The 115,343-nt window shown below is 69.1% G+C and carries 91 protein-coding genes and 1 tRNA gene (1 of these 92 running past the window's edge); 48 read left to right on the forward strand and 44 right to left on the reverse strand.

The window, feature by feature from the left end:
- Positions 1-159 precede the first annotated feature (159 nt).
- Positions 160-534 carry a hypothetical protein gene (locus AC1RRF_RS15910; protein WP_492836280.1) on the forward strand — a complete coding sequence of 125 codons (375 nt, stop codon included), beginning with the start codon at positions 160-162 and terminating at the stop codon, positions 532-534.
- Between the two features lie 3 nt (positions 535-537).
- On the opposite strand, the gene AC1RRF_RS15915 is transcribed toward AC1RRF_RS15910, so the two are convergent.
- The 3 genes from AC1RRF_RS15915 to AC1RRF_RS15925 form a co-directional block, all read right to left on the reverse strand.
- Positions 538-882, reverse strand: a complete 345-nt coding sequence (locus tag AC1RRF_RS15915; RefSeq protein ID WP_492836282.1) for a VOC family protein — start codon at positions 880-882, stop codon at positions 538-540.
- Between the two features lie 236 nt (positions 883-1,118).
- Positions 1,119-1,844, reverse strand: coding sequence for an ABC transporter permease (locus AC1RRF_RS15920; protein WP_492836284.1), 726 nt, complete (start codon positions 1,842-1,844; stop codon positions 1,119-1,121).
- A complete protein-coding gene (locus tag AC1RRF_RS15925) occupies positions 1,844-2,782 on the reverse strand; it encodes an ABC transporter ATP-binding protein (RefSeq protein ID WP_492836286.1) in 939 nt (312 codons plus the stop codon). The genes AC1RRF_RS15920 and AC1RRF_RS15925 overlap by 1 nt, the downstream gene beginning before the upstream one ends.
- Positions 2,783-2,886: 104 nt before the next feature.
- Here AC1RRF_RS15925 and AC1RRF_RS15930 point away from each other — a divergent pair, with 104 nt between their 5' ends.
- Positions 2,887-3,384 (forward strand): DUF2975 domain-containing protein, encoded by a 498-nt coding sequence (locus AC1RRF_RS15930; protein WP_492836288.1) that lies wholly within the window; start codon positions 2,887-2,889, stop codon positions 3,382-3,384.
- Complete coding sequence (locus tag AC1RRF_RS15935; protein ID WP_492836290.1) at positions 3,384-3,623, forward strand: helix-turn-helix domain-containing protein; 240 nt, start codon at positions 3,384-3,386, stop codon at positions 3,621-3,623. Before AC1RRF_RS15930 ends, AC1RRF_RS15935 begins: the two co-directional genes overlap by 1 nt.
- A gap of 313 nt (positions 3,624-3,936) precedes the next feature.
- On the opposite strand, the gene AC1RRF_RS15940 is transcribed toward AC1RRF_RS15935, so the two are convergent.
- Positions 3,937-4,911 carry an alpha/beta hydrolase gene (locus AC1RRF_RS15940; protein ID WP_492836292.1) on the reverse strand — a complete coding sequence of 325 codons (975 nt, stop codon included), beginning with the start codon at positions 4,909-4,911 and terminating at the stop codon, positions 3,937-3,939.
- A gap of 110 nt (positions 4,912-5,021) precedes the next feature.
- Between AC1RRF_RS15940 and AC1RRF_RS15945 the strand changes: the two genes are divergently transcribed.
- Together AC1RRF_RS15945 and AC1RRF_RS15950 are read left to right on the forward strand one after the other, a co-directional pair.
- On the forward strand, positions 5,022-5,369 hold the full coding sequence (locus tag AC1RRF_RS15945; RefSeq protein ID WP_492836294.1) for an ArsR/SmtB family transcription factor: 348 nt from the start codon (positions 5,022-5,024) through the stop codon (positions 5,367-5,369).
- 13 nt (positions 5,370-5,382) lie between these two features.
- Positions 5,383-5,847 carry an SRPBCC domain-containing protein gene (locus AC1RRF_RS15950; protein ID WP_492836296.1) on the forward strand — a complete coding sequence of 155 codons (465 nt, stop codon included), beginning with the start codon at positions 5,383-5,385 and terminating at the stop codon, positions 5,845-5,847.
- A 160-nt stretch (positions 5,848-6,007) separates the two neighbouring features.
- Here the strand turns inward: AC1RRF_RS15950 and AC1RRF_RS15955 are convergent, their stop codons facing one another.
- The 5 genes from AC1RRF_RS15955 to AC1RRF_RS15975 form a co-directional block, all read right to left on the reverse strand.
- Positions 6,008-7,198: an acetyl-CoA C-acyltransferase gene (locus AC1RRF_RS15955; RefSeq protein ID WP_492836298.1), complete on the reverse strand. Its 1,191-nt coding sequence runs from the start codon at positions 7,196-7,198 to the stop codon at positions 6,008-6,010.
- Positions 7,199-7,272: 74 nt separating this feature from the next.
- Positions 7,273-8,079, reverse strand: coding sequence for a CAF17-like 4Fe-4S cluster assembly/insertion protein YgfZ (ygfZ, locus tag AC1RRF_RS15960; protein ID WP_492836300.1), 807 nt, complete (start codon positions 8,077-8,079; stop codon positions 7,273-7,275).
- A 46-nt stretch (positions 8,080-8,125) separates the two neighbouring features.
- A complete protein-coding gene (locus tag AC1RRF_RS15965; RefSeq protein ID WP_492836302.1) occupies positions 8,126-9,664 on the reverse strand; it encodes a PepSY-associated TM helix domain-containing protein in 1,539 nt (512 codons plus the stop codon).
- Positions 9,661-10,239: a hypothetical protein gene (locus AC1RRF_RS15970; protein WP_492836304.1), complete on the reverse strand. Its 579-nt coding sequence runs from the start codon at positions 10,237-10,239 to the stop codon at positions 9,661-9,663. Before AC1RRF_RS15970 ends, AC1RRF_RS15965 begins: the two co-directional genes overlap by 4 nt.
- Positions 10,236-12,539, reverse strand: a complete 2,304-nt coding sequence (locus AC1RRF_RS15975) for a TonB-dependent receptor (protein ID WP_492836306.1) — start codon at positions 12,537-12,539, stop codon at positions 10,236-10,238. The genes AC1RRF_RS15970 and AC1RRF_RS15975 overlap by 4 nt, the downstream gene beginning before the upstream one ends.
- A 149-nt stretch (positions 12,540-12,688) precedes the next feature.
- Between AC1RRF_RS15975 and AC1RRF_RS15980 the strand changes: the two genes are divergently transcribed.
- Together AC1RRF_RS15980 and AC1RRF_RS15985 are read left to right on the forward strand one after the other, a co-directional pair.
- On the forward strand, positions 12,689-13,018 hold the full coding sequence (locus tag AC1RRF_RS15980; protein WP_492836308.1) for a hypothetical protein: 330 nt from the start codon (positions 12,689-12,691) through the stop codon (positions 13,016-13,018).
- 100 nt (positions 13,019-13,118) lie between these two features.
- Positions 13,119-14,420 (forward strand): acetamidase/formamidase family protein, encoded by a 1,302-nt coding sequence (locus AC1RRF_RS15985; protein WP_492836310.1) that lies wholly within the window; start codon positions 13,119-13,121, stop codon positions 14,418-14,420.
- Between the two features lie 195 nt (positions 14,421-14,615).
- On the opposite strand, the gene AC1RRF_RS15990 is transcribed toward AC1RRF_RS15985, so the two are convergent.
- Positions 14,616-15,164, reverse strand: coding sequence for a hypothetical protein (locus AC1RRF_RS15990; RefSeq protein WP_492836312.1), 549 nt, complete (start codon positions 15,162-15,164; stop codon positions 14,616-14,618).
- 174 nt (positions 15,165-15,338) lie between these two features.
- Between AC1RRF_RS15990 and AC1RRF_RS15995 the strand changes: the two genes are divergently transcribed.
- The 4 genes from AC1RRF_RS15995 (at position 15,339) to AC1RRF_RS16010 (ending at position 20,549) form a co-directional block, all read left to right on the forward strand.
- Entirely contained in the window at positions 15,339-16,232 is an 894-nt protein-coding gene (locus tag AC1RRF_RS15995) for a glycosyltransferase family 9 protein (RefSeq protein WP_492836314.1), read from the forward strand.
- A 165-nt stretch (positions 16,233-16,397) separates the two neighbouring features.
- A complete protein-coding gene (locus AC1RRF_RS16000) occupies positions 16,398-17,723 on the forward strand; it encodes a dihydroorotase (protein ID WP_492836316.1) in 1,326 nt (441 codons plus the stop codon).
- Positions 17,723-18,481 (forward strand): 3-oxoacyl-ACP reductase, encoded by a 759-nt coding sequence (locus tag AC1RRF_RS16005; RefSeq protein ID WP_492836318.1) that lies wholly within the window; start codon positions 17,723-17,725, stop codon positions 18,479-18,481. Before AC1RRF_RS16000 ends, AC1RRF_RS16005 begins: the two co-directional genes overlap by 1 nt.
- An 88-nt stretch (positions 18,482-18,569) precedes the next feature.
- Positions 18,570-20,549: a WG repeat-containing protein gene (locus tag AC1RRF_RS16010; RefSeq protein WP_492836320.1), complete on the forward strand. Its 1,980-nt coding sequence runs from the start codon at positions 18,570-18,572 to the stop codon at positions 20,547-20,549.
- A gap of 29 nt (positions 20,550-20,578) precedes the next feature.
- Here the strand turns inward: AC1RRF_RS16010 and erpA are convergent, their stop codons facing one another.
- Entirely contained in the window at positions 20,579-20,956 is a 378-nt protein-coding gene (erpA, locus tag AC1RRF_RS16015; protein ID WP_492836322.1) for an iron-sulfur cluster insertion protein ErpA, read from the reverse strand.
- Positions 20,957-21,020: 64 nt separating this feature from the next.
- Between erpA and AC1RRF_RS16020 the strand changes: the two genes are divergently transcribed.
- The 6 genes from AC1RRF_RS16020 (at position 21,021) to murC (ending at position 27,080) form a co-directional block, all read left to right on the forward strand.
- Positions 21,021-22,196, forward strand: a complete 1,176-nt coding sequence (locus AC1RRF_RS16020) for a deoxyguanosinetriphosphate triphosphohydrolase (protein WP_492836324.1) — start codon at positions 21,021-21,023, stop codon at positions 22,194-22,196.
- Between the two features lie 80 nt (positions 22,197-22,276).
- A complete protein-coding gene (locus AC1RRF_RS16025; RefSeq protein ID WP_492836326.1) occupies positions 22,277-23,044 on the forward strand; it encodes an SPOR domain-containing protein in 768 nt (255 codons plus the stop codon).
- 6 nt (positions 23,045-23,050) lie between these two features.
- The gene (gene nagZ, locus AC1RRF_RS16030) at positions 23,051-24,097 is read left to right on the forward strand and encodes a beta-N-acetylhexosaminidase (protein ID WP_492836328.1); all 1,047 of its coding nucleotides are present in this window, start codon (positions 23,051-23,053) and stop codon (positions 24,095-24,097) included.
- A gap of 4 nt (positions 24,098-24,101) precedes the next feature.
- Positions 24,102-24,926 carry a segregation and condensation protein A gene (locus AC1RRF_RS16035; protein WP_492836330.1) on the forward strand — a complete coding sequence of 275 codons (825 nt, stop codon included), beginning with the start codon at positions 24,102-24,104 and terminating at the stop codon, positions 24,924-24,926.
- Positions 24,923-25,585, forward strand: coding sequence for an SMC-Scp complex subunit ScpB (gene scpB / locus AC1RRF_RS16040; protein WP_492836332.1), 663 nt, complete (start codon positions 24,923-24,925; stop codon positions 25,583-25,585). Before AC1RRF_RS16035 ends, scpB begins: the two co-directional genes overlap by 4 nt.
- Positions 25,586-25,649: 64 nt before the next feature.
- Positions 25,650-27,080 carry a UDP-N-acetylmuramate--L-alanine ligase gene (gene murC / locus AC1RRF_RS16045; protein WP_492836334.1) on the forward strand — a complete coding sequence of 477 codons (1,431 nt, stop codon included), beginning with the start codon at positions 25,650-25,652 and terminating at the stop codon, positions 27,078-27,080.
- Positions 27,081-27,089: 9 nt separating this feature from the next.
- Here the strand turns inward: murC and AC1RRF_RS16050 are convergent, their stop codons facing one another.
- Positions 27,090-27,281: a hypothetical protein gene (locus tag AC1RRF_RS16050; RefSeq protein ID WP_492836336.1), complete on the reverse strand. Its 192-nt coding sequence runs from the start codon at positions 27,279-27,281 to the stop codon at positions 27,090-27,092.
- An 8-nt stretch (positions 27,282-27,289) separates the two neighbouring features.
- Entirely contained in the window at positions 27,290-27,970 is a 681-nt protein-coding gene (locus tag AC1RRF_RS16055) for a hypothetical protein (RefSeq protein WP_492836338.1), read from the reverse strand.
- 123 nt (positions 27,971-28,093) lie between these two features.
- Here AC1RRF_RS16055 and murB point away from each other — a divergent pair, with 123 nt between their 5' ends.
- The 9 genes from murB (at position 28,094) to AC1RRF_RS16100 (ending at position 41,712) form a co-directional block, all read left to right on the forward strand.
- A complete protein-coding gene (murB, locus tag AC1RRF_RS16060) occupies positions 28,094-29,005 on the forward strand; it encodes a UDP-N-acetylmuramate dehydrogenase (protein WP_492836340.1) in 912 nt (303 codons plus the stop codon).
- Between the two features lie 44 nt (positions 29,006-29,049).
- Positions 29,050-30,651, forward strand: coding sequence for an MASE1 domain-containing protein (locus tag AC1RRF_RS16065; protein WP_492836342.1), 1,602 nt, complete (start codon positions 29,050-29,052; stop codon positions 30,649-30,651).
- A gap of 130 nt (positions 30,652-30,781) precedes the next feature.
- Positions 30,782-31,720, forward strand: a complete 939-nt coding sequence (locus tag AC1RRF_RS16070; protein ID WP_492836344.1) for a D-alanine--D-alanine ligase — start codon at positions 30,782-30,784, stop codon at positions 31,718-31,720.
- A complete protein-coding gene (locus tag AC1RRF_RS16075; protein ID WP_492836346.1) occupies positions 31,708-32,601 on the forward strand; it encodes a cell division protein FtsQ/DivIB in 894 nt (297 codons plus the stop codon). The genes AC1RRF_RS16070 and AC1RRF_RS16075 overlap by 13 nt, the downstream gene beginning before the upstream one ends.
- An 11-nt stretch (positions 32,602-32,612) precedes the next feature.
- On the forward strand, positions 32,613-33,938 hold the full coding sequence (ftsA, locus tag AC1RRF_RS16080; protein WP_492313716.1) for a cell division protein FtsA: 1,326 nt from the start codon (positions 32,613-32,615) through the stop codon (positions 33,936-33,938).
- Between the two features lie 247 nt (positions 33,939-34,185).
- The gene (locus AC1RRF_RS16085; protein ID WP_492836348.1) at positions 34,186-37,548 is read left to right on the forward strand and encodes a TonB-dependent receptor domain-containing protein; all 3,363 of its coding nucleotides are present in this window, start codon (positions 34,186-34,188) and stop codon (positions 37,546-37,548) included.
- Positions 37,549-37,873: 325 nt separating this feature from the next.
- Positions 37,874-39,454: a cell division protein FtsZ gene (ftsZ, locus tag AC1RRF_RS16090; protein WP_492836350.1), complete on the forward strand. Its 1,581-nt coding sequence runs from the start codon at positions 37,874-37,876 to the stop codon at positions 39,452-39,454.
- A 353-nt stretch (positions 39,455-39,807) separates the two neighbouring features.
- Complete coding sequence (lpxC, locus tag AC1RRF_RS16095) at positions 39,808-40,707, forward strand: UDP-3-O-acyl-N-acetylglucosamine deacetylase (protein WP_492836352.1); 900 nt, start codon at positions 39,808-39,810, stop codon at positions 40,705-40,707.
- Positions 40,708-40,890: 183 nt separating this feature from the next.
- On the forward strand, positions 40,891-41,712 hold the full coding sequence (locus AC1RRF_RS16100) for an alpha/beta hydrolase family protein (RefSeq protein ID WP_492836354.1): 822 nt from the start codon (positions 40,891-40,893) through the stop codon (positions 41,710-41,712).
- A 9-nt stretch (positions 41,713-41,721) separates the two neighbouring features.
- Here AC1RRF_RS16100 and pgeF read toward each other — a convergent pair whose 3' ends face one another.
- The 3 genes from pgeF to lgt are packed head-to-tail and all read right to left on the reverse strand — an operon-like array spanning position 41,722 to position 44,435.
- Positions 41,722-42,492, reverse strand: a complete 771-nt coding sequence (pgeF, locus tag AC1RRF_RS16105; protein WP_492836356.1) for a peptidoglycan editing factor PgeF — start codon at positions 42,490-42,492, stop codon at positions 41,722-41,724.
- A gap of 2 nt (positions 42,493-42,494) precedes the next feature.
- A complete protein-coding gene (locus tag AC1RRF_RS16110; protein ID WP_492836358.1) occupies positions 42,495-43,568 on the reverse strand; it encodes a class I SAM-dependent methyltransferase in 1,074 nt (357 codons plus the stop codon).
- A 6-nt stretch (positions 43,569-43,574) separates the two neighbouring features.
- On the reverse strand, positions 43,575-44,435 hold the full coding sequence (gene lgt / locus AC1RRF_RS16115; RefSeq protein ID WP_492836360.1) for a prolipoprotein diacylglyceryl transferase: 861 nt from the start codon (positions 44,433-44,435) through the stop codon (positions 43,575-43,577).
- Between the two features lie 181 nt (positions 44,436-44,616).
- Here lgt and AC1RRF_RS16120 point away from each other — a divergent pair, with 181 nt between their 5' ends.
- The 3 genes from AC1RRF_RS16120 to proC all read left to right on the forward strand — a co-directional run bounded on the left by AC1RRF_RS16120 (position 44,617) and on the right by proC (position 46,265).
- Positions 44,617-44,892 (forward strand): accessory factor UbiK family protein, encoded by a 276-nt coding sequence (locus tag AC1RRF_RS16120; protein ID WP_492836477.1) that lies wholly within the window; start codon positions 44,617-44,619, stop codon positions 44,890-44,892.
- Between the two features lie 64 nt (positions 44,893-44,956).
- A complete protein-coding gene (locus AC1RRF_RS16125; protein WP_291834181.1) occupies positions 44,957-45,460 on the forward strand; it encodes a type III secretion system chaperone family protein in 504 nt (167 codons plus the stop codon).
- A 4-nt stretch (positions 45,461-45,464) separates the two neighbouring features.
- Positions 45,465-46,265 carry a pyrroline-5-carboxylate reductase gene (proC, locus tag AC1RRF_RS16130; RefSeq protein ID WP_492836362.1) on the forward strand — a complete coding sequence of 267 codons (801 nt, stop codon included), beginning with the start codon at positions 45,465-45,467 and terminating at the stop codon, positions 46,263-46,265.
- On the opposite strand, the gene AC1RRF_RS16135 is transcribed toward proC, so the two are convergent.
- From AC1RRF_RS16135 to AC1RRF_RS16150, 4 genes are all read right to left on the reverse strand, one after another.
- Complete coding sequence (locus tag AC1RRF_RS16135; protein WP_492836364.1) at positions 46,262-46,753, reverse strand: hypothetical protein; 492 nt, start codon at positions 46,751-46,753, stop codon at positions 46,262-46,264. The two genes, proC and AC1RRF_RS16135, sit on opposite strands and share 4 nt — an antisense overlap.
- Before the next feature lie 81 nt (positions 46,754-46,834).
- Positions 46,835-48,178 (reverse strand): ATP-binding protein, encoded by a 1,344-nt coding sequence (locus AC1RRF_RS16140; protein ID WP_492836366.1) that lies wholly within the window; start codon positions 48,176-48,178, stop codon positions 46,835-46,837.
- Entirely contained in the window at positions 48,175-48,645 is a 471-nt protein-coding gene (locus AC1RRF_RS16145; RefSeq protein ID WP_492836368.1) for a hypothetical protein, read from the reverse strand. Before AC1RRF_RS16145 ends, AC1RRF_RS16140 begins: the two co-directional genes overlap by 4 nt.
- A gap of 12 nt (positions 48,646-48,657) precedes the next feature.
- Positions 48,658-49,389, reverse strand: coding sequence for a response regulator (locus tag AC1RRF_RS16150; RefSeq protein ID WP_291834193.1), 732 nt, complete (start codon positions 49,387-49,389; stop codon positions 48,658-48,660).
- Between the two features lie 88 nt (positions 49,390-49,477).
- Between AC1RRF_RS16150 and AC1RRF_RS16155 the strand changes: the two genes are divergently transcribed.
- Positions 49,478-50,356: a branched-chain amino acid aminotransferase gene (locus AC1RRF_RS16155; protein WP_492836370.1), complete on the forward strand. Its 879-nt coding sequence runs from the start codon at positions 49,478-49,480 to the stop codon at positions 50,354-50,356.
- Here AC1RRF_RS16155 and AC1RRF_RS16160 read toward each other — a convergent pair whose 3' ends face one another.
- Positions 50,357-51,340 carry a hypothetical protein gene (locus AC1RRF_RS16160; RefSeq protein WP_492836372.1) on the reverse strand — a complete coding sequence of 328 codons (984 nt, stop codon included), beginning with the start codon at positions 51,338-51,340 and terminating at the stop codon, positions 50,357-50,359.
- A gap of 155 nt (positions 51,341-51,495) precedes the next feature.
- Between AC1RRF_RS16160 and AC1RRF_RS16165 the strand changes: the two genes are divergently transcribed.
- Both AC1RRF_RS16165 and AC1RRF_RS16170 read left to right on the forward strand, forming a co-directional pair.
- Positions 51,496-52,761 (forward strand): NupC/NupG family nucleoside CNT transporter, encoded by a 1,266-nt coding sequence (locus AC1RRF_RS16165; RefSeq protein ID WP_492836374.1) that lies wholly within the window; start codon positions 51,496-51,498, stop codon positions 52,759-52,761.
- 17 nt (positions 52,762-52,778) lie between these two features.
- A complete protein-coding gene (locus AC1RRF_RS16170; protein WP_492836376.1) occupies positions 52,779-53,399 on the forward strand; it encodes a glutathione S-transferase family protein in 621 nt (206 codons plus the stop codon).
- A 1-nt stretch (position 53,400) separates the two neighbouring features.
- Here AC1RRF_RS16170 and AC1RRF_RS16175 read toward each other — a convergent pair whose 3' ends face one another.
- From AC1RRF_RS16175 to AC1RRF_RS16240, 14 genes are read right to left on the reverse strand one after another with little or no spacing between them, the layout of a single operon-like run.
- Entirely contained in the window at positions 53,401-54,414 is a 1,014-nt protein-coding gene (locus AC1RRF_RS16175) for a Rieske 2Fe-2S domain-containing protein (RefSeq protein WP_492836378.1), read from the reverse strand.
- Positions 54,411-55,574 (reverse strand): ATP-grasp domain-containing protein, encoded by a 1,164-nt coding sequence (locus AC1RRF_RS16180; protein ID WP_492836380.1) that lies wholly within the window; start codon positions 55,572-55,574, stop codon positions 54,411-54,413. Before AC1RRF_RS16180 ends, AC1RRF_RS16175 begins: the two co-directional genes overlap by 4 nt.
- Positions 55,567-56,826, reverse strand: coding sequence for a cell division protein FtsA (locus AC1RRF_RS16185; protein WP_492836382.1), 1,260 nt, complete (start codon positions 56,824-56,826; stop codon positions 55,567-55,569). Before AC1RRF_RS16185 ends, AC1RRF_RS16180 begins: the two co-directional genes overlap by 8 nt.
- The gene (locus tag AC1RRF_RS16190; RefSeq protein WP_492836384.1) at positions 56,813-57,658 is read right to left on the reverse strand and encodes an MBL fold metallo-hydrolase; all 846 of its coding nucleotides are present in this window, start codon (positions 57,656-57,658) and stop codon (positions 56,813-56,815) included. Before AC1RRF_RS16190 ends, AC1RRF_RS16185 begins: the two co-directional genes overlap by 14 nt.
- Complete coding sequence (locus tag AC1RRF_RS16195; protein WP_492836386.1) at positions 57,655-58,644, reverse strand: NAD-dependent epimerase/dehydratase family protein; 990 nt, start codon at positions 58,642-58,644, stop codon at positions 57,655-57,657. Before AC1RRF_RS16195 ends, AC1RRF_RS16190 begins: the two co-directional genes overlap by 4 nt.
- Positions 58,641-59,636: a 3-oxoacyl-[acyl-carrier-protein] synthase III C-terminal domain-containing protein gene (locus tag AC1RRF_RS16200; RefSeq protein WP_492836388.1), complete on the reverse strand. Its 996-nt coding sequence runs from the start codon at positions 59,634-59,636 to the stop codon at positions 58,641-58,643. Before AC1RRF_RS16200 ends, AC1RRF_RS16195 begins: the two co-directional genes overlap by 4 nt.
- Before the next feature lie 43 nt (positions 59,637-59,679).
- On the reverse strand, positions 59,680-60,288 hold the full coding sequence (gene hisIE, locus AC1RRF_RS16205; RefSeq protein WP_492836390.1) for a bifunctional phosphoribosyl-AMP cyclohydrolase/phosphoribosyl-ATP diphosphatase HisIE: 609 nt from the start codon (positions 60,286-60,288) through the stop codon (positions 59,680-59,682).
- Positions 60,285-61,052 (reverse strand): imidazole glycerol phosphate synthase subunit HisF, encoded by a 768-nt coding sequence (gene hisF, locus AC1RRF_RS16210; RefSeq protein WP_492836392.1) that lies wholly within the window; start codon positions 61,050-61,052, stop codon positions 60,285-60,287. Before hisF ends, hisIE begins: the two co-directional genes overlap by 4 nt.
- Complete coding sequence (hisA, locus tag AC1RRF_RS16215) at positions 61,049-61,783, reverse strand: 1-(5-phosphoribosyl)-5-[(5-phosphoribosylamino)methylideneamino]imidazole-4-carboxamide isomerase (protein WP_492836394.1); 735 nt, start codon at positions 61,781-61,783, stop codon at positions 61,049-61,051. The genes hisF and hisA overlap by 4 nt, the downstream gene beginning before the upstream one ends.
- Positions 61,780-62,382, reverse strand: coding sequence for an imidazole glycerol phosphate synthase subunit HisH (gene hisH, locus AC1RRF_RS16220; protein ID WP_492836396.1), 603 nt, complete (start codon positions 62,380-62,382; stop codon positions 61,780-61,782). The genes hisA and hisH overlap by 4 nt, the downstream gene beginning before the upstream one ends.
- Entirely contained in the window at positions 62,379-63,815 is a 1,437-nt protein-coding gene (gene hisB, locus AC1RRF_RS16225) for an imidazoleglycerol-phosphate dehydratase HisB (protein WP_492836398.1), read from the reverse strand. Before hisB ends, hisH begins: the two co-directional genes overlap by 4 nt.
- Positions 63,812-65,119 carry a histidinol dehydrogenase gene (gene hisD / locus AC1RRF_RS16230; RefSeq protein WP_492836400.1) on the reverse strand — a complete coding sequence of 436 codons (1,308 nt, stop codon included), beginning with the start codon at positions 65,117-65,119 and terminating at the stop codon, positions 63,812-63,814. The genes hisB and hisD overlap by 4 nt, the downstream gene beginning before the upstream one ends.
- Positions 65,119-66,000 carry an ATP phosphoribosyltransferase gene (gene hisG / locus AC1RRF_RS16235; RefSeq protein ID WP_492836402.1) on the reverse strand — a complete coding sequence of 294 codons (882 nt, stop codon included), beginning with the start codon at positions 65,998-66,000 and terminating at the stop codon, positions 65,119-65,121. Before hisG ends, hisD begins: the two co-directional genes overlap by 1 nt.
- 9 nt (positions 66,001-66,009) lie before the next feature.
- On the reverse strand, positions 66,010-66,294 hold the full coding sequence (locus AC1RRF_RS16240; protein WP_492836404.1) for a YerC/YecD family TrpR-related protein: 285 nt from the start codon (positions 66,292-66,294) through the stop codon (positions 66,010-66,012).
- 76 nt (positions 66,295-66,370) lie between these two features.
- Between AC1RRF_RS16240 and AC1RRF_RS16245 the strand changes: the two genes are divergently transcribed.
- Positions 66,371-67,732, forward strand: coding sequence for a DUF6880 family protein (locus AC1RRF_RS16245; protein ID WP_492836406.1), 1,362 nt, complete (start codon positions 66,371-66,373; stop codon positions 67,730-67,732).
- A gap of 10 nt (positions 67,733-67,742) precedes the next feature.
- On the opposite strand, the gene AC1RRF_RS16250 is transcribed toward AC1RRF_RS16245, so the two are convergent.
- From AC1RRF_RS16250 to AC1RRF_RS16275, 6 genes are all read right to left on the reverse strand, one after another.
- Positions 67,743-69,380, reverse strand: a complete 1,638-nt coding sequence (locus AC1RRF_RS16250; RefSeq protein WP_492836408.1) for a carboxylesterase/lipase family protein — start codon at positions 69,378-69,380, stop codon at positions 67,743-67,745.
- Positions 69,380-70,693: a spinster family MFS transporter gene (locus tag AC1RRF_RS16255; protein WP_492836410.1), complete on the reverse strand. Its 1,314-nt coding sequence runs from the start codon at positions 70,691-70,693 to the stop codon at positions 69,380-69,382. The genes AC1RRF_RS16250 and AC1RRF_RS16255 overlap by 1 nt, the downstream gene beginning before the upstream one ends.
- A gap of 34 nt (positions 70,694-70,727) precedes the next feature.
- Positions 70,728-71,972, reverse strand: coding sequence for a serine hydrolase domain-containing protein (locus AC1RRF_RS16260; RefSeq protein WP_492836412.1), 1,245 nt, complete (start codon positions 71,970-71,972; stop codon positions 70,728-70,730).
- A complete protein-coding gene (locus tag AC1RRF_RS16265) occupies positions 71,969-72,670 on the reverse strand; it encodes a TetR/AcrR family transcriptional regulator (RefSeq protein ID WP_492836479.1) in 702 nt (233 codons plus the stop codon). Before AC1RRF_RS16265 ends, AC1RRF_RS16260 begins: the two co-directional genes overlap by 4 nt.
- A gap of 67 nt (positions 72,671-72,737) precedes the next feature.
- A complete protein-coding gene (locus AC1RRF_RS16270) occupies positions 72,738-74,303 on the reverse strand; it encodes an AMP-binding protein (protein WP_492836414.1) in 1,566 nt (521 codons plus the stop codon).
- Positions 74,304-74,416: 113 nt separating this feature from the next.
- Complete coding sequence (locus AC1RRF_RS16275) at positions 74,417-76,588, reverse strand: TonB-dependent receptor (RefSeq protein ID WP_492836416.1); 2,172 nt, start codon at positions 76,586-76,588, stop codon at positions 74,417-74,419.
- Between the two features lie 189 nt (positions 76,589-76,777).
- Here AC1RRF_RS16275 and AC1RRF_RS16280 point away from each other — a divergent pair, with 189 nt between their 5' ends.
- The 14 genes from AC1RRF_RS16280 to AC1RRF_RS16345 all read left to right on the forward strand — a co-directional run bounded on the left by AC1RRF_RS16280 (position 76,778) and on the right by AC1RRF_RS16345 (position 109,169).
- On the forward strand, positions 76,778-77,677 hold the full coding sequence (locus tag AC1RRF_RS16280; RefSeq protein WP_492836418.1) for an SDR family NAD(P)-dependent oxidoreductase: 900 nt from the start codon (positions 76,778-76,780) through the stop codon (positions 77,675-77,677).
- Positions 77,678-77,831: 154 nt separating this feature from the next.
- Positions 77,832-86,036 (forward strand): IPT/TIG domain-containing protein, encoded by an 8,205-nt coding sequence (locus tag AC1RRF_RS16285; protein WP_492836420.1) that lies wholly within the window; start codon positions 77,832-77,834, stop codon positions 86,034-86,036.
- Positions 86,037-86,176: 140 nt separating this feature from the next.
- The gene (locus AC1RRF_RS16290; RefSeq protein WP_492836422.1) at positions 86,177-86,659 is read left to right on the forward strand and encodes a sigma-70 family RNA polymerase sigma factor; all 483 of its coding nucleotides are present in this window, start codon (positions 86,177-86,179) and stop codon (positions 86,657-86,659) included.
- On the forward strand, positions 86,656-87,585 hold the full coding sequence (locus tag AC1RRF_RS16295) for a FecR family protein (protein ID WP_492836424.1): 930 nt from the start codon (positions 86,656-86,658) through the stop codon (positions 87,583-87,585). Before AC1RRF_RS16290 ends, AC1RRF_RS16295 begins: the two co-directional genes overlap by 4 nt.
- A 78-nt stretch (positions 87,586-87,663) precedes the next feature.
- The gene (locus tag AC1RRF_RS16300; RefSeq protein ID WP_492836426.1) at positions 87,664-88,614 is read left to right on the forward strand and encodes an AraC family transcriptional regulator; all 951 of its coding nucleotides are present in this window, start codon (positions 87,664-87,666) and stop codon (positions 88,612-88,614) included.
- A 297-nt stretch (positions 88,615-88,911) separates the two neighbouring features.
- Entirely contained in the window at positions 88,912-90,504 is a 1,593-nt protein-coding gene (locus AC1RRF_RS16305; RefSeq protein ID WP_492836481.1) for a ShlB/FhaC/HecB family hemolysin secretion/activation protein, read from the forward strand.
- A 25-nt stretch (positions 90,505-90,529) separates the two neighbouring features.
- Positions 90,530-92,284, forward strand: coding sequence for a DUF2341 domain-containing protein (locus AC1RRF_RS16310; protein WP_492836428.1), 1,755 nt, complete (start codon positions 90,530-90,532; stop codon positions 92,282-92,284).
- Between the two features lie 9 nt (positions 92,285-92,293).
- Positions 92,294-92,701 (forward strand): ExbD/TolR family protein, encoded by a 408-nt coding sequence (locus AC1RRF_RS16315; protein WP_492836430.1) that lies wholly within the window; start codon positions 92,294-92,296, stop codon positions 92,699-92,701.
- 13 nt (positions 92,702-92,714) lie between these two features.
- Entirely contained in the window at positions 92,715-93,392 is a 678-nt protein-coding gene (locus tag AC1RRF_RS16320; protein ID WP_492836432.1) for an energy transducer TonB family protein, read from the forward strand.
- A gap of 27 nt (positions 93,393-93,419) precedes the next feature.
- On the forward strand, positions 93,420-94,994 hold the full coding sequence (locus tag AC1RRF_RS16325; RefSeq protein ID WP_492836434.1) for a putative porin: 1,575 nt from the start codon (positions 93,420-93,422) through the stop codon (positions 94,992-94,994).
- A gap of 2 nt (positions 94,995-94,996) precedes the next feature.
- Positions 94,997-95,521: a hypothetical protein gene (locus AC1RRF_RS16330; RefSeq protein ID WP_492836436.1), complete on the forward strand. Its 525-nt coding sequence runs from the start codon at positions 94,997-94,999 to the stop codon at positions 95,519-95,521.
- A gap of 35 nt (positions 95,522-95,556) precedes the next feature.
- Positions 95,557-107,703, forward strand: a complete 12,147-nt coding sequence (locus AC1RRF_RS16335; protein ID WP_492836438.1) for a filamentous hemagglutinin family protein — start codon at positions 95,557-95,559, stop codon at positions 107,701-107,703.
- 60 nt (positions 107,704-107,763) lie between these two features.
- Positions 107,764-108,573 carry a SapC family protein gene (locus AC1RRF_RS16340; protein ID WP_492836440.1) on the forward strand — a complete coding sequence of 270 codons (810 nt, stop codon included), beginning with the start codon at positions 107,764-107,766 and terminating at the stop codon, positions 108,571-108,573.
- Positions 108,574-108,578: 5 nt separating this feature from the next.
- Complete coding sequence (locus tag AC1RRF_RS16345; RefSeq protein WP_492836442.1) at positions 108,579-109,169, forward strand: OmpH family outer membrane protein; 591 nt, start codon at positions 108,579-108,581, stop codon at positions 109,167-109,169.
- Between the two features lie 531 nt (positions 109,170-109,700).
- Here AC1RRF_RS16345 and AC1RRF_RS16350 read toward each other — a convergent pair.
- Positions 109,701-110,240, reverse strand: a complete 540-nt coding sequence (locus AC1RRF_RS16350) for a hypothetical protein (RefSeq protein ID WP_492836444.1) — start codon at positions 110,238-110,240, stop codon at positions 109,701-109,703.
- Complete coding sequence (locus AC1RRF_RS16355; RefSeq protein WP_492836446.1) at positions 110,221-114,399, reverse strand: RHS repeat domain-containing protein; 4,179 nt, start codon at positions 114,397-114,399, stop codon at positions 110,221-110,223. Before AC1RRF_RS16355 ends, AC1RRF_RS16350 begins: the two co-directional genes overlap by 20 nt.
- 268 nt (positions 114,400-114,667) lie before the next feature.
- Here AC1RRF_RS16355 and AC1RRF_RS16360 point away from each other — a divergent pair, with 268 nt between their 5' ends.
- The gene (locus tag AC1RRF_RS16360; protein WP_492836448.1) at positions 114,668-115,201 is read left to right on the forward strand and encodes an Ig-like domain-containing protein; all 534 of its coding nucleotides are present in this window, start codon (positions 114,668-114,670) and stop codon (positions 115,199-115,201) included.
- 122 nt (positions 115,202-115,323) lie between these two features.
- On the opposite strand, the gene AC1RRF_RS16365 is transcribed toward AC1RRF_RS16360, so the two are convergent.
- Positions 115,324-115,343: transfer RNA gene (locus AC1RRF_RS16365), tRNA-Ser, on the reverse strand (it continues 70 nt past the right edge of the window).

Consider the following 115,343-nt stretch of genomic DNA (forward strand, 5'->3'; position numbering starts at 1 on the left):
GCGCCCGCACCGTCCACGACGACCCGGCCGCCGGCCGCGAGCGCTGCGCCCACGCCGCGTCCTGTGACGCCGACCCCGGTTCCGGCTCCGACCCCGACGCCCGTGCCTTCAGCCGTCCCGACGCCCGCGCCGGTCGCGCCGCCGCCTCCGCCGCCCAGTGTGTCCACGGTCACGGTGCTGGACGCCGCCGCCCGGGCGGCCCTGCCGTTCACGGTCGAGTTGCCCACGGGCTTCCAGATCGTCACCGGCCGCCCCGGTCCGGACTTCAAGATCTATACGATCCGCCGCGGCGAGCGTTCGTTCGCCATGGTCTATGCCGGTCCGGCCTCGCAGTTCCCGATCTACACCGGCGAGACGGTCGAGGCGGGCGGGCGCGCCAGCGTCGTCGTCACCGAGGACGGCCAGCGGCACGCCATGGAGCATCTGTTCCAGCGCCCGGACGCGCCGCGCGAGATCCACGTCTGGACCATGACCCTGGACGGCGCCGACCGGGCGCTGGCGGAACAGATCGCCCAGTCGGTCGACGTCCGTTAGCCGTCAGGTCTCTGACCAGACCGCCAGTTCGGTCCCCGCCGGGTCGCGGAAGTGGAACCGCCGTCCGCCGGGGAAGGCGAAGATCGGCTTGAGGATCGTCCCGCCCGCGGCCTCGACCCGGGCCTGCATGGCCTCGATGTCGTCGGCCCAGAGCACGGGCAGGGGCGTCGGGGTGTCGTCCGGAGCGGCGTGGGCGTTGAAGCCGCCGTCCAGCCCTTCGTTGAACGCCGCATACTCGGGTCCGTAGTCCACGAACGTCCAGCCGAAGGCCGCGCCGTAGAAGGCCTTCACCGTCGGCATGTCGCCGCCCGGCAGTTCGAAATAGTCCAGCTTGCCGTCTTCACGCATCGGGGTGTGTCCAGTGGAGGATGCTGCGATAGAACATATCAGGAACGATGGTTCAACCGCCGGGGTCGGGAGGTCGGGCCGGAACCCCTCAGCTTTTTCCACCGTCCCGCTTGCCAGCCGTTTGAATCCAAGCGAACCTGCAAATCGTTCGCAATCGCAGGAGTCGGCCGATGATCGTGCTGACCACAGGACAGGCCTCCATCACCCGCCTGATGCGCGCGGACGCCGCGCCGCGATCACAGCACCTCGCGCCGCGCCAGATGGATGGTCATCAGGACCAGGGCGACCAGTCCCAGGCCGCCGCCCAGGCTCAGGGCCGTGTTCACCCGCCAGGCTTCCGTGGCTAGCATGTTGACCGGCATCTGCCAGGGCAGGAAGACGCCCTGCTTGGCCGCCGTCGCCACCACGGCGAAGAAGGTGCCGCCGATCCCGACCACCAGTCCGGGCACGAAGCTGGCGTAGCGCAGGGCGATCCACAGCTGGATCGCGACCATCAGCAGGCCCGCGCCGAACATCATGGCCATGATGCGGGCGTACTGGGCCAGATCGAACGGTCCCGTGGCGGCGACGGCCGGCTTGATCGCGCCGGCCACGCTCACCGCCGCCCAGCTGAACGCCAGCACCGCCGCGCTCATCAGGGCCAGCAGGGCCAGCACGCAGATGGCCTTGGCCGCATACAGCCGCCAGCGGGGCAGGGGCAGGGCGCGCAGGTGATCCCAGCTGCGGGGCCCATGCTCCATGTGCGCCACCAGCGCGGTCAGGGCCGTTATGCTCATCGGCATCATGAAGAAGGCCCAGACGCCCGCGGCGCTGGTCATCCACATGTCCCAGGGCTGGGCCTTGGTGGCGCGCAGCAGCATGAAGAAGCCGAACACCGCGATCAGCGACGGCGCGGCGACGGCGAGGAGGGCGGCCAGCGAGCGGTTCAGCTTGCGGGCTTCGACGGACAGGACGGCGAGCATCAGACGGACTCCGGCTGGAGGTTGGAGGCAGGGGAGGAAACATCGCGGTAGATGCCTTCCAGCGACCGGGCGCGAGGCCCGATGGCGAAGACGGCCAGGTCGGCCTCGACCAGCGCGCGGTTCAGGGCGGCGGAGGCGGAGCGGGCGTCCTCGCCCGGCTTCAGGCGCGCCACCGCGCCGCCGTCGCCCAGGGTCAGGTCGAAGCCGCGGGCCTTGGCCAGCGCCGTGGCGCGGGGCAGGTCGTCGGTCTGGAACGCGATCTCGGGCGCCAGCTCGGCCTTCAGCCGCTCCAGCTCTCCCTCCAGCACCAGCCGGCCTTCGTTGAGGATGCCCACATGGGTCGCCGTCTGCTCGATCTCGCCCAGCAGGTGGCTGGACAGCAGGACCGTCGCTCCCGTCCGCTCGGGAAGCGCGCGCAGGAAGCGGCGCATGTCGGCGATGCCGTCCGGGTCCAGGCCGTTGGTCGGCTCGTCCAGGATCAGCACCGGCGGCGCGCCCAGCATGGCTCGGGCGAGGCCCAGCCTCTGGCGCATGCCCAACGAGAAGTCGCTGACCCGCTTGCCGGCATGCTCGCGCATCTCGACCACCTCCAGCACCCGGTCGATCTCGGTCCGGGGCAGGCCCAGCAGGGTCCGGGTCAGGTCCAGGTTCTCGCGGCCGGACAGGTTCACATAGAAGCCGTGCGCCTCCAGCAGCGCCCCGACGTGGCGCGCCGCGCCAATCCGGTCGCGGGTCACCTCGATCCCGCAGATCCGGGCCCCGCCCTGCGTCGGCTTCAGCAGGCCCAGCAGCATCTTCAGCGTCGTGGTCTTGCCCGCGCCGTTGCGGCCCAGGAAGCCGTAGACGGCCCGGTCGGGCACGGTCATCGACACGGCGTCGACCGCCGCATGGGGGCCGAAACGGCGGGTCAGGTCGCGGGTCTCGATGGCGGCCGTCATGGTCTGCGCTCTGGGTTCGTTTAAGTTAGACATAAAGTTGCAAACGGTCGGTCTTTAAGTCAAGATTAAAGATAAGAGAGCTTTTCCCGACCCGGAGACGACCCTTGAGCCGCGCCGACATCGACCGTTTCCGCCTGCGCTGCCGCCAGTTCCGCTGGTTGTCGATCTTCATGGTGTCCAGCGTCGGGGCCCTGATGGTGCTGGCCTATGTCGCTGCGCCGATCATCGCCTGGACGCGCGGGATGATGGGGTATCCGGATGTGTTGCAGGGCACGGTGCAGTACGGCCTTCCGGCCTTCTGCTACCTGTTCGGGGTCTGGTCCATCGGGACGGGCGTGGGCCAGATCGGCAAGGGGCGGCTGATCCAGCCGACGCTGGCCTCGACCCTGCGGCGCGTCGGCCTGGCGCTCGGCGTCGGCGGAGTGCTCAGCGTCTTTGTCGTGACCAACCTGATGCGGGTCATGCACATGGGGCAGGGCGGCTTCCTGAATTTCGACGTGGCGAGTATGACGCTGGGCATGATCGGCGGCGCCCTGTTCCTGCTGGGCCGGGTGATCGAACAGGCGGGCAAGGTCCAGGCCGAGCTGGACGAAATGATCTGATGCCCATTCGCGTGACCCTCGACCAGCTGATCGTCCGCAAGGGCCTGAAGGCCCGCGACCTCGCCCAGCAGGTCGGTCTCAGCGAGACCCAGCTGTCCCTGTTCCGCTCCGGCAAGGTGAAGGGCATCCGTTTCCGGACGCTGGCCAAGCTGTGCGCGGCGCTGGAGTGCCGGCCGGCGGACCTGCTGGACTACGACTTCGACGCGGGGGATCTGCTGGGGGACGAGGAGGAGGGCTGAGCGCCACTTGCGCTGCAAGAATTTACCTCCACATACCGTGTATTAGGACAAAGGTTGCGGTTGTGGTTTTGTATTCAAGATTTGACGCCCCGAAAGATGGCTCTGAAATAGTGGCCTGGGTTCTCGGGGATAGTGTGGTCGGCCTGTCTAACTTTGTTTCCGTTCGCTGGGAGCGCGGGAGCTGGCATCGGAAACTTCGAGGAGAATGGTCCTCGTTGAGAGAGCGCCACGAGATTTTCGATTTTTGGATTGGCTATACAGGGCCGGATTTTCGCTCTGCGTGTTGATGGCGTTAGGTGAGGTTGGGGTTCGCCTACCATCCAAACCTTTCCGCCCACCGCAGCACCAGCTCCGGCCACACCGTCGCCGGCTTGCCTTCGATCAGCCGAATGCCGAACCCGTGCCCGCCTTCCTCGAACAGGTGCGCTTCCGCCTTCACGCCCGCCGCCTTCAGCGCCGTCAGCAGCTGCAGGCTGTTCTCCACCGGCACGGCTTCGTCATCCATGGCATGCAGCAGGAAGACCGGCGGCCGACCGCGCCAGTCCATCCGCTCCAGCGAATAGCGCGCGATCGCGTCGGCCGACGGCGTCTCGCCCAGCATCTCCCGGCGCGATCCGGCGTGCACGAACGGCTCGGCCATCGTCGCCACCGGATAGAGCAGGATCGACAGGTCGGGCCGCATCGACACGGCGTCCGCATCATCGACCGGGGCATAGGTCTCATCCGTCCGCGCCGTCAGCATGCCGGCCAGGTGTCCGCCCGCCGAGGCGCCCAGCACCGCGACCCGCGCCGGGTCCAGCCCGTCCGCCGCCGCCCGGCTGCGCACCAGCCGCAGCGCCCGCTGCGCGTCCTGCAACGGCGCGTCAGGACCGGCCGCCCAGCCGTCGCCGGGCAGGCGGTAGCGCAGCACGAAACAGGTGATCCCCGCCGCGGCGAACACCCGCGCGCAGTCCAACCCCTCCTTGTCCACCACCGCCCATTTGTAGCCGCCGCCGGGGATGAGCAGCAGGCTCGCCCCGTTCGGCCGCGCCGGCCGCAATACCGTCAGGATCGGCTCGGTCGTGTAGCGGGCGAAGCGGTCGTGAAAGGCCGGATCGGTCGAGCGCTCGGTCACCACCGGCGTCACCGTCACCCGCTCCCCGCCGGGCGCCGCGCCGGGCCACAGGCGGATCGTCTCGGCCGGATCGGGCGGCGCGAGCGCCTGAGACACCGGTGTCAGAGTCAGGGCGGGAAGAGGCGCTGCGGCGGCTGCGGCAAGGCCCAGCGCGCCTCTGCGAGTGGTGATCATGTGGGCGGGTCTCCTGAGGCCACGCTAGGCCGTCGCCGCCCGCGCCGACAAGCGGCTTGACAGCGCCTCAGAATATAACCATAAAGTTATACAACAGAGAGGTTATGGATATGGCCGCCACCGCGCTGAAACTGGACGAGACCTTCGCCGCCCTGGCCGACCCGACCCGTCGCGCCATCCTGCGGCGGCTGGCGGCGGGCGAGGCTTCGGTCAGCGAGCTGGCCGCCCCCTTCGAGATGAGCCAGCCGGCCATCTCGAAACATCTCAAGGTGCTGGAACGGGCGGGGCTGATCTCGACCGGACAGGACGCCCAGCGCCGTCCCCGCAAGCTGGAACCGGAGGCTCTTGTGATCGCCAACGACTTCCTGATCGAACTGCGCACCCTGTTCGAGAGCCGCTACGCGGCGCTGGACGCGGTGCTCGAGGAACTCAAAACGACCGGCGCGACCGGCAACTGATGGAGAAGGCTCGATGACCCTGAAGATGATGACCCCCGGCGACCGCGAGATTCTGATCGAGCGCCGCTTCGCCGCCGCCCGCCCGCAGGTCTGGCGCGCGCTGACCGAGCCCGATCTGGTGCGCAAATGGCTGCTGGGCCCCGACGGCTGGACCATGCCGGTGTGCGAGATCGACCTGCGCGTCGGCGGCGAGATGCGCTTCGAATGGGCGCGCGGCGACGCCCGCATGGGCCTGACCAGCACGTTCAAGGAGATCGTGCCGGACGACCGCATGGTCGCCACCGAAAAGTTCGATGAGGACTGGACCGGCGGCGAGACCCTGGTCACCCAGTCCCTGCACGACGACGGCGACGGGACGATCTTGCGCACCCACATCGTCTACGCCTCTCAGGAGGCCCGCGACGGCGCGAAGATGTCGGGCATGACGGACGGCATGGAAGCCGGCTACGCGCGCCTGGATGGGATGTTCGCGGCTTAGAGTCCTTCTCCCCTCCGGGGGAGAAGGTGGGCGGCGGAGCCGCTCGGATGAGGGGGATGTGTCCGCCTCTCAAACGGAAAGAGGGGGAGCCGTCGCCGGCGTCCCCCTCATCCGTCATGCTTCGCATGCCACCTTCTCCCCCGGAGGGGAGAAGGGACTTTTAGACCAGTTCCACCGCCATCGCCACGGCTTCGCCGCCGCCGATGCACAGCGACGCCACGCCCTTGGTCCCGCCGCGCGCCTGAAGCGCCGCCAGCAGGGTGGCCAGCACCCGCGCGCCCGAGGCGCCGATGGGGTGGCCCAGGGCGGTCGCGCCGCCGTTCACATTGAGCTTGTCGTGCGAGATGCCCAGTTCGCGCATGGCGATCATCGGCACCACGGCGAAGGCTTCGTTGATCTCCCACAGGTCGACGTCCTCGACCGACCAGCCGGCCTTGGCCAGGGTCTTGCGGATCGCCGGGACCGGGGCGGTGGTGAACAGGGCGGGCTCCTGGGCGTGGGCCGAGTGGCCGACGATGCGGGCCAGCACCGGCATGCCCAGCGCCCGCGCCACGCTCTCGCGCGTCACGACCAGCGCCGCCGCGCCGTCCGAAATCGAGGCCGAGGAGGCGGCGGTGATGGTGCCGTCCTTGGCGAAGGCGGGCTTCAGGTTCGGAATCTTGGACGGATCGGCCTTGGCGGGCTGTTCGTCCTGGCTGACCGTCACCGGTCCCTTGCGCGACTGGACCTCGACCGGAACCACTTCACCGGCGAAGGCGCCGCCGGTCACCGCCGCATTGGCGCGGCTCAGGCTCTCGATGGCGTAGGCGTCCTGGTCCTCGCGGGTGAACTGGTAGTCGTTGGCCGTGTCCTGGGCGAAGGAACCCATCGGCTTGCCCGGCTGATAGGCGTCTTCCAGCCCATCCATCATCATCGAGTCGACGATGACGTCGTGGCCGATGCGGGCGCCGCCGCGGTGCTTGTTCATCAGGTAGGGGGCGCCGGTCATCGACTCCATGCCGCCCGCCACGATGATGTCGGCCGAACCGGCCTTGATCGAGTCCGCGGCCATCATCACGGCCTGCAGGCCCGAGCCGCACATCTTGTTCACCGTCGTCGCCTCGACGTGCTGGCCCAGGCCCGCGCCGATGGCGGCCTGACGGGCCGGGGCCTGGCCCAGGCCGGCGGGCAGGACGCAGCCCATGTAGATCTGCTCGACCTTCTCGGGCGCGACGCCCGCGCGCTCGACGGCGGCCTTGACCGCGACGGCGCCCAGCTCGGTGGCCTTGACCCCGGTCAGGGCGCCCTGGAAGCCGCCCATCGGCGTGCGGGCGAAGGAACAGATGACGACGGGATCGGACATCGAGAGCATCCTCTAAAAAAACCTACGGCGGCTAGATCGTCCCTTTTCAGGTCTGACGCAAGCCTTTGCGCTGCAGTGCACAATCACTGGGCCGCAGGCAATGGGTCCGGCAGCCAATCGGGGCGCCGCACCCGCACCGGACGGCCGTCGACGGTGAGGTCGCCCTCCAGCCGGTCCAGCCGAACCAGGGCCATGGCGACGCCGTCGCGCCCGCTCAGCACCTCGCCGGCGCGCAGCTCTCCGTTCAGCACCTCGGCCCCGAACGGCGGCGGCGGGCCGTCGAACTCCAGCGGCAGCATGCGGTTCCGGATCGCCCCCCGGCGCTTCATGCGCGAGGTCGTCTCCTGGCCGATGAAACAGCCCTTCTGGAAATCGATGCCGTTCAGCAGGTCAAAGTCCGCCTCGATCGGATAGGTCTTGTCGGACGGCGCATCCGCCGTGGGATCGGGCACGCCGACGGCCAGCCGATGCGCCTGCCAGTCGTCCTCGAAGGTATTGGTTTCAAGATCACCGCCGTAACGCCGGCCGCCCAGCGCCGGCTCGCGCGGATCGACCGCGAAGCCCTCGATGGTCCCGGCCCAACCCGCGAACACCGGCCGGTCGTCCGCCTCGACGGTCACGGCGGCGCGCAGCTTGTACATGGACAGCCGCTGGATCAGGGCGTCCCGCCGCTCGGCCGCCACGTCCAGCAGCACGCCGTCCGGCTCCCCGAAAATGAACAGGTCGAACAGCAGCCGCCCCGGCGGCGACAGCAGCGCCCCGAACCTCAGCTCGCCCTCGCTGATCGTCTCAACGTCCTGTGTCAGCAGATTGTGCAGGAAGGGCCGGGCGTCAGAGCCGCCGACGAGGATCAGGGCGCGGGAGGTCAGGCGGGCGATGCGCGTGGTCATGGGCGCTACATAGGGCGGCGGGCGCCGATCCGACAGTCGCGCGCTGTCAAACCGACGCCGGCTGCGCCGCCCCGTCCGTCCTGCTCCGCCGCAGGACCGAAGCCGTCAGGACCAGGGCGATCGCCGCCAGCGCGCCGTTCATCCACCAGGCGGCCGGATCGGCGTAGGCGGCGCCGTGCAGGGCGACATGGGCCAGGACCGTGGCGGCCAGCAGCCCCGCCGTCGTCAGCCGCATCACGCTGGACAGGCGGGCAGGCGTGGCCAGGGCGGCTGAGGCGAGGGCCAGCAGGGTCGCCAGGCCCCAGGCGGCCAGGGGCAGCGCCTCGCTGGAGGCGTTGAACGCCAGCGCCGCCAGGGCCGAAACCGCGAAGGCCATCGGCTGGCTCCACACCGTCGCGATCCAGATCCGCTCCCAGCGCGGGGCCGGACGGCCCTTGTCGCGGCGCCGGGCCAGCCAGATCGCCACCCCGCTGGCGGTCACCGCGGTCAGGGCCAGGCCCAGCAGGCCGTAGATCAGCTTGAGCACGATCCCGCCGTACCAGCCGAAATGCAGCGGTCCCAATGAGCCCAGGATCTTCTGGCCCAGATTGGTCTCCGTCGTCGGCTTGGAGCCGGCGAGCGGCTGGCCCTGGCCGTCGAAATAGAACGAATCCGCCGCCACCAGCCGGCCGGGCTGGGAGGCGTTGACCACCACGGCCTGGCCACGCTCGGTCGGATGCTCCAGGCCGATGAAGGTCGGGGTCGAGCCCGGCGACACCCGCTGGGTGGCTTCCAGGGCGGCGACCAGGTCCGGCAGGGCCGCGGCCGGGCGCGGGTCGTCCACGACAGGCGGCAGGAACAGGGCGTAGGCCTTGGCGATGTCCCCCTGGAACAGGGCCAGGGCCAGCACGCTGAGGATGATCGTCGTCAGCCCGAGCAGTGCGCCCGTCAGCGAGACGATGACGTGGAAGGGTAGGGCCCAGACCCCCATCCGATTGTGCAGGTCGGCTTCCTGCAGGCGTTTGGAGCCACCCCAGCGCAGGTGGAAGGCGTCCTTGAACACGCGCGGGTGGGCCAGCACGCCCGAGATCAGCGACGACAGCAGGGCCACGCCCGTCAGCCCCACCACGAACATCCCCCAGGTCTGGGGCAGGTGCAGGTGGATGTGCAACGACGTCATGAAGTCGGTCCACACCGGCTCGCGCGCGTCGATCAGGCCGCCCGAGGCGTCGGCGGTGAAGGTCCGGTGCTTGCCGTGCGCGTCGGTCATGACGCTCAACCGGGGCAGGTCCTCGCTCGGCGGGGTGATGTAGACGTGCTCGATCCCGTCGCCGGCGCGCTTGACCGCCTCGACCAGGGCGGCCTGGACGGCGGCGGGCTCGACCTGGGTCAGCACCGGAACATCGGCCTGCTCCCAGCGCTGGAACTCGCGCGCGAACACCGCCACCGAGCCCGAGAAGCAGACCAGATAGATCAGCGCCGCGAAGGCCAGGCCCAGGGCCGAGTGGCCGGCCAGGACCGAGCGGACGAAGCCGGCGGGAACCTTGGGCCAGATCGGCTTGCCGGCCTTGCGGGGCGCGGCCTTGGGGGAGGCGTCCGTGGTCATGAGAAGCCTTTCAGGACGGCGGCGGCGAAGCTGACCACCGTGACGGCGGTCAGGACGGCGGTCGCGCGCAGGATCTTGTCGTCCGCCAGGGTCCAGGCCATCGCCCCGCCCCACAGCACGGGGACCAGCAGGCCGCCGATCAGCAGCCGGGTCTGGGGCGCGCCCGGAACCCACACGGCGTAGCAGATGGCCACGCCCATGGCGGCGATCATGCCCAGCGGTCCGGCCAGGATGGCCCGCAGCCAGCCGCGCCAGGCCTTGGACGGCCGTTCGGACGGCTCCGGCGCCAGGCTCTTGTCCCCCCGCGCCCGCGCCTGGCGGATCTGGACCCCGCTCGCGATGAGCGCCAGCGCGCCCGTCGACACCGCCATGAAGGCGATGAACGGGCCGCGTCCCGGCCCCAGAAGCAGGCAGGCCGCGCCGATCAGGATCGCGACCACGATCCAGCCGGCGGCGATCCACCAGGGCCGCGTGATCGTCCGGTCGCCCCACGACCGGCGCAGCATCCACGCCGCGCCCGCCGCGCCGACCAGCAGCAGGCCCGATCCTCCGGCCGTGGCCGCCGCGAACGTCACCAGCGCGCCTGCAGGATCACGCCGACCACGCGCGGGTCGCCCAGCACGGCCTGACTGGTCGAGGCGCGCAGATAGCTCATGTATTCTTCGTCCAGGATGTTCTTGCCGTAGACGTAGACGCCCCAGGCGTCGGTCTCGTAGCCGACCTTGGCGTTGACCAGCACCCGGCTGGCGACCTGGCTGTCGCCCTGTTCGAAGCCGGTCTGGGTGAAGACCTTGGAGCGGTAGTTGGCGTTCAGGTTTGCGACGAAGCCGCCGCCCCACCGGTAGTTGCCGCCCAGCGCCGCCGTCCAGCGCGGGGCATAGGAAAACTCCGAGCCGCTCAGGTCGCTGGTCGTGCCCGAGATGCTGGTGACGAACTCATCGAACTTGGTCTTGGAATAGCCGACCGACCCGTACCAGTCGAAGGCTTGGCTGACGCGGTGGCTGGCCTCCAGCTCGGCGCCGTACAGGTGCGACTTGCCCGCGTTGACGGTGTTGTAGTCATAGGTGTTCAGGCCGAAATTCACCGACACCTGCTGGTCGGTCCAGTCGACGTAATAGGCGTTGGCGTTGACCGTCAGGGCGCCGTCCAGCCAGACCGAGCGCAGCGAGCCTTCGTAGTTCCAGGTGTACTCCGGATCATAGGCGAAGACCTGCGACCGCGCGGTGTTGGCGCTGGAGCCCCCCGACCGATAGCCGCGCTGGATCACGAAGGCGGTCGACAGGTCCGGCGTCCATTCGTAGCGCACGCCCAGCTTGGGCAGGAAGGCCTCGAAGGTCCGGTCGGCCGGCGGGGTCGAGGCGCTGGCCTGGCTCACCAGCCCGGCGACGCCGGCGTTGATCCCCGTAACGGCCATGTACAGGGGCGAGCCCGGGGCGCCGAAGGCCAGCGGGTTCGGATAGGTCCCGACGAAGACCGCGTTCTGCTGGACCTGAATCTGGTTCTCTTCGTGATCCCAGCGGAAGCCGCCGATCAGCGACAGCCGGTCGGTCAGGTCGAAGGCGCCGTCGCCGAAGAGCGCATAGGTCTGGACCTCGCTCGGCGCGGCCGAGGTGAAGTTCACCGGGATGACCGGCAGGGATTGGGCGTAGAGATTGGCGACGAAACTGGCGGTCGCGGCGTCCAGGCCGTTGGCTCGCAGCAGGGCCACGATGGTCGGAACCGGCGTCGTCACGTCGGTGCGGCTGACCGTGTCCGTCTGCTGGTCGCGGTTGTAGTAGAAGGCGCCCAGCAGGCCCCGCAGGCGATCGCCCGCATAGTTCAGGCGCAGTTCCTGGGTCAGGGTGTCGAAGCTGCTGGTGTTGTGGCCGTACGAGATGTTCGCCGCCCCGCCGTCGCCGTCGTACTGGGCGAAATTGTCGATGCTGCTCCACGAGGTGACGGCCGACAGGGTCAGGGCGTCGGACAGGGGATAAGACAACTCCAGCGTCGCCAGGTCGGCGTCCACGGTTGAGCTGTTCGGGGTGTTCGCCGTCGCCTTCCGGTTCTCGTAGAAGTCCGGCGAGCCGACGTCGGTGTAGTTGAACATATAGCTGCCGTCGCCCTCGAACCGGGTGTAGCCCAGCCGGGCCTCGAAGCCGGGCAGGGCGGTCGGCGTCCACAGCAGCTTGGCGCGGACGGTCAGGGTGTCGGTCGGGTCCTCGGGTGCGTTCCGGGTCGTGTTGCGGGTGAAGCCGTCGCTGTCGCGCTTCTCGGCCGAGACCCGGAACGCCAGCTGGTCGGCGATCAGCGGGCCGCCGCCTGCGAAGGCGAAGGCGCGATCCTCCGGGTCGGCGATCACCGCGCGGACGCGCGCATCCCAGTCGAAGGTCGGGTCGTTGGAGCGCATCACCACCGCGCCGCCCAGGGCGTTCAGCCCCTGCAGCGTCGATTGCGGGCCGCGGAAAATCTCGACCTGGCGCATGTCCCAGGCGTCCGTCGGGCCGCTGGACGTGATGGCCGAGGGCAGGGGCGCGCCGTCGACGTAGATAGTGGTCAAGGCCGCGTCGCCGCCGCCCGAGACGCCCTGGTTGTTGACGCCCCGGATGGTGAAGCCCTGGTGGCCGTAGGTTTCCGAGACGTTGGCGGTGCGCTGCAGCACCTCGCCCAGGATCTGGATGGTTTCCTGCTCAATCCGCCGGGCGGTGGTCACGCCGACGCTGGCGGGGGTTTCCTGCAGCGACCGATTGGTCTTCTCGCCCGTGACGATGACCTCGTCGAGCGTGGCCGCGCCGCCCGGATCCTGGACCGCCTCGATCTCCTGGGCCGCGGCGGCGCCGCTGACGAAAACCGTGAAAGCGGCTGCGGCGCAGGACGCCAGCAATCGGTTGCGAACCATCGAAAATCCCCGGGCTTGAAAGCTGGCGCGGCGTAGTGCGAACAATAATGCGAGTCAATCGCAAAACATGGAGCGCCCGGGCCTGATGCCCGATGGCCGGTACGGCGCTGCGTGCTAGGTTGGCCCCGTCACAGGGTTGGAGCCGGATGATGATCAGGGACCTTCTGCACCGCCTCGGCGGCCTCGTCGCCCTGGGGCTTGGAGTGGCCACCGCCTGGTGGGGCATCCTTTCACCGCTCGAGGCGGCTCGCGCCCAAGCGCCGGAGGTCCACTACGACATCAAGCTGTTCGTCCTGGCGCCGCTGCTGCTCATCTTCGGCCTGTTCTTCCTGCTGGTCGGCGACCGCGTGCCCTACCGCAACCCCGAGGAACGCAAGCTCACGGTGGTCGGCTGGATTCTGATGGCGGTCGTGACCGTGGCGGCGTTCGGCAGCTACTTCCTGCTCAAGCAGCAGTTCGCGGCGCTGGGCTATCAGTAGGGCCGGCTCGGCGGTCCCCATCCAACCTGTCCGAAGCTTCACTTGCCCGGCGCCGGCGGAGCGCTAGCGTCCGGCCCGTTGTCAGGCGGAGGATTGGGTGATGCGGCGATGGCTTCTGCCGATGGCGCTTCTGGCGCTCGCGACTCCCGCGACGGCGGAACCTCAAACCTGGTTGGTGTCAGTCGATCGCTGGGGCAACGCCGAGCATACCCTGCTGACCCTGGATGAGACAGGACGGACGCTGTCCGGGGCGTTCAACGGCTGGACCCTGACCGGCGAGCGACAGGGCGACTGGCTCAGCTTCGCCGCCGTCGACACCCATGGCGTGCCCTACCGGTTCGAGGGAACGGAAACCGGCGAGGCCATGACCGGCTGGGCCGACTATCCGGACACCAGCAACGCTGGGCCAAGGGCGCGGCACGCCTTCACCGCACGGCGGCTGGCGCTGCCGACCGGCGCGCCCGGACCCCGCCGTCTCGATCCCGTCAGCTATTCCAACACCTTCACCGCCGACCTGCCCCCGGCCCTGATCATCCAGCCGGGCGACGTCGTCTCGACCCGCACCATCGATTCCGGCGGCGTGGACGAGAATGGTCGGGTCGTCGCCCTGTACGGCAATCCCCAGACGGGCCCCTTCTTCGTCGCGGGCGCCATGCCCGGCGACGTCCTGGCCGTGCATATCCGCCGGCTGGCGCTGAACCGGGACTATGCGGACAGCCTCGACGGCGTGGCTGGACGAGCGATGTCGCTGGGGCTGGCGTCGCGGTCGGCCGGTCTGGGCCAGCGGGTGCGTTGGCGGCTGGACCGCGCGGCGGGCACGGCGCGGCTGGAGGATCCGCCCGAGCGGCTGAAGGACTATGTTGTCCCCGTGCGCCCGATGCTGGGCGGCGTCGGCGTGGCCCCGGACTTCGGCTTCGCGGCCCAGTCCGCGGGTGACACCGGCCGCTGGGGCGGCAATATGGATTTCAACCAGCTGGGCGAAGGAGCGACCGTCTACCTGCCGGTGTTCCAGCCGGGCGCCATGCTGTTCCTCGGTGACGGCCACGCGCTCCAGGGCGACGGCGAGACGACCCAATGGGCGCTGGAAACCTCGCTGGACGTGGAGTTCAGCGTCCAGATCCTGCCCGCCCGCCCCCTGGCCGCGCCGCGCATCGAGACCGCCGACAGGATCACGGTCCTCGGTCAGGCGTCCTCGCTCGACGAGGCGGTCCGCGCCGCGACCGGGGCCATGATCCAGTGGCTGGAGCAGGACTACGGCCTGACCGTCTCGGAGGCCTCGCTGATCCTCGGCACGGCGGCGGAATACCGGGTCGCGACCCTGGCCGGGCGCAACGCTGGCATGGCGCTCAGCCTGGATAAGGATATGCTGAGGATGCTGCCGCCGAAGGAAGAAACCAGATGATGCGGCTCAAACCACCCCCGACCCTTCGTGAAGGCTGGTCCTTCTATCTCATCGCTGTCGTGATGCTTTGCATGCTGCTGTTCCACGGCTGGAGCATAGAGCGGGATGCCCGGGCCGTGGAGGCGACGGAAGCCTCTGTACCGGTGGCCACGCTGGATCGACAGGGGCGGGTCGTCGCCTTGGACGGGAAGCCGGTCAACCCCCCACATCATATCGCGCGCTGATCCCGTCAGGCTGCCAGTCGTGTTCCTCCAGCTTGTCCAATGAGCGAATCACCCGGTTCACGAACGACGCCGGATCGCCCGCCTCCACCGCCGGCCTCAACCATTCCGTGACCACCGCGCGGGCGGGGAAGAAGCCCACTGGCCCCGGCACGCTCAACGCCACCTCGATCCCCTCGGCCAGCCAGCCGGCGACCACGACGAACATCTCTTCCGACGCCAGGAAGGCGCTCCGGCGCAGGATGTACAGGGTGATCACCCCCTCATCGATCCCGTCGGGGCGGACGATGATCCCGCTGCGGTCGGGCCGCCAGTCGTCGCCCAGTTCGATCACCCGCCACAGGCAGAACCAGATCCGGCAAGTCTGCGGCCGGATCGCATGCACGGCGCAGCCCGAACCGTCGACGCAATAGCCGCACAGCTCGCCCGTCGGCTTGGCCAGCTCGGGTAGGTCCAACGGAATGACCCGGCAGCATTCGACGCAGCCGCCGCATTCGCGGCCGGGAAGGAGGGGGAGGGTCATCGCGGAGCCACGCCAGAAAGCCGGGACCGGGTCAACCAAAGTCCGTCCGTCCACAGCTTGCTTGCGTCAGGGCGTCATGTCCCGCTGACGTGACGAGAATCTCTATACAACCGGCTCATGGCGGGCCGTTTCCCCATTCTCTACCTCGCCGAGGCCGGCGCAGAAGACGCAGTGATGTCCTCAGGCGTCCTCGCGTACCTGGTCGACGTCATGCCCCAGGCCAGCTTCACCATTGTCGGCTCCCCGCACAGCGCGCCCCTGTTCGCCGACACCCCGCGCCTCGACAAGCTGATCGTGCTGGAGAAGGAGGGCCGGCTCGAGTGGCTGAGCCTGTGGAACCAGGTGCGCGCGATCAAGTGGGGCCTGATCGTCGACATGCGCGGCACCACCTTCTCGGGCAAGCTCAGCCGCCAGAAGCGAGCCGTGCGGGGTAAGGACGAGGCGGGCGTGCACAAGGTAGAACTGGCCGCCCGCGTGCTGCAACTGGACGAGATCCCGGCCCCGAGACTGTTCGTCTCCGACGCCACGCGCGCCTCCGTCGACGCCCTCCTGCCGCAGGACGGCGCGCCCCTGCTGGTCATCGCGCCGGGCGCCGAATGGGTGGGCCGGGAATGGCCGTCGGAGCGCTACGCCGGCCTGGCCGCGACCCTGACCAACGACGGGCCGCTGGCGGGCGGCCGGGTGGTCGTGCTGGGCGACGAGAAGGACAAGGACGCGGGCCACACCATCCGCCTGGCCATGCCGCGCAACCGCACCAGCGAACTGCCCGGCCGGCTGTCGATGGTGCAGGCGCTGGCGGTGCTCGAACGGGCGGCCCTCTATCTGGGCGGCGACTCGGTCTGGACCCAGCTGGCGGTCGCCGCCGGCGCACCCCTGGTGGCGGCCTACGGCCCCTCCGACGAGACGGTGCGCGGTCCGTGGACCGGCGTGGTCGTGCGCGGCCCTCGCTCGGTGGAGGAGTTCCGCAAGATCGACCCGGGCCTCAACCAGGCCATCCTGCACATGAACGAGGTCCCCGCCGACCGCGTGCTCAAGGCCGCCAAGAAGGTGCTGGCCGAGCGGGCCTGACCCGTCCGGAACCGACGCATCCGCATGGCATGATGCTCACCTGATCCGAACGCATCGGACGCTTCGGACGGTGTTTTCGATCCGCACTGTTCGCACTCTTCGCACTGTCTTTTTTTTGCGCGGGCGCCCTGCCTTCCGCCCGCTTTCGGACTATTCAGGCGGCCCATGACCTATGACCTGATCGTTCGCGGCGGCGAAGTCGCCAATCACGCCGGACGCGGCCTCGCCGACGTCGGCATCGTCGACGGCAAGATCGCCTTCATCGGCGACCTCAGCCAGGCCTCGGCGGGCGAGGTGTTCGACGCCACGGGCCTGACGGTCCTGCCCGGCGTGATCGACACCCAGGTCCACTTCCGCGAACCCGGCCTGGAGTGGAAGGAAGACCTGGAGACCGGGTCGCGCGCCGCGGCCCTGGGCGGCGTCACCGCCGTGTTCGAGATGCCGAACACCGAGCCCAACACCACCGATCCGGACACCCTGGCCGACAAGCTGGACCGCGCCCGCGACCGCATGTGGACCGACCACGCCTTCTACATCGGCGGCACTCACGAGAACGCCAAATACCTGGCCGAGCTGGAGCGCCTGCCGGGCTGCTGCGGGGTCAAGGTCTTCATGGGCGCCTCGACCGGCACCCTGCTGGTGGCCGACGACGACGGGGTGCGCGAGGTCCTGCGCCATGTGAAGCGCCGCGCCACCTTCCACTCCGAGGACGAGTACCGGCTGGTCGAGCGCCGGCCGTTGGCCCGCACCGGCGACTGGACCAGCCACCCGGAGGTCCGCGACCCCGAGAGCGCCATCATGTCCACCCGCCGCCTGGTCGGGCTGGCCAAGGAGACCGGCGCCCGCATCCACGTGCTGCACGTCACCACGGCGGAAGAGATCGAGTTCCTGGCCGGGCACAAGGACGTCGCCACCGTCGAGGTCACGCCCCAGCATCTGACCCTGGACGGCGACGAGGCCTATGAGCGGCTCAAGGGCCTGGCCCAGATGAACCCGCCGATCCGCAACAATTACCACATCGCCGGCCTGTGGCGCGGGGTGGAGCAGGGCGTCGCCGACGTGCTGGGCTCGGACCACGCGCCGCATACGCTGGAGGAGAAGGCCCGGCCCTATCCGGCCTCGCCCTCGGGCATGCCGGGGGTGCAGACCCTGGTGCCGGTCATGCTGACCCACGTCGCCAACGGGCGTCTGACGCTGGACCGCTTCATCGACCTGACCAGCCACGGCGCCAACCGCGTCTTCGGCATCGCCGGCAAGGGCCGCATGGCCGAGGGCTATGACGGCGACCTGACCATCGTCGACCTGAAGGCGAAGCACGTCCTCAAGCACGAGGACATGGCCACCCGCTCGGGCTGGACCCCGTTCGACGGCTTCGAGGCCACGGGTCAGGCCAAGGCCACCATCGTGCGCGGCCGCGTCGTCATGCGCGACGGCGAGCTGCAGGGCTCGGCCCATGGCCGACCGGTCCGCTTCCAGGAGACCCTGGCCTGATGAAACTCGAAGAGCAGATCGTCCTCGTCACCGGCGGGGCGCGCGGCGTCGGCGCCGCCGTGATCCGCGCCTTCGCCGCCCAGGGCGCGCGCGTGGTCGTCAACTTCCGCGCCAGCGAGGCTGCCGCCCGAGAACTGGTCGACGAGTTTCCCGAACAGGCCGTCGCCTTCCGCGCCGACGTCACCGACCGCGAGGCGGTGCACGAGATGGTGGCGATGGCCGAGGACGTCTTCGGCGCCCCGGTCACCACCGTGGTCAACAACGCCCTGGACTACAGCTTCAATGGGGACGGCCGGTCGCAGTTCGCCGACCTCGACTGGTCCGAGATGGAGGATCAGTTCGCCACCGTCGTGCGCGGGGCCCTGAACGTCATTCAGGCCACGGCGCCGGGCATGGCCGGGATCGGCTTCGGCCGGGTGGTCAACATCGGCACCAACCTGTTCCAGAACCCGGTGGTGCCCTATCACGACTACACCGCCGCCAAGGCCGCCCTGCTCAGCCTGACCCGCACGGCGGCGGCCGACCTGGGCCCGCAGGGGATCACCGTCAACATGGTCTCCGGCGGCCTGCTCCGGACCACCGACGCCAGCGCGGCCACGCCCGAGGCGGTCTTCGACCTGATCGCCGGCATGACCCCGCTGCGCTCGGTCACCACCCCGGAAGAGTTCGCCGACGCCGTCCTGTTCTTCGCCTCGCCCTGGAGCCGGGCGGTGACGGGCCAGAACCTGGTGGTCGATGGCGGGCTGGTGCGGGACTAGACGCCGGCGGCGCCGTTAACGTTCGTCGGTAACGGGAAATTGCCGAGCCGCCGCCGATGCTGGCCCCGAGGTCAATCGGGAGATGGGCATGCGGGCGGCGATCATCGCGGCGATCCTGACCATGGCGGGGGCGTCCGGCGCGGCGGCCCAGGCCGACCCGGGCCGTTGGCTGATCCGCTGCGGCGGCCATTTCCAGCTGTGCGGCTATGTGGATCGGGAGACCGAGGCCGTCCGCCTGCCCTTCCGCTACGAGGTGGCCGAGCGCTTCCATGACGGTCTGGCCGCCGTCCGGGTCGATGGCCGCTGGGGCTATATCGACCAGACAGGCGCCGTGGTCATCCCGCCGACCTTCGAGGACGTGGGCCCCTTCCAGGGCGGCTTCGCGGAAATCCGGGTCGGCGAGGCGGCGGGCGTGATCGATCGTCGCGGGCGGATTGTCCTCGCGCCGCAGTTCAAGCGGATACTGCCCTTCGCCGGGGAGGTCTTCATCGCTCTGCCGACGGACGGCGGCGGCCATGCCTATGGCGATGACCTGATGCAGGCCAATGTCGGGGACGGGGGCCTCTATCACCTGCGCCGGGGCTGGCTCACCGAGAAGACGCTCACCTTCTCGTTCTTCGACGACCCGGCCCGCGGCCTGGTCTGGGCCAGGCCGCCGAGCCCTGACGGAGAGGTCTGGGGCCTGATGCGCGCCGACGGCTCCTGGCAGGTCGAGCCGCGCTACAGCCACGTGCAGCGGCTGATGGACGGGCGGGCGATCGTCCGCAATCTGCCCGATCCCGCGTTGCCGCCAATGGAGCGGCGGTTCAGCGTCCTGTCCGGCGCCGTGGACCGGGATGGCAGGCTGGTGGTTCCCACCACCTTCGGATGGCTGGGCTACTGGCGCGGCGGCTATGGTGTGGGACAGCGGACTGTTGGGCCGTCGGGCAGCGACGCCCCCGATGGCCAGTCGAACGACGGACTGGTCAAGCCTGACGGGAGCCTGCTGGGCGGCCGCTATTTCGACGGCGTTCAGGTTCCCGAAGGCGGCGCCCTGCCGCGGGTCCGGATCGGAGAGACCTGGCGCAGCATCGGACCGGACGGCGCCCTGCTGCCGGATCAGCAGGAGGGGTCGGTCTATCTGGCCTGCCCTGACGGCCGCGTGCTGCGTCATCGCAACGGAAAGGTGGAGGCCCATCGTCCGGACGGCGGAGGCAGCGTCGGCCTTTTCGAGAGCAGCTACCTGACGGAGCGCGACTGCGCATCGGCCCTGCCGTTGCAACGGGACGACCGATGGTTCCTGTTCATGCCCGACGGGACGCTGCTGGGCGGCGCGCGCGGATATGAGAGCGTCCACCGGTTTGACGGCGAACACGCGGCGGTGAAGCTGGGCGGCAAATGGGGGCTAATCGACGGTCGTGGACGGTTCATCGTGTCGCCCCGCTTCGACACCCTCAGCGCCGGCGGGGGAACGTACCAGGTCGGGATCGGCGAGGAGACGTACTGGATCGACGGCTCGGGTGAGAGGATCGCCGAGCCGAAGCCGCCGCGTCCCAGTCTGACCTGCGAAGGCGGCCTGACCCTGTTCCGCCAGAACGGCCTGTGGGGCATGAGGGACGAAGCGGGGGCGACGGTGATCCGTCCCGAACATCGCGTGCTGAGCTGCTTCCGGAACGGCGTGTCGTGGACGGTGGCTCCGAACGCCCGGCGCTGGTGCCCGATCGGCCCTGACGGGGCGCGGCGGACAGCCTTGTCCTGCAACACCGCCTACTACCCCGTCACGGTGTCTCACCACTCACCCGAGCCGTTCAGCGACGATCCGTTCGAGAGCAGCGTCCTGTGGAACCTGGCCGGGCTCGACTATCTGGCGGGCGACCGGGCGGAGGCGCCCCGGTGGTTGCCGGACCGGGGTGGCCGGGGCAGCTATTCCGTCATGCCGGGCGGTCCGGCCGGCGAGGAGGTCAGGGACGAGCCGACGGGGCCCGGCCTCGCGCTGGTCGCCTCGCTGGTCGCCATCGTCCTGGCGGTCCCGGCCGGTCTTTTCCTGTGGCGTCGCGCGCGGGCAGGCCCGAGTGACCGGAACATCTGACGTCAGGGCTTGCGCGGCGGTATCTGCGATCAGATCGAGAAACTGACGCCGCAGCCGCAGCTGGACGCCGCGTTCGGGTTGCGCACCACGAACTGGGCGCCCGCCAGGTCATCGACGAAGGCGATCTCGGAGCCCTTGAGGAAGGGCAGGGAGACCGTGTCGACCACGGCGGCCTGGCCGTCGGTTTCGATGCGGATGTCGTCGGCGTCGCCGGCCTCGATCAACTCGAACCGGTACTGGAAGCCCGAGCAGCCGCCGCCGTCCACGGCGACGCGCAGCAGCACCGGATGGCCCTCGGCCTCGCCCAGGGCCGACAGCCGCCGGGCGGCGGTTTCGGACAGGGTCAGGCCATGTCCGCCCGTGGGGGCGGAGACGGCGAAGGCGGGGGCGGATTGGACGGTGCTCACGCAGGCCTATATGAGGCGCGGACGGGCGTTCGCAAAGGGCGCCTGAGCGAATGAGCAGCCGAACTTGATCCCTGAGCGCGCGTCCTACGCCGAATATCCCGAGCACAGCCGAGGCCGGCTGTCCCCGGAACCGATCAGCCGCACCCGCAACGCCTTCGCCCGCGACCGCGACCGGATCATCCACGCCACGGCCTTCCGCCGCCTCAAGGAGAAGACCCAGGTCTTCGTGGCGCACGAGGGCGACCACTACCGCACCCGCCTGACCCACAGCCTGGAAGTGGCGCAGATCGCCCGCTCGCTGGCGCATGCGCTGAGGCTGGACACCGACCTGGCCGAGACGGTGGCGCTGGCCCACGACCTAGGCCATCCGCCCTTCGGCCATGCGGGCGAGGACGAGTTGCAGGCCCAGATGGCCCCGTGGGGCGGCTTCGACCACAACGTCCAGACCTTCCGCGTCGTGACCAAGCTGGAGGAGCGCTATCCCCAGTTCGACGGCCTGAACCTGAGCTGGGAGACGGTCGAGGGGGTGGTCAAGCACAACGGCCCCGTCAGCCACCGTCTGGACGAGCCCGCCTGGCAGGCCATCGCCCACTATGCGCCGGGCTGGGACCTGCGCCTGAACAGCTTCGCCTCGCTGGAGGCCCAGGCCGCCGCCATCGCCGACGACATCGCCTACAACAACCACGACGTGGACGACGGGGTGCAGGCGGGTCTGTTCACCCTGGACGATCTGTCCGAGGTGCCCCTGATCGGGCCGGTGCTGCGCGGCGTCCGCGCTGACTGGCCGGCGATCGACGAGCGCATGGTCCGCATCGAGGCGGTGCGCCGCATGATCGGCGTCATGATCGAGGACGTGCTGGCCGAGACCGAGCGGCGGCTGGAGGCGGACAACATCCGCTCCACCGAGGACGTGCGCATGGCCGCCAGGACCCTGGTCGCCTTTTCGCCGGCCATGCTCGCGGACCTGGGCGTGCTGAGGAAATTCCTGTTCGAACGGATGTATCGCCACTACCGCGTCAACCGGACCCGCAGCCAGGCGCGGCGGATTCTGGCCGAGATGTTCCAGCTGTTCATGGCTGAGCCCGAGACCATGCCGCCGGAATGGTCTGGCCCCGCCCGCGGCGGCGACGAGACCCGGCGGGCCCGGGCGGTGTGCGACTACATCGCCGGCATGACAGACCGCTACGCCATTGAGGAACACAAGAAGCTGTTCAGCCTCGACCTGGCGCTCGATCTGTGATTCGTAACCCCAGCCGGGGCGGGTAGAGTAGCTGGCCGACGCGGGCGATTCGCGGTCGGCGACGTATCCAAGGCGCGGCCATGTCCCACGAAGATCCCTATCGTCCGAACCCGGGCCGCGACCGCGGCGCCTACACCCCGCCGACCGACGACGACCTGCCGTTTGATCGCGGCGGCTATGATCCGCGCCGGGGCGGACCTGGCGGCGGCGGCGGAGGCGGCGGCAAGTCCCCGCCGCTGACCCTGATCATCTCGGGCGTGGTGCTGGTGCTGCTGATCATCGCCGTGGTGGTCTATTATCGCGCCGGCCCGCGCTCCTCGAACGACGCCCCGCCCGCCGTGGGCACGCCCGTCGGCGACATGAAGGCCGCCGCGCCGATCGACGCCCAGCCCGTGGACCCCGAGGCCGGCATCGACGTCTACGCCGGCGCCGAGGCTCCGACCGCGACCCCGACCTTCACCCCGCCGCCGGAAACGGTCCAGCCGCGCCCGCTGCCGCGTCCGGTCGAGGGCGCGCCCCTGCCGGCGCCCGTGACCCGTCCGACCCCGCCCGCCGTGACGGCGCCGCCGGCCGAGAAGGCCGAGCCCGCTACGCCGCCCGCCGCCGGCGGAACCTCGGGCGTGCAGATCGGCGCCTTTTCGACGCCCGCCATCGCCGAACGCGAGTACGGCCAGGTCGTGGGTCGCTATCCGTCGCTGACCCGCGGCGCCAGCCGCCGGGTGCAGGAGGTGACCTCGTCCACCGGCTCGACCCTCTACCGCACCACGGTGACAGGCCTCAGCCGCGACCAGGCCACGGCCCTGTGCACCGCCATCAAGTCGGCCGGCGACGACTGCATCGTGCGCTGAGGCCCGGTGACCTCCGCGGCGATCTACGGCTGTAGCGGCCATCGGCTGACGGCGGAGGAGAAGGCCTTCTTCGCCGACGCCCGGCCGTGGGGCTTCATCCTGTTCCGGCGCAATGTGGAGAGCCCGGACCAAGTGCGGGCCCTGACCAGCGAGTTGCGCGAGAGCGTCGGCTGGGACGCCCCCATCCTGATCGATCAGGAAGGCGGCCGGGTGCAGCGGATGGGGCCGCCCCACTGGCCCAAATATCCGCCGGGCGAGGCCTATCTGAAGGCGACCAACGATCCGCTGACGGCGCGCGAACTGGCCCGGCTGGGCGCCCGGCTGATGGCGCATGATCTCAAGGCGGTCGGGATCAACGTCGACTGCCTGCCGGTGCTGGATGTCCCGGTGCCGGGCGCCCACGACATCATCGGCGACCGCGCCTATGCCCGCGATCCGGCGACGGTGGCGCAACTGGGCCGGGCGGCGGCCGAAGGACTGCTGGCCGGCGGGGTGCTGCCGGTGATCAAGCACATGCCGGGGCACGGCCGCGCCTTCGCCGACACCCACAAGGAGCTGCCGACGGTGCACGCCGATCTGGACACGCTGGACGCCTGGGATTTCGCGCCGTTCAAGGCCCTGTCCGACATGCCCATCGGCATGACAGCGCACATCGTCTTCACCGCCATCGACAAGAAGCGTCCGGCGACCCAGTCGAGGAAGGCGATCAAGCTGATCCGCGAGCGGCTGGGCTTCAAGGGCCTGCTGCTGTCCGACGATCTGGTGATGAATGCGCTGAAGGGCACTCTGACCGAGCGGGCGCGGATGTCGCTGAAGGCCGGCTGCGACCTGGTCATCCACTGGAACGGCGACATGGCCGAGATGCGTCAGGTGGCCGAGGGCGTCGGCAAGCTGAAGGGCGGCGCGGCGCGGCGAGCCGAGGCGGCCCTGGCCCGCATCGTCCACACGCCCGAACCGCTGGACGAGCGCGAGGCCCGCGACCGGTTCGACGCCATGCTGGCCGGCCGCCTGAACGCCGCCAGGGGACCGGACGTCGGGGAGGCGCAGGCCTGATCCCATGACAGATGCCTTCCAGCCCAATCTGGACTTCGCGGCCGTCGACCAGGCGGACGAACGCGACGCCTTCGTGGTCGACCTGGAAGGCTATGAAGGCCCGCTGCATGTGCTGCTGGCGCTGGCGCGGACGCAGAAGGTGGACCTGCTGAAGCTGTCCATCACCCGGTTGGCCGAACAGTATCTGGCCTTCGTGCACGAGGCGCGGCGGCGCAACTTCGCCCTGGCCGCCGACTATCTCGTGATGGCGTCCTGGCTGGCCTATCTGAAGTCGCGCCTGCTGTTGCCGCGCAACGAGAAGGGCAAGGGCGACGAGGTCCCGGCCGAGGAGATGGCCGCCGCCCTGGCCTTCCGCCTGCAGAAGCTGGAGGCCATGCGCAAGGCGGTGGAGGCGATCCAGTCGCGGCCCCAGCTGAAGCGCGACGTCTTCACCCGCGGCGATCCCGAGGCGCTGGTCATCATCCCGTCCGACCGCATCGACGCCAGCCTCTACGAGCTGATGGCCGCCTATGTGCAGCAGCGGCGGCGCGAGGAGCAGCGGCGCTACAATCCCGGCCAGCGGGTCGAGGCCTTCCAGTTGGAGGCTGCGCGCGACTGGCTGCGCGAGGTCCTGCCCCGGCTGGAGCAGTGGACGCCGCTGGAAAAGATCGCCCCCGAAAAGCACGGCGATGAGGAAGGACCCTCGCAGGCCAGCTATACGGCGTCCACCCTGTCGGCCAGTCTGGAACTGGTGAAGGAGGGGGCCATGGATGTGAAACAGGCCGAGGCCTTCGCCGACATCTTCCTCAAGCGCCGCGGCCAGGGCTTCCCGCTGGAGCTGACCCCATGAGCCTCCAGTTCGCCCCCGATCACATGGAGATCGAGCGCCGCGTCGAGGCGCTGCTGTTCGCCGCCGCCGGGCCGTTGTCGGCGGCCGAGATCGCGCGACGCCTGCCCGAGGGCGCGGACGTGGGTGGGGCCATCTCGGGCCTGCGCGAGCGCTATCAGGGGCGGGGGGTGGAGCTGGAGTGCGTCGCCGACCGCTGGCGCTTCCGCACCGCCGCCGACCTCAGCTTCATGATGACCGAGGAGCGCGAGGAGCCGCGCCGCCTGTCCAAGGCCGCGCTCGAGACCCTGGCCATCATCGCCTACCATCAGCCCTGCACTCGGGCCGAAATCGAGAGCGTGCGCGGCGTCTCCCTGTCCAAGGGCACGCTGGACCTGCTGCTGGAGATGGGGTTCGTCAAGCTGAAGGGGCGGCGGCGCACGCCGGGCCGCCCGGTGACCTACGCCACCGCCGACAAGTTCCTGGAACACTTCAGCCTGGCCAGCCTGTACGATCTGCCGGGCGTTCAGGAGATGAAGGCCGCGGGCCTGCTGGACCTGTCCATCCCCGTCGGCTTCGAGGTCCCCGACCCGACGCGCTCGCCCGACGGCGACGAGACCCCGCTGCTGGACGGCGCCGAAGACGGCCCGGAGTTCGCGCAGGACTTCGTGTCGGAGGACTGATGGGACGGGCGGGGCGCCGCAGCGGGGTGATGCATTCCCTTCAAACCCCTGCTAGTCCGCTTCGATGATCGCTCGCCTTCGCCCCGTTCCGTTCGACCTCGGCCCTGTCCACTTCGTCGGCATAGGCGGCATCGGCATGAGCGGCATCGCCGAGATCATGCTGAAGATCGGCTATGCGGTGCAGGGCTCGGACGCCAAGGCCAGCGCCAACACCGAGCGGCTGGAGAAGCTGGGCGCCAAGGTCTTCATCGGCCATGACGCGGCGCACGTCGCCGACGGCGTCTCGGCGGTGGTCTATTCGACGGCGGTGAAGGCCACCAACCCCGAGATGATGGCCGCGCGCGAGCGCCGCATCCCGCTGGTCCGCCGGGCCGAGATGCTGGCCGAGCTGATGCGGCTGCAGTTCTCCATCGCGGTCGGCGGCACCCACGGCAAGACGACGACGACCTCGATGGTCGCGGCCCTGCTGGACGCCGCCGGACTGGACCCGACGGTGGTCAACGGCGGGATCATCAACGCCTACGGCACCAACGCCAAGGTCGGCGATGGCGACTGGATCGTGGTCGAGGCCGATGAGAGCGACGGCAGCTTCCTGCGCCTGAAGTCGACGGTGGCGATCGTCACCAACATCGACCCGGAGCACCTGGACCACTACGGCGACTTCGACGGCGTCCGAAAGGCGTTCGTGGACTTCGTCGAGAACATCCCCTTCTACGGCTTCGCCGCCGTCTGCCTGGACCACCCCGAGGTGCAGCGGCTGGTGGCCTCGATCGATAACCGGCGTCTGGTCACCTATGGGATCAACCCGCAGGCCATGGTCCGGGCCGAGAATTGCGACATGGGTCCCGACGGTTGCCGCTTCGACGTGGTGATCCAGCAGCAGGGCCTGGCCGCGCTGGACGAGCCGATCCGGATCGAGGGTCTGCACCTGCCTATGGCCGGCTGGCACAACGTCTCCAACGCCCTGGCCGCCATCGCCGTGGCGCGCGAGCTGGACGTGTCGGACGAGGCGATCAAGGCCGGCCTGGCCGGCTTCGGCGGGGTCAAGCGGCGCTTCACCACCACGGGCGTGGCCAACGGCGTGCGCGTGATCGACGACTACGGCCACCACCCGGTCGAGATCGCCGCCGTGCTGAAGGCCGCGCGTCAGGTAGCCGAGGGCCGCGTCATCGCCGTGGTCCAGCCGCACCGCTTCACCCGCCTGCGCGACCTGATGGAGGAGTTCTCCACCTGCTTCTCGGACGCGGACGCGGTGATCGTGGCCGATGTCTATCCGGCGGGCGAGGCGCCCATCGAGGGCGTGGACAAGCATGCGCTGGTCGACGGCATCCGCCGCTTCGGCCATCGCTCGGTGCAGCCGCTGGAGAACGCCGCCGTCCTGCCGCGCGCCATCCGCGAGGAGGCGAAGCCCGGCGATCTGGTCGTCCTGCTGGGCGCCGGCGACATCACCAGCTGGGCCTATGCCCTGCCGGCGCAGCTGGAGGCGCTGGGGTAACCGCCGGGCCTACCTCATGGTCGCCGACAGCCCGAAGTAGAGCGCCGCCACGGCGGCCAGCACGATGACCAGCGTCGTGAACAACGGCGCCGGCCAGTTCCGGGCCTTTGCGAAGCGGAAGACGAGATAGAACGCGACCATCGTGCTGAAGATGGTCAGCATGGGGCCGAGGCCGTTCATCAGTTTTTCGGTCGGGTTCATCGCCGCGCCTACCCCATGTGAACCAGGATCATGTTTCCGGCGATGAAGGCCAGGAAGCCGACGACGACGAAGGCCGTCGCGAACGACGTCAGCCATTCCTGCCGATCCTTCAGCCGCAGGATCTCGGCCTCGTCAAACACCCCCGCGTTCATCCGCTTCTGATCCGCATCGATGAAGGGGATGAGGACGGCGAAGCTCAGGGCCATGGGCAGGAAGATGAGGACGAGGTTGGCCAGGCTGGAGAAGGACGCGCGCCCCGCGCTGAACCGGCCGAGGAATTCGTTCAACGCCTGTTGGTGGGACAGCGGCGCATAGGCGGCCAGCAGGGATGCGATCCCGATCGCATAGAGCGCGACGTAGAGGGCGATCTGGCCGGGCGTCTTCTTCACGCGGGGCGGCGGCGGGGTCGGCTCCGAGCCGAAGCGGGGCATGGGTTCGCCGATCCGCCAGGCGCCCGAATCCTGCTTGCGCCGGACATGCCACGACCATCGATGGACCGCGCGGTGGAAGATCGGCAGACCCACGAAGGCTAGGAAAACCGTCAGGATCAGGTTCAGCGCGGCCTCCGCCGTGATCGAGACCCCGGTGTAGACGTTGACGGCGTAGACGAAGGCGATCCAGCCCAGCAGCAGGCCGACCGTCGCCATCAGCCATAGCAAAACCAGTTTGAGGATCGCGGCGGGCTTCATGGACCGAGGCTAGGGCATGGAGGGGCGCGCGGGCCAGTGAAACCGGCGCCGGAAACCCACGCGAAGGCGAGGCGACCGTTCGCCCCCTTGGACATCGGCTCCGGCGCCGCTATCGGACTTCCCATGACCTGGCACGACACTCTCCCCACCGTCCGTGGCAAGCTGCTGCTGAACGAGCCGCTGGGGCCGTTCACCTGGTTCCGGGTGGGCGGAAACGCTGACGCGCTGTTCATTCCGGCCGACGCCGACGATCTGGCCGACTTCCTGAAGGCGTTGGATCCGGCCGTGCCCGTGACCGTGCTGGGCGTCGGCTCGAACGTCATCGTGCGCGACGGCGGGGTCGAGGGCGTGGTGATCCGGTTGGCCGGGCGTCCGTGGGCGCAGGTGACGGCGGAAGGCGACACCGTCACGGCGGGCGCGGGGGCGCTGGATTCGATGGTGGCCAAAGCCAGCGCGAAAGCGGGCATCGGCGGGCTGGAGTTCTATGCGGGCATTCCGGGGACCATCGGCGGCGCCCTGACCATGAACGCCGGCTGCTACGGTTCGGAGACGAAGGACATTCTGGTCTCCGCCTGGGGGTTGACCCGTCAGGGCGAGCGCGTCGACTACGCGCTGGCCGACTTCGGCTACACCTACCGCCACTCCGAGGCGCCCGCGGACATCATCTGGGTCGAGGCCGTCTATCGCGGAACGCCCGCCGATCCGGACGCCGTGTCGGCGAAGATCGGCGAGATCACCAGCCGCCGCGAACAGACCCAGCCGATCCGCGAGAAGACCGGCGGCTCGACCTTCAAGAACCCCGAGGGTCATTCCAGCTGGAAGCTGGTCGACGAGGCGGGCTGGCGCGGCAAGCTGCACGCGGTCACCGGGGGCGGGGCCATGTTCAGCGACCTGCACTCCAACTTCATGATCAACCCGGGCGAAGCGACCGCGGCGGACATCGAAGGTCTGGGCGACGCCGTGCGCGCCGACGTTCTGGCCAAGACGGGCGTCCAGCTGGACTGGGAGATCAAGCGCATCGGCCGCCCGGCCTGAGGCGCTTAAGCCTCCGTTCACCACGTTTGGCCCAGCTTGGCGGCATGATCTCTTTCCCGCTCCGGCCCGGTCTGACGCCGGCTCGCCTGATCGCGCTTGTCGCGCTCGGTCTGACGGCAGGCCTGTTGTCCTACGCCTCCTCGCTGTTCTTCGAAGGCACGCCGGGCATAACCGCCTTTTGGCCGGCCAACGCCTTGGTGCTGGCCTACGTCCTGCGGGTCTGCCGGACGCCGCGGGAGAGCCGGCTGGCGCTGGCGGTGACGCTGGTCGGAATGGTTACGGCCAATCTGGTCATGGGACGGCCCGTCGAGGTCGCCGTGGCCTTCCCGATCGCCAATGTCGTCGAGATCGCCGTGGCCGCGTGGTTCATGCGACGGATCGCCATGCCGTTGTGCGGTCTGCGCGACCTGCGTCAGTTCCTGCTGGGCGCCGTGCTGGGCGGCCCTCTGGCCTCGACCCTGATCGCCGCCTTCTTCATGTGGGTCCGGCTGGGGATGACCGGAGAGGCGCTGGCGGGGGCGGCGGGCACATGGCTTCTGGCCGACATGATGGGCATGGCCATCGTGGCGCCCTTCGCCCTGTCGCTGGGGTCTGTCGTTCGTGGCGCATGGCTGAAGGGTCTGGCGGCGCCGTTGACCATCTGCGGCGTCTGTTTCGTTCTGTGCTGGCAGGCTCAGGTCCCCGTCATCTTCCTGGCCTTCCCGCTGGTGGGGTGGGCGGTGCTGAGGGATCGCGACCGGGGCGGAGCCCTGGGCGTGGGGGCCGTGGCCATCGCCGTGATCGGCGCCGCCTTGCTGGGGCAGGGGCCCATCGCGCGCCTGCCGCAGTTCGGCGTGGACCCCGGCATCGCCGTGCCGGTCTTCTTCGGCGCGCTGGTCCTGACCGCCTATCCCCTCGCGGCGCTCTTGAAGGAGCTGGATGTCGTCGCCGCCGAACTGGACCGCCGCCGCGCCCTGGCCGAGACGGACAGCGCCGCCAAGTCCCGGCTGATTGGACAGGTCGGCGAGGATCTGCGTTCACCCCTGACGGGTGTGGTCACGGTCGCGGAGATGTTGAGAAGCGGTCGCCTGGGCGAACTGAACGAGCGTCAACGGGACCTTCTGGCCCGGATCGCCGAGAGCGGCGCGGAAATCGAGAGCCTCAGCCACGAGATGGTGGCGCTGGCGGACGGCGGCGGACGGGAGCCACGGGCGTCGTCGGTCGCGGAGGTCGTGGAGGCGGCCATCGGCTCGGCCCGCTTCCGCGCCAATCGCGCCCAGGTCTCACTGCAGGCGCTGTCCGGCGAGCTCTACTGGCGCGCCGGCATAGACGCCGACCGCCTGAAGCGGCTGGTTCAGGACGCCCTGGGCGCCGCCGTTGACGCCGCTCCCGCAGGAACGACCGTTCGGGTGGTTGTCGGCCTGGCCGGCGAAGATCACCTGGAGGTCACCGTCGAGGACGCGGGCGCACGGACCCTGGCCGAGCGCGAAAGCCGCTTCGCCACGGCCCGGCGCACGTCCCCGGCCGCGGACGGGGTGGCCTTTGATCGCGCCGAGCTGCGCCGATTGGGCGGCGATCTATGCTTCGGTCCCGGCGCCCTGGGCGGTGGGCGGCTGACAATCGTGCTGGCGCGCGCGCCGAACGAGGCCGCGATCAGGGCGGCATGAGTTGGCGGGCGGCCGTCGTCGTCGAACGGTCACCCTCAATTTATCTCGCCCCGGGCCGCTTCTGGTTAAGGCTTCTTAACCGTCCCCACGGCAATCGGTTGGGGGGCGCTGAAGATGCCCGGAGCCGATCATGACCCGCCCGCTTTCCGATCTGCACGTCGCCGTCCTGATGGGCGGGCTGTCGTCCGAGCGCGAGGTCTCGCTGAGCTCGGGCGAGCAGTGCGCGAAGGCTCTGGAAGGGCAGGTCGCCAGGATCACCTGCGTTGATGCGGGCCGCGACCTGGCCCAGGTGCTGACCGCGCTGAAACCCGACGTGATCCTGAACGCCCTGCACGGGGAATGGGGCGAGGACGGCTGCGTCCAGGGCATCCTTGAGACCCTGCAGATCCCCTACACCCACTCCGGCGTCCTGGCCTCGGCCCTGACCATGGACAAGGACAAGACCAAGTCGATCCTGCGCGCCGCGGGCGTCGAGGTGCCGGGCGGCGGCCTGTTCGACCGGTTCGAGGTGGCCCGCCGCCACGTCCTTCCGCCTCCCTATGTGATCAAGCCCAACGCCGAGGGATCGTCGGTCGGGGTCTATCTGGTGCCCGAGGGCGCCAACGGTCCGCAGGCCGAGGTTGGATCGCCCGACTGGACCTATGGCGAAGAGGTGATGGTCGAGCCCTACATCCGGGGCAAGGAGCTGGCGGTCGCCGTGCTCGGCGAGGCCTCGGGCCCGCGCGCCCTGACGGTGACCGACATCACGCCGGTGAAGGGCTTCTATGACTATGAAGCCAAGTACGCGCCGGGCGGGTCTGTCCACAAGCTTCCGGCCGAGCTGCCGGCCCATGTGTTCGAGGCCGCGATGCGGGAGGCCGAGCTGGCCCACAAGGCATTGGGTTGCCGAGGCGTTAGCCGGTCCGACTTCCGTTATGACGATCTTAAGGACGTTCTGGTCCTCTTGGAGGTCAATACCCAGCCCGGCATGACGCCGACCTCGCTCGTTCCCGAGCAGGCCGCCTACTGCGGGATGGCATATAAAGACCTGGTCCGGTGGATGGTGGAGGACGCCTCATGCCCGCGGTAGTTCGCGGCGGTCGGCGACAGAGTTCGAACCAGCCCGCAAAACGCGGCGCGGCTCCCGGAAACAAGGGGCGCGGCCGCGCACCTCGCAACGCCCAGGCCATCCCCGGCAAGATGGCGGCCATCGGCCGCCTGGACCTGTCGCCGCGCGCGGTGGTGATCTCGATCGCGGCGGGCGTGCTCCTGCTGGGCGCCGTGCTGGCGACCGGCGCGCGGGCCGAACGGATCGGCGCCTCGATCGGCCACGGCCTGGACGGCGTGACCGCCGGCATGGGTCTGAAGCTGGACAAGGTCTACATCGAAGGCGAGAGCCCCGAGGCCACCGCCGCCATCCAGCGGGCGGTGCAGCTCAACGCCGGTCAGGCCATGACCTCCATCGACCTGAACGCTGTGCGCGAACGGGTCGAGGCGGTGGGTTGGGTCAAGTCGGCGCGGGTCGTACGCCTGCTGCCGAACACCCTGATCATCGATGTCACCGAGCATGACCGTCTCGCCGTCTGGCAGATGGCCGGCCAGGCCTGGGTCATCGACGGCCACGGCAAGGTCATCCCGGGCGCCGACGCCGGCCGCTATCCCAATCTTCCGCTGGTGGTCGGCAAGGGCGCCGAACAGGCCGCCGCCGAGGTGCTGCCGCTGATCGCCCAGCGCCCGCGGCTGATGAGCCGGCTGGACGCCCTGGTGCGGGTGGACGAGCGCCGCTGGGATCTGCGCCTGAAGGACGGCAGCCTGATCCAGCTGCCCGCCACCAACCAGGACGCCGCCCTGATCCAGCTCGACGAGATGGACCAGCGCCGCCGCCTGCTGGAACTGGGCTTCGCCCGGATTGACCTGAGAACGCCGGAAGAGGTCGCCGTCCGGCCCTCGGCCGACGACGGTAGAGCTTGAGAGGGCAGGGGATGGCCGGACGGTCTGTGGACAAATCTGTTGACGGTCGGGGCGCGGCGGGCCGCGCGCCGGTCGTGGCCGCGCTCGACCTGGGCCAGTCCAAGGTCGGCTGCTTCATCATGAAGCCCGAGGGCGTGCGCCACGCGGACCGGACCATCCGGGTCGCCGGCGCCGGTCACGTCCAGTCGCGCGGCATCAAGGGCGGCGGCATCATCAGCATGGACGAGGCCGCCCAGGCCATCGGCCACGCCGTCGAGCGCGCCGAGCGCGCGGCCGGCTCGCCGGTCTCGGGCGTCGTCGTCACCACGGCCATCGGTCAGATGGCCAGCCACCGCGTCCAGTCGCGCGTCTCCCTGAGCCAGAACCCGGTCGGCGACGCCGACCTGGCCCGCGCCATCGGCATGGCCCTGGCGCAGATTCGCCTGCCCAACCGCCGTCCGATCCACGTCCTGCCGATCGCCTGGTCGGTCGACGGCGCGCGCGGCGTGCATGATCCCCGCTCGATGCGCGGCCATTCGCTGGGCCTGGACCTGCTGGTCGTCTCCATGGCCGAGAGCGCCTTCACGGCCCTGAGCCACTGCCTCGAACTGGCGCACCTGGACCTGCAGGGCGTGGTCGCCGCGCCGGTGGCCTCGTCGCTGGCCGCGCTGGAAGACGACGAGATGGATCTCGGCTGCGTCTGCATCGACATGGGCGGCGGCGCGACCTCGGCGGCGGTCTGGGGCGGGCGCAGCCTGCTGCATATCGAATCGCTGAACGTCGGCGGCGATCACGTCACGGCGGACATCGCCCGTGGCCTGTCGACCTCGCGGGCGGGCGCCGAGCGGCTCAAGACCCTGCACGGCTCCGCCATGGCCTCGGCGAACGAGGACCGCGAGATGCTGGAGGCTCCGCCGCGCGGCGAGGATCCGTCGGCCGGACCGGTCGTGGTGCCGCGCGCCATGCTCAAGACCGTCATCGCCCCGCGCGTGGAAGAGACGCTGGAGCTGCTCCGGGATCGCCTGCGCAGCGCCGGCGTGGGCCTGGAACCCGGCGCCGGCCTGGTCCTGACCGGAGGCGCGAGCCAGCTGAACGGGGTGCGCGAGCTGGCCGTGCGGGTGTTCGACCGCCCGGTCCGCCTGGGCAAGCCGCAACGGGCTCCCCACCTGGCCGACGCCGCCTCCGGTCCGGCCTTCTGCTCGGCGGCGGGCGTGCTGCTGCGGGCCGCCTACGGCCCGCGCGAAGCCGTCTCGGCGCGTAAGCTGATGTCACGGCAGATCACCGCAGCGGACGCTCCCAGGGCCCATGCCGGCGGCCTGGTGGCCCGCGCAGCGGGCTGGTTGCGCGAGAACCTTTAAGGCGCCGCCGAGGCGGACTGTGGCGCCCGCAGGGTCGCATTTTGCCGCTATCTCGCCGCAAGGGGCCGTTTTTCTCGCTTGGATGGCGAGACTGTGTCCGGATTGTAACAACTCAGGTCTCGAGTGGTCGCCATGCGGCCACATTCTCTTGTCGCCGCCATCTTTGCTGCTAGCGTGCCGAGAGAAGCAGTGTGCCGTTCTGTGACGGTCGCTGCGTCCTGCATCATCATCGGTTGGGGCCCAACACATGCTAATCAAGCGCAAGTACCTCTTTGGCACGACGATCCTGGCGGGGGTCATGGCTGTGGCGGCTCCGGCCTTCGCTCAGAGCCAACTTCCCGGCGTGACCGTCCAGGGTCAGTCGACCCAGGACGCGACCGATCTCGGCGAAGTCGTCATCACCGGTTCGCGTATCCGTCGTGACCCGACGAACTCGCCGACCCCGCTGATCCAGGTCAACCGCGAGCAGCTGCTGGAAACCGGTCTGACCACCGTCATCGACTACCTGGCCACCATCCCGGCCCTGTCGAACTCGGTCGTTCCGTCGGATACGACGGGTTCGGGCCTGAACGACGGCGGTCTGTCGCTGGCCAACCTGCGCTCGCTGGGCTCGAACCGCACGCTGACCCTGGTTGACGGTCGCCGTCACGTGGGTTCGCAGGGCGGCGCCCTGGCGGTGGACGTCGACACCATCCCGCGTCTGCTGATCGAGAACATCGAAATCATCACCGGCGGCGCCTCGTCGGTCTACGGCGCCGACGCCGTCTCGGGCGTGCTGAACTTCGTGCTCCGCAAGGACTTCGAAGGGATCGAGCTCGACGTGAACCTGGCCACGATCAACGAAGACGGCCAGATGCAGCGCCGCGTTTCGGGCCTGATCGGCAAGAACTTCTTCGACGACCGCCTGAACGTCTACCTGCACGGCGAGTACGAGCTGAACGACGAAGTCACCTCGATGGACATCGACTGGCTGCGTCGCGGCACGCTGTTCCTGGAAGATGACCGCGATCCTCCGGGCAACACTGCGTTCGGCCCGAACGTGGACGGTGTCTGGGACAACGCCGTGTTCTCCGGACTGCGTCGTATGGACCGCCCGCGGTGGGGTCAGACCACCCTGGCGAGCCACGCTCGTCCTTCTCCGCTGACGGATCCGGACGTGCCGAACCGCGGCTGTACCGCGGTCAACAACATCGACTGCTACTCGGTCCAGCCGGGCCGTACCTTCTGGTACGAAGGCAACACCGCGCGTCCGGCCAACTTCGGCACCCGCGTGTTCCAGGCCTCGACGGCCACGACCGGCGTGAGCCGTCCGTACAACATCGGCGGCGACGGCGACAATCCGGCGACGTTCGCCACCGGTTCGCGCGTTCCCGAGTCGGAATCCTACCGCTTCCAGACCGGCGCGACCCTGAAGCTGACCGACAACATCTCGGTCTACGGTGAAGCCAAGTACATCGACGAGCGCACCTTCGACCAAGGGCAGCCGACGTTCTTCGATATCTTCCTGACCAACAGCGCCAGCCTTACGCCGGTCAACAACACCAACCGCATCCTGAGCACCAGCCAGTTCCTGATGCGCTGGGATGACAACGCCTACCTGCCGTCCAATGTGAAGACGGCGATCGGCCTCAATACCTACGACACCTACGGCTTCGACGTTAACGGCAACGTGATCGTGACCGGCAACACGGCCAATCCGTCCGCCGCCCACCAGCTGTTCGGCCCGGATCGCACGCAGACCAACACGCGTGAAATCCAGCGTTACGTTCTGGCCTTCACCGGCGACTATGATCGCGTCGCCTTCCTCAACAACTTCCGCTGGGATCTGTCGTACACCTTCGGTCGCCTTGACAACGTGAACCGCGAGCGCGGCGTCGACGTGCTCCGCTTCGCCCTGGCCGCCGACGCCGTGGTCGACACCGCCGGCATCATGGGCACCCCGGGCGCCATCGTTTGCCGCTCGTCCCTGGAGTACCGTCGTAATCCAGCCGCCCTGCTGACCGACTGGGCTTCGCCCGTCGGCGCCAACCTGCAGGACACCCCGGAAGGCCGCGCGGCCGTCCAGAACTGCCGTCCGCTGAACGTCTTCGGTAACGGCAACCAGTCCCAGGAAGCCCTGGACTATGTCGACGCCAGCATCGCCGTCCGGGAAATCAATGAGCAGCAAGACGCCACCTTCGTGGTGTCGGGCGAGCTGTTCGATCCGTTCGGCGCAGGCCCGATCGGCGTGGCCCTGGGCGCTGAATGGCGCAAGGAACTGACCTCGGCGATCGGCCGTAGCGCCGATACCGGGAACCGCACCCTGTTCCTGAACACCGGCCCTGACTTCCCGGAAACCGCCTATGAGTCGAAGGAATACTTCGCCGAACTCTCGGTGCCGCTGTTCCGCGACAGCTGGCTGGGCGAATACGCCGAGCTGAGCGGCAGCTACCGTCAGTCGGAATACTCGACTGTCAAAGGCAAGGCCGACGTCTACGGTGTGAACTTCACCTACCGTCCGATCCAGGACATCGCCTTCAAGACCAGCTTCAACACTTCGGTGCGTATCCCGCAGCTGGCCGAGAACTTCCGTCCGCTGACGCAGACCTTCGCCAACGGGTTCGTCGATCCCTGCGCCACCGCGCAGATCGCCAACCTGCTTGACCCGGTGGTCCAGCAATATCGGGTGGTGAACTGTGAGCGTCTGGCGGTGCTCGACGGCTTCGGCGGCGTCTTCAACTGGACCAACCCGGCGGCGACGAACGCTTACGCTCCGTCCTATACCTCGGGGATCGGCGGCTCGACCGGCGGTAACCCGACCCTGCGTCCGGAAGAGTCGGAATCGTTCACGATCTCGACCGTCATCCAGCCGCGGTTCATCCCGAACTTCTCGCTGACCCTGGACTACTACGAGATCACCGTCACCGACGTGATCGCGTCCCCGAGTGCTGCGGGTCTGGCTGACGCCTGCGTCAGCTCGGGCGACCAGCTGAACATGGATGCCTGTAGCCTGATCTTCCGTAACGGCACCGGCACCACGCCCAGCGAGCTGTTCCGCGTCGGTTCGCCGGCCAACAACGCCGGCTTCATCCAGCGTCCGATCAACTACGCGAAGCTGGTGACCCGTGGTCTGGACTTCGACGTCCGCTACAGCCTGGACACCGAAGAAGCCTTCGGCCGTAACTGGGGCCGCTTCGACTACTCGCTGGGTGGTCTGTGGCTGATCCAGCAGGACAACTTCCTGAACACGGCCAGCCCGAACTTCTACGATCCGCTGGCCAGCACGCTGTTCTACCCGCGCGTCCGGATGACCTCGCGTCTGACCTGGTCGCCGACGGACAGCTTCGCCGTCACCTGGTCGGCTGACTGGCAGACCGCTCAGGACCTGACCAACATCCGCAACCTGGTCAACAACAGCGACAACCGTCCTCTCGAGTACGCTCGTACCGGCAACTTCGTCCGGAACGACATCTCGGTGCGTTGGGATGTGACGGATCAGGCGACCCTGCGCTTCGGTGTCACCAACGTCTTCGACGCCGAGCAGGACGAAGTTCTGGGCACGACCCTGTACTCGAACTTCGACCCGTACGGCCGTCGCTTCAACATCGGCCTGAACTACCGCTTCCAGTAAGCGGACCGGTCAGACCACAAGGAAGGGGCGGCTCTCACGGGCCGCCCTTTTTTTGCTGTTCGCCCGATCGGCGCCGTCCAGATCATTTCGTCTTTGATCTGAACGCTTCTGAAAGCCGCATTCCGCACGGGTCCAAGTCCACGGCGGCGAAGACTTCTGCGGCAAAGGTTAATGAAACTCGTGGCTAGAGCTCCGACTCAGCCTATCCGGTAACACTCCCTTAAGCAGTTCGGGCGCTTGCTTAACGCGCCCATAACCAATGCGATTCGGCGGGGTTTTCGCATCGGGACTGCAAGGGCAGGGTCGGAATTTAGGGTCGGAAAACATGTCTCTCTCGCTGGTGCGTCCGCAAGCTACGGAATTGAAGCCCCGCATCGTCGTCTTCGGCGTCGGCGGAGCCGGCGGCAACGCCGTCAACAACATGATCGACGCCGGTCTCGAGGGCGTTGAGTTCGTGGTGGCCAACACCGACGCGCAGCACCTGTCGTTCGCCAAGACGGACCGCCGCATCCAGCTGGGCGAGACGATCACGCAAGGCCTGGGCGCCGGCGCCCACCCTGAGGTCGGCATGAACGCCGCCGAGGAATCCGCCGAGGAAATTTTCGGGCACCTGGATGGCGCCCACATGGTCTTCATCACCTGCGGCATGGGCGGCGGCACCGGCACCGGCGCGGCCCCCGTCATCGCCAAATGCGCGCGTGACCGCGGCATTCTGACCGTCGGCGTGGTGACCAAGCCCTTCACCTTCGAAGGCCGTCACCGCATGCGTCTGGCCGAGGCCGGCATCGCCGAGCTGCAGCGCTACGTCGACACCCTGATCGTCATTCCGAACCAGAACCTGTTCCGCGTCGCCAACGAGCGCACGACCTTCGCCGACGCCTTCGGCATGGCCGACCAGGTGCTGCACTCGGGCGTGCGTTCGATCACTGACCTGATGATCCTGCCGGGCTTGATCAACCTGGACTTCGCCGACGTCCGCGCCGTCATGTCCGAGATGGGCAAGGCGATGATGGGCACCGGCGAGGCCACGGGCGATGACCGCGCCTTGATGGCGGCCCAGAACGCCATCGCCAACCCGCTGCTGGACGAGACCTCGCTGAAGGGCGCCAAGGCCGTGCTGGTGAACATCACCGGCGGCATGGACATGACCCTGCTGGAAGTCGACGAGGCCGCCAACGCCATCGCCGGCGAAGTGGACGCCGACGCCAACATCATTTTCGGCGCGGCCTTCGATCCCGCCCTGGACGGCAAGATCCGCGTCTCGGTCGTCGCGACCGGGATGGAGGACACCTCGGCGGTCGCCAAGGCTCCGCCGTCGGCCGGCTCGGTCTTCGAGACCCGCCGTCCGGCCCCCGCCTTCGCGCCGCGCGCGCCGGAGCCGGTTCGCAACGAACGGGCGGCCGAGCCTGTTCGCACCGAACTGCGCAACCGGGCCGAAGAGGCGCCGATCGTCCCCACCTTTCAGTCCGCTCAACCGACGTACGGCGCTGTAGCCCAGGCCCCCGAGGCCCGGCCTGAGCCGGTCATCCACGTCGCCGAAGAGCGCACGCTGGAGCCGATCGTCGATCCGTGGGTCGAGGAATATGAGTCCGGCCCGCGTACGGCCGCCGAAAAGGCCCCGCAGGCCCAGGGCGAGCTGTACCTGGACCGCGCCGCCGCTGCGGCCGAGCCCGCGCCGCGTCCGGAACCGGCCTATGACGACTATGACGACCGGGACCACCGCAAGAGCGGCTGGAGCCTGTTCGGCAAGAAGCGCACCCAGCCGCAACCGACCTATCCGGCGGGCGGCAACCGCCAGACGGAAATGCGCCAGACCACCCAAACCCAGCCGACCGTCGAGCCGGAACTGGGCCAGGCCGAGGACGATCTCGAGATCCCGTCCTTCCTGCGCCGCCTGGCCAACTAGACGACCCGCGCATCGCCCGCATCGCCGCCCCGGAGGAGACTCCGGGGCGGTTTTGCATGGGCCGGACGCCGGGGCATTCCCGTTCGGGACGGGGAGGGACTCGGCATGACCCGGGGAAGCATCGCGGGCGGCGCGGCCCTGCTGCGTGGGCCACCTCGCGCGAGCCCCCGGGGCGCGGTCTCAATCTACGAGGACCCGGACGTGATCCTCATCACCTGACGAGCGAACTCCGTTTCAGACCGAAACAATCCGAAACCCGACTTTGATTTTCCGCTTGTTCACCATCCTCTAGACCGTCGATGGGGCGAACTCCGCACGTAGAGGCGGAACGCAAAGATGCAGAGAGTTTGAGTTTGTCGGTCCGCAACGACCATCTCCAGAAGACGACCGTCGCGCCCGCGATCATCGCCGGCGTGGGCGTGCACACGGGCGACCGCGTGCGCCTGGCCGTGCGCCCGGCGCCGGTCGGCACGGGCATCGTCTTCGTGCGCACCGACATCACCGACCGCGACAACCGCATCCCTGTCTCGGGCGAGGCCGTCATCGACGCCCGCCTGAACACCATGATCGAGAACGCCGCGGGCGTGCGCCTGTCGACGATCGAGCACCTGATGGCCGCCTTCGCCGCCCTGGGCGTGTCGAACGCCGTGGTCGAGGTGGACGGTCCCGAGCTGCCGATCCTGGACGGTTCCGCCCTGCAGTTCGTCCAACTGCTGGATCGCGCCGGCTTCCGTCGTCAGCCGGAACCGGTGCGTTATATCGAGATTCTTGAGCCGATCCGGGTTCAGGACGGCGACAAGAGCGCCGTGCTGCTGCCCTGCGACCGTTATGAAATGCGGTTCGAGATCGATTTCGACACCCCGGTCATCGGCAACCAGGTCGTGGACTTCGTCGTCGACGAGCAGACCTTCCGCGATCAGATCATGGCCGCCCGCACCTTCGGCTTCGCCCATGAGGTCGAGGCCCTGCGCAAGGCCGGCCTGGCCCGCGGCGGTTCGCTGGAGAACGCCGTGGTCATCGACGGCGACCAGATCCTGAACCCCGGCGGGCTGCGGATGGAGCGCGAGTTCGTGAAGCACAAGGCGCTGGACGCCATCGGCGACCTGTACGTGCTCGGCGCCCCCCTGCTGGGCCGCTACGAGGGCGTGAAGGCCGGCCACGCGATCAACAACCTGCTGGTCCGCGAACTGCTGGCCAACCCGCAGGCGTGGCGCGAAGTCGTGCGCGTGCCCGAGCTGGCGATGGCCGGGTGAAATTCTTTTAATTTTTAAGAACTTGTGACCTCCCCGGGAAGCCGTCAGTCCTGTTTGGATTGATGTTGTTTGAGGGTGAAGTTCTTGAAACGCTTGAAGCCTTTGCGACTCCTGACGGCGCTTGCGTTGGGGCTCGCTTGCAGCCCGGCGGTCGCTTCTGACACCTTCTCGAACCCCCGCCGCATGGAAGTCACGCGCGGCGACGGCACCACCATCGATATTGTGGTCTGGGACCGGGGTGAGGGGACCAACGCCGCCACCCTGGTTCTGGGCGGCTCGGACTGCAAGGCGGGCGAACACCGCCAATGGACCCGCCGTGTGGTCGAAGGCGCTCCCACCCGCTGGGTTGTGGCGGTCGACAAGGAAGGCGCGGGCGCTGACGCCGCCGTCTGTGGTCCGACCTATGAGCAGACCTCGGTCGAATCCCAGCGCGCCCTGGACGTCATTCGCTCCATGACCCGGCTAAAGCGCGAACTGGGGCTGCCGGCCGTGGGCGGTTTCCAGATCATCGCGACGTCGTCGGGCGGCATGGCCGCTTGCGGCGCGGCGGGCGCCACGACCGATGTCGCCGCCCTGGCCCTGCTGAGCACAGCCGGCGGCGCCGCTTTCGAAGCGGACATGCGGCAGGTGACTCAGGACAGCGGCGGCGGCTTCGCGGCGCAGATGGAGCGCGTGCGGACCGATCCTCGCATAGGCCAGACCTGGCTGGGTCAGAGCAATCCGGAAATCTGGTGGTGGTCGGCGTTGCCGCTAGATTGCACGGGGCAGTTGGACGGCTGGCAGGGGGCGGTGATGATCGTCCATGGGACCGCGGATACGGCCTCGCCGGTCTCGTCGGCTCGCCTTCTGGCGGAAACCCTCGCGGAGCATCCGGGCGTCACCGTCGACTACCGCGAGATGGAGGGGGCGGGGCATGGCCTGTTCATCACCGCGCCCGACAAGCCGCAGGGCGGAGATGGACTGGATATCGCGCTCGGATGGCTGGCCGCTCGGGCCGCGCCCTAGGGCCGGCCTCTAGCCCAGACTGATCGCACTCATCAGGCGGCCGAAGTCCGGCTCTCCGTTCAGATAGGCCCGGCGGTTCGAGAAGAACTGAACTTCGTCCGCGCGCGTATCGTGGCCGGTCCAGGCCGCCTCGCCCACGCCTGCCTGTTCCAGACGCCACAGGACGAAGGCGGGCAGGTCGAACAGGCGCTTGTCGGCGGCGGAGCCGGGGCGGAAGAAGCGTTCGCTGCCCGGGTCGTGATGGGCGAAGCGGTCCTCGAAGCCCGCGCCGACCTCATAGGAAGCCTGGGCGATGCAGGGGCCGACGACGGCGACCATGCGGGCGGGATCGGCGCCGAGGGCCTGCATGGCGGCGACGGTGGAATGGACGATGCCGCCCAGCGCACCCTTCCAGCCCGCATGGGCCGCGCCGACGATCCCGGCGTTCGGATCGGCCAACAGCACCGGCGCACAGTCGGCGGTCAGGACGCCGCAGATGACGCCGGGCGTGGTGGTGACGGTGGCGTCGCCCTCGGGCCGCTCGCCCTTCCAGCCCGCCTCGGCCACGCGGACGACGGCGGAATGGATCTGGTAGCAGGCGGCCAGGTCGTCCGGCAGGCCCCCCATGTGGGCGGCGATGCGGCGGCGGTTCTCGGCCACGGCGACGGCGTCATCGGTCGAGCCCAGACCGGCGTTCAGGCTGTCGTAGAGACCGCTGGAGACGCCGCCCTGCCGCGTGAAGAAGCCGTGGCGGACGCCCGCGCGGTCCAGCAGGGGGTGTCTGATCGGCTCCAGCGACATGGTCAGTCCTCGAACCCGGGAACGATGAGGGTGTGCGGAGAAAAGATCGCGCAGGCCTTGAACAGGGTTCCCATCTGGTCGTCGTCGGTCAGGCGCGCCAGCTGGCGCTCGATGACCGGGGCGGCGTCGGGACGGCCGGACTTTAGCCGCTCGGCGCGGTGCTCGATGCCCAGCAGTTTCAGGAACTCTCCCTGGCCCAGGCAGCCGGTCACGTCGGCCCCCGCATGGACGGCGGCTTCCAGCACGATGGGGAAGTCGGCCCATTGGGTCAGGTCGGCCTCGCCCGGATCGGCGAGGGGATCGACCTTCTGGTGGCGCCGCAGGGCCTGCAGCGTGTCGCCGGCCTCCGGCTTGGCGCGGCCGTAGTCGATCAGCAGGGCGGCGCCCGAGGCGGCCTTGACCAGGGTCGCCAGGTCGCGGCCGAAGCCTGCCTGCTGCTCGGAAATCTCCAGGGTCTGGCCGGGCTCGACCTCATAGGCGGGCCGTTTGAAGCCGCCGGTGATCTTCACCAGCCCGAACTGCAACGCGCCTTCATCGGTGACGCCCACGCGGCGCTCGGCCCAGCCGTCCTCGGTCCGCACGAACTGACGGGCGGGCAGGCAGTCCAGCACCTCGTTGGCGATCAGGATCACCGGAGCGTCGGTTTCGACCCGGTCCAGCGCCGAGACCCAGCGGGGATGCACGTCGCTGTCGGCCAGCATGCGGGCCTGAGCGGCGCGCAGCGGGGCGCTGGGCTCGATCAGGATCAGGTCGACGGCCTGAAGGAAGTCGGGGGCCAGCCGGGCGGCGCGCAGGGCGTCGGCCATCAGGGTGCCGTCGCCGGGGCCGACTTCGACCAGCCGCACCCGCTCGGGCGCGCCCAGCCGACGCCACAGCTCGATGGCCCATAGGCCGATCAGTTCGCCGAACATCTGGCTGATCATCGGCGCGGTGATGAAGTCGCCGGTCGCGCCGATGGCGGGGCGGGTGGCGTAGTAGCCGCCCTGCGGATCGTGCAGGCAGCGCGTCACGAAGTCGGCGACCGTCATCGGCCCGGTGAGGGCGATCTCGCGCGCCAGCCGTTCCTTAAGGCTCATGACGCGTCAGGCCGTAACCGGTGGGCGGCTCCAGGCCCGCCAGATCAGCCAGGCGCCGATCAGCATCATGGGCGTCGACAGGATCATGCCCATGGTCAGGCCCAGCGGCAGGTGATCCAGGCCGGCGTCCGGCTGACGCACCGTCTCCAGCGTGGCGCGGATCAGGCCGTAGCCCAGCAGGAACAGGCCGGTGACATAGCCGGGCTTGCGCAGCAGGCCGACCTTCCAGATGGCGAAGGCCAGCAGGCCGAACAGGAAGATTCCCTCCAGTCCGGCCTCATACAGCTGGCTGGGGTGGCGCGGTTCGTTGCCCGCGGGGCAGAAGCCGTACATCCGCTGGATGCTGTCGTTGCAGAAGCGGACGGCCCACGGAACGGTCGTTTCGCGGCCCCAGAGCTCGCCGTTGATGAAGTTGGCCAGTCGGCCGAACATCAGGCCGAAGGGCGCGGCGGCCAGGGCGATGTCGCCGATGCTGAGGATGCGCACCTTCGACCGCAGGGCGAAGATGACGACGGCGAGGGTGCAGCCCAGCAGGCCGCCGTGGAAGGACATGCCGCCGTCCCAAAGGCGGAACAGGGCGAAATTGTCGGGGCCCATGAACAGCTGCCCGTACAGGTGCGGCTGGTAGAAGAGGGCGTAGCCGAACCGGCCGCCCAGAATGATGCCGAGAGTGACCCACAGGACCAGGTCGTCCAGCTGCTGCGTCGTGATCGGCGCTTTGCCCGGAGTCCACAGCCGATCCGTCTTGATGATGCGGGCGGCGTACCACCAGCCCAGCACGATGCCGGCGACGTAGGCGAGGGCGTACCAGCGGATGTCCAGCGGGCCGATGCTGAACCAGACCGGATTGAACTCGGGAAATTGCACGGGCGCTCCTGACGGCGTTTCCTCGGAAACGTGGTTTAGCAAGCGTCGCCGATCCCGTCCCCGAAATTTCCATAACGCCGGATCGGCGCATTCGCCGCATGCTCGACAAGGTTTCGTTCACCATATCGGCTCAACCTTCATTAACGATGCTCGCCAGTGTGAGTCGGAGCGCCCGAAAGCCATGCAGACCCGTAATCCCTTCCTCGATGAGTTCGCCAAACTGACGACCGGCGCCATGGGTCTGGCCCAGGCGGCGGGCGAGGAAGCCAAGACCGCCGTGCGCGCACAGGCTGACCGCTTCGTCGCCGAAATGGACCTTGTGCGGAGAGACGAGTTCGACGCGCTGAAGGCGGAAGTCACGGCTTTGCGTGCGGAAATTGCGGCCCTGAAGGCCACGAAGACGCCTCGTAAGGGAACGTCCACAGCGTCGGTTCCCCCTCAGGACGCAGCCGGTTGAGCCGAATCTGCGAACCCGCCTACGGTTCCTTAACGGGGCGTGAGTCGCGCCCGAGGAAGACTTGATGGACGCCGCACGGCCCGAAGAAATCGACACGCCCTACGATCCTCTGGACGTGGTCGAGCATGTGCTGGTGGCGGAAAACCTTCCGTTCGACCGTACCGACGAGGGCGATCTGGCCTTCTCGCTGGCCGGTGACTGGAAGGACTACGAGCTGTGGTTCGCCTGGCGCCCTGAAGGCGATTGCCTTCAGCTGTGCTGCGCCCTGGACCTGCAGGCCGCCAAGTCGAAGCGCACCGCCGCCTATGAACTGGTCGGCCTGATCAACCAGCGCACCTGGATGGGCCATTTCGAGGTGTGGGCCGAAGACGGCGAGATCGTCTTCCGTCACTCGCTGGCCCTGCCGCTGGGCGAGCGTCCGACCCTGGCCCAGGCCGCGTCGATGATCGACGCCGCCGTCGAGGCCGCCGACCGCTATTATCCGGCCTTCGACTTCATGATCCGCGGATCCAAGAAGCCGCAGGAGGCGATCGACGCCTGCCTGTTCGAGACGGTCGGCACCGCCTGATCCCATGACCTTCGATGTCTCCCGTGACGGCGTGGTCCTGGTGGGCTGCGGCCGTCTGGGTTCGGCCATGCTCGAGGGCTGGCTGGCGACCGGTACGGTCGAGGCGCGCGACCTGCTCATCCTGACGCCGTCCGAGAAACCCGCAGCCGAGGCGGCGCGGGCCCGGGGCGCGCGGGTCAATCCGCCCCTGGACGCCCTGCGTCCGGCCAAGACCGTGGTGCTGGCGGTGAAGCCGGCGATGTGGCGCGACGCCCTGACGCCGCTCGCTCCGTACCTGAATCCCGAAGCCGTGCTGCTGTCCGTGATGGCGGGCGTGCGGGCGGACGACCTCTTCGCCGCCGGCGGGCGTCCGGTGGCGCGGATCATGCCGACCACGGCGGTGGCGCAGGGGCAGGGCGTGGCGGCCGTCTGGTCCGACGACGGGCGCGCCCTCAGGGCGGCGCAGGCCCTGTTCGCTCCCATGGCCGATGTGGCGCCGCTGGAGGATGAGGGCCTGATGGACGCGGCGACCGCCGTGGCCGGATCGGCTCCCGCCTTCATCTACGCCTTCGTGCAGGCGCTGGCTGAGGCGGGCGTGGCCCAAGGGCTTTCGCCGGAGGCGGCGGCGCGTCTGGCGCGAGGCGCGCTGCGTTCGGCGGGCGCCGGGCTGGAGACGGGGGAAGGGCTGGACGCCCTGACCGCCCGCATCGCCTCGCCGGGCGGCACGACCCGGGCGGGGCTGGACGCCATGGCCGACGGCGGCGACCTGAACCGCGCGGCTGAAGCCGCCGTCAGGGCCGCCGTGGACCGGGCGCGGTCGTTCTAGCGCGTGGCGTAGCGCCCGGCGGCGAGGTTCGAGCCCAGCCGGCGGAAGGCGCGATCGGCGTCCTGCCAGGTGGTGTGGCCGCGCACGTCAGCGAGATTGTTGGTGAACCACTCATAGCGCACCGGCTGGACCGTGCCGTCGGCGAGGGTGATCTGTCCCTCGATCTCCGCGCCGCCGATGGAGATGCTGCGCATCGGGTCCAGGCCCGGGCGTTCCGAGATCTGCTGGAAGGTCGGACGGTTGGGCTTCAGATCGGTCAGGACCAGCTCGATCCGCGCGCCGTTGAGGGCGGGCGTGGCGGCGACGGCGCGGGTGACCACTTCGGCCAGACGGTCGGCCTGATCCTGCACTTCGCGCGACCCCAGGTTTTCGACCTTGTCCTGAAGTCGGGCGCCCAGGGTGACATTGACCGCGGCCGGTTCGGCCAGGGCGGCGCCGGCGAGGGCGGCGGTTACGGCGAATGGAACGAGAAAGGTGAGATTGCGCATGGTCAGGCTCTCCAGATCGCCCCCGATCTGTCCTTAAAATGGGCCCAGAAGCTCCGCTTCGCAATGGCTACGCGGCGGCGCCTAGCCCGGCAGACGGATCACGGCGCGCAGGCCGCCCATGTCGCTGCGTTCCAGGGTGATGTCGCCGCCATGGCTGCGCGCCACGTCGCGGGCGATAGCGAGCCCCAGGCCGACGCCCTTGTGGTTCTGGTTGCGGGAGTCGTCGAGGCGCGAGAAGGGCCGGAAGGCCTCCTCGTGCATGTCGTCGGGAATGCCCGGGCCGTCGTCCTCGATGGCGATCTCTAGGCCGCCGGAGGGCAGGGGGCGGGCGCTGAGCCGCACATGCTCGCCGTGGGCGGCGGCGTTGCCCGCCAGATTGCTAATCGCGCGCTTGAAGGCCAGCGGACGGAGCGACGCGGCCAGGTCTTCCGGCGCGATCACCTCGACCTCCGCGCCCGCCCGGCGCGCATCATCGCCGGCGGCGGCCAGCAGGTCGGCGATGGAGATCTCCTGGGCGGCCTCCCCGGCTTCGCCGCGGGCGAAGGCCAGGTATTCGTCGATCATATGCTCCATCTCGTCCATGTCGCCGCGCATGGCCTCGGCGCGCTTGAACGGGGGGGCGAGGGCCAGTTCCAGCCGCAGCCGGGTCAGGGGCGTGCGCAGGTCGTGGCTGACCGAGGCCAGCAGGGCGGTGCGCTGGTCGATATGGCGCTGGATGCGGTCGCGCATGTTCATGAAGGCCTGGGCCGCGGCCCGCACCTCGCGCGCCCCCGACGGCTTGAAGCGTTCGCGCGGCTCGCCCCGGCCGAAGGCCTCGGCCGCCTCGGCCAGGCGCTCGATGGCGCGGACCTGGTTGCGGATGAACAGGATGGCCACCCCCATCAGCAGGACAGTGGCGACCAGCAGCCACAGGACGAAGATGTGCGCCTGGGTCGCCACGGCGCGCTCGCGCGGGGCGATGATGCGCAGCACGCCCTGCGGCTGCTGCACGCGGATGTCGACGTAGGCGGGGTAGCGGGTGGTGTCGAACCAGACCGGCTGATCGATCCGCGCCTTCAGCGCCTTCTCCAGGGTGCGGTCGATGACCCCCAAGGCCCCGCGCCGCCGGTCATTGGGCAGAACCTCGCCTTCCTGCAGGGCGATGGACAGGGACATGGAGCGCTGGGCCCGCTCGGCGATGACGTCCAGGTTCTGCGGCGTCGGATCGTCGGCGTAGCTCTCGGCGGCCCAGGCTATGTCGCCCGCCAGCCCGTCGGACAGGCGCGCGGTCACCGTCTGCCAGTGCATGTCGAAGAAGGCCCAGGTCACCGCCACCTGCATGACCAGCACCGGCAGGACGATGATCAGCAGCGACCGGCCCCACAGCGAGGTCGGAAGGCGCCGCTTCAGGAAGCGCGGCCACAGGGTCGCGGGCAGAAGTCTCATTCCGGGGTAGGCGAGGGGGCGGCGTCCCGGGCCTGGGCGGCCTCCTCCCGGAGCACCCGATAGTCATCAGCCTTGTAGTGGAGATACATCGTCCGACTGGCCGCATCGGAATTCGGCCCCCACGAGCCGTCATCGTCCAGAGAGCGCGACATGGCGCCGATCAGCACCACGGCTCTTCCGGACCCCTGGGCGGCGAGGTCGAGCCAGTCGGCCTGGGCGGCGGCGATGACTTCCGGGTCGAAATTCCCGTGCACGCCGCAGACCAGATCGCGAGGATGGCCGCGTTCGAGCAGGATCAGCCGTATCCATGGCTGCGACATGCCCTCCTCGCCCTCCTCCGCCGGCGTGCAGGGGTCGGCGACCATGCGCAGGGGCGATGCGTTGGGGACCCACCTGTCCTCCGCCGCCGGGGAGTCCTGGACCGCTCCCAGCGTGAAAATCAGGCCTGCGAGTGCGAACAGGGTCATCGGGGGGCCTCGTTAGTCCGGAGCCAGCATATAGCCGATGCCGCGCACGGTCTGGAGGTAGCGCGGGTTCTTGGGATCGGCTTCCAGTTTGCGGCGCAGGCGGGTGACCTGCACGTCCACGGCCCGGCCGGTGATGTCGGCCGTGTCGGGCGACAGGCTCATGCGTTCGACCGGGGCGTGGGCGTGGATGGCCAGGGTCTTCAGAAGCTGGGCCTCGGCCTCGGTCAGGCGCTGGGGCTTGCCGTCCTTGAGCAGTTCCAGCCGCTCCATGTCGAATACCGCCGGTCCCAGCTTGATCTCGCGCGGGGTCAGCGGCTTGCCGCCGGTGCGGCGCAGGATGGCGTCGATACGCAGGGCCAGTTCGCGCGGGTCGAACGGCTTGGACATGTAGTCGTCGGCGCCGCGCGACAGCCCCTCGATGCGGTCGTCGGGATCGCCCCGGGCGGTCAGCAGCAGCACGGGGGTCTTGGAGGTCTCGGCCTTGGACCGGATCCAGGTGGTCAGGTCAAAGCCGCTTTCGCCCGGCATCATGACGTCCAGCACGATCAGGTCGAACTCGATCAGTTCGACAAGCCGTTTGGCGGCCGCCGCGTGGGCGGCGCCGGTGACCCGATAACCCTCGCGAGTCAGGAATTCTTTCAGCAGTTCACGGATGCGGTCGTCGTCGTCGACGACCAGCAGGTGACGGCCTGCGCCGGGTCCGGCGATGGGGCCCGAGCGGCCATAGGCGCGAACATCGCTCATGCGGATGCGATCTCAGAGGTGCGACAGGCGTTGACCTGAGCGATTCCGGCGGGTCTAACCCGAGTAATTTCGCGGGAGACGTTCTTCAATGGCCTTCGTTCCTTTCGACGATCGTGACGGCTGGATCTGGATGGACGGCGATTTCGTGCCCTGGCGGGAAGCGAAAACGCACGTTTTGACCCATGCCCTTCACTACGGCTCGTCGGTCTTCGAGGGTGAGCGTATGTATGGCGGCGAAATCTTCAAGCTGACGCCGCACTCGGAACGTCTGCAACGCTCCGCGAACCTGCTGGATTTTGATCTTCCCTACAGCGTGGCCGAGATCGACGCCGCCTGCAAGGAAACCTGCGAAAAGATGGGACTTTCGGACTGCTATGTGCGTCCGGTCGCCTATCGCGGGCCGGAACAGGTCAGCGTCTCGACCATCAACAACAAGACCCACGTGGCCATCGCCGTGTGGGAGTGGCCCAGCTACTTCGATCCGGAGACCAAGGCGAAGGGGATCCGCCTGGAGTGGGCCAAGTGGCGCCGCCCGGACCCCGCCACGGCTCCGTCGGCGGCCAAGGCCGCCGGCCTGTACATGATCTGCACCATGTCCAAGACCGCCGCCGAGAAGCGCGGCTATTCGGACGCCATGATGCTGGACTGGCGCGGCTATGTCGCCGAGGCGACCGGCGCCAACGTCTTCTTCGTGCAGGACGGCGTTCTGCACACCCCGCCGGTCGACGCGATCCTGGACGGAATCACCCGCCAGACCGTGATCGAGATGGCCAAGGCCAAGGGTATCGAGGTGATCGTGCGCCACATCCGTCCGGAAGAGCTGTCGACCTTCAGCGAATGCTTCCTGACGGGCACCGCCGCCGAGGTGACGCCGGTCAGCGAAGTCGGCGAATACCGCTTCACGCCCGGCGCCCTCAGCCTCGGCCTGATGGAAGACTACGGCAAGCTGGTCCGCGGCCAGCTCTGATCAAGGCTCGGGCGTAGCCGTCGGCGGGTTGGATTCCAGGCGTGTGGCCATGCCATAGGCCACCCGTACAGGCGTGCCGCCCGCGGCGGACGTGCTGGCGTCATAGAGGGTTTCCAGATAGGCGCGGTCCCACCGGGTCAGACCCGGCTCAGGCATGCGCGCCGCGTCGAAAAGATGCAGGATCGACGGCGTCGGCGGTGACGCTTGGGGATCGAGCTGAGCCAAGGCCGCCATCGACACAAAGTCGGCGATCTGGCCAAAGCTCCCCGTGTCGAAGGCGGCGGCCTCCACAACGATGATCACCTGCAACAGGTCATCCCGCGACCGCTCGCTGATGCGCGAAGGCGTCTCAACGGCGGCGAAAACCCCGAACTGTTGAGGCCTGGTCATCTCCAGGGGCGCGGTGAACGGAAATTGGCCCGGAAGTCGGACGATCGGCCTGCCCGTGTCGGGATTGACCGGCAAGCTGATGTGCCACCAGCGTACGGGCCGTCCGGACGTCCGGAATCTCTGCAGCGCGCCGCGCCCGGCGTTCACGCCGCTGGCGCCGGTCAGGAACTCACGCTGCCGCGCGCGGACCAGCGCCTGTGCCGTCGCATCACCGTCTTCGGTCACGATAACAAAGATGTTCGGTTCGCAGCCCGGCTCTCCGGTGTTGAGCCCAAGGCTGTGTCCCCAATCCAGCACCCGGTCGGCCATGGCCCCGGCCGCATCGGGTTGCATGCCGCTTACCCCGACACAGATGGGCGCGCGCCATGCGGCGGGTTTGCGGCCCGGTGCGGGCGCGGCGACCGACTCCACGAAATCGCGAACCGTGCGCTGCAGCGGCGTGGCGCTCACGGTCACGTCTTCGAGTTGCGTGGCGGGCGGGTCCTGCGGGGGATCCGGGGGCGGAGTTTGGGCGAGAGCCTGTCCCGCGACGCCGGCCAGCAGGGCCAAGGCGAGACCGGATCGACGGAAGCGGGCCACCATCACCATCGACACCTGTGCGGGAACTCCAGACCACGACCAGTGAATGGATCGTTCGGGGTGTCAAGGCCAAGCTGGCGAGGCGTCCGATCCCAGGACGCTTGCCAGACGCGGCGGCGTGGCGTTCAACGGGCTGAAGGGGCCGACGGGGAGTCGGCCGGGGAAGATCGATGTTCAGCCTGCTGAATCTCCAGAGCCTGCTCGGGCTTGTCGTCATCGTGGCGGCCTGCTGGGGCCTGTCCGAAAACAAGCGCGCTTTCCCGTGGAAGCTGGCCATCGGCGCGATCATCGTACAGGCGGCGCTGGTGCTCGTGCTGTTCAACCCGGCTTCCGGCGGGGTCCTGCACGCGGTCAACGGCGCCGTGGACGGTCTGGCCAAGGCGACGCGCGCGGGCACGAACTTCGTCTTCGGCTATCTGGCCGGCGAGGAGTATCCGCAGCCCTATGCGGTGCAGAACCAGCAGGGCCTGTTCACCTTCGCCTTCCAGGTCCTGCCGCTGATCCTGGTGATCTCGGCCCTGTCGGCCCTGCTGTGGCACTGGAAGATCCTGAAATGGATCACCTACGGCTTCGGCATCCTGTTCCAGAAGACGATGGGGCTGGGCGGGGCCTCGGCGCTGGCGGTGGCGGCCAACATCTTCCTGGGCATGATCGAGAGCCCGATCGTCATCCGCGCCTATCTGGACAAGCTGACCCGGTCGGAACTGTTCCTGATGATGGTGGTCGGTCTGGCGACGGTGGCCGGCTCGACCATGGTGGCCTACGCCCTGATGCTGGAAAGCACCTTGACCAACGCCGCGGGGCACGTGCTGGTCGCCTCGATCATCTCGGCCCCGGCGGGCATCCTGCTGGCCCGCATCATCATTCCGGAGACGGCCGGCGAGGGCGGCGCCTTCGCCGAGTATGACTCGCCCCTGAAGTACGACAGCGCCATCGACGCCATCGTGAAAGGCACGTCCGACGGCCTGATGGTGGTGCTGAACATCTCGGCGGTGCTGATCGTCTTCGTGGCGCTGGTGGCCCTGGTGAACATCATGGTCGGCGCCATCTTCCCGGGCATCAGCGTTGAGTGGCTGCTGAGCTGGGTCTTCGCCCCGGTCGCCTGGCTGACGGGCGTTGAATGGTCGGATGCCCGTGAGGCCGGCCTGCTGCTGGGCGTCAAGCTGACCCAGACCGAGTTCAAGGCCTTCATGGATCTGGGCGCCGTGCCGGGCGGGGCCATAAGCGAGCGCACCCGTATGCTGCTGACCTACGCCCTGTGCGGCTTCGCCAACATCGGCTCGGTGGGCATCACCGTGACCGGCCTGTCGGTGCTGATGCCCGAGCGGCGGGAAGAGGTGCTGGGGCTGGTGTGGAAGGCGCTGTTCGCGGGCTTCCTGGCCACCTTGATGAGCGCCGCCATTGTCGGCGCGATGCCGGCCTCCATATTCCGCTGAACCGAAAGGCGGACCTCATGAAGCTCTACACCTCGCACCGCGCCCCCAACCCGCGTCGCGTGCGCTGGGTCATGGCCGAAAAGGGCGTCCAGGACGTCGAACTGGTCGAGATCGACATCATGGTCGGCGAGCACCGCACGCCCGAGTATCGGGCCAAGGTCGGCGTCCCGCATGTGCCCGCGCTGGAGCTGAAGGACGGCACGACGATTTCGGAATCGGTCGCCATCTGCCGCTATCTGGAGTCGATCTATCCCGAGCCCAACCTGTTCGGCCGCGACGCCAGCGAGCAGGCGGTGATCGAGATGTGGACCCGCCGCTGCGAGTTCTACCTGGCCAATCCGATCATGCTGAACGTGCGCCATTCCCATCCGGCCCTGGCCGCGCTGGAGGCCACGCAGGTGCCGCAGGTGGCCGACTACAATCGTCTCAGCGCCGAGAAATTCATGCGCACGCTGGACCGCCGTCTGGCCGAGCACGAGTTCATCGCATCGGACCGGTTCACCATCGCCGACGTCGTGGCGGTGGTCGGGCTCGATTTCGCGCGGCTGATCAAATACCGGCCGCCGGAAGAGTTCGCCCATCTGGCCCGCTGGCTGGAGGCGAGCCGCGCCCGTCCGGCGGCGCAGGCGGGAGTCTGAGCTAGAGGCGGCAGGCGAACGGGCCTTCCTCGGCCGGTTCGAGCGTCTGGCCCTGATAGAGCATCGCCACCCGCGCGCCGGGGAAGTCCCCGGGCCCCTGCAGGAAACGCGGCGCGCCGAAGCGTTCGATATTGTCCAGCTGGGTGGCCAGGGCGTGTTTGTCCTGCGCCACCACCCGCTCCATGAACAGCCGGATCGCGGCCTGCTTGAGCCAGCCGGGTCCGCGTCCTTTCGGCGTGGTGAAACGGGCGAACAGCCTCAGCGACGTGGCCGTGACCGGCGAGAAGAAGACGGTCACCAGCAGGGTCAGTCCCTTTGGCCCTTCCCACCGCGCCTGGATGATGTTGGGCGCGTGCAGGCGGGTGACGCTGCGCTCGCGCGGCGGCTCCAACAGGCGCGACATCCAGCCGAGGTCGGGCTGCGGCTGGTGGATGATCGATTCCAGCCAGGTCTCGCCGGCGCGGATCGACATCGTCACCGGCATGCGCCGGGTGCTGCGGCGGATGACGCCGTCGTGGACGTGGTTGGTGTGGAAGGGATCCATGACGTTCTCGAGCGCGTCGAGGGTCCGGCCGCGCCACAGGCCCTGCTCCCACCAGAAGTGATCGTGATCCGCCGCGTCCCAGACGCCGAGGTCGGGCAGGTCCGACCCGCCGGGCGCCAGCCGCACGAAGACGGCGCCGTTGATCTCGCGCGCCTCGACGGCGGCGGCGGACAGTCGCCGGCCGTCGCCCTGGCCCAGGTCGCACCCCGCCACCTCGACACAGGCGCCGTCCGCCGCGAACCGCCAGCCGTGATAGGGGCACTGGAGCGCGCCCTCGACGACGCGGCCTTCGGACAGCGGATAGTTGCGGTGCGGGCAACGGTCGATCAGGGCGGCTACGGCGCCGTCCGATCCCCTGAACAGCACCAGCGGAGTGTCGGCGATGGTTCGGGCCAACGGTCGGCCCTGCAGCTCACGCGACAGGGCGGCGATCTGCCAACTGCGGGACAGGCTCTCGGGCAAGGGTGTCACCGGCGGCTCCAGCGGTCAGGGGGCAGCGGCTCGCCGTTCCATTCGATGTCGGCGGTCGTGGCGGCGGTCAGGGATTGGCCGCGACGCAGGGCGCGCACGCCGAAGCCGAACGTATCCACCAGCGCGCCCGCCAGGGGCGCCCGGTCGCCGGGCAGGGTCAGGACGTCGAGACCGTTGCGCCGCTGGTCCCGCCAGGCGGCCAGCTTGCCGTGCGGCAGACCGTAGCGCCACAGGGCGGGGCCGAGGTGCCGGGGCCGGTCATCGGGCGTCGCTTCGCCCTGTCCGACGAGGGCCCGGCCGAAGGCGGCGCTGCGCCCGAACAGATGCACGCCGCTGGTCGCGCGGGGATTGCACTCGATCAGCCACGGCCGGCCGTCCCCGTCGACGATCGCGTCACAGGCGATCTGGCCGGTCCCGGCCTCGGCGGCGAGGATATCGGCCATGGCGTGCAGGGTTTCGGCGGTCTGCGCGGGGGCCGGATGGAAGACGTAGGCGGCCCCGCCCGGGAGGCGCCAGTCCGAGACATAGGCGGCGAAGGCGGTCACGCGTCCGGCGTGACAGACGGCGTAGAAGGAGACCTCTTCGCCGACGATGCGGCGCTGGACGACCCAAAGCTGGTCCGGGGTCGGTGCAACCGCCGCCAGATCGGCGGGCGACGGCGCGATCAGCGTCCGGCCGCCGAAGCGCGACCAGACCGGCTTGACCACCACGTCTCCCATGGCTGTGACGGCGGCCACGAGGTCCGCGGCGCCGGTCGCCGTGCGGGTCTCTGGGATCGGCAGGGACAACCGTGCACACAGGGCGGCGAAACGGTCCTTGGCGTGCAGGTGCGCGAGGGTCTCCGGATCCGGCGCCAGCAGTCGGTCAGACCAGCCCTCGGCGGCGGCCAGCGCCGACAGGTGGAAGACCTCCTCGCAGGCCGGAATGATCCACCGGGGCTCCAACCGATCAATCAGGGCGCGCAGGTCGGTGGCGAAGGCGGCGGGCCGCTCCACCGGCGAGGCATGGCGGTGCACCGGCCCGCCGCTATTCGACCAGCGGGCCAACCGCGCGGGGACGCAGTCGGCCAGATGGGCTTCGAACCCGGCGGCGCGCAGGCTGCGGGCGATGTCCAGCGCCGAGACGGCCCGAGCGCCGGTGACCAGGACGCACTCAGCCATTCGACCAGCGCACGCGACGGCGTTTGACTCCGATGGGCGGCGGCGGGCCTCCAGCCTCGACCGGGACCGTCACGCCACGCTCCGTCAGCAGGGCGCGCAGGGCCTCCACCGCCTCCCCAACCCGATCCGTGGTCGCCTCGACCATGACACGAGACGGTCCGGCGACGGCGCGCCATTCTTCGGCCGGACCAAGGGCGGCGCTGACGGCCTCCTCCACCGCGCGCGGCGGGACCGCGATCCCGCTCCAGCGCCACAGGTCCTCCAGCCGGCCCTCGACCGGGCGGATCGCCGTCCGGGCCGAGCCGCAGGGGCAGGGGGCGGACAGCGGCTCCAGGAGGTCGGGCAGGCGCAGGCGGATCATCGGCTGGGTCGTTCGACGCAGGTCGGTAATGATGGGCAGGAAGCGGTTGGTGCCCGGCACGGGCTCGCGCTCGACGATCAGCACGTCCTCGTTCAGGTGCAGGGTCCCATGCACGCAGGGCGCGCCGAGGAAGCCTTCGGTGGCCTGATAGATGGGAGCGGGGCGGCTCTCGAGCGTGGCCTCGATCCAGTCGCGCTCGATCTCGCCCATGGGCTCGGCGCCCCAGAACAGGCGGGCGGGCCGCCACGGGGCGCCGTCCTCCACCCGCCGGGTCAGATCGGCCAGCACATGGGCGGGGGCGATCAGGATGTGCGGGGCGAAGGCGTCCAGCCGCTCCAGCTTGACCTCGCCCGGAACGTCGAGCCCCAGAAACAGAAAGCGGAACGGCCCGGCCCCGGACACGTCGCTGTACAGCTTGGACGAGGCGCGCAGGCTGAGGCCGATCCGCTTTTTCCGGAACAGGGCCGATTTGGGCATCAGCCGCGCGATCATGTGGCCCAGATAGGCGGCGCGTTCGGCCTTGCTGCTGATGAACAGGCCGGGCGCGCCGGACGACCCCGAGGAGAAGCCCGCCACCACGCCGGGCGCGACCTCGCCGGAACCGCCGGTCTCGGCGCTCCGGGCCGCGGCCTCGGCGGCGGCGCGGGTCAGGCCCAGGGTGTTCCAGCGGTCGAAGGCGTCGCGCACGTCCTGCGGCGACAGGACGGGGAAGGCCTCGAGCGGCTGGCCGGCGAGGTCAGCCACGGCGGGCGTGCGGGCGATGACGGGCGTCATCCGCCGCCACAACCAGGCCTGCCGTGCGGCGACGGCGGCCGACGTGGTCAGCCGCGACCCGGTCCAGCGCGCGTCCAACCAGGCGCGCAGCACGGCGGGACGATCAATCGCCGGCACGGGCCGTCTCCACGGGAACCTCGCCGCAGTGCGACGGGGTCAGCAGCAGGTGGGGATTGCGGTCCCACAGACGGTGCAGGGCGGTCAGGGTGTCGCGCCACGGCCCGGTCTGGCCCAGCAGGGCGGTGGTCAGGCGCGGTGGCGGGACGTTGTCGCGCACGGCCCCGCTCGACCAGGCGGCGTCGGCGATCAGGAAGCGGGTCTGCCCATCGTCCTGCCGCACCACCAGGCCCCAGTGGCCGGGACAGTGGCCGGGCAGTTGGACCGCCAGCAGGGAGCCGTCGCCCAGCAGGTCGGCTCCGTCCTCGAACGGCGACAGGTCCGGTCCCAGCGGCAGGCGCGGCCGGTCCTCGAAGAAGACGGCGCGGGCGTCGATGTCGGCGGGGGCCAGGTCGGCCAGCACGCCCTGCCGGACGCGGGCGAACCGGCCCGGCTTGCGCACCTGGTCCAATCCCGCCCGCGCGCAGAAGATGCGCGCGTTGGGGAACCGCTTCAGCCCCGCGACATGGTCTCCATGGAAGTGGGAGACGATCACCGCCGTCACATTCTCGGGCCGGACGCCGAACCCGGGAAGCTGCTCCGCCACCGTCTCGCCGGGCGGCAGATCGACCGGGGTCATCCAGCGGTAGAGGATTTCCGGAAAGGCCTTCGTCGCCTCGAAGAAGGCGGGGTCGTAGCCTGTGTCGAACAGGATCGCGCCCTCGACCGGGTGGACGATCAGGGCGGCCAGAGCCGGGAAGACCGCGGGCTTCAACGACCCGTCGCGGCGGGTCATCACCTCCGGATGCGAACAGGCCCCGGCGCGCAGGATGTGGACCCGGCAGCGGGTCATGCCCGCTCCGCCAGCCTTGGCGCCACGGCCATGGCGGTCTCGACGGCGTCGTATCGCGGTTCATAGTCGATCAGCCGTTTCGCCCCTGACAGATCGAAGGTCTGCGACCAGGCCAGGGTCGACAGGGTGTAGGGCGTCAGCATCGGCTCGGGCTGTCCGGGCAACAGGCGGCTGACCGCCTCGGAGGCGAGCGACAGGACCTGCCCCAGCGCCAGCGGCAGGGGGACGATCCGGACCTCGACGCCCAGGGTGTCGCCCAGCCGTCGGACCAGTTCCGAAATCGGCAGGGGGCGGCCCGAGGTGATGTTGACCACCTGCCCTCCGGCGGTCTCGCGATGCTGGTCGGCCAGCAGGAAGGCGCGGGCGGCGTCCCGGCTGTCGGTCAGTTCGACCAGGGCCTTACCGCCCCTGAACAGGGGGAAGCGGCCTGTCTTCACCAGCCTGAGGATGCGCGGCAGCAGGACGGTGTCGTCCGGCCCGATGATGGCGCGCGGGCGCAGGGAGACGGTGCGGAAACCGGGCGCGTCGGCGGCGCGCACCAGCCGCTCGGCCTCGCCCTTGGTGCGGGAATAGGCGTTGAGCGGCCTGGGGTTGGGCGGGCTGTCCTCGGTTAGGCCGGTCTGGTCGCCCCAGCGGGCGAAGACCGAGGGCGAGGAGACGAAGATGAAGCCGTCCGCCCCGGCCCGGCGCGCCGCCTCCAGCAGGCGTCGGGTCAACTCGACATTGGCCAGTTCGAAGTCCGCATCGGGGCCCCAGGGGCTAGACAGGGCGGCGGCGTGGAAGACCACGTCGATGTCGCGGCAGGCGGCGTCGGTCTGGTCCAGCAGGTCGCCGCCGAAGGGCTCGGCGCCCATGGTCCTGAGCCGTTCCAGCGCCTCCGGTTTGCGGCCCGAGGCGCGCACGGCGTAGCCGGCCTCGACCAGGGCGGCGACCAGCGCCAGGCCCAGCCCGCCGGTGGCGCCGGTGACGAGGGCGCGGCGGCTCATGTGCGGATCACCATGGCGGCGGCGCTGACGCCGGCGGCGGTTCCCAGCAACAGCACCGTCTTCCCCGGGCCCAGCAGGCCGGTCGCTTGCGCCTCGGCCAGGGCGGTCGGCAGGGAGGCGGCGATCTGGTTGCCGCGGGTGGCGAAGATGTCGATCACCCGCGCCGGGTCTGCGCCCATCAGCCGCCGCACATGCTCGACCCCCGGCGCGCTGGCCTGATGGGGGACGATCACGTCGACGGTCTCGCGGGTCAGTCCGGCCTCGCCCAGCACCCGGTCGACCAGGTCGGGCAGGCAACGGGCCGCGGCCTTGAAGATGCCGAAGGCGTCCATGTGGAAGCGCGCGCCCTCAGTCAGCGCCTCCAGCCCGTGCTCGATGCGGATGCGGGTGCCGCCCGAGCGCAGGGTGGCCAGGTCCTTGCCCTCGCCATAGGTCTCGAATCCGCGCGCCAGCAGGCCGGGGCCGTCCCGGTCCGCCTCGGCTTCGACGCAGACGGCCGCCGCCCCGTCGCCGAAGATGGCCGCCGCATGGGGCGCCTCCCAGTCCAGACCGGCGGAGGCGATGTCGCTGGACACGATCAGGGCGCGGCGGAAACGGCCGGTCTCGAACCCCATGGCGGCCACGTCCAGGGCGGCGACGAAGGACAGGCAGGTCTGGTTGACGTCGAAGGCCCAGATGCCGGATTTGCCCAGGCCGAGCGCCTGCTGGATCAGCACCGAGGTGCCGGGGATGGGCTGCTCCATCACCCCGCAGGCGCCGATGATCACGTCCAGGTCCTCGGGCGCCCAACCGGCCATGGCCAGCGCCTGACGGGCGGCCTCCGCGCCCATGGCCGAGGTGGTTTCGTCGGGGGAGGCGACGCCGCGGACGGCGATCCCGAACTGGCTTTCGGTCCATCCCGGGGCCTGTCCGAAAACCGCGTCCAGCGCCGTCGACGGGCGTTGTTCGCGCGGCGCGCAGGTCCCGAATCCGGTCAGCGTCATCGGCGTCATGGCCAAAGGCTTAGCCTCGCGGGCCGGGGCCGTCCATCACACCTCAGTGACCGGCCCGCGCCGCCAGCACCTTCAGCACCGCCTCAAGCCCCATGCCGCGGGCGTGCAGCAGGACCAGCAGGTGATAGATCAGGTCGGCGGCTTCGGACGCCAGTTCCTCGTCCGGTCCGGCGACGCCGGCCAGCGCGGTCTCAACCCCTTCCTCGCCGACCTTCTGGGCGATCCGCTTGGGCCCTTCGGCCAGCAGGCGGGCGGTCCAGCTCTCGGCCGGATCGGCGGCGGCGCGGACGGCGATGGTCTGCTCCAGCCGGGCGAGACGGCCCAGGCCGGGCGCATCCTCGTCGCCGAAACAGCTGATGCGGTTCAGGTGACAGGCGTTGCCGACGGGGCGGACCTTCAGCACCAGGGCGTCGCCGTCGCAGTCGGCGGTGATCGAAACGACATACAGCCGATCGCCTGAGGTCTCGCCCTTGCGCCAGCGCCCGCCGCGCGAGCGCGAGAAGAAGGTCGCCTCGCCGCTGTCCACCGTCTCGTCGAAGGCGGCGCGGTCCATATAGGCGAGCGTCAGCACCTGCAGGGTGGCCGCGTCCTGCACCACCACGGGGATCAGGCCGCCGCCCTTGGCGAAGTCCAGGGTGTTGGGATCGATCATGGTCTCACCTCGACGCCCGATCGGGTCAGGAAGGCCTTCAGTTCGGGGATGGGTAAAACCCCGGTGTGGAAGACGCTGGCGGCCAGGGCGCCGGACACGTCGGCCCGTTCGAACACATCGCGGAAATGCTCGGCCGAACCAGCGCCGCCCGAGGCGACCAGCGGAACGGTCAGGCGCGAGCGGGCCTCGGCCAGCTGGATCAGGTCATAGCCCTGGCGCACCCCGTCCTCATCCATGCAGTTCAGCACGATCTCGCCGGCGCCCAGCCCTTGCGCCTCCACGATCCAGTCCAGGGTGCGGCGGCCCGCGCCCCGGCTGGCGGCGGCGTCGCCGGTGTACTGGTGCACGACCCAGTCGTCGCCCGCGCGCTTGGAATCCACGCCGACCACCACGCACTGCGACCCCAGTCGATCGGCCATCTCGGCGATCAGTTCGGGGCGTTCCAGGGCGGGGGAGTTGATCGACACCTTGTCCGCGCCGTGGTCGAGGCAGAGCGCGGCCTGTTCGACCGACCGGATGCCGCCCGCCACGCAGAAGGGGATGTCCAGCAGCCGGGCGATGTCGCGCACCCAGCCGTAGTCGAGCGTGCGACCTTCCGGGCTGGCCGTGATGTCGTAGAAAACCAGTTCGTCGGCGCCCTGATCGCGATAGCGGGCGGCCAACTCGGCGGCGTCGCCCATGTCGCGGTGGCCCTCGAAACGGACGCCCTTCACGACCCGGCCGTCCTTCACATCGAGGCAGGGGATGATGCGTCTCGCAGTCATGCGCGCGCGGTCTCCAGCGCCTGTTCCAGCGTGAACCGTTCTTCGTACAGGGCGCGGCCGATGATGGCCCCCGACGATCCGACCGAACGGGCGCCGGTCAAGTCGGTCAGGTCGGCGATCCCGCCGGAGGCCTGCAGCCACAGATCGGGCCGCCGCTGGTGGATCTCGGCCAGCAGGTCCAGGTTGGGCCCGGTCAGGGCGCCGTCGCGGCCCACATCGGTGACCAGCAGGTGTTTGGCGCCGCCGACCGGATAGCGGTCCAGCGCGGTCCACAGATCCACGTCGGCAGCCTCGGTCCAGCCCTTCAGCGCCGGAACGTAGCGGTCGCCGTCGGCCTTCACGTCGATGGCCAGGGTGATGCGGTCGGAACCGAAGCGCTCCAGCCAGCCCAGCACCTCGTCCGGTCGGGTGACCGCCAGCGAGCCGATCACGACCCGACTGACGCCCGCGTCGAGCAGGCGGGCCACGTCGTCCGCGCTGCGGACGCCGCCACCGGATTGGATGCGGATGTCGATGGCCCCGGCCAGTTCGCCGATCAGCGCATGCTGCACCGCCCGGCCCGCCTCGGCGCCGTCCAGATCGACGATGTGCGCCCAGGTCGCGCCCGCCGCGCGAAAGGCGGCCAGCCGCTTGGCCGGGGCGTCGTCATAGCGGGTCACCTGATCGAACTTGCCGTGCATCAGCCGCACGCAGACGCCGTCCCGCAGATCGATGGCCGGATAGACGATCATGCGTCGAGCTCCAGGAAATTCTTCAGGATTCGGGCGCCGGCCTTGGCCGAGCGCTCTGGATGGAATTGGCAGCCCCAGCGGTTGGCCTGGCGCACCACGGCGGGCACCACGCCGCCGTAGTCGGCGCGAGCGAGTGTCGCGGAACCGTCCGGGCAGACGAAGCCGTGCACGAAATAGGCCCAGGCCTCGTCGCCGATCCCCTCCAGCAACGGGTCCTCGCGAATCACGTCCAACCGCGACCAGCCCATGTTCGGCACCGGCAGGCGCGGACCCGGCTCCAGCTTGCGGACCCGTCCGGGGATCAGGTTGAGCAGGGGCGTGCCGCCGCCCTCGTCGCTGTCGGCGAAGAGCAGTTGCTGGCCGAGGCAAACCCCCAGCAGGGGGCGGGGAAAGGCGCGAACGGCCTCGGTCAGGCCCAGGTCGTCCAGCCGGTTCATCGCATAGCCCGCCTGACCCACGCCGGGCAGGATCAGCCGTTCGGCCTCGGCCACGTCGACGGGATCGCAGGTCAGGCGCACGGCGGCGCCCAGCCGCTCCAGGGCGAACTGCACCGAGGCGACGTTGCCCGCGCCATAACTGAGGACGGTGACCGACTTCACAACACCCCCTTGGTGCTGGGCACGGCCTCGCCCTCGACGCGGATGGCCTGGCGCAGGGCGCGGCCGAAGGCCTTGTAGGCGGCCTCAGTCTTATGGTGGTCGTCCTCGCCCTTGACCGAGACGTGGATCGCCGCGCCGAGGTGCTCGGCCAGAGACCGGAAGACATGGGCGGTCAGGTCGGTGCGGTAGTCGCCGATGAAGGGGGTGTCGAACGTGCCCTCGAACACTGGATAGGGACGGCCCGACAGATCGATCGACACCTGAGCCTCGGCCTCGTCCATGGGCAGGACGAAGCCGTAGCGGGCGATGCCGCGCCGCTCGCCCAAGGCTTGTTTGAGCGCCTGCCCCAGCGCGATGGCGGAGTCCTCGATGGTGTGGTGCGGATCGGTGTGCAGGTCGCCCTCGCACGACAGGGTCAGGGAGAAGCCGCCGTGGGCCGCGATCTGTTCCAGCATGTGATCAAAGAAGCCGACGCCGGTGGCGATGACGACGGGCGCGGTCGAGTCCAGATCGACGGCGCAGACGATGCGCGTCTCCTTTGTGTCGCGCACGGCCTGACCGATGCGGTTGGGCCGCGCCCTGGCTGGGGCGAGGTCGAGCGCGATCAACAGCCGGTCGTTGACCTCGGCCTTGGTCGAGATCGGCAGGCGCAGGCGTTCGCCCGCGATCTCGGCGGCGACGCCGTAGCGGGTCAGGGCCGCCAGCACCGCATCCGGGTTCGACGGGCGAGCGATCAGGACGGGGCCGAAGCCGGGCTCGACCGCCATCTCGCGCGCCAGAGCCTTGCCCAGGCGCTCGCGTTCGCGACGCACGGCGGCCAGCCGCTCCTTGGTCTCGATCAGGCGTGACGGATCCAGCGCCTGCAGCGCCAGCCGCACCGAGACCTCGGGCAGGGCGTAGGGCTCCAGCACCGACGCCAGCCGCGCCAGCGCCTCGGGTTGTCCCAGCGCCGCCCCGACGCGCGCGCCGGCCAGGCCATAGGCCATCGACAGGCTGCGCAGGACGATCAGATTGGCGTGGCCGGCGATGGCTTCGACGGCCGAGGCGGCGTCCGCGTACTCGGCCATGCCCTCGTCGACGACCAGCAGGGCGGGGGCGACCCGCTCGGCCATCTCGGCCACCGCCTCGGGCGAGCCGAGCGCGCGCAGGATGACGGCGGCGGTCCCGGCCCCGGCGATGGGGCGGCGATAGAGGGCGGCCAGCGCGCGGTAGGGCTCGGCGTCCGGAGCCTCGATCCGCAGGCCGTCCAGCGCGGCGAGGCGGAACACCAGCTCCAGCCCGTGAGTCAGGCCGCGCACCGGCAGCACCCGGTCGGCGGGCAGGCCGTAGACCTCGCCCATGCGGGCCGCGAGGGCCAGAGGCTCGGCTGGGTAGCGGTCCAGACCCTCGCCGCCAGCCACCAGCGGCGCGAAGGGCGCGGGCAGGTTCTTCATCGGCCCGACCTCAGATCGGCGGCGCGGGCGTGGGCCTCGAGCCCCTCCATCCGGGCCAACTGCGCCGCGACGGGGGCCAGGGCGGCGGCTCCGGCGGCGGTCACGGACTGGACCGACATGGAGGTCATGAAGCTGGCGGTGGTGACGCCCCCCATGGTGCGGGCGGCGCCGTCGGTGGGCAGTACGTGACTGGGGCCGGAGGCGTAGTCGCCCAAAGCCTCCGCGGCGCTCGGACCGACGAAGACGGCGCCGGCGGCGGTGATCCTCGGTATCCACTGGTCGGCGTCCAGGGTCTGGATGGCCAGGTGCTCCGGGCCGTACAGGTTGGAGACCTCGCAGGCCTCGGCGATGGTGCTGACGCGGATGGCGCGGCCCTCGGTCAGGGCGGCGCGGGCGATGTCGGCGCGGGGCAGGGTTTCAAGCTGCCGTTCGACCTCCTCCAGCACGGCGTCGATCAGGCCCCGGCTTTCGGACACCAGCAGGACCTGCGCGTCGAGATCATGCTCGGCCTGGCTCAGCAGGTCGGCGGCGGCGACCACGGCGTCGGCGTCACGGTCGGCGATGACCAGCAGTTCGGACGGTCCGGCGGGCATGTCGACCGCGGGGCCGCCGGGCAGGGCCGAGGCCTGTTTCTTGGCTTCAGCCACCCAGGCATTGCCGGGCCCGAACAGCTTGGCCACCGGTTCGATCTCGCCGTCGTCGAAGGTCGCGCCGAAGGTCAGGGCGGCGATCGCCTGCGCCCCGCCGATCAGCCACAGGGCGTCCAGCCCGGCTTCGGCGGCGGCGACGATCATGGCGGGGTGAGGATCGCCGTCCTTTGACGGCGGGGTCACGGCCACGCGCCGCCCGACCCCAGCGACGCCCGCCGGAATGGCCAGCATCAGCAGGGAGGAGAACAGGGGCGCGGTGCCGCCGGGCACATAGAGGCCCGCCGAACCGATGGGCCGCCAGGCGATCTTCGAGCGCACGCCGGGCCGGGTCTCGACCCAGGCGCTGTCCTCGGGCTTGGTCGCCTCGTGGAAGATGCGGACGTTCTCGGCGGCGATGCGCAGGGCCCGGGTGGCGGCGGGGGGCAGGGAGGCGCGGGCCTCGGACACGGCCTGTTCGGTGATGGCGATGCGGCGCGGCGCGGCGCCGTCCAGCTTCAGGCTCCAGTCCGCGACGGCGGCGCCGCCCCGGGCCCGCACATCGTCGAAGATGACGCGCACGCCGTCGGCGACCGACGCGTCGCTGCGCCGGGCGGGCCGGGCCAGGGCTTCGCGGCGGCCGGCGGCGTCGAGGGAAGACCAGTCGAAACGGCGCATCACATCATCTTCTCGATAGGAAGGACCAGGATGGCCGAGGCTCCGACGGCCTTCAGCTTCTCCAGCGTCTCCCAGAACACGGCCTCCTGGCAGACGGCGTGGACGGCGACGGCGTCGTCTCGACCCATCAGGGGCATGACCGTCGGCGCGCCGGCGCCGGGCAGGATGGCGGTGATCTGTTCCAGGGCGGAGCGGGGCGCGTTCAGCATGACGTATTTGGCCCCCTGGGAGGCGACGACGCCCGACATGCGCTCGATGATGCTGTCCAGCAGGTCGGCCAGTTGCGGCTCGGGCGCGACGGGCGATCGGATCAGCACGGCCTGCGATTCCAGCACCGTGTCGCGCGCCGCCAGGCCGTTGGCCTCAATGGTCGCGCCGGTGGAGACCAGGTCGCAGATGGCGTGGGCCAGCTTCAACCGCGGGGCCACCTCGACCGCGCCGCGCATGGTGACGATGTCGGCCTCGACCCCTGCGGCCTCCAGCCAGCGGCGCAGCACGCGCGGGTAGGAGGTGGCGATGCGCTTGCCGTCCAGCGAGGCCGCTCCGGCGTAGTCCAGCGTCGGCGGCACGGCGATCTTGAGGGTGCAGCGACCGAAGCCCAGCGGCATGATCACCTGCGCCACCGGTCCGCCGTTGCGACCTTCCTCCAGCACGTTCTCACCCACGATGCCCAGGTCGCAGACGCCGTCGGCGACGAAGGTCGGAATGTCGTCGTCGCGCACCCGCAGCAGGTCGATGGGATAGTTCTCGACCCGGTACAGCAGGTCGTTGTTGCCTTTGACCACGCGCAGGCCCGCGTCCCGCACCAGATCAAGGCTGCGTTCGGACAGGCGACCGGATTTCTGGACGGCGATGCGGAGCCGTCCCTCGACAGTACTCATGGCGTGAACTCAGGCTTTCAGTCGGTCCAGCACCAGGCGGTAGCCCTGATGCGGCATCTCTTTCAGGAACCGGGCGACCCGCACGACCGTGGTCGGGCTGGCCTGCGCCTCGGCGGCGATCTCGCGGTACGACTTTCCGCCCGCATCCAGCAGGCGGGCCACCTCCCACCGCTCGGCGAAGGCGCGCAATTCGGACGGGGTGCAGAGATCGGCCAGGAAGGCGTCGACCTCCTCGACCGTCTTCAGCGACAGCAGGGCGTCATGGAGCGCGGCTCGGGCGGGGGGGATCGTCATGCGTGTTCCATTATGCTGTAACAGTGGAACGCGCAAGGGCGTTTGTTCGGCTTCGCCGGAGGTCCTAGAAGACCGCATGGCCAAGCGCCCGACTCCCCCGAAGAAAACCCTGTCCGCCGCCAATCTGTCGGTGCTCGGCGCCGACCGGCTGGCCGGGCTGTTGATGGAGGTCGCGGGGGGCGACGCCCTGTGGAAGCGGCGGCTGCGCATGGAACTGGCGGGCGAGGTCGGGGCGCCCGACCTCGCGCTGGAACTGGACAAGCGGCTGACCGCGCTGGGCGACAGCCGGGTGCGGGTGTCCTGGCGCAAGCGGCCAGAACTGGTGCGCGATCTGCAGAGCCTGCGCCGCATGATCGTCGACCGGCTGGCCGAGCTGGACGCCCGGCTGGCCTTTGACCGGATGGTGGCGTGGTTCGACCTCTATCCGGGGCTCGCCGTGCGAGTGAAGGACCCCAAGGGCGAGCTGGCCGTGTTGTTCGACGGCGCGACGGCCGAACTGGCCACGCTGGCCTCGGCCCTGGGGCCGGAAGGCGCCGTGCCGATCCTGACCGACGCCCTGGCGACCCGGCTGTCGGAATGGGCCTCGTGGATCGGGCGCGGCGTGGGCGACCTCAGCCCTGCGGTGGCGTCAGGCCTGCTGGCCGAGCTGACCCAGGGCAAGCCGCGTCCGACCGGGCGGCTGGCGCTGGTGGTGCGCAAGCTGGCGGAGCGCAGCGGCGATCTCGACGCCTGGATCGCCGCCATCCCCGACGACGACCGCCATCGGCCCGAGGTCGGCTCGGTCATGGCCATGCGGCTGGCCGCCGCCGGACGGGTGGAGGAGGCGCGCGCCGCGCTGGAGGGCTCACGCCCCGCCGCCCCGCCGCCTTCGCGCTGGGGCCGCAAGGCCGAGCCCGCGCCCCCGCCGCCGGAACAATGGCTGGAGGCCGAGATCGCCGTGCTGGACGCCGAAGGGCGGGACGGGGAGGCGGATCAGGCCCGCTGGATTCTGTTCGAGCGCACCCTGTCTCCCGACGCCCTGCGCGCCATCATCGCCCGACTGCCGGACTTCGAGGACGTGCCTGCCCTGGACCGCGCCTTCGCCCATGCGGCGGCCTATTTCGACCCGGTGAAGGGGCTGGCCTTCCTGATGACCTGGCCCGCCCTGCGCGAGGCGGCGGAGATGATCGAGGCGCGGGGCGGGGAGCTGCGCGGCGGGCATGAGGACATCGCCCTGTGGGCGTCGCGCCTGTCCGCCCGCTATCCGGCGGCGGCGCTGATCCTGCTGCGCGCCCGGGCGCGGACGCTGGTCCGGCTGGGCTCAGGCATGACCGACGAGGTCGAGGGTTTGATCCATGAGGCCGAAAGCCTCGCGACTGAAGCCGGCGACGACGGCCATGCCGCCTTCGTCGCCGGTCTCAGGACCGACATGGGGACCTACCGGCCCCCGCGCCGCTAGAAAGCCGCCGCTAGCAGCCCTCGGCCGCCGGGGGCATGGGCGGCGAGGCCAGGCCGGTGTTCCAGTTCCAGCCGGCGGTCCCGGCGGCGCGGCGGCGGCACATGGTCTGTTCGTGCAGGTCGAACATGCCGGGGAACAGGCCGGTCCCGGGCTCCGGCGTGGCGCGGAAGGCGACGTAGGCGCCCGTGTCTCCATAGGCGGCCCACGTGGGGGCGTTCGCCGCCCGCGGCTGCCCGTCCTTGGCGAAGCTGGTCCAGTAGCCGACCATGGCGTCCGACAGGCGGGTCTCGTCGGCCGTTTCGGGGAGCTTGGGCCAGCGCGGCGGGGTGCGCGCCGGATTGCCGAACATGTAGGGCAGTTCGCTGGCGTGGAAGGCGTGCAGACCCGCGTCGTCCGCCGTCGGATAGCCGTGGTCGAACAGGTAGAGGTAGGACGGTTGTCCGGCCGCCGTCTGCGATCGCACCAGCCGCTCCGAGGTCCAGCCGTACAGGGCGTCCCGGCTGGCCGCGAGGATGCTCTCGCCCATGTCCGATGACGGATAGAGGCGCAGGAAGGCGTCCGCCATGTCGCCGTAGCGTTCACGGATGGCCTGCTCGTAGGCGGCGGCGCTGCCCGGAACAGGCGGGGCCAGCATGCGCAGCGAGCGGATCTCGCCGCTGTTGAAGCCGGTCAGCACCGGGACCTTGGCCTGACGGCCCCGGTCGAACACATCGACCAGCTGGGCAGGCAGGACGACGCCGTCGACCGCGCCGAAGGTGGCGAAGCCGCCCATGGCCGCGCGATCGGTCAGCACCTGCGGGTCCATGCCGCGCAGCACGCGCAAGCTGGGCGCCTGGAGGGTGCGCGACAGGGCCGCGCCGGCGTCCTCCGCGGAGGGCGCGCCGAAGCGGGCGGCTTTCAGCTCGGGCGTCGAAATCATGTAGGCGCTCTGGGCGATCGCCTTGTCGAACAGGCCCTGCGCCAGCGGCGAGGTCATCAGATAGAGGACGCTGAGACCCCCGGCGGACTCGCCCGCGATGGTGACATTGTCCGGATCGCCGCCGAAAGCGGCGATGTTGTCGCGCACCCACTGCAGGGCGCGGACCTGGTCCATCAGGCCGTAGTTGCCCGAGATGTGCGCCGGGCTTTCGGCGCTGAGATCCGGATGGGCCAGCCAGCCCAGCACGCCCAGCCGGTAGTTGATCGAGACCACCACCACGCCTTCGCGGGCCAGCCGGGCGCCGTCGTACAGCGTCTCCTTGCTGGAGCCGGAGACCAAGGCTCCGCCGTGGATCCACACCATCACCGGCGCCTTGCCGGCGGCGGACGGCGTCCAGACGTTCAGCGTCAGGCAGTCCTCGCTGGTCCGGCCCAGGTCGGACGAATAGATCGACTGAACGAAGGGCGTCGGCTGGATGCAGGCGGCGCCGAACTCCGTCGCGTCGCGGACCCCGTCCCATTGGGCGGCGGGGACGGGCGGCCGCCAGCGCATTTCCCCGACCGGCGGCGCGGCGTAGGGGATGCCCTTGAAGCCGAGGATGTCGCCGTCCGCCGCGCCGCGAACCGCGCCCGCGGGGGCGGTGACGACGGGAGCGGTCTGGGCGGCCGCGGAAAGCGGACCCGCGAGAAAGGCGAGGGCCGCGCCGGCGGCGAGGAGTTTGGCGATCATCAGGCGGCTCCCGCTCTGGAGGTGTCGCGGCCCAGCACCTTGGCCAGCCACAGGAACAGGCCGATCGCCACCAGATACACGGGGATCAGGGTGTAGAGCGCGATCTGCAATGAGTTCTCCGGGTGCGCCGCGCGGAAGAAGTCGCTGGCCGCGCCCACATAGGTCGGGCCCACGGCCATGCCGATGAAGTTCATCACCAGCAGCAGCAGGGCCCCGGACATCACCCGTTGATTGGGCTTCACCTCTTCCTGCACCAGCGCCACCGACGACGACAGGTAGAAGTAGTTCAGGAAATTCGGCCCCAGCATCAGCACCAGCGCCAGCGGCCACGACGGCGCCCAGACGAAGGCGATGTAAAGCGGCAGGGCCAGGGACAGCGAGATCGCCGGCAGCAGGGCGTAGGCCTTCTTGGACCGCCGGGTGTAGCGGTCGATCAGCCAGCCCGAGGCGAAGATGCCGCCGCCCATGCCGATGGCCACCACGAGGGCGTACCACAGGGCCACGTCGTTCAGGGTCATCCCCTTCTCGCGCATCAGGAACAGCACGGCGAAATTGCCCAGGCCATAGGTGACGATCTGGGTCACGCCGCTGCCCAGCGAGGCCAGCACCAGCGTCGGGGTCGAGAAGAACATCTTCACCGTGGCCCAGAAGCCGGCCCGGGGCGGGGCTGCGGCGTCCGGCGCCCGGTCCAGCCCGCCGCGCCGGGGCTCCTTGACCAGGAAGGGGGTGGCGACGGCGACCACCAGACCGACCGCGCCGATGGCGATGAAGGCGTCACGCCAGCTAAAGGCGGCGGCCACCGAGGCGCCGAAGGCGATGCCCAGCGCCGCGCCGACGGGCGGCCCCAGATTGTAGATGCCCAGCGCCATGCCGCGACGGCCCGGCGGGAAGTAGTCGGTGATGATGGCGTAGGACGGCGGCACGCCGCCCGCCTCGCCGAAGCCCACGGTCATGCGCGCCACGGCCAGTTGGCCGAAGCTGCGCGACAGGCCGCAGGCGATGGTCGCCGCGCTCCAGATCCCGCAGGCGACGGACACCACCCAGACCCGGTTGGTCCGGTCCGCCAGCCAGCCCACCGGGATGGCGATGAAGCAGTAGAAGAACGCGAAATACAGCCCGCCCAACAGGCCCAGCTGGCCGTCAGTGATGTGCAGCGCGTCCTGGATGGGCTTGGCCAGGATCGACAGCAGCTGCCGGTCCAGGAAGTTCAGCACATAGACGAACCACAGCACGCCCAGGGCGACCCAGGCGGGCCGCCCCACCGACGGTTTGGCGGTCGGCGGGCCTCCGGATTCGATCGGCGTTGCACTCATGCTCGTTTCCTCGGATGCGGGCCCGACGGCCCGTCTATTTTTCGGGATGGGTCAGCGCGGCGTAGGTGAAGGTGCGGGTCTGGGCGCGGAAGGCGTTGCTGACCGGATCGGCCATCCGCTGGATCAGGCCGATGAAGATCAGGTCATTCTCGGGATCGATCCAGAACCAGGTCCCGCCGCCGCCGCCCCAGCTCAACGTGCCCTTGCCCTCGGCCAGGCCGAGCCGCTTCGGGTCCTCGGTGATGGCGAAGTCCAGCCCGAAGGTCAGGGCCGGGCTGAAGGGCAGCAGGCGCAGGGGATTGTAGGTGTTCAGCACCGCATCGGGGATGACGTTGGTCGCCATCAGTTCGATGGTCTCAGGCTTCAGAATGCGCGCCCCGTCCAATTGGCCCCGGTTCAGGATCATCTGGCAGAAGCGGGCGTAGTCGGTCGCGGTCGAGACCAGACCCCCTCCGCCGCCTTCGAACCGAGGCGGGCGGGTGTAGTCGTTGATCGGCATGTCGAAAGCGTTCGCGGCGACCTTCAGCCCGCCCGCGCCGTCGTCGCAGTACATCTCGGCCAGCCGGTGAATCTGATCGGCCGGGACCTGGAAGCCGGTGTCGACCATGCCCAAGGGCGCGAAGATCCGGGTGCGGAGGAAGTCGCCGAACGCCTGCCCCGACAGCCGCTCGACCACCAGCGCCTGCAGGTCGGTGGCGATGGAGTAGAACCACTCGGTCCCCGGCTGGAACATCAGCGGGATCTTCGCCGCGCGCTCGACCAGGTCCTGATAGCCATGGGCCATCATCACGCCCGCCTCGCGATAGGCGCGCTCGATTGGATGCACGTCGAACAGGCCATAGCCGAACCCGGCGGTGTGGCTCATCAGCTCGCGCATCGTCGGCGGGCGGACGGCGTCCTCGGTCAGCATGGAGCCGTCCTCGGCGAGGCCCGCATAGACCTTCTGACCCGTCAGTTCGGGCAGATAGTCCGTGACCGGATCGTCGAGGCGCCAGCGGCCTTCCTCGAACAGCATCATCATGGCCACGCCGGTCACAGGCTTGGTCATGGAGTAGATGCGGAAGATGGCGTCGCGGCTCAGCGGGGCGGCGTCGCCCAGCCGCGCGTGGCCGAAGGTGGTGAAGGCGGCGACCTGTCCGTGGCGCATCAGCAGGGTGGCGGTTCCCGCCACCAGCCCCGCCTCGACCATGCCCGCCATATAGGCGTCGAGGTCGGCGAGACGGGCGGAATTGAAGCCGAGGGCCTCGGGGTCCGATGCGAACGGGAGGCCGCCGGTCATTCGCGCGCCTGCTTTCGCCGTTCCTCGGCGCGGTCGCGGCAGATGCCGATGAAGCCGTGGGCCATGAAGGACGCCATCCGCTCCTTGATCGCCTCGAAGTCGTCGGACCGGCATTTGCCGCCCGACAGGTGATCGATCCGGCCGGTGCGGGCCAGGCTCAGCGTCAGGGCTCCGGTGACGAAGTGATAGCCCCAGAACAGGTCCTCCTCGGTCGCCTCCGGCAGGGCCTGCCGCAGCAGGCCGATAAGGCGCAGCACGACCGGATCGAACAGCCGGTCCATGACCTCGGCGCCCCAGGCGGGGGTGTTGTTGATCTGGGCGCTCAGGGCCCCGAAATGCCGCCACCCGTCGCCACCGTTCGAATAGGTATCCAGGTCGGTGTCGAGGAAGGCGCGCAGCGCGCCCTCGACCGTCGGCTTGCCGCCGGCTGCCACTTCATAGGCGTCCAGGGCCTCCATGCGGCGTCCGCTGGTCACGGGCGCCCGGCGCGCCATGACCTTGTCGAACACTTCCTGCTTGTCGGTGAAGTAGTAGTGGACCAGCGATTTGTGGACCCCGACCTTGTCGGCGATGTCCTTGATCGTCACCCCGTAGAAGCCGTGCTGGGAGAACAGCTCCTCGGCCGCGTCGAGCAATTGCTCCAGGCTTTCGGCGCGTTGCTCGGCCTTGCGGCGCGGCTGGCGGGGCGGGGTGGTCATAGGCGGAACCTCAAGGCGGTCCGGCGCGCCACGGTAGAACGCCGACTCGATGGAGACGGCGGTCATCCTATGCGCCTCCATAGGTGGCGCGAAGCACGGCCTTGTTGATCTTGCCCGTGGCCGCCAGAGGCATGGCGGTCACGCGCACGATCCGCTCGGGGATCCACCAGTCGGCGACCTGGCCCTTCAGGGAGGCCTTCAGGTCGGCGTCGTCGATCTCCTGCCCGCGCGCCGGTTCGATCACCATCAGGGGACGCTCGCCCCATTTGGGATCGGCCCGACCAATCACGGCCACCAGTCCGACCGAGGGCAGGGCGCCGACGATCTCCTCGATCTCGACCGGGTTGATCCATTCGCCGCCCGACTTGATCAGGTCCTTGGACCGACCCGCCAGCGTCAGGTTCCCCTCGTCGTCCAGGATGGCCAGGTCGCCGGTGTCGAACCAGCCGTCCGCATCGACGGCGGGCTCGGCCGCGCCGAAATAGCGGTTCAGGACGCTCTGGCCCTTGACCTTCAGGTGGCCGACCGCGTTGCGTTGGTCGGGCAGGGGCGCGCCCCCGGCGTCGGTCAGCAGCAGGTCCAGCCCCAGGGGCGGGCGGCCCGATCCGCGCGCGGCGCCCGGCCGGTCGCTGCGCGGCGAGATGGCGCCCAGCGGCGACAGTTCGGTCATCCCCCAGCTGGTCTGCACGGTCGCGCCGAAGCGGCGCTCCATCCGCTGCAGCAGGCTGTCGGGGCAGCTGGAACCGCCGATGATGATGCGCTCCAGGCTGTGAGTCTCGGTTCCCGTGGCGTCGAGATGATCCAGCAGGCCCAGCCAGACGGTCGGCACCCCGACCCCCACCGTCACCTGATGCCGATCGATCAGCCGGGCCAGGCTGGCGCCGTCGGCGGCGCGCCCTGGCAGGACGAGGTCGGCCCCCACCGCGGGCGCCGCGAACGGCAGGCCCCAGGCGTTGGCGTGGAACATGGGCACCGCCACCAGCACGGCGTCGCTGGCCGTCAGGGCCATGGCGTCCGCCTGCAGGGCGCGGGTGGTGTGCAGATAGTTGGAGCGGTGGGTGTAGACGACGCCCTTGGGCGCGCCCGTGGTGCCCGAGGTGAAGCACAGGCCCGCCGGAGACGTCTCGTCGAACCGACCCCACTGCACCGGGCGCCCGCGCTCGGCCAGCAGGGTCTCCAGGTCGCTGACGTCGGCGCGTCCTGCGTCCGGCGTCTCGCCGTCCAGCAGGATCAGGCGTTCAAGGCAGGGGCAGGCGGCCAGCAGGGCCTCGGCCATGTCCCGCAACCCGGCGCCGACCGCCAGCACGCGGTCCTCGGCCTGAATGATCATGGCCGCCAAATGGGCGACCGTCAGCCGCGGATTGAGGGTGTGGCAGACCAGTCCGACGCCCATGGCGCCGTACCAGACCTCGACATGGTGCCGGGTGTTCCAGGCCAGGGTGGCGATGCGCTCGCCGGGCTCCAGGCCGAGATCGAGCAGGGCGCCTGACAGGCGGTTGGCGCGCTCGCGCAGGGCGGCGTAGCCGAGCACGGAGTCCTGGTCGTCGACGCCGGCGGTGATCACCCCCGCCTCGCCGTGCCACTTGGCGCCGTGATCCAGGAAGCGATCCACGGTCAGCGCGTAATCTTGCATGGGGCCGGGGAGCGAACCGATCATCCTGAAGCGAAATTCCAGACAGTTACAGGGGCCGGCGAACCGGCGAAGGGAACGGGGCGGCGATTGTCCGGGCCGCCCCGTCTTCAGGCTTAGAAGGTCTTCATCAGGTTGATGCCGAACTGCCGCGGCGGTCCGGCGTAGCGCAGGCCCGAGTTGACGGCGGCGATGTAGGTCTGGTCGGTCGCGTTGTGCGCATAGGCCGCGACGGTCCAGTCGTCGGTCTTGTAGCTGAGCAGCAGGTTGACCAGGTTGCGGGCCTCAAGCCGATCGCCGAGGGCCTCGTTGTTGAAGATGGAGGTCCAGGCCTCGCCGATGTGGGCGTAGTCGATGCGGGGCGACAGGGTCGCGCCGTTCGCCAGCTGGAAGTCGTACTGGACCCCGATGTTGAACGTCAGTTCCGGCGCATACCCCTGGGTGTTTCCATCCAGGTTCAGACAGTTGGGGCTGGCCGGACCGGTCTCGGCGTTGCACGTGCCGCTGCGCGCGACGCGCGGGTCGGCGGCGTAGAACTGACCCAGCTCCGAGTTGGAGACGGCGGCGCCGACATCCACGGTCCAGTCGTTGACGCGCATCTGGGCCGAGGCCTCCAGGCCCATCAGGACGGTCTCGTCGGCGACGTTGACGATCGAGCTGAACAGCGGGACGGCCGGATCGCCGACGACGACCTGGAAGCCCTCATAGGTCATGTAGTAGGCGCCCAGCTGGGTGCGGACCCGACCGCCGAACAGGGTCGATTTCCAGCCCAGCTCATAGTCGACCACGTCTTCCGGCCCGAACGAGCTGGCCGGCACATAGAAGTTCGGCGCGTTCAGCCCGCCCATCTTGAAGCCGGTGGCGACGAAGCCGTAGACGAAATTGTTGTCGTCGATCTTGTAGTTGATGTTCAGCTTGCCGGTGGTCTTCTCGGCGGTGACCTCGTCGTTCTGGACCAGCTGCAGGCCGAGCGCGGGGTAGGTCGTGTAGACGTTCTCGTTGCGCGAGGTGCTTTCCGACCAACGCGCGCCCAGCTGGATCTGCAGCCGGTCGGTGATGTCGTAGCTGACCTGACCGAAGATCGCCGTCGTCTCCTTCGGCGTGTCGCCGAAGATGTAGTAGTCGAACACGCCCTCGGGGAAGCCGACGTGGTAGGCGCCCTGCGGGAAGGTGGTGACCGGGAAGGTGACGTTGTCCTGCTGCCAGAAGGCGCCCAGCAGCCAGGTCAGGCGCTGGTGGTCGGGCGAGACCAGGTTGATCTCCTGCGACCAGACGTCTTCCTCGACGCGGTCATAGAAGGTGTTGTTCAGCGCGCTGGTGCCGTCCAGGTCGGTCGAGAATTCGCTGATCCCGTCCTGGTAGCCGGTGATTGAACGCAGGGTGATCCCGTTGTCGAACACATAGCTGACGTTCAGCGACACTCGCGCCGTCACGTCCTTGCCCGAGTGGGGGCCGTTGGCCGTGATCTTGAACGGATCGTTGGTCGACAGCGCCGGGTCGGCCGGATAGCCGCCGAAGTCCAGGCTGTTATAGTCACCCTTCAGCAGCACCCGCAGAGCCGGCGTCGGGGTCCACAGGAAGCTGGCGCGGACGCTGTTCATGTCCACGTCGCCGGGGCTGCCCTTATAGGCGCCGGTGATCTCGTGGAAGCTGCTGCGCTGCTCGCTGTTGACGGCGAAGCGGGCGGCCAGGGTGTCGGTGATCGGCACGTTCACCGCGCCCTGGAATTTCAAGTTGTCGTAGTTGCCGACCTGACCCATCACATAGCCGTTCACGCCCGAGAAGTCGGGGTTGCGTGAGGTGATGAAGACCGCGCCGCCCGTGGCGTTGGTGCCGGCGAAAGTGCCTTGTGGACCGCGCAGCAGCTCGACGCCGCCGATGTCGTAGTAGGGCTCGGTCTGGAAATAGCCGGGGAAGACCGGCACCCCGTCGCGATAGGTGGTCACGCCCACGCCGATGGCGGTGGTGGGCTCTGACTTGCCGATGCCGCGGACGTTGAAATAGTTGCCCTGGCCGAAGTTCTGGACCGTCGTGGACGGGGCGACGAACTGCAGCTGCTCCAGCGAGAAGACGCCGCGGTCGTCCAGGCTTTCGCCCGACAGCACGGTCGCGGCGACGGCGGTGGTCTGCAGGTTGCTGGTGCGGCGCTCGGCCGTGACCACGACCTCGCCCAGCGAGGTAGCCTCATCCCGCGGATCAGTCTGTTGCGCGGCGGTGTCCTGAGCCTGCGCGGCTCCGGCCCACAGCAGGACGGCGGCGGATGTCGTCAGCCAGAGCTTGCGCCCCATGGTCTTCCTCCCTCGATGTTTCCTCGGGCGCTCTGACGGCGCCGTGACCATGACCGTCTCACCGATTCAATCCTTCGTCAATCCTCACCCGTCGGCTAGTGAATGTTGACCTTTTGGTCAGGATCATCAGAGTGCGCTCGCCCTGAGCCGGGCGACAGCGGCGAAGACCGGAACAGTCGGGAGACCAGCATGACCATCGATCTCAAGGGCCGGGTGGCCATCGTCACGGGCGCCGGCGGCGGGCTGGGCCGCAGCCATGCGATCGCCCTGGCCCGGCATGGCGCCAGGGTGGTGGTCAACGATCTGTCGGGCGCCGCGTGCGAGGCGGTCGCCTCCGAGATCACGGCCTCGGGCGGCGAGGCGATCCCCTGGACCTGCAGCGTCACCGACCGCGAGGGCGTCTTCGCCATGGTCGCGGGCGTGGTCGAGCGCTGGGGCGGGATCGATATCCTGGTCAACAACGCGGGCATTCTGCGCGACCGGACCTTCGCCAAGATGGATCTGGACGACTTCGCCCTGGTGCTGGACGTGCACCTGATGGGGTCGGTCAACCTGACCAAGGCCGCCTGGCCGCACATGCGCGACAAGGGTTACGGCAGGGTGATCTTCACCACCTCATCGTCTGGCCTTTACGGCAATTTCGGTCAGGCCAACTACGGCGCCGCCAAGATGGCGCTGGTCGGGCTGATGCAGACCCTGGCGCTCGAGGGGCGCAAGTTCGACATCCGCGTCAACTGCCTGGCCCCCAGCGCGGCGACGCGGATGACCGAAGGCCTCTATTCGGAGGACGACCTCAAGGGCCTGTCCACCGACCTGGTCAGCCCGGGCGTGGTCGCCCTGGCCGCCGAGACCGCGCCGACGCGGACCATCCTGCTGGCGGGGGCGGGGGCCTTCGAACAGGCGCACATCACCATGACGCGGGGCGTCCATGTCGGCGACGCGCCGGACGCCGCCGACCGGATCGAGGCGCAGTGGTCCCGCATCGCCGACCGCGCCGGGGAACAGGTCCCCGAGTCGGGCGCCGCCCAGTACACCCACGAGGTCCGGCACCCCGATCGGACCACGGACGGCGCGCTCGACGCGGCCTGAGGGCGGCGCCGGACTGGTACGGGCATCTCCCATTCTGGGACGCATGGGCATGGGCTTCCGCTCCGTCCTGTTATAAGAAACCGTGTTCGCTGGACCTTAGTGCCCGGCGGAGATTGACCCGTCGCGTTCGCGGCGGGGGTCGGGGGAAGTTGAGATGTTCGGTATTCTGAAGTCGGTTTTCGGCCGTGCGGGCGCCTGTGCGCGCGTTCTGCTGACGGTGCTTGTGGCCTTGATCGCGCTCGCCGCGCCGTCGGCCGCCTTCGCCCTGTCCGCGGCCTGTACGTCGATCAACAACAACCAGATCGCCGTCGGCGCGGGCAATAACGCTCCGGGGACCCTGTCCGGCACCTATGCCATCGGCAATCAGAGCTTCGGCGGTGAGCAACTGAGCAGTTCGAATTATTCGGACTTCAATCAGCCCCTGGCGCCGGGCGAAGTCATCCACTTCAACTGGACCCGCAATTCGGGCACCGGCTATGTCCAGATCACCCTGCAGGAGCAGAGCGGCTTCACGCTGCGGTCGGGCTCGACGGAGAACGTCACCGCCGGCTCGGGCTCGGGCAGCATTACGGTCGGCGCCGCGAACGACATCTTCAACATCGCGGTCACCAACTATTCGGTCGATGCGGCGAACGGCGTCACCAACGCCGCCGAAGCCGGCCGCAACAACTCCAGCGTCACCTTCAACATCAGCTGCTCGGCGCCGGCGACGCCGCCGACGGTCAGCGCGGTCTTCAACGCGTCCCCCATCAACCTGGGCAGCAGCCGTCAGCTGCAGATCACGATCACCAACCCGACCGCCTCGGCGATGACGGGGGTCTCCCTCGCGGCCGCCGCCCTGCCGGTGAACGTCAACGGCAGCACGCCGGCGACCAACTGTCCCAGCGCCACGGCCACCTACAACGCCGGGACCAGGGCGTTCAGCCTGTCCGGCGGAACGCTCGCCGCCGGCGCCAGCTGTCTGTCCACCCTGACCGTGACGCCGACGGCGGCGGGCAGCTACACCTATACGACGGGCGCCGTCTCGGCGACGGGAGTGACCGGAGGCACGGCGACCACCGGAGCCCTGGTCGTCAACGCCGTTCCGACGGTGACGTCGATCAGTCCGACCGCCGGTCCGACCGGCGGGGGGACCTCGGTCACCATCACCGGGACCAACTTCACCGGCACGACCGGCGCCGCGGGCGTGAAGTTCGGCGGAACCAATGCGACGAGCTATACCGTCGTCAGCAACACCACGATCACCGCGACGGCTCCGGCCAATTCGGCGGGCACCTACGACATCACCGTCACCAACGCCGGCAACACCAGCGCCACCTCGGCGGCGGACCAGTACACCTACATCAACGCGCCGACGGTGACCTCGATCTCGCCGACGGCGGGCCCGACCTCGGGCGGCACGACGGTGACCATCACCGGCACGGGCTTCGGAGCCGCCCCCGGAACCGGCGCGGTGAAGTTCGGCGCGACGAACGCGACCTACACCATCAACAGCAACACCCAGATCACCGCGACGTCGCCGGCGAACTCGGCGGGGACCTACGACATCACCGTCGCCACCCCGGGCGGGACCAGCGCCACCTCGGCGGCGGACCAGTTCACCTACATCGCCGCGCCGACCATCACCTCGATCTCGCCGACGGCGGGACCGACGGCGGGCGGAACCTCGGTCACCATCACAGGGACGAACTTCACAGGCCTGAGCGCCGTGACCTTCGGCGGAACCGAGGCCACGGGCTTCACCTTCGTCAACGCGACCACCATCACCGCCACGGCGCCGGCCGCTTCGGCGGGCACGGTCGATATCCGCGTCACCACTCCGGGCGGGACCAGTGCGACCAGTGCATCGGACCAGTTCACCTACGTCGCCGCGCCGACCATCACCTCGATCTCGCCGACGGCGGGGCCGACGACGGGCGGGGCCTCGGTCACCGTCACGGGGACGAACTTCACCGGCGCGACCGCCGTGACCTTCGGCGGAACCGCGGCCAGCTTCACCTTCATCAACGCCACCACGATCACCGCCACGGCGCCGGCCGGCGCGGCCGGCACGGTGGATATCCGCGTCACCACGCCGGGCGGGACCAGCGCGAACAGCGCGGCGGACCAGTTCACCTATGTCACGCGACCCACGGTGACATCGGTCTCGCCGACCGCCGGACCGACCGGCGGCGGGAACACGGTGACCATCACCGGCACGGGCTTCGCAGCGGCGGCCGGAACCGGTGCGGTCAAGTTCGGCGCGACCAACGCGACCTATACGATCAACAGCAACACCCAGATCACCGCTACGGCTCCGGCCAACTCGGCGGGGACCTATGACATCACCGTCACCACGGTGGGCGGCGCCAGCCTGACCTCGGCGGCGGACTGGTACACCTATGTAACCGCCCCGACGGTGACCTCTGTCAGTCCGACGTCCGGCCCGACCAGCGGCGGCACGACGGTGACCATCACCGGCACCGGCTTCGGAGCTGCGCCCGGAACCGGCGCGGTGAAGTTCGGCGCGACGACCGCGACCTACACGATCAACAGCAGCACGCAGATCACGGCCACGTCGCCGGCCAGCGCCGCGGGGACGTATGACATCACCGTCGCGACCCCGGGCGGGACCAGCGCCACCTCGGCGTCGGACCAGTACACCTTCGTCGCGCCGCCGGTCGCGAGCTCGCAGACCTTCGGCTCGATCGTCGCTTACAACGAGGGTTCGAACCAGACGACGAGCATCCCGGTCTATCTGTTCGTCACGGGCGGGGGTACGCCGACCAACTTCGCGGTCGGGTCGGCCACGACGGCCCAGGGCGGATCCGTCTCGATCGACAGCTCGGGCAACGCGACCTACACGCCGCCGGTCGGCTTCCGGAACGCCAACGACAGCTTCACCTATACGGCGACGAACCAGGGCGGCACGTCCGCTCCGGCGACCGTCACCGTCACCATCGGCAATCCGACGATCACGGCCACCCTCCCGTCCAGCACGGCCACGGTCGAGCGGGTCTATAACGCACTCGGCAACCCGGTGACCTTCTCGGGCGGCCGGGCGGGATACACCGTCAACAGCATCAGCGGTCTGCCCTCGGGCCTGACCGACGCGGGCGGCGGCGTCATCAGCGGCGCGCCGGCGGCGAACGGCACCTTCACCGTCAACGTCAATGTCACCGACAGCTCGCTGGGTGCGGGGCCTTACACCGCCAACCTCACGGCGACCCTGATCGTCAACCTGCCGCCGGCGCCGGTGGTCTCGTCCTTCAGCATCAATGGCCTGAGCTACAATAACGGTTCGGCCACGGCGACGACCTTCAGCGCGGCCCCGCACTCGACCGAGAGCCCGACCGGCTACCAGGTCGGCGCCTCGTCCTACGGCGCGACGGTCAGCGTCGATAGCGCCGGTCTGATGAGCTACACCCCGCCGTTCGGTTTCCGCGGCACCGATACCTTCAACTACGTCGCCACCAACTCCGGCGGCACCTCCAACGTCGGCCAGGTCTTCGTGACGGTGAACGACCCGGTCTTCGCGGTCAGCCTGCCGGCGGCGACCGGCACGGTCGGCCAAGCCTACAACAGCGGCGGGTCGACGGTGACGATCACCGGCGGCAATGCGCCGTACAACAACTTCTCGGCCAGCGGCCTGCCGACGGGCCTGACGATGGACTCCTCGGGCGTGATCTCGGGCGTCCCCACGACCGCGGGCTTCGCCACCATCGTGGTCACGGTCACCGACAGCTCGGGCGGCAACGGCAGCTACACCAGCACGGCTTCGGCGACGCTGAACATCGCGGCGCCGACCATCGTCCTGTCGCCGGGCGCCGGTGCGCTCCCGGGCGCCCAAGTGGGCGTCGCCTACGGCCAGAGCGTCACCAGCACGGGCGGCGTCGCGCCGATCACCTTTGCCGTGACGGCCGGCTCCCTTCCGCCGGGCCTGAACCTGGACACGGCCGGCGTGATCTCCGGCACGCCCACGGCGACCGGCGCCTACAACTTCACCGCAACCGGTACGGACAACAGCGGCAACAGCTACACCGGCGCCGCCAACTACAGCATCACGGTTGTTCAGGGCGTCCAGACGATCAGCTTCGGCGCCCTGTCGAACGCCTCGCTCTCGGCGTCGCCGCTGACCCTGTCGGCCACGGCGTCCTCGGGCCTGACGGTCGACTTCGCCTCGACCACGACCGGCGTCTGCACGGTCTCGGGGACCACCCTGACGCTGCTGCAGACGGGGATCTGCTCGATCACCGCCAGTCAGGCCGGTGATGGAACCTGGACTGCGGCGACGGATGTGGTGCAGAGCTTCACCGTCACCCCGGCGAACCTGACGATCAACGCGGACCCGGCGTCGGGCCTGCAGGTCGGCGCCAGCTATAGCCAGGCTAACCCCGCCGTGGGCGGCGTGGCGCCCTATACCTACAGCCTCCGCGCCGGAGCCTTCGTTCCGGGGACCAGCGTCAACGCCTCGACCGGGATCGTTTCGGGGACGCCCACCATCGCGGGCACCTTCTCCTACATCATCCGCGTCACGGACGATCAGCCGCTGACGGCCGACACCGGCGTCACGACGGTGACGATCGCCAAGGGGAACCAGACGATCAGCTTCACTTCGACCGCGCCGGCCGGCGCCTCGGTCGGCGGCGGCGCCTATAATGTGGCCGCGGCTGCATCGTCCGGCCTGACGCCGACGGTCATGATCGACCCCAGCGCCGCCGCGGTCTGTTCGATCTCGGGCGGGTCGGTGACCTTCCAGTCGACCGGAACCTGCGTGATCAACGCCAACGAGGCGGGCGACTCCAACTGGAACGCGGCGTCCCAGGCGCAGCAGAGCTTCACCGTCGGCGCGGCGGTTGCGATCGGTTCCTCGGTCAGCTTCTCGCCGTCCTCGCTCGGCGTCGGTCAAACGGGCGTGGCGACGATCACCTTCACCAATCCGAATGCTTCGGCCTCGCCCAATATCGCTCCGCTGTTCAGCGGTTCGCCCTTGGTCAGCCGTGGCGCACTGGGCGGCTCCTGCGGCGCCAGCGGATCGGATAGCGGCGCGAACTTCCAGTTCAACGGCTTCAGCATCCCGTCGGGCGGCTGCACCGTTACGATCGACTACACCGCCGTCACGGCGGGCTCGAGCATCGGCTTCACCCTGGGCGCGTTCACGCCGAGCGGCTATCCGACCACCTCGGCGGTCGGCAGCGGCGCCTTTGTGGTCGTGCCCGTTGTCACCGGCGTCTCGCCGAACTCGGGCCCGGTCAGCCAGGTGGTGACCGTCAGCGGCGCCGGCTTCAGCACCACGCCGGGCAACAACACCGTGACCTTCGGCGCGGCCGGCAACGGCGCCGTCACCGCGGCGAGCTCGACCTCACTCACGGTCACCGCGCCGGCCGCCGGCTCGGGTCCGGTGGCCGTGACGGTCACCGTCAACGGTCAGGCCAGCACCACTTCCAGCGCCTTCACCTTCATCGATCCGCCGATCGCGGCCGACAAGTCGGGCGTCGCGGTGCCCTACAACAGCAGCGGCACGGCGATCGACCTGTCGAACGCGATCACCGGCGGTCCGCACAGCAGCATCGCCCTGGGCGCCGCTGCGCAGCACGGAACGACGACGATCGCGGGCGATGAGGTGACCTACACCCCGATCGCCGGCTATTTCGGCCCCGACAGCTTCACCTATACGGCAACTGGCGCAGGCGGGACGTCGAACGTCGCGACGGTCAGCATCGTCGTTGCGACCCCGGCGGCGCCTGTCGCGACGGACAAGAGCGGCGTCGCGATCCCGTACAATTCGACGGGTACGGGGATCGATCTGTCGATCTCGATCACCGGCGTCCATTCGGCCATCGCCGTCGCCACGCCGCCGCAGCACGGCTCGGTGACCATCGCCGGCGATGTGGCGACCTATACGCCGACCGCCGACTACTATGGCGCTGACAGCTTCACCTACACGGCTACCGGCCCCGGCGGGACTTCGGCCCCGGCGACGGTGACCGTGACGGTGGCGAACCCGCCGGCTCCCACGGTTTCGGGCCGCAGCGGCGTCGCCGTCGGCTACAACAGCCCCGGTACGGCGATCGACCTGTCGGACGCGGTCGGCGGCGTTCACGCCTCCATCGCCGTCGCGACCCCGCCCGCCCACGGCGTGGTCACCATCGCCGGCGACGTGGCCACCTATGTCCCGACCGCGAGCTACTTCGGTCCGGACAGCTTCACCTATACGGCGACGGGCCCCGGCGGGACCTCGGCCCCGGCGACGGTGTCGCTGACGGTGGCGACCCCGCCGCCGCCGGTCGTCACGCCGCCGACCACTCCGGTGGTGGTGCCGACGCCGCCCGCCGGCAACGGCCCGCCGCAGCCGGTCACCGTCAACCTCGGCAGCCAGAGCAACGGCGTCATCGACGGCTATCGCATCACCGCGACCAGCCAGCACGGCACGGCGACCATCACGACCGTCGCGGCGCCCCTGGCCCAGACGGCGGGGGAGGGCGGTCCGCAAGCCGCGCCCGGTGACTATCAGCTGGTCTACACCCCGGCGGCCAACTTCATGGGCACGGACACGGTGACCGTGGTGGCCTTCGGCCCGGGCGGCGACTCCGCGCCGGCGACCTTCACCTTCCAGGTCGCGGGCAAGGCGCCGGACCTGCAGGGGGCGACGCCGTCGAACACCGCCATCGCCTTCACCCCGACCTCCGGCCTGGTGGGCGGTCCGTTCCAGGCCCTGCGCATCACCCGCGCTCCGGCCTTCGGCGTAGCCACTGTCAACGGGCTGACGATCGTCTTCAATCCGGGCGCGGCCAACGGCGGCTCCACCTCGCTCGACTACGTCATCGACCTGCCGTTCGGCGCGTCGGCGGCGGGCCGGATCGACCTGGTCTCCAACCTGGTCCCTGGCTCACAGGCGCTGACGGCGACCACCGTCCAGGGCCATCCGGTCACCACCCGGATCAGCGCGGTCCCCGGCGGTCCGTTCAGCGGCGCGGCCGTCGTCTCGATCTCGCCGACGACGGCGGGAACCGCGACCATCACGGGCTCCGGCGCGAACTGGGACCTGACCTTCACTCCGGCCGGGACCTTCTCGGGCGTCGCGACGGTCAACTTCACCCTGACCAACACCGCGGGCACGACGGCCAGCACCCTGGCGGTGACGGTCGAGGCGCGCCCCGATCCGTCGCAGGACGCCGAAGTCAGGGGGGTGGCCACCAGTCAGGTGACCTCCGCCCGCCGCTTCGCCGACGCCCAGATCAGCAACTTCCAGCGCCGTCTGCAGGACCTGCATGATGGGGATAACGGATCGTCCAACGGCGTCAGCCTGAGCCTCGGCTTCGGCGCCCAGAACGACGCCGACAATGATCCCCGGACCGCCCTGCGCCGCCAGCTGGGCGCCCGCGAGACGATCGATCCGGATACGATCGGCCGGGACCGCGACCGCGACATGCTGGGCCTCGACCTGTGGGCCGGGCGTCAGGCCGGACCGGACGCGGTCAGCGCGACCACGGACCGGCTCAGCGCCGTACCGTCGTCGTCCCAAACCGGTCGCCGCTCGGCGGTCGGCTTCTGGACCGCCGGTTCGGTGGACTGGGGCCGCCAGGACGCACGGGGCCAGCGCGACTATCGCTTCACCACCCAGGGGGTCACCGCCGGCCTCGACGTGCGGGTCTCCGATCAGCTGATCGTGGGCGGCGGCCTGGGCTACGGCGAGGACAAGACCAAGATCGGTGATCAGGGCTCGGTCTCCAACGGCAGCGGCCTGACCGGGGCGCTGTACGCCAGCTGGCGTCCGGCCGAGGCCTTCTACATCGACGGCGTCCTCGGCTGGTCGAACCTGGACTTCGACTCGCGCCGCTGGGCGGCCGGGCTCGGCGGCCAGCCGGACGCCTATGCCGAGGGTGAACGCTCGGGCGACACCCGCTTCGTGTCGGCCGCCTTCGGCCGCATCCTGCGCGGCGACGGTCAGACCAGCGAGATCTACGCCCGCGTCGATGCGCGCTCGATCTCCCTGGACGGCTTCACCGAAACCGGGGCGGGGCTCGCCTCCCTGGCCTGGGACGCGGTGAATCAGGACAGCCTGTCAGCCAACCTGGGCGCGGCGTGGCGCTGGACGATCGAGCATCGCCGCTTCGGCCAGGTGCGGCCGTCGGCGCGGATCGAGTGGTCGCACGAGTTCGAGGACATCGGCGATCAGGGCGTGCGCTACGCCGACTGGGCCGCCAGCCCGACCTATCTGGTCCCGCTGGATGCCTGGTCGCGCGACAGCCTGCGCCTCGACCTGGGCGCCGACTGGTCGGTCAACGACCGGTTGGTGCTGGGGGTCGGTTATCGCGGCGCCTTCGGCGATGCGAGTTCGAGCCACGGCGGCGAGATCCGCGCCAAGTTCGACTGGTAAGGGGATGGGGCCTCTTCGGCGGTCCCTGATCCACTCGAATGCAAAGGGCCGCTCCGGCGACGGGGCGGCCCTTCTGCTGTCTTGTCGATCCCGGGTCACTGCTGTAGTCGGCTGGCTCCGGAGCGAGTGGTGGAGCGACCTTGTCCGGCTTCCATGACATCTTTGAACGGCTCAAGCGGCGCCTGATGCGCCGTGGCGCTTCGCATGAGGACGCCGAGGACTTCATCCAGGAGGCCTTCGCCCGACTGACGGTCGAACAGGGTCGCCAGGACATCCGTCAGCCGGAAGCCTTCCTGTACCGGACCGCCGCCAACCTCGCGACGGACGAGGCGCGTCGCCGAAAGCGTCGCCGGATCGCCGACCAGCCGGTCGAAGACATGGCGCTGGTGGATTTTTCACCTTCGCCTGATGAGCTTTTGCACCGTCGCCAGCGTCTAGAGAGATTGATGCAGGGGTTGCGCGAGATGGACCCGACAACCCGTTCGATGCTGATCGCCCAGCGACTGGACGGGCGTTCGCTGTCGGACATCGCGCGGGGGCACGACGTCAGCGTGAGTGCGGTGGAAAAACGGATCGCCCGGGGATTGCTGTTCCTGATGCGATGGACAGAGGGTTGGGCGTGAGCGACGTGCGGAACAAGGGCTTCGACGCCATCGATGAAGCGGCGGCCCAATGGGTCGTGCGGCTGGCTGACGGCCGGCCGGGCGAGGCCCTGCGCGAAGGCTTCGAGCAGTGGCTGGCGCGCGACCCGCGTCACGCACCGGCCTTCGAGCGCGTCCATGGCGTCTGGACAGGGGCGGGGACCGCTGGACAGCAGCTGAGGAACCGGCGCCGGACGCGGATCGCCGGCGCGGTCCTGGCCGTGGCCCTGGCCGCCTTGCCGCTGGCGCTGTTCTTGCGCGATCCGGTCTATGAAACCGCCCGGGGCGAGCAGGAGATCGTCGAGCTGGATGACGGCACTCGCCTGACCCTGAACACGGACAGCAGCGTCACGGTCAACTATGAGCGGGGCACGCGCCGGGTCGCGCTGACCCGCGGCGAGGTCTATTTCGATGTCGCGCGCAATCCCAACCGCCCCTTCGTGGTCAACATCGACCATGACAACGTGCGGGTGCTCGGCACCTCCTTCCTGATCCGCCGCGACGGCGAGGAGACGCAGGTGACCCTGGTGTCCGGCTCGGTGCTGGTGAATCACGGCGGCGCGGATGCGCTGACGCGTCCGCCTCTCACCTTGTCGCCGGGCGAGCGGGTGCGCTGGCGCCAGGGCGCGCCGAACCGGATCGACCGGCCCAAGCTCGAAAGCTCGCTGGCCTGGCGGCGGGGCGAGCTGGTCCTGGAGCAGACCCTGGTGGCCGACGCCGTCGCGGAGATGAACCGCTATAGCCGCACGCCCATGGTTCTGAATGACGAGCGGGTGGCGCGGGCGCGCATCTCGGGGGTGTTCAAGACCGGGGATTCGGAAACCTTCGCCCACACCCTGGCCCGGCTGTACGGGCTTCAGGTGCAGCGCCGCGCGGGCAAGATCGTGATGGAGCGCCGGCCTGCATGAAAGTTTTGAGACGGCGTGTGGACTGACGCGCGAGCGTCGTCTCTTCCCCTGAGACATGTAGCTTTGGGGGCCGTTCAAATGCACGACGCCAGACAGACGAGCTCGCGCAGCGTCTTTTCGCGCGACGGCGGCCTGCTGACGCGGGAACTGGGCGCCTTGGGCGTCCGACGGGTGAGCTCTCCCAAGGGCGAGGCGGTGACGGGCGAGGTATCGACCATCCCGCTGGACAGCGGCGCGGTCTTCGCCTTCCATTTCCAGAGCGCCGTCTTCATCGAACAGGCGGCCCCGGGTTTGGTCACCTTCCTGTCGGCGAAGGAGGGGGTGGCGCTGGAGCTCAGCGAACCGTCGCGCACTTTCGCCGTCGAGGGCACCGGCATCCTCTATGTCGGCGGCGGGACGACGCGAATCTCCGTGCGCGCCGACACCCCGGTCCATGGCGTGTGCTTCGAGGTCAGCCAGCTGATGCAGCACCTCGCGGCCTGGCACCCGGAACGGGACGCCGAGCCGTTCGGACGCGACGCCCTGCGCTTCGACCGCGCCCAGGTCGGGCCAATCAACCGCTTCCTGGAGTTCATGCTGCGCGAGTCCTCCCTGTCGCAAACGGTCGGCGGGAGCGTCAGCCTGCGGCGGTCGCGGGCCGTGCTGATGGACCTGCTGATCGAGCATTTCGAGGAGGAGGCGGCCAAGCCCAGCTGGAGCATTTCGCCGGGCCATCTGAAGCGGGCCGAGTCCTTCGTTCTGGCCAACCTCTCTGACGAGTTCACCGCCGCCGACGTGGCGGTCGCCGTCGGCGTCAGCCCGCGCTCGCTGTATCGCGCCTTCCAGGATTTCCGCGGCATGAGCTTCAGCCATTTCGTGCGCGGCGTGCGGATGGAGGCGGCGCGGGCTTTGCTGCGTGAAGAGCCGTCGCTCTCGCTCAAGGCCGTCGCACGGCGCGTGGGGTATGCCGACTACACCTCCTTCTGGAGGCATTTCAGGGCGCAGTTCGGCGTGTCGCCCAGTGAAGGCGAGGGACGCCTGGCCGCCTGACCCGCGCCGTCGTTCCGAGGTCCAGAGCCTCCCGGATCGCTCCGGGAGGCTTTTGGCGTCCAAAGTAAAAAGTAAGATAATCCGTCTCAATAACTTCAAGTAACCAGACTATCAGCCTTCGGAGGGTTGCAATCGTTGTCGTCATTTCAAGATCAGCCACCTTGTGCGCGTACACCAAGTCTTGCGGTTGTTTGATCTTCGATATGCCGTATCCAGCGTGACGACACGGCCCTGACGGGATGTGGTTGGTTCTGGGGGGCGGGCGTGAAGGTCGTAGTATCGAGGAAGCGTTTGGCCGTGGCCCTGATGGGCGCGGTCGCGGCGGCGGCGCTGTCGGCGGGTGTCGCCGGCGCTCAGGAGGCTCCCGCGCCCGCAGACGCCGGCGCGGTCGAGCGCCGCATCGACATCATGAACTACCGCGTGGACGGCAACACGGTCCTGCCCAGGATCGAGGTCGAGCGGGCCATCTATCCGTTCCTGGGACCGCAGCGCACGGTCGGCGATGTCGAAAGCGCGCGCGCCGCGCTGGAGGCCGCCTACCGCTCGGCGGGCTATGAGACCGTCGGCGTGGAGATCCCCGAGCAGGACGTTCGCGGCGGCGTCGTCCGGCTGACGGTGACGGAACTGAGGGTTGGCCGGCTGCGCGTGACGGAGTCGCGTTATTTCTCGCCCGAGGGCATCCGCGCTCGCGCGCCCTCGCTCGCCGAGGGCGTCGTGCCGAACTATCGCCAGGTGGCCGAAGAGGTCGCCGCGCTGAACCGTTCGGCGGACCGCAGCATCACCCCGACCCTGCGGGCGGGGGAAACTCCGGGCACCGTCGACGTGGATCTCCAGGTCGAGGACCGGCTGCCCATCCACGGTTCGCTGGAGGTCAACGACCGGTTCAGCAACCGCACCGAACGCATCCGCCTTGCGGCGTCGATCAACTACGCCAACCTGTTCCAGCACGAGCACAGCCTCAGCCTGCAGGTCCAGACGACCCCGAACGACCCGTCGGAATCGCTGGTCGTCTCGGGCTCCTACGTCGCGCCGATCGCCGGCACGCCCTTCACGGTGGTGGGCTATGCGGTCCATTCCGACAGCGACGTCGCCGCCATCGGCGGCATCGGCGTGATCGGCAGCGGCGACATCGCCGGCGCCCGCTTCATCGCAGCCTCTCAAAAAGGGAACGCGGTCCACCAGCTGATCGCGGGCTTCGACTACAAGAGCTTCAACGAGGATCTGATCCTCGGGTCGGACACGGCGTCCACGCCGATCGACTACATCCCGCTGACCTTCCAGTACGCCTTGGCCTATCGCGGCCAGCAGGACGACGTCGACCTGAACCTGGGCCTGAATTTCGGCATCCGCGGGCTGGGCGCCGACGACTTCGAATATCGCCTGAAGCGCTTCAACGCCGAGTCCAGCTGGGCCTATCTGCGCGGCGACCTGAGCTGGCGCCGCCGGATGGAGGCCGACACCTCCATGATCTTCCGGCTGGGCGCGCAACTGTCCGGTCAGCCGCTGATCTCCAACGAGCAGTTCGCCGCGGGCGGCCTGGACTCGGTGCGCGGCTACTACGAGAGCCAGGAGCTCGGCGACTACGGCGTCTACTGGCAGTACGAGCTGGAAAGCCCGTCGTTCCACCGGTGGACCATCGGCGACGACTTCCGCGTCTTCACCTTTGTAGATGGGGCCTACCTCGGCGTTTACGACGCCCTGCCGGACCTTACAGGCCACGTTGAGGACCGCTTCCGCCTGGCCGGCGTCGGTTTCGGCATGAGGCTTCGACTCTTCAATCGCATCAACGCCTCGGCGCTCCTCGCCGGCCCGCTGATCGATCGGGAAGACACCAAGACAGACTTCGACGGACGGTGGCGCGGGCAGTTCCGCGTCTGGTCCGACTTCTGACGACATCCAGACAGGATACGGGGCAATGACAAAGAAGAAGTGGTTCATGACGGTGCTCGCCGTCGGCATTCTGGCGCCCGCGGCGGCCCTGGCGTGGTGGAACGACGACTGGACGGAACGGCGCAAGATCTCGCTGGACGCCTCGGCGGTCGGCGTCAGCGAGCGCATCGAGCGCGCGCCCACGCTGGTCCGTCTCCATGGCGGCGTGCTGGATTTCTCGAAGGTCAAGCCGGACGGCTCGGACCTGCGCTTCACGTCGGGCGATGACCGGACGCCGCTAAACTATCACATCGAACGCTTCGACCCGACCGCCGAACTGGGCCTGGTCTGGGTCGACGTGCCGACGGTCAACACCACCGGCCGGTCGGACATGTGGATGTACTACGGCGCCGAGAACGCGACCTCGGCGGCCAACGCCGGCGCCACCTATGACGGCGAGCAGAGCCTGGCGATGCACTTCAGCGACGCGGGCGGCGTGCCGACCGACGTCACCGCCAACCGCAACCAGGTCAGCGCCTCGACGGCCCAACTGGTCGCGGACGGCCTGATCGCCGGCGGCGCCCGCTTCGCCGCCAACGGCCAGGTCCGGGTGGCCCCCAGCGACTCGATCGCCGTGGCCGCGGCCGGTCGCGTGACCTTCTCCGCCTGGGTGAAGCTGGACGAGGCCGACGCGGCTTCGAACGGCGCGGTCATCACCAAACTGTCCGCCGGCGGCGAAGGCGCCGCCTCGCGCCTGGCCCTGGTGCTGAACCAGGGCGTTCCGACGGTCCGGGTGATCGACGCCTCGGGCGCGGCCCAGGAAGTGCGCGGCTCCGCCTCGCTCACCACCGGAACCTGGACCCACCTCGCGATGGTCGCTGACGGCGACGCGGTGCGGCTCTATGTCGACGGCGCGCAGGCCGGTGAAGTCGCCGCAGCCCTGCCGGCCCTCGCCGGTGAGACGGTGTTCGGTTCGGTCTCCGGCCAGCCCGCCTTCGTCGGCGACATGGACGAGGCCGGTCAGGCGAACACCGCCCGTTCGGCGTCGCAGATCGCCTTCGCCGCCCGCACCCAGGGCCGCTCCGCCGCCTTCGTCTCCTTCTCGGCCGAGCCCGAAACGGCTGAAGGCGGAGGTCACAACTACTTCGGCGTCCTGCTGAACGCCCTGACGCCCGACGCCTGGATCGTCATCGGCATCCTGGGCGTGCTGGGCCTGCTGAGCTTCTGGGTGATGTTCGAGAAGGTTCGCCAGATCAACGCGACCGCCGCCGCCGACCGTCGCTTCAAGACGGAGTTCCGCGAGGAAATGCGCCGGGGCCGCGCCGGCAAGCCGGCCATGGATCCCACGCTGCATGAACGCTCCGGCCTGTTCCGGATGTATGAGGCGGGCCTCGGCGAAGTGGCTGATCAGGTCGATGACAAGGGCGCGCTGGACGAGCGTTCCGTGGCCATCGTCCGGTCGTCGCTGAACGCCCAGCAGTCGACCGAGATGCAGCGCCTGAACCGCTTCATGGTGCTGCTGACCATCGCCATCTCGGGCGGTCCGTTCCTGGGCCTCCTGGGCACCGTGGTCGGGGTCATGATCACCTTCGCCGCCATCGCCGCGGCGGGCGACGTCAACATCAACGCCATCGCGCCCGGCATCGCCGCGGCCCTGCTGGCGACCGTCGCCGGCCTGGCCGTCGCGATCCCCGCCCTGTTTGGCTACAACTACCTGATCACCCGCATCCAGGGCCTCACGGCCGACATGGAGGTCTTCGCCGACGAGTTCGTCACGAAGATCGCCAAAGCCTACCGATAGGGGGCCGGCATGCGCGCGAGTCAGGTCGGAAAACCCTACGACGACATCAACATCACCCCGATGCTGGACCTCGCCTACGTCCTGCTGGTGATCTTCATCATCATGACCACGGCCTCGGTTCAGGGGATCAAGGTCGACGTTCCCAAGGCCAGTTCATCGGTCAGCCTGGCCAAGCCGACGACCAAGGCGATCACGGTCACCAACGACGGCAAGATCTACCTCGACACCTTCCCGGTCACGCTCGACGAGCTGGAGAGCCAGCTGCTGTCGTTCAAGGCGGTCACCCCGGACTTCCCGGTCGTGATCAAGGGCGACGGCGGGGCGCAGTACAGCACCATCATGGCCGTGCTCGACGTATGCGGCCGCGTGGGGATCACCCAGCTCGGCCTCGTGTCCGAGCGTGAGCGGCCGGCCTGACGGGACATATGGAATGACCCGTCCGTCCAAGCCTGACCGGTCGTCCTGGGTCGCCAGACTGATCGCCGTCGCCGTCCTGGCGGCCGCGATCGGACTGGGGATCTGGTTCTGGCCCTCGCCCAACGCCCCGGCGCCCGAGCGCTTCATTCAGGAAATCACCCTGGTCCAGCCGCCGCCCCCTCCGCCGCCCGAGCCGGAGGAGCCGATCATGGAAGAAGAACCCGAGATCATTCAGCCGACCGACGAGCCGCAGGTTCAGCCGGACGTCGAACAGCCCTCGGAAAGCCCTTCGGACGCTCCGGCGGTCTCCAGCGAGGCCGCGGGCCTGGATCGCCCGGCCGACGCCGGTTCCGACAGCTTCCGCCTGGCCGCCGGCCAGGGCGGCGGACTGTTCGGGCGCGGCGGCGGCGGGGGTGGGGGATGGGGCTCCTATGTCGAGACCCACGTCCGCCGGGCCTTGCAACGGGATCCGCGTACGCGCGGCGCCCAGGGCTTCATCCGGGTCAGCGTGGTGGTCGACGACAACGGGCGGTTCGGAAACGCCCGCCTTCGCTCCTCCACCGGGGATGCGGCCATGGACGCCGCCGTTCGCGACGTCCTGGCCTCGCTCTCCCCGCTGGGGCGGGGCCGCCCGCCCGGGATCGAGGCCACCACCGTCCTAGACATCAACATGAGACGCACCGGCGGCTGAGGCCGTCGATCCGGAAAGAACCAAGCCATGACCTCTCTCCTCTCCAAGACTCTCCTGACGACGACGGCGGCGGTGGCGCTGAGCGTCGCCCTCGGCGCCGGCCCGGCGATGGCGCAGTCCGCCCAGGCGGCTCCGGCGCCCTCCGACGCGGAAATCGCCATCGACCTGCTTGAGTTGCTGGTCGAGGAGGGGGTCGTTCCGGCGGATCGCGCCCAGGCGCTTCTGGACCGCGCCCGCCAGACCGCGGCCCTTCGGGTCCAGGCCGCCGCGCCGCCCACGCCGACGACGATCGACGTCGCCTACGTCCCCGAACTGGTCCGCAACCAGATCCGCGACGAGATCCGCACCGAGGTCATGACCCAGGCGCGCGCCGAGGGATGGGTCGCGCCCAACACCATGCCCGAATGGCTGAACCGCATCAGCCTGACCGGCGACTTCCGCCTCCGCTTCGAGGGCAACTATTTCGACGAGGGGAACTATCCGTTCTTCCCGGACGCCAACGCCATCAACGAGGCCGGCGGTGTGAAGACGTCCGAGGGCTTCCCTCTGCTGAACTCCACCGTCAACCGGAACCGCTACCGCTACCGGGCGCGTCTGGGCATCAACGCCCAGCTGTCCGACCAGGTCTTCATGGGCATCGTCCTGGCCTCGGGCAGCGACGACGGCGCCGTGTCGACCAACGAGACCCTCGGCGACTACTTCAGCAAGGATCCGATCTGGATCGACAAGGCCTACCTTCGCTACCAGCCGATGGCGGGCGTCACCCTGACCGGCGGGCGAATGCCCAACCCGTTCTATTCGACCGACCTGGTCTGGGACACGGACATCAACCCCGAAGGCGTGGCGCTGACCATCAGCCATGACTTCGGCGCGGCCAAGGTGTTCTCGACCTCGGCCTATCTGCCGCTGCAGGAACGCGAGCTGGACGACGAGGACCGCTATCTGGCGGCCACCCAGTTCGGCGCCGAGACCAAGGTCGGCGAGACGATCTCGATCAAGGCGGCGGTGGCCTACTACGCCTTCGCCAACGTCCAGAGCCGCCGCAACCCGGCGCAGGGCTCGCGCATCTACGACTACACCGCGCCGGCCGTACTGGCCCGCGGCAACTCGATCTTCAACATGCGCACCGACGGGACGACGACCCTGGCGGGTCTGGCTTCGGACTTCGACGTGCTGAACGTGACCGGTCACGTGGACTACACCGGCTTCGACGGTCTCCGCGTCCGTGTGATCGGCGATTTCGCCAAGAACCTCGCCTACGATCGGTCGCAGATCCAACTGCTGCAGGCCGAGGCCAGCGTGCCGTCGGGCGACATCGCCTGGCAGGCTCGCGTCGACTTCGGCACCTTGTCGACCGGCCGCCGCGGCGACTGGATGGTGTCGGCCGCCTACAAATACCTCGAGACCGACGCCGTCCTGGACATCTTCACCGACAGCGACTTCGGCCTCGGCGGCACCGACCTGGAAGGCTTCGTCCTGGAGGGCAAATACGGCCTCGCGGACAGCGCCACGCTCAATCTGAAATGGCTCAGCACGGACGCGATCTCGCGCCCGCCGTTCTCCACGGACGTGCTGCAGGTCACCCTCGAGACGGAGTTCTGATCATGAACCGCATGATCCTCGCGGCCGCGGCCGCGGTCTGTCTCGCGGGCCTGTCCGGCCAGGCGTCGGCTCAGCAAGCCCCGCCCGCCGCCGTCGCGCCGGTCGCCGCCACGCCGACGCAGGAAGAGCAGATCGCCCTTCTGCAGGCGCGTCTCGCGCAGTCGGAACAGGCGCTGGCCAACCATCGCATCCTGCTGGCGCAGGCACGGTCGGAAGGGGCGTTGAAGGATGAACTGCTCGTCCTCGGCCGCACCCGCAACGCCGAACTCTACCAGATCGCCTCCCAGATCCTGGACCGGTACGCCGGCATGGGCGTCGGCGAAGCGCTGGTGCGCCGCGAACCCTTCGTCCAGGCCGCCCGCGTCGATCTGCAGAACCGGGTCCAGGACTATGAGGACCGCCTCCGTGCGGCCCGCATCGATGAAACCACCCTGGCGCCCAGCGTAGAGCGCCGGATGGACGAGGAGCTCGCGCGCCGCCGCGCCGAGGCCGCCGCCGCCGAGCCCTCGGCCACCCCCGCACAATAGATCCCATTCCGCCGTCTCGTTCGAAAGACCTGGCCATGATCTCGTTCGTTCCCGCCCTTGCCCGCCTGTCCTTCCGCCGCAGCGTCCAGATGCGGGGCCTGATCGGGTCCAGCCTGCCGGCCCTCGCCGTCGCGGCCGGACTGCTGGTCCCCGGAGCGGCGCAGGCGCAGCAGCCGCCGCGCGCGGCGTTCGGCTCCATGCTGGCGATGCAGCGGGGACAGGTCACCCTGCCTGACGGCACCCAGTCGCAGTGGACAGGCGCCAATCGGCCGACGGTGAGCACTGCCACGGACGGCCGTCCGCTGATGACGATCGAACAGACCGAGGCCCGGGCCCTGCTCGATTGGGAGGACTTCCGCCTGCAGGCGGGCGAGGTGCTGGAATTCCAGCAGCAGCGTTCGGACTGGATCGCGGTCAACCGCGTCCACGGCGCCCAGGCGGCGGAAGTTCACGGCGAAATCCGGGCCCCGGGCCGGGTCTTCATCCTCAACGACAACGGCGTCCTGGTCGGCAACGACGCCGTCATCAACACGCGCCAGCTGGTCACCGGCACGGGTGTCTCCGACGTGCAGTTGTCGGGCAACACGACCACCATCGTGCAGAGCGGCCCGCGCTCGATCCTGGAATGGCGCGGCGACCTGACGCTGAACGCCGGCGACGTCCTGCGCATCCAGCAGGAGAAGCGGGACTGGATCCAGCTGAACCGCTTCGTCGGCGGCGTCGCGCACCTGAACGGTCAGATCCAGGCGGACGGCCATCTCTATCTCGTGTCGCCCGGCGGCCTGGACATCAACGGCCGCATCCGCGCGCAGCAGGTGCTGGCGTCGCAGCTCAACATGACCGACCAGCAGTTCGAGGTCGGCCTTCTGGGCACCTTGACCCTGGCCAACCAGCGCTCGGTCCCGCAGCTGTCCAGCACCTGGCAGACCGAAATCTGGCAGGGCGGCCTGCTGTATGTCGATCTGCCCCTGCCGGTCGATCCCAACGACCCGCTGGCCTTCAACGTCACCATCGGCGTCAACGGCTCGATCGAGACGGGCGCGCTGGGCAAGATCATGGTGTTCGGCAACAACGTGACCAACCGCGGCCTGCTGCACAGCACCGACGGCGGTCAGATCCTGCTGGGCGCGGGCGAGCATGCCTGGCTGTCCGGCACCCCGGAAGGGCGCATCGGCGCCCTGACCGGCCCCTATTCGCCCTACGCCGCCCGACCCGTCGATCTGCCCTATGTCGGCGGTCAGCATCCGGGCGAGCCTGTCCCGCCGGCAGAGCGGGACCGCTGGAACCTCGCCTATCAGCTCGACCGTATCCGCCGCATCGGCTTCAAGGTCCTGAACGAAGGGGAGGTGACCGCCGAGCACGGCTACATCGACCTGCGCGGCTTCCAGCTGCACCAGAACGGCCACATGGCGGCGACCTCGACCGCCCTGGTTCGCGGCGGGATCGATTTCGCGGCCTTCATGTACTACCCGGACTGGGACTATCCGGGCGCCGTGCTGGGCGGGAACGGCTCGGTCGTCTTCGGACCGCGCAGCGTCACCACCATCCTTCCCGACGTGCTGTCCCGCGATGCGGTGGCGCTGAGCGCCGGCCTGCAGAGCGTCGGCAATATCGATATCCGCGCCCGCACCGTTCACATGCAGGAAGACGCGCTCATCTACGCCCCGAGCGGCAAGATGCGCGTCCTGCTGGACACCGGCCAGCACGTCCTCAGCTTCGGCGGCAATCGCGGCGACGGCGCCAACCAGGACAACGAGGACGGCACCCGCTTCCTGATGGAGCGGGGCGCCACCATCGACCTGTCCGGCTGGCGCGACGCCACCCTGGCGATGGAGTCCAACACCGTCAGCGGCAAGCTGTTCATCAGCCAGCTGCGCGACTCGCCGCTGCAGCGCAACGGACCACTGTACCGCCAGTTGGTCGAGATCGATCGCCGCTTCGGCACCCACGTCGCCGACTGGACGGCATTCGACAACCTCACCCAGGCGACGCTGCCGCAACTGCTGATCAACGGCGGCACGTTCGAGATCGACGTGCCGAACGACTTCATCATGAAGCGCGGTTCGGTCATCGACGTGTCGGGCGGGGCGGTCACCTATGCGGCCGGCTTCGTCAACACCACCCTGCTGCAGACCGCCGACGGTCGGATCATCGACATCCGCAATGCCGATCCGGACGAGATCTACGTCGGCCTGGCGAACCAGTTCGTCGTCAACGACCGGAAATGGGGCCTCAGCACCGCCTATTACGTGCCGCTGATGTCCAGCCGGCAGGGCCGTTGGGAAGAAAGCTACCAGCATGGCGGCAACGCCGGCACGATCGCCATCCTGGCGCCGGACTCGGTGTTCCAGGGCGCGGTCCGGGGCGACGTGATCGTCGGCAAATACCAGCGAGGCGCGCCGCCGCGCGGCGGCGTCTTTTCGCTGAACGCCCACGCGGGTGGAACCGAGGGCGAGTATCGCAACAACCGCACCCTGATCACCGACATCGAGCAGGTGCTGGGCGACGACTTCACCTTCACCTCCAGCCTGAGCGACGTCCGTGAAGACCTGTTCGGCGTGGAGGCCGAGATCGGCGACGACTACGTCACCGGAAGCCAGCGCTGGGATAACGGCGCCCTGCTGTCGGAAGACTTCTTCAATCGCTCGACCATGGGGTCCTATGAGATCGAGCAACGCCTGTACGAAGGCGGCGGCGCGCCTCTGGATCGACCGGCCAATATCGTGGAGGCCGGCGTCAATCTGAACCTGGCCAACGGCGCCAGCTTCTCGATGACCCTGGCGGACGACCTGTGGTTCCTGGGCGGCTTCCGCAGCCAGGGCGGCGACTTCACGATCGCCAGCGGCGCCGGCGTGGCCTTCTCGGCGGCCTCGGTCATCGACACCCGCGGCGGCTGGTTCAGCGACTTCGAATTCCTGGACGAGGTGCCCCTGGTCGGGGTGCCGCGCATCCACGGCGGCAAGGTCTCGATCTCGGCGGCCGACCGGCCGTATCCGCAGTTCGGCGCCATCTCGGACCTGGGCCTGGTGATGCCGGACGGCATGGTCATCCGGACCGACGGCGGCGCCTGGGTCCAGCGCGACGGCCACGTCTCGCTCGGCCGGGGCGGCGACATCGCGATCGGCGCCAGCGTCACTACCGGCAGCGACCTGATCCTGGACGCGGACCTGAGCGCTCTCGGCCTGGGCGGCAACGGCGCCCTGAGCCTGGGTCTCGCCTGGGATGACATACTGATCACGGACGATGCGGCGCCGGAGGCCGGCGAGGGCCGCCGGCTTCGCGTCTTCGGCAGCGACTTCTTCCGCAACGCCGGCTTCTCAGCGATCAATCTGAGCGGCCGGACGATGACGATCGCCGACGGCACGCAGATCAACGCCACGGCCGCGACCCTGATGCTGCGGGAATCATTCCAGGGGCGGACTCCGTTCTACGCGCCGACGGGCACCGATCTGAGCCTGCTGACCACGCTGGAACCGGTTGCTCCGGGGCTGCGTCCGGCGGTGCTGCGGAACGGCATGAACCTGAAGCTCTCGTCGGGCGCCGACACCGACCGCTTCGGCGTGCCGATCACCTACAATTCCCTGATCATGGGCGAGAACGCGAGCATCCGGGTGGAAGCCGGCGGCTCCGTGTCGCTGAACAGCGTGGGCCTCGCCGATATCCGGGGCGACATCTTCGCGCCTGCGGGCAAGATCAGCATCGGCGGAGGTTCCATCGCGATCAGTGGCGACACAGAGCTCAACGCCGCCGGTGCAGTGCGCATCCTCAGCGAAACCCGCGCCCCCGACGGCCGTATCCTTCGCGAAGGCGAAGTCCTGAACGGCGGCCAGATCTCGCTGACCGCCGGCGCCGTCTCCCTGGCCGCGGGCGCGGTCCTTGATGTCTCCGGCGCGAGCGCCTTGCTGGACGTGGCGGACAGGTTGGACGAGTCCGGCACTGTCGTCCGCGTTCCCCGGCTCATTTCGTCGAATGGCGGCCTCATCCAGATCAGCGGAACCGATCTGGACATCAATGACGCGACCTACCTCGCCCATGCCGGCGGCGCGGGCGCGCGGGGCGGCACGTTCGATCTGAATTTCCAGGCCACCCTCGGCCAACCGCCCCAGGGGGCCACTCCGGCGCAGATCGCCGAGGCGATCGGCTATCTGATCTACTACGGCGCGACGTTCCGCGACGGCACGCCGGTGGAGGACGTGTTCAGCGCCGATCTGAGCCAGATCGCGTGGGAAAACGTCTTCGGCGTGAATTTCGACTTCCCGCCCGGCTTCACCCTCGGTGGATCACAGGCCTCCGCCGCAGCCGTGTTCCAGCCCTATTGGGACGCCGCGCTCGGGGGGCTGCCGGTCCTGATGATCGGCGAGAACCTGACGCAGTCGCCGGGCGCCGGAGGCCCGACCCTGCCGTCGTTGCCGCAAGGCTTGCTGGATCTGGTCCAGTCCATGGCGGGCGCGACGATCCCCGCCCCAGGGCCGGCAGGCGCCGTGGCGCAGTTCTCGCCGAGCGCTCTCGTCGAGGGCGGCTTCTCGCAGGTCAACCTGACCTCGCCCAGCGTCATCCAGTTCGTGGGCGACGTGAGCCTGGGCGCCCGCAACGCCGACGGCACCTATCTGTTCAACACCATCAACCTGGCGGCCGCGTCCATCATCGGGGGCGAGAACGTCAATGCGTCCGTCTTCGCCAACACCATCCGCATCAGCTCGGGCGAGGTGTCGGGTTCGCTCGCGGCCCTGATCGCCAACGCGGGAATTCCGGCCACGCCGGAAGGCTCGCAGATCACCTTCGACGCCGGCAGCAACCTGATCGTCGCGAGCGCGGGCTTCCACGGCTTCGACACCGTCAACCTGTTCAGCCGCGGCGACCTGTCGGGCGTGGGCGTGGTCAAGACGCCGGGGGCCCTGCGCCTGCAGGCCGACCAGGTCTATGCGACGCTCCGCTACGGCGGCGTGGAGCCGCCGCTCGACGGCCTCGCGAAGCTCGAGTTCAAGTCCGACCGGTCGATCGAGGTCCTGGCGCCGGCCGACGGCCCCCGGACGCCGGCGCCGTTCGAAGCCGCCAACACGCTCACCCTGCGCGCGCCGCGCATCACCCAGGGCGGGGTGCTGCGTTCGCCGCTGGGCACGATCAACCTCGTCGCCTACGACGACGGCACCGAGGGCTCGGGCGTGGTGCGTCTGTTGCCGGGCAGCCTGACGTCCGCCTCGGCGGACGGACGGGTGATCCCGTGGGGCTATACCGCCAACGGCGACACCTTCCTGGGCCCGAACGGCCAGGAACTGGCCAACCTGCCGACCAAGACGATCAACCTGGACGGCCTGGTGCTGGACCTGCAGGACGGGGCGACGATCGACGTCTCAGGCAGCGGCGACCTGTTCGCCTATGAGTTCGTGTCGGGCGTGGGCGGGACCCACGACTGGATGACCGGTTATCGGGACGACGACTACAACTGGGTCTCGGACGCCTCGGAGATCTTCGCGATCGTGCCGTCGTTCGACACCGATCCCAGCCAGCCGAACGCCGGACCGCAGGTCTATCTCTCGGGCGGCAGCGGCCTGCCGGCCGGCTACTACACCCTGCTGCCGGCGCGCTATGCGCTGCTGCCGGGCGCCTTCCGCGTCACCGCCCGTCACAACCGCGGCGATTTCACCAACATGCCGCTGGGCACCATCGCCCAGTTGAACGACGGCTCGACCATCCAGGCGGGCTATCGCCTGGATGCGGGCACGCCGTTCCGCGATCAGCGCACGACCGGCTTCATGGTCATGCCGGGCGCGACCCTGCGCACGCGTTCGCAGTATCTGGAGACCTCGGCCAACAGCTTCTTCCTGTCCGACGCCTATCTGAACCGGGTGCTGCGGACCAACCAGCCGCTCGGCGCGCCTCCGCGCACGCCGCTGGACGGCGGCAGCGTGGTGCTGTCGGCGGTCAACGGCATCAACCTGGACGCCACCCTGCTGTCGGCGGGCGGCGAGGGCGGACGCGGCGGCTTCGCCGACATCAACGCGCCCCGCATCGCCATCGTCGCGCCCGGCGACATGGGCTCGACGGCCTATGGCTCGGACTACCTGCTGCTGAACGCCGAACAGCTCAGCGCCTTCGGCGCCGAAAGCCTGCTTATCGGCGGGGTGCGCCGCCAGGGCGCGGCGGGGCTGGAGATCCTGGTCTCGGCCGACACCGTCGTCGTCGATAACCGCGGCTCGGTCCTGTACGGCCCCGAGATCCTGCTGGCGGCGACCGGAGATGTCCGCATCGAAGAAGGCGCGGCCATCGAGGTCCGCGGTTCGATCGGCGGCTCGTCCGGCGACCTGACCATGGTCCCGGTCTACAACCGCGTCATGGTTCCGGGGGCCAATCCTTGGGATCCCCAGGTCCAGCTGCACGGCGCCCTGGATACGGGCGTGCTGTTCCGGGCCTCGTCCGACAATCTGGTCAACATCCTGCGCAACCCGCAGGCCGTCGCGGAGATGAACGCCCTGCTGGCCGATCCCGTCGCGCTGGCGGCGATCAACGCCGTCCGCGCCGATCGCGGCCTGCCTCCGATCGTGGGCGGCGGTCGCCTGGCCGTCGCCGACGGCGCCCGGATCATCGGGGCGCGGTCGGTGGTGCTGGACGCCACCGCCGACACCAGCCTCAGCGCCGGGGCGACCCTGCAGACGGCGCAGCTCAGCGCCTCGGCCTCGCGCATCAGCTTCGGCGACGTGGCGCCGGGCGTGGAGGGGCTGGTCTTCTCGGGCGGCTCTTTGGGCGCCCTGGGCCGGGTCCAGGACCTGGTCCTGAAGAGCTACAGCACCATCGACTTCTACGGTCCCGTCACCCTGCAGGGCACGGGCTCCCTGGCCTTCGACTCCGCCCAGCTGAGGTCGATCGGCGGCGGCGCGGTCGCGATCACGGGCGACCGTCTGCGGGTGATGAACACCAACGGCGCCGTCGCCACGGCCGCGGCCGGGGCGGGCTCCCTGTCCCTGTCCGGCGACGAGGTGTCGATCGGGTCCGGCAGGGTCGCCCTGGACGGCTTCAGCCGGGTGGCCATCGAAGGCCGCAGCCGGGTGATCGGGCGTGGTTCCGGCGGCCTTCTGGTTCCGGGGGATCTGGACATCCGGACCGGCGCGCTGACCGCCGAAAGCGGCGCCAGCCTGAACCTGGACGCGTCCGGCGCGGTGAAGATCTCCGCCCTCGCCAACCCGACGGCCGGCCGGTTCAAGACCCTCGGCGCGACCATCAACATCACGGGCGCCTCCATCGAACAGGGCGGGGTCCTGGATCTCGCGGCGGGCAATGTGAACCTGCGGGCCCGCGACGGCGACGTCGTGCTGGGCGCCGGGTCGCGGATCGACGTGACCGGCGACGTGGCGACCATCTTCGACCGCTCGACCCCGGCCAACGCCGGGACCGTCGGCCTGACGGCCGACCGGGGCGACGTGACCGTCGCCAGCGGCGCGACCATCGATCTGTCGGGCGCGGCCCAGGGCGGCGCCGCCGGCACGCTCCGGGTCGGGGTGCCGCTGGGTTCGCTGAACCTGCTAGGCACGATCCTGGCCTCGGCCGCCCAGGGCGAGCGCGGCGGATCGTTCGAGCTGGACGCCGGAACCCTGTCCGATTTCTCGGGACTGGGCGCGACCCTGAACCGGGCGGGCTTCGACTACAGCCGCCGCTTCAAGATCGCCGACGGCGACGTCGTCATCGCGGGCGACACGCGGGTGCAGAACTTCAGCCTCGCGGCCAACGGCGGTTCGATCACGGTGACCGGCACGATCCGGACTCCGGGGACCAACGGCGGATCGATCCGCCTGTCGGCCTCCGAGGACCTGGTCCTGGCCGGCGGCGGCCAACTGATCGCCGCGGGATCGAACGGCGGCTCGGGCGGCGTGGTCATCCTGGAGACGGCCGGGGTGAACGGCGGCGCCGTGGCCCTGGACGCCGGCTCGCTGGTCGACGTCTCCGGCCAGGGCGCGGGCGGCCGCACGGTGCGCATCCGGGCCCCGCAGGTGGGCGCGGACATGGCGATCGACCGCTTGGCCGGTCGGATCGTCGGCGCCAGGTCGGTGCTGGCCGAGGCCTACCGCGCCTATGACGACGTCGAGACCATCGATCAGGGGGTGATCGACCAGGTCACCGCCGACGCCGATATCTTCATGACGGGCGCCGCCGCGATCGGCGCGCGCCTGGGCGGCGGGATCACCGTCGTTCCGGGCATTGAGCTGCGCAATGACGGCGACATGACCCTGGTCACCGACTGGAACCTGGCGAGCATGCGTTACGGCGGCGAGGCCGGGGTGCTGACCCTGCGGGCGAGCGGCGACCTGCGCTTCGACGCCAACCTGAGCGACGGCTTCTCCGCCGCCGGCCGCGACGGCGATCTCCTGACTGGCGACAGCTGGTCGTTCAGCCTGGCCGCCGGCGCGGACCTGGCCAGCGCCGACTCATCCGGCGTCCTGGCCGCCGGCCTGCTGGAGCCGGGCAAGGGCTCGCTGATCATCGGCGGCATCGCCGACGAGATCGACTACTACATGCGCTCCGGAACCTTCGACCGCGCCCTGTATCTGCGCGATCCGGACACCGGCGCCTATATCGGCGGCGAGCTGGAGTTCGACGCGGATCTGAACGCCTATATCGATCCTCTGACCGGCCTGCCCATCGCCCGCGATCCGGTGACGGGTCAGTTCGTCGAGAAGGACTACTACGGCTGGCGCGAGCTGCCCTACGTCCGCTCCGTCGGCGGAAACTCGGGCATCCCGGGCAACCCCGCGGGCGTGCAGATCGACAGCAGCGACGGCTACTACATCCGCACGGGCACGGGCTCCATCACCGCGACGGCGGGCCGGGACATCGTCTTCCAGGAAAAAGCCTCGTCCCTGTACACGGCGGGCGTCCAGTCGGCGGCCATCGCCGGCTTCGACGCCCCGACGACGCTGGATTCGGGCGGCTTCGAACCGATCACGGCCTACTATCCGGAGAACGGCGGCGACATCGTCCTGCGCGCGCAGAACGACATCATCGGCGGCGACAGCGACCAGTTCCCCAGCGCCTGGCTGTGGCGTTTCGGGGTCGCCGACGGCGCCAACCGCACCTTCTCGCCGGGCAAGACCGGACGCCCGTACGAACAGACCACCTGGTTCGTCGCCTTCAAGAATTTCCGCGCGGGCGTCGGCGCCCTGGGCGGCGGCAACATCGACATCTCGGCGGGCGGCGATATCGCCAACCTGTCGGCCAGCATCCCGACCACGGGCCGCGTCTCGGGCAACCGCTTCTTCGGCGATGCGCCCGCCACGCTCCACACCCTGGGCGGAGGCGCGCTGACCATCGACGCGGGCGGCGACATCCTGAGCGGCATCTACTACGTCGGGGACGGCACGGCCGAGCTGACCGCGGGCGGAGCCTTCCGTTCGGGCTCGGACGTCCGGGGGCTCTTCAGCCAGGCCCTCAACAGGCCCGGGTATGCGGAAACCGCCCAGCCGATCCACACTCTGCTGTTCACCTCCTCGGCCCAGTTCCGCCTGCGCAGCGGCGGCGACCTGAACATCGAGGCGGTGCTGGACCCGATGTCGGGCATCGCAGGCTTTGAGAACCAGACCCCGGCGGGGTCGATCTGGGACGGCTATGGCGTACAGACCCGGCGCAGCTTCGGCTTCTTCCAGACCTATCAGTCCGACGCCAAGGTCGATCTGTTCTCGGCCGGCGGCGACGTGAAACTGTGGAACAACAGCCTCGTCGTGGCCGCCCGTCAGATCCTGGGCGCCTTCAACGACGAGGACCCGGCGCCGCTGGTCATGGGGGTCACCGACTACGGCATCGTCTGGGGCAACGGCAACTCGTCCGCCGGCATCGGCTTCATGACCCCGCAGCACTGGCTGTGGCCCAGCAATGTCAGCGCGGTGGCCGCGGCCGGCGACGTGATCGTCCAGGGCGGCTTCACCCTGTTCCCATCGGCGACGGGCAATCTGGAGCTGCTGGCCGGGAAGAACGTCTTCCTCGACCTGGTGCTGGACTTCGGGGACGACGTCGTCACCTACCGCGACCCGGCCAGCTATGGCTGGCTGACCGGATCCTCGACCCTGCTGATGAGCCAGTCCGATCCGGCGCTGGTGCCCAGCCCCCTGCGACCCGTGTCGATCACCGGCGACAGCAACTCGCCGGGGGTCAACGCCGACATCTGGGTCAATGCCGGCATGGGCGAGGCGATCTACACCTACCTGCCGTTCTCCGACATCAACCCGCCGGACCTGCATCTGGGCGACCATGAGCCGATCCGGATCTACGCCGGGGAGGGGGACATCTTCATGAACCGTCGCGGGCGCGGCGCCACCGGCGCCCTGACCTTCCCGAAGCCGGCCTGGTTCTTCGCCGGCGGGGACATCTACTTCCCGAACTTCTCCACCCAGCACAACCAGGCGAACGATCTGTCGATCTATCGCGCCGGGGGCAGCATCTTCTTCTCGGGCAGTTCGACCATCCAGACCTTCGGTCCCGGTCGCCTGGAAGTCGAGGCCGGCCACGACATCTGGATCCCGTCCCAGGCCAAGGGCATCCAGACCGGCTGGATCCGGATGCGCCAGCACCAGTACGACGAGGTCGGCGTCGTCTGGAAGACCGAGGAAGACGCGGCCGATATCGGCATCTCCGTCGGCTACAACCAGACCCCGTCCTACGAGGCCTTCGAGGACGCTTATCTGAACCCCGACAAGACCGGCGATCAGGAAGACTATCTGCTGACCGATCTGGGCGGCCGCAGGGGATCGGTCTACCTGATCGACCAGGTCTATGACCGCGCCGGCGGCCCGGACCAGGAGTTCCCGACCGAGACCCGCGAGGGCTTGGTCAACTACGTCCGCCGTCAGCAGGGACTGGAGCCCCTCAAGACCCGCGAGGAGCAACTGGCCTACCTGGACCAAGCCTGGACCGCCTGGCAGGCGATGAGCAGCGACCGCAAGTCGTCCTTCTACCGCGAGGTGCTGTTCACCGAGCTTCGCACGGCCGGCCGCGAGGCCAACGATCCGAACAGCGAACGCTACCAGAGCGCCAACCGGGGCTATGATGCGATCCGCATTCTCTACCCGGGCGCCCAACGGTCCAGCACCGAGGCGCTGGCCGAAGGCGAGTCCCGCTGGGACGGCGATTTCGAAACCTATCTGAGCGTGGTCCGGTCCAACGGCGGCGGCGACATCGAGTTCGTCGCCCCCGGCGGCGCCTTCAAGCTGGCCAACAGCCTGGCCGGTCCCAGCGATCCGCTGCGCGCCGGCGTGGTCACCATGGAAGGCGGTGAGATCAACATCTTCGCCCACGACAGCGTGACGCTGAACGAGAGCCGCATCCTGACCGCCAAGGGCGGGAACATCATGATCTGGTCCTCGTACGGCGACATCGCCGCCGGCCGCGGCGCGCGGACCTCGATCACCCCGCCCAACTTCATCTACAAACTGACGACCCAGGGGGTTCTGACGCGTGAACCGGGCGGCCTGCCGAACGGCGCGGGCATCGGCACCCTGGCGACGGTCCCGGGCACCCCGCCCGCCGACGTCGATCTGGTGGCGCCGAACGGCATCGTGGACGCCGGCGACGCCGGCATCCGGGTCAGCGGCAACTTCAACGTCTTCGCCGTCAAGATCCTCGGCACGGACAATATCGAGGTCGGCGGCGTCGCCACCGGCCTGCCGCAGCCGCCCGCCACGCCGCCCAACTCTCTCGACGTCGACAACGCCGCCTCCAAGGCGGACGTCAGCGAAGCCATCGCCGACGCCATCGGACAGGTCCGGCGCAACACCGGGGTGGAGACTCCCTCCATCATCGAGGTTCGCGTCGTGGGCTACGGCGACGACTGCCGGGACGAACGGACGGGGCAGGCCTGCCGCCCGGCCGCGACCTCGACGGGCCGCGCCTCCGCCGCCGCGCCGCCGCCGGTCGACGTCGCCCGCCCCGCTGCGCCGCGCCCGGTCGCCGTGGCCCAGCAGCGGCTGCATTTCGAAATGCAGCCCCAGTCCCTCGATCAGGCCCTGCGTCAGCTGGGCCGGATGAGCGGGATCAACCTGGTCTACGATTCCCGCACCCTGCCGGAATCCAAGGTCGTCAGCCTGCACGGCGACATGACCATGGAGGAGGCCCTGACCCGGCTTCTCGACGGGGAGGATGTGACCTGGGAGCGGACCGGCAACGGAGCCGTGGTCGTCCGCCGCGCCGGGCAGTCGAACTAGAGCAACGGCCCGGTCCTGCGGGACCGGGCCAGGTTCCAACTAAAAATTACTGGAAGTTCAATGTCATCCGATGCCACCTCGCCGTCCGCGGATGAAGCCGCCGCCACGGCTCGCTTGCCCCTGTTCTACCGGCGTCCGGTCCCGCTCTCGTCCGTCGAGCATGCGGACTGGAAGCTGAAGTCCGCCGACTACGGCTTCGCCGCGGACACCGCCTTCGTGCCGCTGGTGCTGACCGAGATCCCTTCCGCGGCGCGCACCTATCCGGTGGTTTTCGCCGGCGAGGGCGCGGCGCCCTTGGCCCTGACGGGACTGGAACGGACCAATCTGTTCGTCGCCGACGGCGTCTGGACCGAAGAGACCTATGTGCCCGCCTATGTCCGTCGTTATCCCTTCGGCTTCCTCGCCACCGGCGACGGCAAGAGCTTCGTCCTGGCGCTGGATGTCGAGGCCGAGGGCGTCCTGTCGTCCGGCGAAGAGGGACGCCCCCTGTTCGAGGACGGCAAGCCCGCCGAACTGACCCGCCAGGCGCTGGCCTTCTGCGACGCCTTCCAGGGCGAGGCCGAGGCCACGACCGCCTTCGCCGAGGCGCTGAAGGCCAGCGGTCTGCTGATCGACCGCCGCGCCGACGTCACCCTGCCGGACGGCCGCAAACTGGGCGTCGACGGCTTCCAGATCGTCGATGCTGAAAAGTTCGCCGCCCTCGACGACGCCATCGTCCTGGACTGGCATCGCAAGGGCTGGCTGGCGCTGGTCCAGTTCCATCTCGCGTCGCTGGATCGTTTCGCGGCCCTGCTCGCGCTCCAGGCCGGGAAAGCCCCCGCCGCGCCGGTTGTCGCCGACCCCGCCCCCTCTCGTTCCAAGAAGGCCTAATCCTCATGCTCCGCACGCTTCTCCTCTCCGCCTGCGCCCTGGCCGCCGCGTCCACAGCCTCGGCCCAGTCGGCCCAGACGCCCGCGCCGTCCGCCCCCCTCGGCGGACCTGTCGTGCCGGGCGTCTGCCTGCTGTCGCGTGAGGCCGTCTTCGCCAACGCCGCCGTCGGCCGCGCCGCCACCGCGCGCCTGGCCGAGCTCAGCACCGCCGCCCAGGCCGAGATCGCCGCCGAACGCGCGCCGCTCGAAACGGAGGCCGGCGCGCTGCAGGGCCTTCCGGAGACCCCCGAGAACATGGCCCGGGCCCAGGCCTTCGCCCAGCGCTGGCAGGCGCTGCAGCAGAAGGCCGATCATACCGCGCGCGAGATCGAGGCCACCCGCCAAGTCGTCCTGGCCAGCATCTCGACCGAGGCGCAGCCGGTCATCGCCGAAGCCTACCGCGCCAAGACCTGCGGCCTGCTGTTCGACCGCAACACGGCGCTGGGCGGCAATTTCGCCAATGACCTGACGGCGGCCGTGGTCGAGGGCCTGGACCGGCGCATCACCACCTTTACGTTCGACCGCGAGCGTCTGCCGCAGGACGCCGCCGGCCAGTAGCGGCGGCGCGCTGTCCGATGAGGCGGCTCAGAATGACGCCGCCGTGGCGTCAGTTGATTCGGCCGGTCAGCATCATGACGCACGCAGGCGGCGGCGATCGCTGCCACACCGTGGGCAGGAGTGTGCTCTGGGGTCCATTGAACGGCTGAAACGATGGGGCCGGAACCTTGGAGGCGCACAGGTCGACGCCGGATTGGGCGGACGCTGAGTGGGCGCCGGCCAGGATCGCCGCTGCGGCAGCAGTCAACCGTTGTCCGAGTCTAACCGTGTTGATGTCCCGTCTCCATCTGCTCACATAATGCCGATGCTGAGGCGGGCGACGACCCGGAACGGCCGCCCATGATTGTCAGGGTGGATAATTGTGGGTTGTCAGAGGATGCGTCTGAGACCGAGTTGATGTTCGGGTTGGCGGCGTAGCCGTCGAGGCTCTGTTTATCGACAGCGCTCGGTTCGGGCTGTCATCGGTAATCAGGCGACCTCTTAACAATCGCAATGCCCTGTAGATCTATTTCGTGAGACGAATACAAATAATTATATTCCTCGCAGAATCTTATAGTACGAAATATCGTATTCGGTCGTTTGGTTTGGCGCAGATTCCAAAGGTAAAACATACGATTCGAAATCGCTGAACTTGTTTGTAAGTGCGTAGAATGCTGGCAGTAATATACGCTGACTTGGTCCGTATCTTGAGTTTTTTGCAGCCCTGTCAGCAACGCTCTCTAGAGATTCCGCTCCTGCCTTATCTATGAATGAATCTAAAATCTTGCAGACATTATCATCAATACCAGTAAATGAATGATCTTCTTCAATCAATATTGGGGGCGCCATTCTCAGGCTATATTGGGAAGATATGTCTATTCCTGTTGCTTCTAGATATTTAGAAGACGCGAATTTATTTAGCTTATAGCTAATATATCCCATCGATACTGTCGTGGTGGATTTGTGATCTGAGTATCCAGCCCACAGGGATAGGTCATCCCCATGCGTGTTGAGGATCCTGATTCCCTGAATTTTCCCCTTGAAGCCTCTCGAGGCGAGAAAATCTTCGATGCTACGGACACCTGTTTCCATTCTCATCGTACCTGGGGGCTTCGAAGGCTATTTGTGAGACACGAATTGGAACACCCGGAATGTATCCCGCCTGCAATGCCCTGAGACCGACGGGGACCAATTGATAGTTGGTCCCAAACCTCGGGTAAATCATGCTTTGGTTGGGAGTAAATCCGCCTCCGCCTGTCTTGACGTCGATCAGAATATGGGCAGGTGGCGTAGCGCCCGGGAAGGGTGCCGGACCATAGAGGCCAATCGCGGCATCTGCCACTACTCGAAGGCCGCCGAGCTGAGGGTCTCTGAAAGAAACATTTCTTGTGACCCTAAACCCAGCATTTCGGTACCGCTGAAGTTCTTGATCGAGCGCGGCCTCATGTCGTGCGCGATTTGCGGTACAAGTCTCACCGCTTCCGCCGGGGGTACCTTCTGTTATGCTCGGACCATCGCCGAAGGTGATGCCGCCTCCAAAATCTGAAACACAGAAATCGTGGTCGTTATCGCCGTCGGCGCCGTTCTCGCGGTCTGGGTTGGGTACGTCTCTACCTCCTCGGCTCCAGCAATAACCCAAGGTGATGTGTCGACCGGTCAACCCTTGCGGATCCGTTGTGTTCACCGGGTCTGCGCCGACATAAGCGTAGATGTTCATTCCATCGCCGTAGCCGATCGCATCGGGCTGCAGGAATCGCCCGAGTTGCGGCGCGTAGGCCCTCGCGCGGTAGTGATACAGCCCCGGCGCCATGTAGGCCTGGCCGGTGTACTGGAACCGGTCCGAGGCGATCGGAACGCCGTATTCATCGTATTGGTTGATCCCCGCCACCGCGCCCGAGGCGTTGGTCAGTCCCACCACCGAGCCGCGCTCATCGGCCAGCTGCTGATAGCGCAGGCCGCCGGAGAACAGGCTGGCCACGGGCACGTCCAGGCCGGGGCCGGGGATGTGGCGAACTAACAGGCCGCCTCCGGTGTTATACTCCCCGATCAACTGCTGGCCGGCGTAGAGGAAGCGTTGGCCCGAAGCGGTGGAACTGCCCAGTCGCCCGGCCGAGTCGTAGTCGAAGCCGTAGTTCGTTCCGCCGATCACCGCCGAGGTCAGCCGGTTGGCTGCATCGAAGCCGTAGCTGGCTCCTAGGGCCGAGCTGATGTTCTGGTTGGCGTCATAGCCCACCGCGGTCCCGTTCACCGACGTCATCCGGTTCAGGCCGTCCCGGGTGTAGGAGGTGTCTCCCACGCCGGTCACATAGTTGTAGGCCGAATTGCTGACCGTGCGGTCGGCGATCTCGCCAGCCGGAGTCCAGCTATAACCGAACGTCACATTGGCCGCCCCGCCGTGTGCTAGGCTGGTCATCCGACCATGGCTGTCATAGCCATAGGTCGTGCTGACGCCGTTGCCGCGGCTGATCGTGCCGATCTGGCCCAGGTTGGTGTAGGTGTAGGTCGCCAGCACCCCCGGTCCCGACGCGGCCCCATTCTCGCGGATCGCTGTCACCGCCCCGGTTACGTCACGGTCGTATTGGGCGAAGACGCCGTCGGGCCAGGTGATGCGCGTCATCCGGCTGGCCGGGTCGTAGCCGTAGGACACCTGACTCAACCCGCTCTCGGTGGTCAATCGAGATAGGGCATCCCATTGATAGCAGATCGTGTCCTGGTCGCAGGCGATGGGCAGGATGCCCTCTTCGTCGGCGAGGGTGGTGCGGCCCAGGAGATCATAGCGGTAGAATCGGTCGCGCATCCCCGTCGGCATGTCCACGGTGATCGGCCGGTTCAGTGTGTCATAGGTCGTCGTCGTGGTCTGGCCGGCACGGTTGCGCCTACTGACGATGTTGCCGGCGGCATCGTAAGTGACCTCCTCATAGTCGGTCGACTGCCAGCCTCCGCTAGTGGGGCTCGGATAGTAAATCCGCGACGGTCGATTGAAGCCATCGTACTCCATCCGGGTTTCGTTGCCGTTGCCGTCGATAAGGGACAACAGGCGACCGTCCGCGAAGTAGCTGGCTTGCTCGGTGACGGCCTCAGGCTGGCCGTAACCACGCGTCACATGGATCGCGCGACCGGCCGCGTCGTAGAAGCTGCGAGTGATCCGGTCCGGGCCGAAGGCGCCGGGGGTCTCGGGCGTGCAGGCGTCGCCGGGGGTGCCGGGGGCCATGTTCATCCGCACCGTGTCACAGAACACGCGACCGGCGGCGTCATAGCTCCACTGGCGCTGTGCAATCGGCGCCGAACCTCCGCTGGTCTGTTCAACCACGGCGGGACGGCCGTAGGTTTCGTAGCTGATATCGATCCGCTGCAACGGAGAGAAGCCGCTCCAGGCCGCATTCGATTGCCCGGTGGTCACGCCCGTCTCGTTCGTCGCCACTTGGCCGCGTCCGTTGTAGGTTAGGCGCCGGGCGCGGTTCAGCAACGGGCCTGCGCCGTCCGGGTCCGGCCCTACCATCCCGGTGGTCTGGCCCGCAGCGTCATAGAAGTACCGGGTGGTGTCGTCTGCGCCGGGGAGGGGGCCGTCCACCATTTCCACATTGCCAGTGGCGGTGTACGTCGCGGCCGTCACCTCCATCGTCGGGTTGGCGCCTGAGCCTCGGCTGACCGCGGTCGGGTTCAGGTTGTTGGCGGCGCCCGCTGCGCTGTAACTCACCGTCGTAACCACCTCGGTGGCCGATCCGTCGCACGAGGCGGTGGACACGCACGTCGAAACCTCCACCGGCAGGATCACGGAGGAGGGGGCCGGGGCGATCGCGCCGGAACTGTTCTTGTATTGGGCCGTCTGCGCCGCATAGGCGTAACGGGCTTGTGGTCGGATCGCGCCGGGGCTCGCGGCCGGGGCGGTGACGGTCAGAACGCCGCCGTGGACGGGGTCGTAGGTGTAGTCAGTGACGTTCCCGCGGGTGTCGGTCATCGACAGCGGAAGGTTGCAGGTCACCGGGTTGGCGCAGGTCGTCGGATAGGCGGCCGAACTGATGATGGGAGGCAGGCCGAATTCCGGCCGCGAATTGACCGTCGTCTGGGTCAGGTTTCCGCGGGCGTCGTAGGTGAAGGAGGTGCTCGGTCCCCACACCTGTTGCATAGAGGTGAGGCGCCCGCCTTCATAGCCGAAGTACCACTCGTCGTAGAGCACGTTCCGGCTGTACACGACCTGACCGTTGGACAGGTCTATCTTGGCGACATTGACTTGGCCTAGAGGGCCGCTGACGGTCGCGGTCTGGGTGTACCCGTCATTGTCGTAGCTGTACGACCAGCCTCCGCTGGCGTCCGTCACCGAGGAGACGCCGCTGCTGTAGCCGATGACCACGTCGTCGATCGACGACCCCGGGTACCGGATGCGCGACAGGGCGCCGGAGTTGGACGTGTAGGTCTTGGTCCGTCCGATCTCGTCGGTCACCGTCTGGGTGGTGACGGAGCCGGCGGTGTTCGTCGTGTACTGGGCGCTGGGCCAGGTGCGCGAGAAGTTGCAGGACGGCGAGGCTAGGCTGCAGTAGTCTATGGCTCTGTTGTAGCCCGTGACCTTGCTGACGGCGAAATAGCCGGCGGAATTGTTTGGGTCGTTGCTGGCGTAGTCGAGGTGCAGGGCGTAGCCGAAATTGTTGCTGACCGTCTGGATGCGGTAGTAGGGGATGGTCGAGCTGCAGCTGCCGTTTATGTAGAAAAGACACCCGGTCGCCGTGGCGTATTCGTAGTTGGTGGTCGCCCCCGACGGCTGTTTGATCTCGGTCAGCCTGTAGGCCCCCGTCCCCAGGCCCCATCCCTCCGCGAAGGTGTATTTGACGCCGCCCGCCGGCGTGTAGACGGCCGCGCCGCCGGCGATCACCAGGGTCGAACCGGTGTTCTCGGCCGGCTGATACTGGCCGCTGACCAGTTTGAAGCGCTCGGTCCCGCCATCGACGGACACCAGGCAATCATCAGGACATTCCAGGCTGCCGCGCAGATTGTCCGACCAGCCGCCGCCGGTGGCCGCGCCTGACCCGATATAGAATCGGGCGTAGGAGAGTTGGCCCGCGCCCGATCCGATGCTGACGTCCTCGGAGGCGTGGAAATAGGTCTTGGTCAGGAGGTCCACGCCGCGGGCGTCGACGCTGGAGTGCTCCGGCGGCATCGGGCCGGCTTGCTGGGCCTGGGCGGAAGGCGCCTGCAGGGCCAGGCCCAGCGGCAGCGCCGTCGACGCCAGAAGAGCCACTAACCGCGTCGTCCGCATGCGCATCCCCCATAGACTGAACGTCCTCAGGTTGAGTGTTCGATGGCTGGATGAAATGTGTCAAGCCGGAGGTGATCTCCTGGATAAAATTTCTGCTATTGCGGCGCGGGGCGGTGAATGCGTTGTTAATTACTTTATACCTGAATCGCGGACGCCATTTAATCAGAATAATGCAAGCTTTTTAGGGTCAAGAATGTGTCTTGCCTAGGCGCGCCACCTCGTGCCACGATCTCGTTGAGGTTGCCTCCGGTGTGGAAGGTGGGATGAGATGCGTCGAAGCAAGCTTCTGGGTCTGGGTCTTTCGATCGCACTGATCGGCGCGGTGACACCCGCCGTGGCCCAGGAATATCGCTACGACAGCCTTGGGCGGCTCGTCCGGGTCAACAACGCCAATGGCGTCAACTCCTTCTACACCTACGACCACGCGGGCAACCGCCTGCGTCTGGCGAGAGGCGCCTACACGACGCCGCCGACGCCATCCCCGGCCCCATGGGCGGCGGACGACAACTACCTCATGGCGATCAACACGACCCTGTCGCTGTCGGTGCTCAGCAACGACACCGGAACGGGGCTCACCGTGATCTCGGTGGCCAATGTCACCGGCGGCTACGCCTGGGTGGCCTCGGGCGGCACGGGCGTCGTCTATTCCACGCCCGGGTTCGCCAGCGCCCAATCCTTTACCTACACCCTCCAGGACAACCAGGGACGCACGACCTCGGGGACTGCCTATATCGAGGTGTATGATCTCGGCGGGCCTACGTGCGAGCCGGGCGGGGGGCAACTGTGCGAGGTCGAGCCCTAGGGCGCTCGGCCTGATCGCGAGGCGAGTGTTTGGCGTTGAACGGCGGCCCGACGTCAAACGCCTATAAAGTCGCGACTTATCGGACGTCGGTGGATCTGTGCGGATGCGTGAAGGTGCGCCCGTGGCGGACAGAGAGGGATTC

The organism is Brevundimonas sp. GW821-FHT12C05 (genome assembly GCF_058807475.1).

Excerpts from the sequence above, each read along its gene's own strand:
- AC1RRF_RS16335 (WP_492836438.1), top strand. The coding sequence starts at position 95,557 with ATGATCTCGTTCGTTCCCGCCCTTGCCCGCCTGTCCTTCCGCCGCAGC.
- hisD (WP_492836400.1), bottom strand. The coding sequence starts at position 65,119 with ATGCGCCGTTTCGACTGGTCTTCCCTCGACGCCGCCGGCCGCCGCGAA.
- AC1RRF_RS16270 (WP_492836414.1), bottom strand. The coding sequence starts at position 74,303 with ATGCAAGATTACGCGCTGACCGTGGATCGCTTCCTGGATCACGGCGCC.
- AC1RRF_RS15915 (WP_492836282.1), bottom strand. The coding sequence starts at position 882 with ATGCGTGAAGACGGCAAGCTGGACTATTTCGAACTGCCGGGCGGCGAC.
- AC1RRF_RS16085 (WP_492836348.1), top strand. The coding sequence starts at position 34,186 with ATGCTAATCAAGCGCAAGTACCTCTTTGGCACGACGATCCTGGCGGGG.
- AC1RRF_RS15985 (WP_492836310.1), top strand. The coding sequence starts at position 13,119 with ATGCGGCGATGGCTTCTGCCGATGGCGCTTCTGGCGCTCGCGACTCCC.
- AC1RRF_RS16255 (WP_492836410.1), bottom strand. The coding sequence starts at position 70,693 with ATGAGTGCAACGCCGATCGAATCCGGAGGCCCGCCGACCGCCAAACCG.
- AC1RRF_RS15990 (WP_492836312.1), bottom strand. The coding sequence starts at position 15,164 with ATGACCCTCCCCCTCCTTCCCGGCCGCGAATGCGGCGGCTGCGTCGAA.
- AC1RRF_RS16025 (WP_492836326.1), top strand. The coding sequence starts at position 22,277 with ATGTCCCACGAAGATCCCTATCGTCCGAACCCGGGCCGCGACCGCGGC.
- AC1RRF_RS16100 (WP_492836354.1), top strand. The coding sequence starts at position 40,891 with ATGGAAGTCACGCGCGGCGACGGCACCACCATCGATATTGTGGTCTGG.
- AC1RRF_RS15955 (WP_492836298.1), bottom strand. The coding sequence starts at position 7,198 with ATGCTCTCGATGTCCGATCCCGTCGTCATCTGTTCCTTCGCCCGCACG.
- scpB (WP_492836332.1), top strand. The coding sequence starts at position 24,923 with ATGAGCCTCCAGTTCGCCCCCGATCACATGGAGATCGAGCGCCGCGTC.
- murC (WP_492836334.1), top strand. The coding sequence starts at position 25,650 with ATGATCGCTCGCCTTCGCCCCGTTCCGTTCGACCTCGGCCCTGTCCAC.
- AC1RRF_RS16075 (WP_492836346.1), top strand. The coding sequence starts at position 31,708 with ATGCCCGCGGTAGTTCGCGGCGGTCGGCGACAGAGTTCGAACCAGCCC.
- AC1RRF_RS16165 (WP_492836374.1), top strand. The coding sequence starts at position 51,496 with ATGTTCAGCCTGCTGAATCTCCAGAGCCTGCTCGGGCTTGTCGTCATC.
- AC1RRF_RS16000 (WP_492836316.1), top strand. The coding sequence starts at position 16,398 with ATGACCTATGACCTGATCGTTCGCGGCGGCGAAGTCGCCAATCACGCC.
- AC1RRF_RS15940 (WP_492836292.1), bottom strand. The coding sequence starts at position 4,911 with ATGATCACCACTCGCAGAGGCGCGCTGGGCCTTGCCGCAGCCGCCGCA.
- AC1RRF_RS16360 (WP_492836448.1), top strand. The coding sequence starts at position 114,668 with ATGCGTCGAAGCAAGCTTCTGGGTCTGGGTCTTTCGATCGCACTGATC.
- AC1RRF_RS16265 (WP_492836479.1), bottom strand. The coding sequence starts at position 72,670 with ATGACCACCCCGCCCCGCCAGCCGCGCCGCAAGGCCGAGCAACGCGCC.
- AC1RRF_RS15995 (WP_492836314.1), top strand. The coding sequence starts at position 15,339 with ATGTCCTCAGGCGTCCTCGCGTACCTGGTCGACGTCATGCCCCAGGCC.
- hisG (WP_492836402.1), bottom strand. The coding sequence starts at position 66,000 with ATGAGTACTGTCGAGGGACGGCTCCGCATCGCCGTCCAGAAATCCGGT.
- proC (WP_492836362.1), top strand. The coding sequence starts at position 45,465 with ATGACCTTCGATGTCTCCCGTGACGGCGTGGTCCTGGTGGGCTGCGGC.
- AC1RRF_RS16005 (WP_492836318.1), top strand. The coding sequence starts at position 17,723 with ATGAAACTCGAAGAGCAGATCGTCCTCGTCACCGGCGGGGCGCGCGGC.
- AC1RRF_RS16140 (WP_492836366.1), bottom strand. The coding sequence starts at position 48,178 with ATGAGACTTCTGCCCGCGACCCTGTGGCCGCGCTTCCTGAAGCGGCGC.
- AC1RRF_RS15980 (WP_492836308.1), top strand. The coding sequence starts at position 12,689 with ATGATCAGGGACCTTCTGCACCGCCTCGGCGGCCTCGTCGCCCTGGGG.
- hisB (WP_492836398.1), bottom strand. The coding sequence starts at position 63,815 with ATGAAGAACCTGCCCGCGCCCTTCGCGCCGCTGGTGGCTGGCGGCGAG.
- AC1RRF_RS16325 (WP_492836434.1), top strand. The coding sequence starts at position 93,420 with ATGACCTCTCTCCTCTCCAAGACTCTCCTGACGACGACGGCGGCGGTG.
- AC1RRF_RS15935 (WP_492836290.1), top strand. The coding sequence starts at position 3,384 with ATGCCCATTCGCGTGACCCTCGACCAGCTGATCGTCCGCAAGGGCCTG.
- ygfZ (WP_492836300.1), bottom strand. The coding sequence starts at position 8,079 with ATGACCACGCGCATCGCCCGCCTGACCTCCCGCGCCCTGATCCTCGTC.
- AC1RRF_RS16055 (WP_492836338.1), bottom strand. The coding sequence starts at position 27,970 with ATGAAGCCCGCCGCGATCCTCAAACTGGTTTTGCTATGGCTGATGGCG.
- AC1RRF_RS16145 (WP_492836368.1), bottom strand. The coding sequence starts at position 48,645 with ATGACCCTGTTCGCACTCGCAGGCCTGATTTTCACGCTGGGAGCGGTC.
- hisA (WP_492836394.1), bottom strand. The coding sequence starts at position 61,783 with ATGATCGTCTATCCGGCCATCGATCTGCGGGACGGCGTCTGCGTGCGG.
- AC1RRF_RS16200 (WP_492836388.1), bottom strand. The coding sequence starts at position 59,636 with ATGACGCCGATGACGCTGACCGGATTCGGGACCTGCGCGCCGCGCGAA.
- hisIE (WP_492836390.1), bottom strand. The coding sequence starts at position 60,288 with ATGATCGATCCCAACACCCTGGACTTCGCCAAGGGCGGCGGCCTGATC.
- AC1RRF_RS16300 (WP_492836426.1), top strand. The coding sequence starts at position 87,664 with ATGCACGACGCCAGACAGACGAGCTCGCGCAGCGTCTTTTCGCGCGAC.
- pgeF (WP_492836356.1), bottom strand. The coding sequence starts at position 42,492 with ATGTCGCTGGAGCCGATCAGACACCCCCTGCTGGACCGCGCGGGCGTC.
- AC1RRF_RS16035 (WP_492836330.1), top strand. The coding sequence starts at position 24,102 with ATGACAGATGCCTTCCAGCCCAATCTGGACTTCGCGGCCGTCGACCAG.
- AC1RRF_RS16135 (WP_492836364.1), bottom strand. The coding sequence starts at position 46,753 with ATGCGCAATCTCACCTTTCTCGTTCCATTCGCCGTAACCGCCGCCCTC.
- AC1RRF_RS15965 (WP_492836302.1), bottom strand. The coding sequence starts at position 9,664 with ATGACCACGGACGCCTCCCCCAAGGCCGCGCCCCGCAAGGCCGGCAAG.
- AC1RRF_RS16310 (WP_492836428.1), top strand. The coding sequence starts at position 90,530 with ATGACAAAGAAGAAGTGGTTCATGACGGTGCTCGCCGTCGGCATTCTG.
- ftsA (WP_492313716.1), top strand. The coding sequence starts at position 32,613 with ATGGCCGGACGGTCTGTGGACAAATCTGTTGACGGTCGGGGCGCGGCG.
- AC1RRF_RS16195 (WP_492836386.1), bottom strand. The coding sequence starts at position 58,644 with ATGAGCCGCCGCGCCCTCGTCACCGGCGCCACCGGCGGGCTGGGCCTG.
- AC1RRF_RS15950 (WP_492836296.1), top strand. The coding sequence starts at position 5,383 with ATGACCCTGAAGATGATGACCCCCGGCGACCGCGAGATTCTGATCGAG.
- AC1RRF_RS16280 (WP_492836418.1), top strand. The coding sequence starts at position 76,778 with ATGACCATCGATCTCAAGGGCCGGGTGGCCATCGTCACGGGCGCCGGC.
- AC1RRF_RS16285 (WP_492836420.1), top strand. The coding sequence starts at position 77,832 with ATGTTCGGTATTCTGAAGTCGGTTTTCGGCCGTGCGGGCGCCTGTGCG.
- AC1RRF_RS16155 (WP_492836370.1), top strand. The coding sequence starts at position 49,478 with ATGGCCTTCGTTCCTTTCGACGATCGTGACGGCTGGATCTGGATGGAC.
- AC1RRF_RS16170 (WP_492836376.1), top strand. The coding sequence starts at position 52,779 with ATGAAGCTCTACACCTCGCACCGCGCCCCCAACCCGCGTCGCGTGCGC.
- AC1RRF_RS16320 (WP_492836432.1), top strand. The coding sequence starts at position 92,715 with ATGACCCGTCCGTCCAAGCCTGACCGGTCGTCCTGGGTCGCCAGACTG.
- AC1RRF_RS16010 (WP_492836320.1), top strand. The coding sequence starts at position 18,570 with ATGCGGGCGGCGATCATCGCGGCGATCCTGACCATGGCGGGGGCGTCC.
- AC1RRF_RS16315 (WP_492836430.1), top strand. The coding sequence starts at position 92,294 with ATGCGCGCGAGTCAGGTCGGAAAACCCTACGACGACATCAACATCACC.
- AC1RRF_RS16110 (WP_492836358.1), bottom strand. The coding sequence starts at position 43,568 with ATGAGCCTTAAGGAACGGCTGGCGCGCGAGATCGCCCTCACCGGGCCG.
- AC1RRF_RS15925 (WP_492836286.1), bottom strand. The coding sequence starts at position 2,782 with ATGACGGCCGCCATCGAGACCCGCGACCTGACCCGCCGTTTCGGCCCC.
- AC1RRF_RS16180 (WP_492836380.1), bottom strand. The coding sequence starts at position 55,574 with ATGGCTGAGTGCGTCCTGGTCACCGGCGCTCGGGCCGTCTCGGCGCTG.
- murB (WP_492836340.1), top strand. The coding sequence starts at position 28,094 with ATGACCTGGCACGACACTCTCCCCACCGTCCGTGGCAAGCTGCTGCTG.
- AC1RRF_RS16340 (WP_492836440.1), top strand. The coding sequence starts at position 107,764 with ATGTCATCCGATGCCACCTCGCCGTCCGCGGATGAAGCCGCCGCCACG.
- AC1RRF_RS16065 (WP_492836342.1), top strand. The coding sequence starts at position 29,050 with ATGATCTCTTTCCCGCTCCGGCCCGGTCTGACGCCGGCTCGCCTGATC.
- AC1RRF_RS16330 (WP_492836436.1), top strand. The coding sequence starts at position 94,997 with ATGAACCGCATGATCCTCGCGGCCGCGGCCGCGGTCTGTCTCGCGGGC.
- hisF (WP_492836392.1), bottom strand. The coding sequence starts at position 61,052 with ATGACTGCGAGACGCATCATCCCCTGCCTCGATGTGAAGGACGGCCGG.
- AC1RRF_RS16245 (WP_492836406.1), top strand. The coding sequence starts at position 66,371 with ATGGCCAAGCGCCCGACTCCCCCGAAGAAAACCCTGTCCGCCGCCAAT.
- AC1RRF_RS16275 (WP_492836416.1), bottom strand. The coding sequence starts at position 76,588 with ATGGGGCGCAAGCTCTGGCTGACGACATCCGCCGCCGTCCTGCTGTGG.
- AC1RRF_RS16150 (WP_291834193.1), bottom strand. The coding sequence starts at position 49,389 with ATGAGCGATGTTCGCGCCTATGGCCGCTCGGGCCCCATCGCCGGACCC.
- AC1RRF_RS16120 (WP_492836477.1), top strand. The coding sequence starts at position 44,617 with ATGCAGACCCGTAATCCCTTCCTCGATGAGTTCGCCAAACTGACGACC.
- AC1RRF_RS16190 (WP_492836384.1), bottom strand. The coding sequence starts at position 57,658 with ATGACCCGCTGCCGGGTCCACATCCTGCGCGCCGGGGCCTGTTCGCAT.
- AC1RRF_RS15920 (WP_492836284.1), bottom strand. The coding sequence starts at position 1,844 with ATGCTCGCCGTCCTGTCCGTCGAAGCCCGCAAGCTGAACCGCTCGCTG.
- AC1RRF_RS15975 (WP_492836306.1), bottom strand. The coding sequence starts at position 12,539 with ATGGTTCGCAACCGATTGCTGGCGTCCTGCGCCGCAGCCGCTTTCACG.
- ftsZ (WP_492836350.1), top strand. The coding sequence starts at position 37,874 with ATGTCTCTCTCGCTGGTGCGTCCGCAAGCTACGGAATTGAAGCCCCGC.
- AC1RRF_RS16250 (WP_492836408.1), bottom strand. The coding sequence starts at position 69,380 with ATGATCGCCAAACTCCTCGCCGCCGGCGCGGCCCTCGCCTTTCTCGCG.
- AC1RRF_RS16350 (WP_492836444.1), bottom strand. The coding sequence starts at position 110,240 with ATGGAAACAGGTGTCCGTAGCATCGAAGATTTTCTCGCCTCGAGAGGC.
- AC1RRF_RS16125 (WP_291834181.1), top strand. The coding sequence starts at position 44,957 with ATGGACGCCGCACGGCCCGAAGAAATCGACACGCCCTACGATCCTCTG.
- AC1RRF_RS16070 (WP_492836344.1), top strand. The coding sequence starts at position 30,782 with ATGACCCGCCCGCTTTCCGATCTGCACGTCGCCGTCCTGATGGGCGGG.
- AC1RRF_RS16355 (WP_492836446.1), bottom strand. The coding sequence starts at position 114,399 with ATGCGGACGACGCGGTTAGTGGCTCTTCTGGCGTCGACGGCGCTGCCG.
- AC1RRF_RS16345 (WP_492836442.1), top strand. The coding sequence starts at position 108,579 with ATGCTCCGCACGCTTCTCCTCTCCGCCTGCGCCCTGGCCGCCGCGTCC.
- AC1RRF_RS15945 (WP_492836294.1), top strand. The coding sequence starts at position 5,022 with ATGGCCGCCACCGCGCTGAAACTGGACGAGACCTTCGCCGCCCTGGCC.
- AC1RRF_RS16240 (WP_492836404.1), bottom strand. The coding sequence starts at position 66,294 with ATGACGATCCCCCCCGCCCGAGCCGCGCTCCATGACGCCCTGCTGTCG.
- AC1RRF_RS16260 (WP_492836412.1), bottom strand. The coding sequence starts at position 71,972 with ATGACCGGCGGCCTCCCGTTCGCATCGGACCCCGAGGCCCTCGGCTTC.
- AC1RRF_RS16050 (WP_492836336.1), bottom strand. The coding sequence starts at position 27,281 with ATGAACCCGACCGAAAAACTGATGAACGGCCTCGGCCCCATGCTGACC.